Annotated in this window: 85 protein-coding genes and 3 pseudogenes; 7 read left to right on the top strand and 81 right to left on the bottom strand. The window is 40.3% G+C overall.

Annotated elements, in window-relative coordinates; all coding sequences use genetic code 11:
- The 11 genes and pseudogenes from O3670_RS04210 to O3670_RS04160 all read right to left on the bottom strand — a co-directional run.
- Positions 1-3,838, bottom strand: a 3,838-nt coding sequence (locus tag O3670_RS04210) for a CshA/CshB family fibrillar adhesin-related protein (RefSeq protein ID WP_371595829.1), incomplete at its 3' end; no start/stop codon positions are given.
- Positions 3,839-4,586: 748 nt separating this feature from the next.
- Positions 4,587-6,089, bottom strand: coding sequence for a pyruvate kinase (gene pyk / locus O3670_RS04205; protein WP_002890793.1), 1,503 nt, complete (start codon positions 6,087-6,089; stop codon positions 4,587-4,589).
- A 69-nt stretch (positions 6,090-6,158) separates the two neighbouring features.
- Positions 6,159-7,178 carry a 6-phosphofructokinase gene (pfkA, locus tag O3670_RS04200; protein ID WP_013990713.1) on the bottom strand — a complete coding sequence of 340 codons (1,020 nt, stop codon included), beginning with the start codon at positions 7,176-7,178 and terminating at the stop codon, positions 6,159-6,161.
- Positions 7,179-7,269: 91 nt separating this feature from the next.
- Positions 7,270-10,380 carry a DNA polymerase III subunit alpha gene (locus O3670_RS04195; protein ID WP_371595828.1) on the bottom strand — a complete coding sequence of 1,037 codons (3,111 nt, stop codon included), beginning with the start codon at positions 10,378-10,380 and terminating at the stop codon, positions 7,270-7,272.
- Positions 10,381-10,548: 168 nt separating this feature from the next.
- Complete coding sequence (gene leuD, locus O3670_RS04190; protein ID WP_002890790.1) at positions 10,549-11,139, bottom strand: 3-isopropylmalate dehydratase small subunit; 591 nt, start codon at positions 11,137-11,139, stop codon at positions 10,549-10,551.
- 11 nt (positions 11,140-11,150) lie between these two features.
- Positions 11,151-12,542, bottom strand: coding sequence for a 3-isopropylmalate dehydratase large subunit (leuC, locus tag O3670_RS04185; RefSeq protein ID WP_037597711.1), 1,392 nt, complete (start codon positions 12,540-12,542; stop codon positions 11,151-11,153).
- Positions 12,543-12,572: 30 nt separating this feature from the next.
- The gene (locus O3670_RS04180) at positions 12,573-12,854 is read right to left on the bottom strand and encodes a DUF1294 domain-containing protein (protein ID WP_125411889.1); all 282 of its coding nucleotides are present in this window, start codon (positions 12,852-12,854) and stop codon (positions 12,573-12,575) included.
- 4 nt (positions 12,855-12,858) lie between these two features.
- Positions 12,859-13,896, bottom strand: a complete 1,038-nt coding sequence (gene leuB / locus O3670_RS04175) for a 3-isopropylmalate dehydrogenase (protein ID WP_371595827.1) — start codon at positions 13,894-13,896, stop codon at positions 12,859-12,861.
- An 18-nt stretch (positions 13,897-13,914) separates the two neighbouring features.
- Positions 13,915-15,471 carry a 2-isopropylmalate synthase gene (locus O3670_RS04170; RefSeq protein ID WP_155124013.1) on the bottom strand — a complete coding sequence of 519 codons (1,557 nt, stop codon included), beginning with the start codon at positions 15,469-15,471 and terminating at the stop codon, positions 13,915-13,917.
- A 346-nt stretch (positions 15,472-15,817) separates the two neighbouring features.
- Positions 15,818-16,141: pseudogene (locus O3670_RS04165) on the bottom strand (2,3-bisphosphoglycerate-dependent phosphoglycerate mutase); the annotation flags it as partial.
- Between the two features lie 39 nt (positions 16,142-16,180).
- Positions 16,181-16,570 (bottom strand): nuclear transport factor 2 family protein, encoded by a 390-nt coding sequence (locus O3670_RS04160; RefSeq protein ID WP_107372977.1) that lies wholly within the window; start codon positions 16,568-16,570, stop codon positions 16,181-16,183.
- A gap of 145 nt (positions 16,571-16,715) precedes the next feature.
- On the opposite strand from O3670_RS04160, the gene O3670_RS04155 reads away from it, so the two are divergent.
- Positions 16,716-17,045: a winged helix-turn-helix transcriptional regulator gene (locus O3670_RS04155; RefSeq protein ID WP_002890783.1), complete on the top strand. Its 330-nt coding sequence runs from the start codon at positions 16,716-16,718 to the stop codon at positions 17,043-17,045.
- A gap of 97 nt (positions 17,046-17,142) precedes the next feature.
- Here O3670_RS04155 and O3670_RS04150 read toward each other — a convergent pair whose 3' ends face one another.
- Positions 17,143-17,835: a phosphoglycerate mutase gene (locus tag O3670_RS04150; RefSeq protein WP_000240128.1), complete on the bottom strand. Its 693-nt coding sequence runs from the start codon at positions 17,833-17,835 to the stop codon at positions 17,143-17,145.
- Positions 17,836-18,090: 255 nt separating this feature from the next.
- Between O3670_RS04150 and O3670_RS04145 the strand changes: the two genes are divergently transcribed.
- Positions 18,091-19,026 (top strand): dihydroorotate oxidase, encoded by a 936-nt coding sequence (locus tag O3670_RS04145; RefSeq protein ID WP_060971492.1) that lies wholly within the window; start codon positions 18,091-18,093, stop codon positions 19,024-19,026.
- Between the two features lie 62 nt (positions 19,027-19,088).
- On the opposite strand, the gene O3670_RS04140 is transcribed toward O3670_RS04145, so the two are convergent.
- The 29 genes and pseudogenes from O3670_RS04140 to O3670_RS04000 form a co-directional block, all read right to left on the bottom strand.
- Entirely contained in the window at positions 19,089-19,289 is a 201-nt protein-coding gene (locus tag O3670_RS04140; protein WP_002890779.1) for a hypothetical protein, read from the bottom strand.
- A gap of 59 nt (positions 19,290-19,348) precedes the next feature.
- A complete protein-coding gene (hbs, locus tag O3670_RS04135; protein WP_002884048.1) occupies positions 19,349-19,624 on the bottom strand; it encodes a non-specific DNA-binding protein Hbs in 276 nt (91 codons plus the stop codon).
- Positions 19,625-19,760: 136 nt separating this feature from the next.
- Positions 19,761-20,333: a YpmS family protein gene (locus O3670_RS04130; protein WP_037601109.1), complete on the bottom strand. Its 573-nt coding sequence runs from the start codon at positions 20,331-20,333 to the stop codon at positions 19,761-19,763.
- Positions 20,326-21,201, bottom strand: coding sequence for an SGNH/GDSL hydrolase family protein (locus O3670_RS04125; RefSeq protein WP_037601106.1), 876 nt, complete (start codon positions 21,199-21,201; stop codon positions 20,326-20,328). Before O3670_RS04125 ends, O3670_RS04130 begins: the two co-directional genes overlap by 8 nt.
- Positions 21,194-22,036 (bottom strand): fatty acid kinase binding subunit FakB, encoded by an 843-nt coding sequence (gene fakB / locus O3670_RS04120; protein ID WP_037601103.1) that lies wholly within the window; start codon positions 22,034-22,036, stop codon positions 21,194-21,196. Before fakB ends, O3670_RS04125 begins: the two co-directional genes overlap by 8 nt.
- Before the next feature lie 69 nt (positions 22,037-22,105).
- The gene (gene recN / locus O3670_RS04115; protein WP_037601101.1) at positions 22,106-23,776 is read right to left on the bottom strand and encodes a DNA repair protein RecN; all 1,671 of its coding nucleotides are present in this window, start codon (positions 23,774-23,776) and stop codon (positions 22,106-22,108) included.
- Positions 23,777-23,784: 8 nt separating this feature from the next.
- A complete protein-coding gene (locus tag O3670_RS04110; RefSeq protein WP_037601099.1) occupies positions 23,785-24,231 on the bottom strand; it encodes an arginine repressor in 447 nt (148 codons plus the stop codon).
- Complete coding sequence (locus O3670_RS04105) at positions 24,218-25,045, bottom strand: TlyA family RNA methyltransferase (RefSeq protein WP_002884054.1); 828 nt, start codon at positions 25,043-25,045, stop codon at positions 24,218-24,220. The genes O3670_RS04110 and O3670_RS04105 overlap by 14 nt, the downstream gene beginning before the upstream one ends.
- Positions 25,038-25,910: a polyprenyl synthetase family protein gene (locus O3670_RS04100; protein WP_156246650.1), complete on the bottom strand. Its 873-nt coding sequence runs from the start codon at positions 25,908-25,910 to the stop codon at positions 25,038-25,040. The genes O3670_RS04105 and O3670_RS04100 overlap by 8 nt, the downstream gene beginning before the upstream one ends.
- Positions 25,910-26,125, bottom strand: coding sequence for an exodeoxyribonuclease VII small subunit (locus O3670_RS04095; RefSeq protein ID WP_002884058.1), 216 nt, complete (start codon positions 26,123-26,125; stop codon positions 25,910-25,912). Before O3670_RS04095 ends, O3670_RS04100 begins: the two co-directional genes overlap by 1 nt.
- A complete protein-coding gene (gene xseA / locus O3670_RS04090; RefSeq protein ID WP_129852316.1) occupies positions 26,115-27,443 on the bottom strand; it encodes an exodeoxyribonuclease VII large subunit in 1,329 nt (442 codons plus the stop codon). Before xseA ends, O3670_RS04095 begins: the two co-directional genes overlap by 11 nt.
- Before the next feature lie 186 nt (positions 27,444-27,629).
- Entirely contained in the window at positions 27,630-28,391 is a 762-nt protein-coding gene (locus O3670_RS04085) for a hypothetical protein (RefSeq protein WP_073685425.1), read from the bottom strand.
- Positions 28,392-28,518: 127 nt separating this feature from the next.
- Positions 28,519-29,163 (bottom strand): endonuclease III, encoded by a 645-nt coding sequence (gene nth, locus O3670_RS04080; protein ID WP_021144303.1) that lies wholly within the window; start codon positions 29,161-29,163, stop codon positions 28,519-28,521.
- Positions 29,163-29,861: a DnaD domain-containing protein gene (locus O3670_RS04075; protein WP_156685414.1), complete on the bottom strand. Its 699-nt coding sequence runs from the start codon at positions 29,859-29,861 to the stop codon at positions 29,163-29,165. The genes nth and O3670_RS04075 overlap by 1 nt, the downstream gene beginning before the upstream one ends.
- 71 nt (positions 29,862-29,932) lie before the next feature.
- Complete coding sequence (gene metA, locus O3670_RS04070) at positions 29,933-30,877, bottom strand: homoserine O-acetyltransferase MetA (RefSeq protein ID WP_021144305.1); 945 nt, start codon at positions 30,875-30,877, stop codon at positions 29,933-29,935.
- A 172-nt stretch (positions 30,878-31,049) separates the two neighbouring features.
- The gene (locus O3670_RS04065) at positions 31,050-31,568 is read right to left on the bottom strand and encodes an adenine phosphoribosyltransferase (RefSeq protein ID WP_002890753.1); all 519 of its coding nucleotides are present in this window, start codon (positions 31,566-31,568) and stop codon (positions 31,050-31,052) included.
- A 120-nt stretch (positions 31,569-31,688) separates the two neighbouring features.
- Positions 31,689-33,890, bottom strand: a complete 2,202-nt coding sequence (gene recJ, locus O3670_RS04060) for a single-stranded-DNA-specific exonuclease RecJ (RefSeq protein WP_156685415.1) — start codon at positions 33,888-33,890, stop codon at positions 31,689-31,691.
- Between the two features lie 311 nt (positions 33,891-34,201).
- Positions 34,202-34,606 carry a GNAT family N-acetyltransferase gene (locus tag O3670_RS04055; protein WP_371595826.1) on the bottom strand — a complete coding sequence of 135 codons (405 nt, stop codon included), beginning with the start codon at positions 34,604-34,606 and terminating at the stop codon, positions 34,202-34,204.
- A 7-nt stretch (positions 34,607-34,613) separates the two neighbouring features.
- Positions 34,614-34,865: pseudogene (locus O3670_RS04050) on the bottom strand (class I SAM-dependent methyltransferase); the annotation flags it as partial.
- Between the two features lie 11 nt (positions 34,866-34,876).
- Positions 34,877-35,644: an SDR family NAD(P)-dependent oxidoreductase gene (locus tag O3670_RS04045; protein ID WP_371595825.1), complete on the bottom strand. Its 768-nt coding sequence runs from the start codon at positions 35,642-35,644 to the stop codon at positions 34,877-34,879.
- Positions 35,644-36,573, bottom strand: coding sequence for a ribonuclease Z (rnz, locus tag O3670_RS04040; RefSeq protein ID WP_002884122.1), 930 nt, complete (start codon positions 36,571-36,573; stop codon positions 35,644-35,646). The genes O3670_RS04045 and rnz overlap by 1 nt, the downstream gene beginning before the upstream one ends.
- A 31-nt stretch (positions 36,574-36,604) precedes the next feature.
- Complete coding sequence (locus O3670_RS04035) at positions 36,605-37,246, bottom strand: cystathionine beta-lyase (RefSeq protein ID WP_183137149.1); 642 nt, start codon at positions 37,244-37,246, stop codon at positions 36,605-36,607.
- Positions 37,239-38,477 (bottom strand): GTPase HflX, encoded by a 1,239-nt coding sequence (gene hflX / locus O3670_RS04030; RefSeq protein WP_371595824.1) that lies wholly within the window; start codon positions 38,475-38,477, stop codon positions 37,239-37,241. Before hflX ends, O3670_RS04035 begins: the two co-directional genes overlap by 8 nt.
- A 378-nt stretch (positions 38,478-38,855) precedes the next feature.
- Positions 38,856-40,025: pseudogene (locus tag O3670_RS04025) on the bottom strand (FtsW/RodA/SpoVE family cell cycle protein); the annotation flags it as partial.
- Positions 40,026-40,165: 140 nt separating this feature from the next.
- Positions 40,166-44,965, bottom strand: a complete 4,800-nt coding sequence (locus O3670_RS04020; protein WP_371595823.1) for a glycoside hydrolase family 70 protein — start codon at positions 44,963-44,965, stop codon at positions 40,166-40,168.
- A 235-nt stretch (positions 44,966-45,200) separates the two neighbouring features.
- Positions 45,201-49,757: a glycoside hydrolase family 70 protein gene (locus tag O3670_RS04015; protein ID WP_371595822.1), complete on the bottom strand. Its 4,557-nt coding sequence runs from the start codon at positions 49,755-49,757 to the stop codon at positions 45,201-45,203.
- Between the two features lie 426 nt (positions 49,758-50,183).
- Entirely contained in the window at positions 50,184-54,683 is a 4,500-nt protein-coding gene (locus O3670_RS04010) for a glycoside hydrolase family 70 protein (RefSeq protein WP_371595821.1), read from the bottom strand.
- Positions 54,684-54,950: 267 nt separating this feature from the next.
- Positions 54,951-55,973 (bottom strand): glycosyltransferase, encoded by a 1,023-nt coding sequence (locus tag O3670_RS04005; RefSeq protein WP_175057537.1) that lies wholly within the window; start codon positions 55,971-55,973, stop codon positions 54,951-54,953.
- 33 nt (positions 55,974-56,006) lie between these two features.
- Positions 56,007-57,287 carry a carbohydrate-binding domain-containing protein gene (locus tag O3670_RS04000; RefSeq protein WP_175057536.1) on the bottom strand — a complete coding sequence of 427 codons (1,281 nt, stop codon included), beginning with the start codon at positions 57,285-57,287 and terminating at the stop codon, positions 56,007-56,009.
- Positions 57,288-57,556: 269 nt separating this feature from the next.
- Between O3670_RS04000 and O3670_RS03995 the strand changes: the two genes are divergently transcribed.
- Both O3670_RS03995 and O3670_RS03990 read left to right on the top strand, forming a co-directional pair.
- Positions 57,557-58,336, top strand: coding sequence for a polyphosphate polymerase domain-containing protein (locus tag O3670_RS03995; protein WP_371595820.1), 780 nt, complete (start codon positions 57,557-57,559; stop codon positions 58,334-58,336).
- A complete protein-coding gene (locus O3670_RS03990; protein ID WP_371595819.1) occupies positions 58,329-59,012 on the top strand; it encodes a DUF4956 domain-containing protein in 684 nt (227 codons plus the stop codon). Before O3670_RS03995 ends, O3670_RS03990 begins: the two co-directional genes overlap by 8 nt.
- 136 nt (positions 59,013-59,148) lie before the next feature.
- Here O3670_RS03990 and O3670_RS03985 read toward each other — a convergent pair whose 3' ends face one another.
- From O3670_RS03985 to cdaA, 32 genes are all read right to left on the bottom strand, one after another.
- A complete protein-coding gene (locus O3670_RS03985; protein ID WP_254594411.1) occupies positions 59,149-59,940 on the bottom strand; it encodes a hypothetical protein in 792 nt (263 codons plus the stop codon).
- 204 nt (positions 59,941-60,144) lie between these two features.
- Positions 60,145-60,459 (bottom strand): phosphoribosyl-ATP diphosphatase, encoded by a 315-nt coding sequence (gene hisE / locus O3670_RS03980; protein WP_371595818.1) that lies wholly within the window; start codon positions 60,457-60,459, stop codon positions 60,145-60,147.
- An 8-nt stretch (positions 60,460-60,467) separates the two neighbouring features.
- Positions 60,468-60,806 carry a phosphoribosyl-AMP cyclohydrolase gene (gene hisI, locus O3670_RS03975; protein WP_008534361.1) on the bottom strand — a complete coding sequence of 113 codons (339 nt, stop codon included), beginning with the start codon at positions 60,804-60,806 and terminating at the stop codon, positions 60,468-60,470.
- Positions 60,803-61,561: an imidazole glycerol phosphate synthase subunit HisF gene (gene hisF / locus O3670_RS03970; protein WP_002890735.1), complete on the bottom strand. Its 759-nt coding sequence runs from the start codon at positions 61,559-61,561 to the stop codon at positions 60,803-60,805. Before hisF ends, hisI begins: the two co-directional genes overlap by 4 nt.
- A 1-nt stretch (position 61,562) precedes the next feature.
- Positions 61,563-62,282 (bottom strand): 1-(5-phosphoribosyl)-5-[(5-phosphoribosylamino)methylideneamino]imidazole-4-carboxamide isomerase, encoded by a 720-nt coding sequence (hisA, locus tag O3670_RS03965; protein ID WP_371595817.1) that lies wholly within the window; start codon positions 62,280-62,282, stop codon positions 61,563-61,565.
- 48 nt (positions 62,283-62,330) lie between these two features.
- Positions 62,331-62,939 (bottom strand): imidazole glycerol phosphate synthase subunit HisH, encoded by a 609-nt coding sequence (gene hisH, locus O3670_RS03960; protein WP_371595816.1) that lies wholly within the window; start codon positions 62,937-62,939, stop codon positions 62,331-62,333.
- Positions 62,936-63,520 carry an imidazoleglycerol-phosphate dehydratase HisB gene (gene hisB, locus O3670_RS03955; protein ID WP_002884025.1) on the bottom strand — a complete coding sequence of 195 codons (585 nt, stop codon included), beginning with the start codon at positions 63,518-63,520 and terminating at the stop codon, positions 62,936-62,938. Before hisB ends, hisH begins: the two co-directional genes overlap by 4 nt.
- A gap of 19 nt (positions 63,521-63,539) precedes the next feature.
- Positions 63,540-64,823 carry a histidinol dehydrogenase gene (gene hisD / locus O3670_RS03950; RefSeq protein ID WP_371595815.1) on the bottom strand — a complete coding sequence of 428 codons (1,284 nt, stop codon included), beginning with the start codon at positions 64,821-64,823 and terminating at the stop codon, positions 63,540-63,542.
- Positions 64,820-65,470: an ATP phosphoribosyltransferase gene (gene hisG, locus O3670_RS03945; RefSeq protein ID WP_118057988.1), complete on the bottom strand. Its 651-nt coding sequence runs from the start codon at positions 65,468-65,470 to the stop codon at positions 64,820-64,822. Before hisG ends, hisD begins: the two co-directional genes overlap by 4 nt.
- Positions 65,463-66,443, bottom strand: a complete 981-nt coding sequence (locus O3670_RS03940) for an ATP phosphoribosyltransferase regulatory subunit (protein WP_118057989.1) — start codon at positions 66,441-66,443, stop codon at positions 65,463-65,465. The genes hisG and O3670_RS03940 overlap by 8 nt, the downstream gene beginning before the upstream one ends.
- A complete protein-coding gene (hisC, locus tag O3670_RS03935; RefSeq protein ID WP_155211832.1) occupies positions 66,440-67,492 on the bottom strand; it encodes a histidinol-phosphate transaminase in 1,053 nt (350 codons plus the stop codon). Before hisC ends, O3670_RS03940 begins: the two co-directional genes overlap by 4 nt.
- 770 nt (positions 67,493-68,262) lie before the next feature.
- A complete protein-coding gene (locus O3670_RS03930) occupies positions 68,263-68,652 on the bottom strand; it encodes a hypothetical protein (RefSeq protein WP_084914675.1) in 390 nt (129 codons plus the stop codon).
- Positions 68,633-69,556, bottom strand: coding sequence for a phosphodiester glycosidase family protein (locus O3670_RS03925; RefSeq protein ID WP_084914676.1), 924 nt, complete (start codon positions 69,554-69,556; stop codon positions 68,633-68,635). Before O3670_RS03925 ends, O3670_RS03930 begins: the two co-directional genes overlap by 20 nt.
- 160 nt (positions 69,557-69,716) lie before the next feature.
- The gene (locus O3670_RS03920; RefSeq protein WP_371595830.1) at positions 69,717-70,451 is read right to left on the bottom strand and encodes a PHP domain-containing protein; all 735 of its coding nucleotides are present in this window, start codon (positions 70,449-70,451) and stop codon (positions 69,717-69,719) included.
- Between the two features lie 8 nt (positions 70,452-70,459).
- Positions 70,460-71,104 carry a TIGR01906 family membrane protein gene (locus O3670_RS03915; RefSeq protein WP_371595814.1) on the bottom strand — a complete coding sequence of 215 codons (645 nt, stop codon included), beginning with the start codon at positions 71,102-71,104 and terminating at the stop codon, positions 70,460-70,462.
- Entirely contained in the window at positions 71,094-71,867 is a 774-nt protein-coding gene (locus O3670_RS03910) for a TIGR01457 family HAD-type hydrolase (RefSeq protein WP_289092452.1), read from the bottom strand. Before O3670_RS03910 ends, O3670_RS03915 begins: the two co-directional genes overlap by 11 nt.
- Position 71,868: 1 nt before the next feature.
- The gene (locus tag O3670_RS03905; protein ID WP_048674507.1) at positions 71,869-72,612 is read right to left on the bottom strand and encodes an acyl-ACP thioesterase domain-containing protein; all 744 of its coding nucleotides are present in this window, start codon (positions 72,610-72,612) and stop codon (positions 71,869-71,871) included.
- Positions 72,613-73,749 carry a radical SAM family heme chaperone HemW gene (gene hemW, locus O3670_RS03900; protein WP_371595813.1) on the bottom strand — a complete coding sequence of 379 codons (1,137 nt, stop codon included), beginning with the start codon at positions 73,747-73,749 and terminating at the stop codon, positions 72,613-72,615.
- 96 nt (positions 73,750-73,845) lie between these two features.
- On the bottom strand, positions 73,846-74,586 hold the full coding sequence (locus O3670_RS03895) for a hypothetical protein (RefSeq protein WP_371595812.1): 741 nt from the start codon (positions 74,584-74,586) through the stop codon (positions 73,846-73,848).
- 210 nt (positions 74,587-74,796) lie between these two features.
- Complete coding sequence (locus O3670_RS03890; protein ID WP_002884061.1) at positions 74,797-75,885, bottom strand: hypothetical protein; 1,089 nt, start codon at positions 75,883-75,885, stop codon at positions 74,797-74,799.
- 64 nt (positions 75,886-75,949) lie between these two features.
- Complete coding sequence (gene rfbB, locus O3670_RS03885) at positions 75,950-76,996, bottom strand: dTDP-glucose 4,6-dehydratase (RefSeq protein ID WP_060971457.1); 1,047 nt, start codon at positions 76,994-76,996, stop codon at positions 75,950-75,952.
- A gap of 202 nt (positions 76,997-77,198) precedes the next feature.
- Positions 77,199-77,792 (bottom strand): dTDP-4-dehydrorhamnose 3,5-epimerase family protein, encoded by a 594-nt coding sequence (locus tag O3670_RS03880; protein WP_014633275.1) that lies wholly within the window; start codon positions 77,790-77,792, stop codon positions 77,199-77,201.
- The gene (gene rfbA / locus O3670_RS03875) at positions 77,792-78,661 is read right to left on the bottom strand and encodes a glucose-1-phosphate thymidylyltransferase RfbA (protein WP_002883992.1); all 870 of its coding nucleotides are present in this window, start codon (positions 78,659-78,661) and stop codon (positions 77,792-77,794) included. The genes O3670_RS03880 and rfbA overlap by 1 nt, the downstream gene beginning before the upstream one ends.
- A gap of 211 nt (positions 78,662-78,872) precedes the next feature.
- Positions 78,873-80,219 carry an acyl-CoA thioester hydrolase/BAAT C-terminal domain-containing protein gene (locus O3670_RS03870; RefSeq protein WP_371595811.1) on the bottom strand — a complete coding sequence of 449 codons (1,347 nt, stop codon included), beginning with the start codon at positions 80,217-80,219 and terminating at the stop codon, positions 78,873-78,875.
- 186 nt (positions 80,220-80,405) lie between these two features.
- Positions 80,406-81,494, bottom strand: a complete 1,089-nt coding sequence (locus O3670_RS03865; protein ID WP_084914686.1) for an NAD(P)/FAD-dependent oxidoreductase — start codon at positions 81,492-81,494, stop codon at positions 80,406-80,408.
- Between the two features lie 64 nt (positions 81,495-81,558).
- On the bottom strand, positions 81,559-82,386 hold the full coding sequence (locus O3670_RS03860; protein WP_038675766.1) for a ZIP family metal transporter: 828 nt from the start codon (positions 82,384-82,386) through the stop codon (positions 81,559-81,561).
- Between the two features lie 12 nt (positions 82,387-82,398).
- The gene (locus tag O3670_RS03855) at positions 82,399-83,187 is read right to left on the bottom strand and encodes a Nif3-like dinuclear metal center hexameric protein (RefSeq protein WP_084914688.1); all 789 of its coding nucleotides are present in this window, start codon (positions 83,185-83,187) and stop codon (positions 82,399-82,401) included.
- Positions 83,177-83,863, bottom strand: coding sequence for a tRNA (adenine(22)-N(1))-methyltransferase (locus tag O3670_RS03850; protein WP_084914690.1), 687 nt, complete (start codon positions 83,861-83,863; stop codon positions 83,177-83,179). The genes O3670_RS03855 and O3670_RS03850 overlap by 11 nt, the downstream gene beginning before the upstream one ends.
- A 98-nt stretch (positions 83,864-83,961) precedes the next feature.
- Positions 83,962-84,402: a GtrA family protein gene (locus tag O3670_RS03845; protein ID WP_013990768.1), complete on the bottom strand. Its 441-nt coding sequence runs from the start codon at positions 84,400-84,402 to the stop codon at positions 83,962-83,964.
- A 2-nt stretch (positions 84,403-84,404) separates the two neighbouring features.
- Positions 84,405-85,757 (bottom strand): phosphoglucosamine mutase, encoded by a 1,353-nt coding sequence (gene glmM / locus O3670_RS03840; protein WP_371595810.1) that lies wholly within the window; start codon positions 85,755-85,757, stop codon positions 84,405-84,407.
- Positions 85,758-85,979: 222 nt separating this feature from the next.
- Positions 85,980-86,945, bottom strand: coding sequence for a CdaR family protein (locus tag O3670_RS03835; protein ID WP_064520533.1), 966 nt, complete (start codon positions 86,943-86,945; stop codon positions 85,980-85,982).
- On the bottom strand, positions 86,942-87,793 hold the full coding sequence (cdaA, locus tag O3670_RS03830) for a diadenylate cyclase CdaA (RefSeq protein ID WP_084914693.1): 852 nt from the start codon (positions 87,791-87,793) through the stop codon (positions 86,942-86,944). The genes O3670_RS03835 and cdaA overlap by 4 nt, the downstream gene beginning before the upstream one ends.
- 101 nt (positions 87,794-87,894) lie before the next feature.
- Between cdaA and murT the strand changes: the two genes are divergently transcribed.
- Together murT and gatD are read left to right on the top strand one after the other, a co-directional pair.
- On the top strand, positions 87,895-89,238 hold the full coding sequence (murT, locus tag O3670_RS03825) for a lipid II isoglutaminyl synthase subunit MurT (RefSeq protein ID WP_013990772.1): 1,344 nt from the start codon (positions 87,895-87,897) through the stop codon (positions 89,236-89,238).
- Positions 89,238-90,026, top strand: a complete 789-nt coding sequence (gene gatD, locus O3670_RS03820; protein ID WP_155124176.1) for a lipid II isoglutaminyl synthase subunit GatD — start codon at positions 89,238-89,240, stop codon at positions 90,024-90,026. Before murT ends, gatD begins: the two co-directional genes overlap by 1 nt.
- Before the next feature lie 51 nt (positions 90,027-90,077).
- Here the strand turns inward: gatD and mprF are convergent, their stop codons facing one another.
- The 5 genes from mprF to udk form a co-directional block, all read right to left on the bottom strand.
- Positions 90,078-92,633 carry a bifunctional lysylphosphatidylglycerol flippase/synthetase MprF gene (mprF, locus tag O3670_RS03815; RefSeq protein WP_084914697.1) on the bottom strand — a complete coding sequence of 852 codons (2,556 nt, stop codon included), beginning with the start codon at positions 92,631-92,633 and terminating at the stop codon, positions 90,078-90,080.
- Positions 92,630-93,349 carry an alpha/beta fold hydrolase gene (locus O3670_RS03810; protein WP_013990774.1) on the bottom strand — a complete coding sequence of 240 codons (720 nt, stop codon included), beginning with the start codon at positions 93,347-93,349 and terminating at the stop codon, positions 92,630-92,632. The genes mprF and O3670_RS03810 overlap by 4 nt, the downstream gene beginning before the upstream one ends.
- A 195-nt stretch (positions 93,350-93,544) precedes the next feature.
- Complete coding sequence (locus O3670_RS03805; protein WP_002883990.1) at positions 93,545-93,805, bottom strand: YiaA/YiaB family inner membrane protein; 261 nt, start codon at positions 93,803-93,805, stop codon at positions 93,545-93,547.
- A gap of 89 nt (positions 93,806-93,894) precedes the next feature.
- Positions 93,895-95,814, bottom strand: a complete 1,920-nt coding sequence (locus O3670_RS03800) for an ABC-F family ATP-binding cassette domain-containing protein (RefSeq protein ID WP_084914698.1) — start codon at positions 95,812-95,814, stop codon at positions 93,895-93,897.
- 36 nt (positions 95,815-95,850) lie between these two features.
- Positions 95,851-96,486 carry a uridine kinase gene (gene udk / locus O3670_RS03795; protein WP_002890688.1) on the bottom strand — a complete coding sequence of 212 codons (636 nt, stop codon included), beginning with the start codon at positions 96,484-96,486 and terminating at the stop codon, positions 95,851-95,853.
- 91 nt (positions 96,487-96,577) lie between these two features.
- On the opposite strand from udk, the gene O3670_RS03790 reads away from it, so the two are divergent.
- Positions 96,578-97,660, top strand: coding sequence for a DEAD/DEAH box helicase (locus O3670_RS03790; protein WP_371595809.1), 1,083 nt, complete (start codon positions 96,578-96,580; stop codon positions 97,658-97,660).
- A 52-nt stretch (positions 97,661-97,712) separates the two neighbouring features.
- Here the strand turns inward: O3670_RS03790 and O3670_RS03785 are convergent, their stop codons facing one another.
- The 3 genes from O3670_RS03785 to O3670_RS03775 are packed head-to-tail and all read right to left on the bottom strand — an operon-like array spanning position 97,713 to position 100,537.
- Positions 97,713-98,876, bottom strand: a complete 1,164-nt coding sequence (locus tag O3670_RS03785) for an ATP-grasp domain-containing protein (protein WP_139723867.1) — start codon at positions 98,874-98,876, stop codon at positions 97,713-97,715.
- Positions 98,877-98,922: 46 nt separating this feature from the next.
- Positions 98,923-99,663: an esterase family protein gene (locus O3670_RS03780; RefSeq protein WP_002884014.1), complete on the bottom strand. Its 741-nt coding sequence runs from the start codon at positions 99,661-99,663 to the stop codon at positions 98,923-98,925.
- Positions 99,664-99,709: 46 nt separating this feature from the next.
- On the bottom strand, positions 99,710-100,537 hold the full coding sequence (locus tag O3670_RS03775) for an alpha/beta hydrolase (RefSeq protein WP_002890683.1): 828 nt from the start codon (positions 100,535-100,537) through the stop codon (positions 99,710-99,712).
- Positions 100,538-100,604 lie beyond the last annotated feature (67 nt).

The following is a 100,604-nucleotide window of genomic DNA, read 5'->3' as shown; positions in this document are numbered from 1 at the left end:
CTTCATTGATAGCTACTGTTTTCTCAACGCCATCTACTGTTACAGTTCCACCCTTGAATTCAGGTTTACCAGTTTGTGTCGCACCTTGAATATCAGTTGTTTCAGCTGGTGTAGCTGTTGGGGTTACTGGAACGATTTCTGGTGTGTAAGTTGTATCCACCTTGATACCGTTTGAGCTTTCAGCTTGAACCTTTGCTGGTGTGACTGCACCAGTGTATGATTTATCAGTCGGTGTGAAGGTTACTTGACCAGTGGCTGAATCAATTGAGTAAGTACCAATTTCAGTTGTACCATCAGCGGCATAAGCTGGTGTACTTGTCACTTCATTGCCATCACTATCCAAAAGCGTGTAGCTATTATCTTTGATCGTAATAGCTTTATCTTCACCATTTACTTGGACAGTCGTTCCTGCAAAGCTTGGTGTCCCTGTTTGTGTTGCCCCTTGAATATCTTTAGAAGTTGCAGGGCTTTCAGTTGGAACAGCTGGCACTACAGTTGGTGTATATTTCGCATCTGAAGTAATTATTGCTGTCTTACCATTAGCATTGGTAATAGTCGCAGTTGCTTGAACAGTTACACCTTTTGCTGTTCCAACAAAATCTTTTTCAGGAGTAAATGTCACAGCACCAGTAGTAGGATCGATTGTGTATGTTCCTTCCCCTGCTACTGTTACAGTTGTTTCATCAGTCGGTTGACCAGTTGCGGGATCCACCAATTTCTTGCTTGTGATTTTCGCAGCCTTGTCGTTACTCAACTCAAATGTAGGAGTTTGGGTTTGAGGAACATTTTGAACATCCTCAGAAACCTTGTCTGTAGGAGTCACTGTGATTGGTGTGGCAGTTGGTGTGTACTTAGCAGTTGCAGTCTTAAGAGCATTATCTGGCACTCTACCATCTTTGTCACGACCAACTGGAGCCGTAAGAGAAACTGTTACCCCCTTGGCAGTTCCAGTAAATCCTGGTTCTGGTACAAAAGTAACCTTGCCAGTCAACTCGTCTAGATAGTAAATTCCTTCTCCTTCTACAGTCAAAACAGGATCATTGATGACATTTCCAGTCGCTGGATCGACAAACTTAGCCGGATAATCAAAATCAGGTGTGATTTTAACTTTCTCACCATTACTATTTGTTCCTTCAAGAGCGAATTCTGGCGTACCAGTTTGACTAGCTCCTTGAACATCCGTAGATTTCTTGTCTTCCCCTTCGATATTTTTAGGTGTTACTGTTGGAATGTAAAGACCATCCATATTATCCATCACTTCATTAATTGATGGTAATAATGTTTTATCTTTAGAAACCCAATCAGTTGTATAACCATTATCATCTGTACGACGGATACTTATACCGCTCGCAGTTCCTACAAAGTTATCTTCTGGAGTAAATTCAATATCTACGTTATTACCGTTTGGAGTAATTTTATATTTACCTTCTCCTGGTATTACATAATATCCATCAGCTTTTGGATTTACTACTTGTTTCGTTCTATTATCAATAATAACTGGAGCTACAGTTTGATCGATTTCTGCATTTTTATCACGACTGTACTTGGATAGTCCTTGAGCCGTGAAAGCAACTGTTGCTGTTTGTGTCGCTCCTTGAACATCGATTGTTTCTTTACGTTCACCTTTTGGAGGGAAAGTAATTTGAGTTTTAAAGTCTTCTACTTCTCCAGATAAAGCTAAACCTGTTGGGTTTTCAATATCTGATTGATTACTAGCAATACGAACACGTGTACCTAATTCAGTAACACTTGGATCAATCATTGTTTTTGCATTTCTGAATTCAAGTCTAACTGTTCCATCTTTTGTAACAGTTGCCAAGTCAGAACGTTCATCCTCATCGAATGTTCCATTTTGGTTAAAGTCGATCCAACCGTAAACATACGCTTTAGCAGCACCATCAGTATGTGCTTCAACATCTAAAGTATACGTTCCTGGACGAGTACGGTCTAATTTAATCATATCATTAGTTTGACCTTTTAAGTTATCAGGTACGATTTGATCAACACCTTCATCAGCAGAAATAGTGTTATCATCACCTGTCCAGTCATTTGCGTTATTTTCATCCATATCAGGACTTACAGTTCCTAAGTATGGTTGAGCAAGTTTTGTACCTGTTACACCGTCTACCGTTCCAATTGAGTGTTGTGCTTTTCCATAACTTTCTGGAGCGTCTCCTTCATCAAGAGGGAAGAATCCAAGCATAGCAGATTGTTTACCTGATGATGCGATATAAAGTCCCACTTCTGAAGCTCCTTGAGTCATAACTAGAGGTACTGAAAAACGGCTAGCAGACACGTTCGGTCCGAAAACTCCAGTTCCTAATCCACCCGTAACTTGGTCTGGACTACCAAAGTATTTCCACGCTACTGGTTTTTTATCTGGGCCAACCTCATTAGCATTACGAAGTAATTCCAAGTTTAGTCCTGATATTCTAGCACCATTTACATCAACAAATTTTGATCTACTATAGTTATTTGCGGGATCAAAATAATTGTGTGTGTCTTGAACTACATACGTTTCAGTATTAGAAGCTTTTTTCCATTCTCCGATATGTTTCCAACCAGCACCATTTGTAGTGAATAACACTAATTCACCAGGGTTAGCTGACTCACCATCAGCAGCTACTACTGCAGGTTTTACTGATTTACCACGGAATGTTGCAGAAATCTCAAATTGAACACCGATATTCGCACCATTATACTCTGATGAAATTGTTGTTCGTTTTGAACCAGTATCAATTCCTTCTTGACGAATTTCAGTCCAACGATTTTGAGCGTCTGCTACTACTAATGCTTCTTCTCTGTTTGCGAAAGCTGCTCTAGTTGTAGGATCTCCAATAGTTCCAATGTATCCATTTTTTGCATTTGGATCATATGTAGCTTTTTCAGCTTCTGTAGCACCTTGTGCTTCCATACGATTTTTATAAATTTCAGTTGCTTGGAATGGTTTAAGACTCTTAACCTTAATGTTAACTATATATCCAGGCATAATTTCTTTAGTGTAAGTTGATCCTACTTGAAGAGCTGTTCTACCGTCTTTAGATGTTGTAGTATTGGTCCAAGCAGTTGTATCTCCAAAATCTAACCAGTTAATTTGTTTAACTAGTTCTTTTGCATTAATTTTAGAAAATTCTGTTGGTTTTTCAACTTTTGGAGTTGAGGTTGCATCTTCTACATCATCACCAATCAAGCTTTCGTCATTAGGGTCACCGATTGCACGACGTGTACGACGGCGACCAGAAGTTTCTGCTGTTACAACAGGTTGCTCTAGAGCAGACGCTTCGGCACCACTTGAAAGAGCATTCGTTGTAGAAGCTTCTGCTTGAACGTCCACACCTTGTGCTTCAGATGCTGTTTCTGAAGCAGTTGTCTCAGATGATGCTGGTGTAACAGAGGCTGTCGTTGAAACTCCCGTAGTATTGCCTACACTTGTAGAGCCAGCAACACTAGTGGTAGATGCTGCAGTAGTTGCTGACGTTGATGTAGCTGCTTGAGATGTAGTCTCACTAGAAGCTTGTGTTGTAGACGTTTCAGAAGTAGCTGCGCTAGCATTTGAAACTGTTTGAGACTGACTATTAGTCTCAGAAATTGATAAGAAATTTGCGACTTCCGTCGAAGCTTGAGCAGCAACAGCATTCTGAGAAGATGTCTCATCACTCACTGTAGCAGTAGTGCTAGCTACATCTCCTGCTTGGACTTGGTTAGCTGTTTCATCGGCAGATACTTGACTAGCAGTACCAACCATAACCAGAGTCCCAAGAAGAACGGAGCAAACCCCTACATTCAGCTTACGAATCGAAAATCGACTTATACGATCATTAAATAAATCTTTACCCACTTTGGTAATCCTCCACACTTATACTATTAAGTATCTCACCCCTCAATGAGATTAAAAGTATTTAAAAATACTAATCGTTAAATATTCTAACAAAATTCCTAATATTTGTGAAAAGAAATGCTCTTATTTTCAATTTTTTTATAAGGTTCACTTAAAAATAATCATGTAAACAATAGAATGATTATAGATATCACTATTTTTATAAACGTTTCAATTAATAATTTTATAATTATTTACTTTTAGAATTGTCAGTAAAAAGAAACTTATGATTTCATTTTTTTCAAAAATCGATTTTCAGAATTAATAATTCATTAGAACTTTTAAATTAGTAAGTCATTATTGAAATAAAAATGGTTGGTTATCAACTCAGTCCTTCTAAAAAAGATAGCTTATAACCATCTTAACTATAGTTTAGAAGCCTATTTAACGACATTTTTTATCCTGTTGTTTTCAAGAAAAGCAAAATTTCTTTGAAAAGATAATTTCCCACTTCGCTAAATACTTTCTAAGTCATATGACACTTAGAACTAAATCTGTTGAAAATACAAACCAAATCAGCCATCTTGCTTTAAACCATTTGGAATAAGTATGATATTCTTCACTTTTTCACTTGTTATTATTATCCAATTGATTTAGCTACCTACGAAAAAAGCTCTATAATCTCTTCAATAGTTTAACCTACTAAATCGATTATAGAGCCAAAAAAAGAAGATCCAAAGACCTTCTTTCAATTTAAGTTCTACTTAAATTATTTTACTGTGCGGATACGCATAGTGTTTGTACCACCTGTACCTACTGGAACACCAGCAACGATAACAATGTTATCACCAGATTCTACAAGACCTGATTCCAATGCAACTTTTTCAGCAACATCAAACATATCATCAGTTGAGCTTGGTTTTTCAGTAACTACTGGAATAACACCCCAGTTAAGCATCAATGATTTTTGAGTAATTTCATCGAATGTTACAGCCAAGATATCAGCTTCTGGACGGTATTTAGAAATCAAACGAGCAGTGTTACCTGATTCAGTAAGAGCAACAACAAGTTTGATATCCATTGAGTTAGTAGCATCTTTAACTGCAGACGCAACTACTTCAGTCTTAGTTGAACGGTCAAATGTTGATGAATCAAGACGACCATACTCTTTAAGAAGAGTTTGAGCGTTTTTATCAATTGTAGCCATTGTACGAACTGATTCAACTGGGTATTTACCATTTGCAGATTCACCAGAAAGCATTGTAGCATCTGTACCATCGATAACTGCGTTGAATACGTCAGATACTTCAGAACGAGTTGCACGTGGTTTTTCTGTCATTGTTTCAAGCATGTTAGTAGCTGTAACAACAACTTTACCAGCAGCGTTTACTTTTGTGATGATCATTTTTTGGTAAACTGGAACCATTTCGAATGGTACTTCGATACCCATGTCACCACGAGCGATCATGATACCGTCAGCAGCTTCGATGATTTCATCAATGTTATCGATACCTTGTTGGTTTTCGATTTTAGCCAACAATTGAACGTGACCATTACCAGTTTCTTCACAGATAGCACGAACTTCTTGTACATCTTTTGCAGTACGTACGAATGAGATAGCGATAAAGTTAAGACCTTGTTCAAGACCAAAACGGATATCAGCGTTATCACGTTCAGCAAGTGCTGGGAAAGGAATTTTAGTGTAAGGGATGTTTACACCTTTTTGTTTAGCAATGATACCATCATTTTCAACATCAACGATGAATTCACGTTTTTCAGCATCTTTGTCTACAACACGAAGACCAAGTTTACCATCATCGACAAGAACTTGTTTACCAACTTCTACATCGTCAAAAACGTCAAGTGCACCTGCAACGTTCAAAGCGATAACGTCGCGAGTTGATTTGATACCTTGTTTAGTAGCAACACGAATTTGTTCACCAGTTTTGTATGCATACTCTTTAGCATCACCTTCGAACAATTCAGTACGGATTTCAGGTCCTTTTGTATCAAGAAGGAAACCTACTTTTTGACCAGCAAGGTCTTCTGCCATACGAACGACATCCATACGTTCACCTTGTTCAGCGTGGTCACCATGTGAGAAGTTGAAACGGAAAACGTTGGCACCTTCCTTGATCAATTGAGCAATGTTTTTAGCAGATGCTTCACGGTCAAGTTTTTCACCCCAGTAACCATCTTCACCAAATTTTTTGCCGCCACGGATTTCAACCGCAGGACCAAGTGTTGCAACGATTTTTACACGTTTATTCATGATAAATAAAACTCCCTTATATTTTTTGTCGCATTAGCGACGGTTTAACAATAATTTAAGTAACTGAGATTAGCTCAAGTTAGACAATGAACGGTTAAGGTCTGCAAAGTCAAGACGTGCTTTGTGAGGATTATTGACGATAATTTTACCGTCTTCAGTAAGACTGAACAAAGCTCCTTCTTCTGCTGTACCAAGGATTGGGCTTTCAACAAGCTCTTCATTGTGGATACCAACAGCTACACCACCAATACCTTGTTTAAGGAGGTCAACCGCATGTGCACCCATCCATGAAGCAAGAACACGGTCACGCGCAGTTGGTGAACCACCACGAACCACGTGTCCAATGTTTGTTGCACGAAGATCTGAAGTATCTCCAGCTTCTTTCATTTTAGCAGCAAATTCTTCAGCACCCATGACACCTTCAGCAACTACGATTACGTGGTGAGTTTTAGCACCTGATTCGTAACCTTCTTTAACTTTACGTACAACTTCGTTAATATCATACTCTTCTTCAGGTACGATAATTTGGTCTGCACCAGAAGCAATACCAGCCCAAAGAGCGATATCACCAGCGTTACGTCCCATAACTTCAACGACAAAAGTACGTCCATGACTGAAAGCAGTGTCTTGAATCTTATCGATAGCTTCTGTTGCTGTTGCAACAGCAGTATCAAAACCAATTGTGTAGTCTGTACCAACGATATCGTTATCGATAGTTCCTGGAAGACCAACAGCTGGGAAACCATGTTCAGTCAAACGCATAGCACCATGGTAAGAACCATCTCCACCAATAACTACTACACCTTCGATTCCATGTTTTTTAAGTTGCTCAATACCTTTAAGTTGACCCTCAAGTTGGGCAAACTCAGGATAGCGAGCAGACTGAAGGAAAGTTCCACCACGGCTGAGGATGTTGTCTACGCCTTTGGCATCAAGTTGGAAGATATCTCCTTCAACCATACCAGCGTATCCACGGTTAATGCCGAAGACCTCAATTCCTTCAGAAATTGCTTTGAGAACAACTGCACGAGCGGCAGCGTTCATACCAGGGGCATCTCCACCACTAGTCAAAACAGCAATACGTTTCATTATTCCTGATACTCCTTTTATATATTTAACATTTTCATTATAACACAAAGAATTCTAAATGGCTTTAAATTTGAAAAGATTTATTATTTTTTTACCGTAAAACCGTTTTCAGCACATAAGGTGCTAATTCCTGATTTAGTTCCTCGTTCTTAGTTACTCTGTATCTTTGACTAACGATAGTTTCCTTACTTCCTTGATAACGGATAATGACAGGAATGTGTCCAGGATACTTAGCTAATATTTGAGAAACTTCTATGTCTTTATCATGATTCTCAAGTAAAATCCAGAAACGCTCCGTGCTAGCTTCCTCCATGTTTGACAAGATTAACTGAATGCGTCCATCACGCTCTTGGGTCCGTCCATCAAGATAAAAGAGACCACCTTCACTTAATTTATCCTTATGATAGAAATAAGTTTCTGGAAATAGGGTAACATCAAGTTTATTGATCCCATCAGTGACGTTCAGAAAGGCCATCTGATCACCTTTTTTAGTTCTGATAATTCGAACGGATTCTATCTGAACTAAAACCGTTGCCTTAGTATTAACAGCCAAATCAGAAATGGCTTGATAGGGACGAGAGGCCATTTTTTGAGCCAAGTGTAAAGGATGGGGGCTAAGCCCAACTCCTAGTAACTCCTGTTCTAAATTATAACGATCCGTCTGACTATAGTCTTCATAATCAACCCAAGAGTAAGATGACTCTGCAAACAAACTTCCTAACTCATTGACAAAAGTAAAGAGGTTGCTTAAATTACCAATGATTTTCTGACGATTTGGTTCAAAAATATCAAACAAACCAATCTGGATAAGAGGTGTCAGACTATCGGCTTTCTGATATTTGCTAGGAATACGTGTCAAAAAGTCTTCTATAGAAATGTATTTACCATTTTGTTTGCGATCCTCAATAATCCAAAGGGCAAAATCTCTTGGCAAGCCTTTGATAGTCTTAAGACCTAATACAATCTTTCCATCTGAAATTTTGTCCAGATAGGGAATTCTATTAATATCAAGGCTGGCTATAGAAAATCCATTTTCAATTGCATCCTTAATGTAATCACTAGACGAATAGTTTAACATGACGTCATAGAAAATCTGAGGGTAATGCGTTTTGAAATAGGCTAATTGAAAGGCTAGTGCTGAATAAGCATAGGCATGACTTCTATTAAAGCCATAACCTGCAAACTTAGCCATCATACTAAAGAGTCGTTCAGCAATCTGTGGGTCACGTCCCAACCGACGACTTCCTTCCATGAACTCTTCGGACATCTTGGACATTTCATTGGCATCTTTTTTCGACATTGCTCGACGAAGCAAATCGGCTTTTCCGAGTGTAAAGCCTGCAAATACTTGGGCAATCTGCATAACCTGCTCCTGATAAAGCATGATGCCATACGTAGGCTCAAGGATTGGTGCAACTACTGGATCAATCAAATCTACTTTTTCCTTACCATACTTACGAGCGATGAAATTATCTGTATAATCGCTAGCTCCAGGTCGGTTAAGAGAGGTTGTCGCTACCACTTCTTCGAACTTAGCGGGTTTAATCCGTTTAAGAAGGTTAATAGCACCCGCCTGCTCAAACTGAAATATTCCCTTAGTTTTACCCTTGGCAAAAAGAGCTAGGGTCTGTGGATCTTCCAAATCAATTGATTTGATATCTATAGCGACTCCCTGCTCTTCTTCAAGTTTCTCCTTCATTTTTTGAACAAAGGTCAAATTACGGAGACCCAAGAAATCCATCTTAAGCAAGCCATTGGCTTCGACTGCGGAGGCATCATACTGAGTAATCATCATATCCTCACCAGCTTTTAGAGGAATATGGTTGGTCAGGTCATCGTCACTCATCACAATACCAGCAGCATGGATTGAGGTCTGTCTTGGCTGACCTTCAATAGCCTTAGCAATCTCAAAAGCCCTCTGAAATTCTTGTCTTTGATTAATCAACTGTCTAAATGACATATTCTTCTCATAAACAGAGGTCAAGGTGTCACGAAAAGAAATCTTTTTACTAAGTTGTGACAGTTCAAATTCCTTGGCTCCGAAACGTTTAAAAACATCTCGGATAGCCTGTTTGGCCCCAAAAGTTGAAAAAGTAACAATCTGAGCAGAGTGTTTACTACCATAACGGTCCCTAACATAATGAAGAAACTCACTTCGATAGATATCAGGCAAGTCGATATCTATATCAGGCATGCTATAACGTTCTTCATTTAGAAAACGCTCAAAAAGCAAGTCATTTTTAACGGGATCAATTCCAGTAATATCAAGGACATAAGCCACCAAGCTTCCTGCAGCAGACCCACGTCCCATTCCCATATAATAACCACGGCTACGCCCAAAGCGTAATAAGTCCCAGACAATCAAGAAATAATCATCAAAGCCCATCTGATGAATGATAGACAATTCTTTGTCTAAACGTTCCTGATAAACTGCTCCGCTTAACTTTTTAGTTTCTAATCCAGATTGAGCTAATTGACGTAATTGGTCAACTGCTGGCATATCACGATTAAAACGAGGAAGCTTCAAATCCGTATCAAATTGATAAGTAATGTCTGAAACAAGTTGCTCCAAATTGTTCAAAGCCTCTGGAATATCACTATATGCACTTTCCATTTCTTGAGGCGAGAAAAGAAGCTGATTCATAGGACAAATAGAGGCCTCTGACAAGGAAACGTTTTGTGAGATGGCATGCAACATCTGAATCGTCGAGCGGTCTGCATTCTCAAAATAACGCACTGTACGTAAAGGAATTACAGGATAATCAAACTCTTTGCCAGCATCTTCTGGCCTTATCCCAATAAAAACCTCTGAACCAAGAGTCATCCCTGGCTCCCAGTCTTCACTCGGAAGGATGAGGGCAATAGCATTTAGATAGTCCGAAAAAGCTGTAAACTCGCGTTGCCCTGAGGAGAGCTCTGTTGCCAACTTCATCAAATTTTTATAGCCCTGATTATTTTTTGCTAATAGACGAAAAGGAATTTTTCTTCCCTCGTAAAATAGATTAGCTTCCATACCAATCAAAGGACGTAAACCCTTGCTACTTGCAAACTGAGCAAAATGATAAGCAGCATAGAGATTGTCACGATCCATCAAACCAAGGGCTTGATAGCCAAGCTCTTTGGCACGCTTAATGTAGGTGGTCAAATCTACAACACTATCCATGAAACTATAGACAGATTTTGTATCCAATTGTGCAAACATGAAGGCCTCCTTTCTATCCTTCTATTATAGCATACGCTCCTTGTAAAAACGCCTCTACCATGTTAACTGTTTCAAACAAAAAGAATGAGATAGAACAACACCTTAAACATTGTCCTTATCCCATTCTTTTAAGTCCTCATTATTATTTTACAAACACATCATTGTTTCTTATTGCCAATATGATGGGCGTTGTTTTTCATAGGCAGCAATCAAATCTTCATATTGAAGAGTGATTCCAATATCGTCAAGCCCTTCAACCAATTTACGTTTCCACTCATGATCGATATCAAATGGAAACTCTCCTGCTGAAGATTTAATCACTTGATTTGGAAGGTCAATCGTAATTTCCTCACCTGCAGGAAGAGCAGCCAATTTTTGACGGACTTCCAAGGGTTGAACGATTGGCAACATACCATTCTTCAATTCATTGTTATAGTGAATATCTGAAAATGATCCAGCAATAACACAACGGAAACCGTAGTCTTCCAATGCCCATGCAGCGTGTTCACGAGATGACCCCGAACCAAAGTTATCACCAGTAACCAAAATGGTCGCATCGCGATACTCAGGTTTATTGAAGACGAAATCAGGATTTTCATCGTAATCATCATTAAGGTAACGCCATTCAAACATCAAATTCTTACCGAAACCTTTTTTATCAACAGCTTTCAAGAATTGTTTGGGAATGAGTTGGTCCGTATCGATGTTATCATTCATCAAAGGTACTGATTTCCCTGTATAGACGGTAAATTTTTCCATTATCTTCTCCCTTATGCTTGAACTTCTGGCATATCGCGGACATCTACAAATTTACCAGCGATTGCTGCGGCTGCTGCCATTGCTGGACTACAAAGGTGAGTACGAGCACCATATCCTTGACGTCCCTCGAAGTTACGGTTACTTGTAGATGCACAGTGCACACCTTCTGGAACATGGTCTGGGTTCATACCAAGACACATTGAACAACCTGGATCGCGCCATTCAAATCCCGCATCCATGAAAATTTTATCCAAACCAAGACGTTCAGCTTCTTTCTTAACTGGACGCGAACCTGGAACAACAATAGCTGTCAATGTCGGTGAGATATGTTTTCCTTTAACGAATTTAGCAGCTAACTCAAGGTCGCTAAGACGTGCGTTAGTACAAGAACCAATGAAGACATAGCCAAGATCAATATCTTTAGCATATTCACCAGGCTTAACGTCCATATACTCGTAGGCACGTTCATCATTAAAGTCCTTGATTTCTGGGAATGGTTGATCAAACTCAACACCCATTTCAGGGTTAGTTCCCCATGTAACCATAGGTGCCAATTCTGAAACATCAATAGTAATCACTTTATCATATTCAGCATCTGGATCTGAAACCAAAGTTTTCCAGTCGGCTACTGCTTCTTCGAATTTCTCACCCTTAGGTGCGCATGGACGCCCCTCAACATAATCATAAGTTTTTTGGTCTGGATTCATAAGACCCATCTTAGCACCAAATTCAATAGACATGTTACAGATGGTCATGCGTTCATCCATTGAAAGAGCATCGATAGCTTCACCACAATATTCAACTGCGTATCCTACACCAGCATCAACGCCATAGCGTGCAATCAGTGCAAGAATAAAGTCTTTTGAATAAACACCTGGCTGTGGTTTACCAACAAATTCAACCTTCATTTTCTTCGGTTTCACTTGCCACAAACATTGTGTCGCAAAGACATGTTCTACCTCAGATGTACCAATACCAAAGGCAATAGCACCAAAGGCACCATGAGTAGCCGTATGACTATCTCCACAAACGACAAATTTTCCTGGTTGACTACGACCTGTTTCAGGACCAACCATGTGGACAATCCCCTGACGAGCAGTACCGTGGGTAGCCGCATCAATACCAAATTCCTCAACGTTTTTCGCCAAAGTATCAATTTGGTTTTTAGAAATAAGGTCACGAATGTTAAAAATATCAACCGTAGGAACGTTGTGGTCTGTCGTACCAAAAGTTAAATCTGGGCGACGAACTTTACGTCCAGCATCACGAAGTCCCTGAAAGGCCTGTGGACTTGTAACCTCGTGAATATAATGCTGATCCACATACATCAATTGTGGTTCGCCCTCATTTCCAGTAACGACGTGGCGTTCCCAAAGTTTATCAAAAATTGATTTTCCGCTCATAAAATACTCCAATTATAATCTAAGGATTAGCTAATCCGAAAGTCTTGTTAGAATAAGGTATAAAAGAAAGACATCTATAACAATACCTATAAGCCAACATAGCTTAAAATACCATTTGTTAATTTTATGTCTAAAAAGTCTCCCACCTAGAAAGGCACCAATACCACCAAAGATCAGTGTCTGTAATAATAATGCCTTCTCAGAAATCCGTCTCTTATGTCGGATAGCCTTATGTTTATCAAGGCCATAAACGGATAAGACGACTAAATTCCACACCAACAAAACACTTAGTAACACTAATTTCAGTGTCATGAGTTTAGAGATTGCCAATAATAGCTGCTGTCATTTCAGCAGTCGAAGCCTGACCACCCAAATCACGTGTCAAGATGCCTTGATTCAAGGTCTTATCAACAGCATTTTCAATCAATTCTGCCCCTTCAGTCTCATTGAAACTTTCACGTAACATCATAGCTACTGACAAAATCATTGAAATTGGGTTGGCGATACCTTGACCAGCAATGTCTGGTGCCGAACCGTGGATTGGTTCATAAAGACTTGGACCATTTTCAGAATGACTGGCAGATGGCATAACACCTAAAGTTCCTGGAAGGACACTTGATTCATCAGACAAGATATCACCAAAAAGGTTTTCTGTCACAACTACATCAAAACGAGCTGGGTTGGTAATCATAATCATTGCGGCACTATCAACGAGCTGATGTTCAAGGGTTACATCTGGAAACTCCAAAGCAACTTCATCAGCAACCTTACGCCACAATTTAGAAGTTGCCAAAACATTTTGTTTATCAATGCTAGTGACCTTTTTGCCACGACCTTGAGCAATCTTGAAGGCACGACGCATGATACGACGAATCTCATCTGATGAATAATCATTGATATCGCGAGCCTTATCTTCTTCCAAAATGTGCTCACCAAAGTAAATACCACCTGTGAGCTCACGAACAACGACGAAGTCTACGCCCTCAATACGCTCAGGTTTAAGAGGTGACAAGTGTTTCAAAGCATCAAAGATGCGGACAGGACGGATATTAGCAAAGAGATTCAACTCCTTACGAATGGCCAAAAGTCCTTGTTCAGGACGAACTGGCGCATTGTCATATTTAGGTCCACCAATTGCAGCCAAGAGGATAGCATCTGCTGATTTAGCAGCATCCAAAGTTGACTTAGGAAGTGGATGACCCTCGGCATCAATGCCAGCACCACCAAATGGTTTAGCATCGATGTCGTAATCAAATCCAATTTTTGAAGCTACTTTTTCAAGAACTTCAAGACCTGCTGCCATAATCTCAGGCCCAATTCCATCACCTGAAAGTGTTACAATTTTCTTTGTCATGTTTAACTCCTCTTCGGCTTATGGAAGGTCACGATAAGAAACCTTACGTGCCATCTCACCAGCATTTTCTTTTTGAACCAATGTATTAGCATTGATATAGGCAATTGCTGATGCTTTCAAGACGTCAAAGTCCAAACCAGATGCATTGAAAATAGTATCTGTATCTACATTTTCTACAGTTACAAGTACACGCGCTTGCGCATCAATACCATCAGTTACTGCGTCAATATTATAAGAAGTCAAGCGAACTGTTTGGTTGAAGAATTTGTCAATAGCATTGAAGATAGCTTCAACTGACCCTTGGCCATTTGCCAAAAATTCAACAGATTCACCATCTTCATTAGCCAAGCTTACTGTAGCAGTGATTGTTTCATCAGCATTAGTAGTCAAACGAAGATCTTGGAAGTGGAAACCTTCTGGATTATCTACACTTGTACCAGCAACAAGTGCACGAATATCTGCATCAGTAATATCATGTTTTTTCCCAGCCAAGACTTTAAATTTGGCAAAGAGTGGTTTGATATCTTCTTCCACAAAGTCAAGCTCAAGTTCTTTCAATTTTTCAACAAAGGCATGACGTCCTGACAATTTACCAAGAGGAAGACTGTTACTCTTCACACCTACCAATTCTGGTGTGAAAATTTCATAAGTTTGTGGGTTCTTAAGAACACCATCTTGGTGGATACCTGATTCATGAGAGAAGGCATTTCCACCAACAACAGCTTTATTTTTAGGAACAGGAATTCCAGAGAAGCGAGAAACAAGCTCTGAAGTATTCATTGTTTCATTAAGAACAATATCACTTGTTGCTTGGAAAAAGTCTTCACGAATTTTCAAAGCAACAGCTACTTCTTCAAGAGCAACATTACCCGCACGTTCACCGATACCATTAACAGTTCCCTGTACACGTCCAGCACCGTGTTTAATTGCTGTCAAAGTATTTGCAGTTGCCATACCGAGGTCATCGTGACAGTGAACACCAAAAACAACTTTATGGTCTGATTTAATATTTTCAGTCAAATGATCAAAAATACGTGCAAACTCTTCTGGAGTCGTAAATCCTACTGTATCTGGAATATTAATATATGATGCACCAGCATCAACCGCTGTTTGAACAACTTCAGTCAAGAAATCAAGCTCAGTACGAGTAGCATCCTCTGGTGAAAACTCAACAACTTCAAATTTTGAACGTGCATATGATACATGCTCTTTTACAGCTTCAAGAATTTCTTCTTTTGATTTCTTCAATTTAAACTCACGGTGAATCGGACTTGTTGCGATAAAGACATGAATTTGTGGATACTTGGCATCTTTCAAAGCCTCATAACAAGCATCAATATCAGATTTTACTGAGCGAGCCAAGCCGGTAACAGAAGTTGTTGTCATAGCTTCTGCAATTTGTTTTACTGCCTCAAATGAATCTGGACTAGCTGCAGGGAAACCTGCTTCGATTACAGAAATTCCCCATTTTTCAAGTTGCTTAGCAATGGCAACTTTTTCTTTGATTGAGAAGTTAACTCCAGGTGTTTGTTCCCCATCACGAAGACTTGTATCAAAAAATTCAACTTTACGCATAGACAATCCTCTTTCTAAAAGTAAAAACGATAGTAGTAAAAAAACATCTCACTCGGAAACCCAAGCGAGATGTTTTTCCCTCCCGCTTGGTAAGCCAAACAGGACTAATGCTTTTGCACTAGCCCTCATTACGCAATAGCAAAACAGTTGTAGTTGCGAATGTCATTTGACTCATTTCCTTTCGATGTATCTTGGTTAATATGATACATCTTTCCAACTTGAAAGTCAAGGAAAAATTACTGAATTGACTGACTTTTCTGACCGTTTTTTACAATTTTTTTCAGAAAAACAAAAAAGCTGACCGAAGTCAACTTTTTATTTGTTAATGATAACTACTTATCTCAGCTTATTTTCCGAGGTAGTATTCGTTAACAACGTTCAATTTTTCGTCAAATTCGAATACCAATGGTGGGAAGTTTGGAATTTCAACATCCATGATTTCGTCATCTGACAATTGTTTGATGTGTTTTACAAGGGCACGGATTGAGTTACCGTGTGCACCTACGAATACGTTTTTACCATCTTTAAGAGCTAGAGCGATTTTATCTTCCCAGAATGGAAGGACACGTTCCAAAGTAACTTTCAAGTTTTCAGCATCTGGAATTACTGAGTCATCAAGTGAAGCGTAACGACGATCAGTGTGTGCTGAGTGCTCATCATCACGATCCATAAATCAAATTTCATTTCAGATTATAGATTAATTTACTGTCTAACCCCAGAAAGCATCTTCTACTGCTTGATCTGATGAAAAGAGCCAAACTTCCTTGATCTTTCCATTATCCATGCGAAAAAGATCAATACCATTCATGTTGAGTTCCTCGCCGTCTGGGCGAGTTCCAACAAAGGTCACATTGGCTGCTACAAGGTCAATATTTTCAGACACCCAGTTAGTCAATACTTTGAAGGTACCGTTTGTTTTTTCTGAAAATTGAGCCAAGTGTGCTCCAAGTGCTTCTTTTCCAACAACTGTACCGGAATTACTATGCTGACCTGGCTGGTGCCAGATAATATCATCTGCCATAGTCTCAAAAACAGCTGGAAAATCACCTGTTATAAGACCATTGTTATATGCATTAAAAATTTCTAAATTTACTGACATGAGTTACTCCTCGTTTCTTTTATTTATGATATAATATTATCACTTACTAACAAAAAGACAAGTAGGCACTTTATTGTTATCTAGTATCAAATACGATACTATTATTGTCAAATAAGAGAATAATTTTAAAAAATTTGGAGGAATTATGGTAACCAAAGTCAGTGAATACGGAATTTGTCCTTTTGCCACGACGCAGCGTGTACTAACAGGCAAATGGGCTCTAGTCATCATCTATCAACTCAGTACGGGCACTAAGCGTTTTAATGAACTACAACGTCTAATTCCTGGCATTACCCAAACCATTCTAACACGACACCTCAGACAGCTCGAGAAGGATAAAATCGTGGAGCGTAAAGTCTATGCTGAAGTTCCCCCACGGGTCGAATACAGTCTAACTGAAATGGGTAGAAAATTTCAAGGTGTCCTAGATGCCATTGAAAGTTGGGGACTGGAGTATATCGAAACTCTAGACTAATTATCTCCTTGGTTCATCTCACCTTACAAAGTGAGACGAACCGAGAGTCACTTCTCAAAAAAAAGGTGGAATAAATCCCGCCTTTTATCTTTTATAATTATTTTCCGAGGTAGTATTCAGAAACAACGTTCAATTTTTCGTCAAATTCGAATACCAATGGTGGGAAGTTTGGAATTTCAACATCCATGATTTCGTCATCTGACAATTGTTTGATGTGTTTTACAAGGGCACGAATTGAGTTACCGTGTGCACCTACGAATACGTTTTTACCATCTTTAAGAGCTGGAGCGATTTTATCTTCCCAGAATGGAAGGGCACGTTCCAAAGTCACTTTCAAGTTTTCAGCATCTGGAATTACTGAGTCATCAAGTGAAGCGTAACGACGGTCAGTGTGTGCTGAGTGCTCATCATCACGATCCATTGCTGGAGGCAATACATCGTATGAACGACGCCAGATGTGAACTTGCTCATCACCAAATTGCTCAGCAGCTTCTGCTTTGTTTTTACCAGTCAAACCACCGTAGTGACGTTCGTTCAAGCGCCATGATTTTTCAACTGGAACCCAAAGTTGGTCAGATGCTTCAAGAGCCAAGTTAGTTGTTTTGATCGCACGTTTCAATACTGAAGTGTATGCTTGGTCAAATTCGATACCAGCTTCTTTAATCAATTTACCAGCGTCGATAGCTTGTTGAGTACCTTTTTCAGAAAGATCTACGTCAGCCCAACCTGTGAAAAGGTTAGCTTTGTTCCATTCAGACTCACCGTGGCGAGCGAAAACCAATTTTACCATTAGTTATGTCTCCTTTTTATTTTGGGTTAAACCCATTTACTGTATCTATTCTACCCAAAAAACCTTGAAAAAGCTAGCAAAATCCAAAAAATTCTGTAAAATTCTATTGCCTCTTGTCTTGGCAAAAAGAGACGATATCAGAATTTCGTTTTAGAGGCTTTAGCCCGTCCAATATTTCCTTGTTTTAGGCCCCTTTTCATGCTAAAATGAGATGAAATAGTAACATTTTACTTTGTGATCTTTAAGGAGGATCTTATGGTTTCTACTGCTACAAAAGTTGGTCAGTTTACATTTGATAACTGTCTTATGAATGCCGCTGGTGTTCATTGTATGACTAAGGAAGAATTGGCAGAGGTTGAGGCTTCAGCTGCAGGTTCATTTGTCACAAAAACCGGAACACTTGAGGCCCGTCCCGGTAATCCTGAACCACGTTATGTGAATGTTCCTCTTGGGTCAATCAACTCAATGGGATTGCCAAATAACGGTTTCGAATACTACCTTGACTATGTCATTGAATTACAAAAGCAACCCAATACAAAAAATCATTTTCTTTCTCTCGTTGGTCTTTCACCTGAGGAAACACACACCATTCTTAAAAAAGTTCAAGAAAGTGACTATGAAGGGCTGGTTGAACTCAACCTTTCATGTCCTAACGTTCCGGGTAAACCTCAAATCGCTTACGATTTTGAAACAACAACAGAGATCCTAACTGAAGTCTTTTCTTACTTTACGAAACCTCTTGGTGTGAAATTACCACCATACTTTGATATTGTGCACTTTGATCAAGCTGCTGCCGTTTTCAACCAATTCCCACTTGTCTTTGTTAACTGTGTGAACTCAATTGGTAATGGCCTTTACATTGAAGATGAGTCTGTTGTCATCAAACCTAAGAATGGTTTTGGTGGTATAGGTGGTGACTACATCAAACCTACTGCCTTGGCAAACGTTCATGCTTTCTACCAACGTTTGAAACCTGAAATCCAAATTATTGGTACTGGTGGTGTAAAATCTGGTCGTGATGCTTTTGAACACATCCTTTGTGGCGCAAGTATGGTACAAGTTGGTACTGCCCTTCAAAAAGAAGGTGTCGCTATTTTTGACCGTATTACTAAAGAACTTAAAGAAATCATGGAAGAAAAAGGTTACGAAACTCTTGAAGACTTCCGAGGAAAACTTCACTACATCGACTAGTCTATAAAAAAAGTTTGGAAAATCTTCCAAACTTTTTTTGTTATTTGATGAGGATTCTCTTATTAGACAAGACCATCATCATCGCGTTCATCCCAGTCTTCAAAAGGGTCCTTGCCCTCTTTTTCAGCTTGAAGACGTTTCTGACGCGCTTCTTCAATTTGTTCTTCACTTGGCTTCATCAGTTTGCTAATAGCAACAATACCTGATAGTTTAATAACAGTAAAAACCAAAAGAAAAATCAATACCACTGTTATGGTTTTCATAGATTCCCTTAACTTATTTCGTATAAATCAAAACCCCTAAAATCTTAGGGGTTTTTACATTATTTAACTGCGTCTTTAAGAGCTTTACCAGCTTTAAATGCAGGAACTTTAGAAGCTGCGATTGAGATAGCTTCACCAGTTTGTGGGTTACGACCTTGACGAGCAGCACGTTCGCGTACTTCAAAGTTACCGAAACCAATCAATTGTACTTTTTCACCTGCAGCAAGAAATTCTTCGATAGAAGCGAAAACTGCATCTACAGCTGCTGCTGAATCTTTTTTAGTAAGCTCAGTTGCTTCTGCAACTTTAGCGATCAAATCTTGTTTGTTAGCCATTGTAACAATCCTCCAATTTATTTCTAAGCGAATAGTTTTTTTAGCGCTTGAACAAGTATTATCTTATCCTAAAAGACCTATGAGGTCAAGTAATAAACGCTAATTTAATCGCTTTTTTGCAAAAAGTAAAGGCTTTTTAATTTATTGTCTTATAGATGTCAAATTCGATACGGTCATTAACCAAATCTAGGCTTTGAGCACGTGCTGTTATCCCCTTCTCATTCTTCATAGACTGAATATTTAGGGTAACCTTTCCCTTCTTACTATCGATTGCGATGTAATCAGGAAGGTTAGTCGAACGTTTAATCATCTTAAGGACATCCGAAACAGGCAGTTTCAAGGTTCCAGCTGAAAGCTCAGAAACATGCAGTACAATTGCTCCTGATTCACTAACAACCGGCGTAAAATAGACATATAGAGGAACAGGATGACCTAAAACCTTATAGCTACTTTCAAAAACAATTTTAGAATTGGTAACCTTGACCTTGAAACGCATCTTATCAGTCGAATAATCCTGGGCAAAGCCTGTAAGAGCAGCGTCAAGCTCATCCTTAGTCATACTATATTTTCCAATTTTAGTTGCTCCCTTGGATAGAGATACAGAACTTGTCGTCTCCACTGGAGTCATGATTCTATATGTCACAACACTTACTAAGGCTAGATTTAAGGCCAAGAGTCCTAAAAATAGCCATTTCCATATCTTACTCACCTGACCACTCCTTTTTTGTTTGGTTAATACGTTTCAAAATGGCATCTGACATAATTTGATAACCTGTATTATTTGGATGAAAATGATCATCCTCAAAAAGAGCATCGTTCAGACTATCTTGAGAAGATTTACTAGACTGAGAGGTATCATCAGAACTTGTAACACCGCCCTTACCATCAATTCCCTTATAAAGCAAATCATTTACAGGAACAAAATACACATTATCGTACTCTTTGCACACCTCTTCAGTAGACTGGTTCCAATTATCTACAATCGTTTGCATTTCTGTCATCTCTGGAAAATTAAGATAAAAAGGATTGTAAATACCAACAATATAAATTGGCAATGTTTTATTTTCCTTGCGGGCTAGCTCAATAATCTGTTCTAATCTCTTTTGATAGGCCTGAGCAGGCTTAGTGAAGGTAGCTACATTAAGATTCGTGATATTGTCCTTAATGACATGGATTACATCATTACCACCAACTGTCAGAGTCATCACTTTAGCCTTTTTGAGATCTCTTTGAATATCCTTCTTTTCTTGCATTCTTTTGAGAATTTGATTACTCGTATTCCCCGCAATACCGTAGTTACGAGAAGTCACTTGCCAGTCAAAATCTGACTCTAATGCCTGTGATAGCACAGGAACGAATCCTCCTTGATTACTACTATCACCTACCCCTTGAGTAAGGGAATCACCAATAGCAACATAGGTCACATTTTCATTTTTGATAGATTTAATCTTTTCTGCAATTTTTGATGACTGATGCGTACTAGGAACGATAAAAATGAAGAGGCCTACAAATAAGAGAAAAAGCAAGAAGAAGCCTACGAGGCTTCTAACTAATTCTGATTCTTTCCACTTATTCATAACGAACCATTACGGCAAAGGCGCCTTCACCAGTGTGCGTTTGAATGATGGAACCAGTCTCAAGGATTGAAATTGGAGCACCCAAAACCTCAAGTTTTTCAGCCAGTTCATGTGCTAAATCAGGTGTCCCTGCATAAGAAATACCAATCTCTGCCACTTTTAGGTCCTTATCCTTGATACCATTAATATAAGAATCTAACCATTTCGTGAAAGTCTTAGCTCCTCGCCCCTTAGCAACCGTATTCAACTGATAGTCTTTCAACTCCATGATGACACGGATATTGAGTAATGAAGACAGAAGACCTGTTACACGTCCAATACGACCACCTTTGACCAGATTCTCAAGGGTAGAAACACCAATATGAAGTTCTGATTTATTTTTCACTTCTTCAACATGGGCTACAATCTCATCAAGACTAGCTCCTGCTTCAGCTAATTTAGCTGCCTCAACAACTTGAAACTTGAGGCATTGATCCGTAAAGCCTGAATCGATGACAGTTACATCTGCTCCTGAAAGACTAGCTCCTTGACGTGAGGCTTCACATGTCCCAGAGAGTGTGTGCATAATGTGGATTGCCACAATTTGTTCTGCACCTTCTTTGACAAGATTTTCATATGTCTCAGCAAACAAACCTACAGGTGGTTGGCTTGTCTTTGGTAACTCTTTACTATGCTTCATCATTTCCAAGAAACGGCCTTCTTCTCGAAGGTCACTATCTGAATAGATGACACCGTCCACCATTACCGACAATGGGACAACAGTGATATTATATTTTTTAACCAATTCTGGTTCAATCGTGATTGACGAATCGGTTACAATTCTGATTTTACTCATAATTTTCTCGCTTAACACAAATTTTTATTCTATTATAGCATGACTGGAAAGTTTTTCCCAAGTCTTTTCCTAAAGAGAGTCATCCACCTTTAACAAAGCTCTTGCTTGGCTCAAGGCAGCCTCCGTCACGTTATCACCTGCTAACATCTTAGCGATTTCTTGCACCCTTTCCTCAGGTGTCAAAAGACGAACACGAGAGACAGTTGTCTCATTATCGCTTTCCTTAGAAATAAAGAACTGATAATCAGCAATAGCAATAACTTGCGGAAGGTGACTGATGGCCAAGACCTGACCATGACTCCCAATCTTATGAATCTTCTGAGCGATGGCTTGGGCAACACGTCCTGAAACGCCAGTGTCAACCTCATCAAAGACGATACTTGTTTTATCTTCTTTGCGGGCAAAGGCTGACTTAATTGCTAACATGAGTCGAGATAATTCACCACCTGAAGCTACCTTAACAAGCGGTTTAAAGCCTTCACCTGGATTGGTTGAGATGTAAAACTCAACCTGCTCATTACCATCACGATTAAATTTCCCCTTAGTAAAGGTGACTTTAAAATCAGCCTTATCCATATAGAGGTCGCATAACTCGTTCTTAATCTCAGCTTCAAGAGCCGTAGCAATTTGATGGCGTGCTGTTTGTAGGGTCTCCGCAGACGCAAGCAGGTCCTTTTCAAGTTGCTTAAGCTCTTGTTCCATAGCATCTGACGAGCTAGAGTTTCCTGTCAGAAGATTGTATTCTTTACTTGAATTTTCCAGATAATCCAAGACGTCATCGACAGTCCCACCATATTTACGAGTAATGGCATTAATGGTATCTAAGCGGTGTTCAATCTCTTGTAAACGCCCAGCATCAAAGTCCAGATTATCCAAAAAATCACCTAGTTGCTTAGTGACATCTTCCAGAACATAATAGGCTTCTGATAGATTTCCAGAGAGTTCTTTGTAATCAGAGTCATACTCTTCAAGAGACTGGAGGTCATTCATGGCAGAACGAACATTTGAAAGGCTTGAAAAATCCTCATTATCCAGCATGACATAGGCATTTGTTAAGGTATCAGCAATCTGCTTATGATTAAGAAGCTTGTCTCGCTCCTGCATCAAAGCCAAATCTTCTCCTGATTTTAGAGAGACTGCTTCAATTTCTGCAATCTGAAAAGCTAGCATTTCAATTCGAGCCTTATGCTCCTGCTCATTTTTCTGCTTTTCAAGAACAGCTTTTCTTAACTCACGATAGCGGTCAAAATACTCCTGGTACTCTTTCTTAGTCTGGAAAAATTCCTTGTCACCAAAGGCATCAAGCATGGTAATATGCAGAGCAGGTTTCATAAGCTCTTCCTGGTCATGTTGTCCATGGATATCTACCAAGAAGTGCCCAACAGCTTTAAGTGTCGTTAAATTGACCATCTGCCCATTGATGCGACTAACACTTCTACCATTTTGGAAGATTTCACGACGGATAATCAATTCATCCTCAACAGGAATCCCATTATCTTCCAAGATACTAACCAAGGCAGGATTTTGTTCGATTGAAAAGAAGCCCTGAATTTCAGCCTTAGATGCTGAATGACGGACGACCTCACTAGAAGCCCTAGCACCCAACATAAGATTCATAGCATCTATAATAATGGACTTACCAGCACCTGTTTCACCAGTAAGGACGGTCATACCATTCTCAAAGTTTAGAGAAATCTCTTCAATAATTGCGAAATTCTTTATCGTAATTTCGAGAAGCATAGGCCCTCCTATTCTTCAACCCACTTAATGATTTGCCCCTGTAGTTCAATAGCTGCTAACTCTGACTGAGCCACTAAAAAGAGGGTATCATCATCAGCAATAACACTAAAAATCAAATGCCTGTACTCATCTAAAAGAATCTTCTTGATGAGGCGGCTTGTCCCAGGTTGAACAACGATATTCATAAAGGCATGTTGACGATCAACGCGCAACAAGCGACGAGTCGCAACAGAGGTTCCACCTACTCGTCTAGGAGCAGTTGAGAGCCCATAGATGTAAGAACCGTCTTCAGTCGGTACTTTGGTAATACCAATTTCATTGATATCACGCGATACAGTCGCTTGAGTAGCCTTTAATCCCTCATTTTGGAGTAATTTTACCAATTCTCCTTGAGTCGTAATTTTATTTTCTTGGACAATCTTTCGGATTAACTCCAAACGATCATTCTTCTTCATTCTTTTTAAACTCCTTGTGTGCTTGTGCTACAACTTCCTTAATAGAGGTTTGAGCATCATTTTGAGGAGAATTTGTCTTCTCCAAGTGTGCGAGAAACTCAATGTTACCATGACCACCTTGGATAGGTGAAAAGTCCAGCCCCTTAACTGAAAAGCCATAGTCAACCGCAAAAGCAGTCACTGTTTCTAACACTTTTTCATGGACACTGCTCTCACGGACAATCCCGTTTTTCCCAATTTGTTCACGGCCCGCCTCAAATTGTGGTTTCACAAGAGCAACAACTTGCCCCCCATCAACCAATATCTTAGCCAAAGCCGGTAGAATCAGATTAAGAGAGATGAAGCTGACATCGATTGATGCAAAAGACGGTAGTCCTTCTGTAAAATCAACAGGTTCAGCATAACGGAAATTATATTGCTCCATGGAACGAACACGCTCATCTTGACGCAATTTCCAAACCAACTGATTGGTACCGACATCAACAGCATAAACCAGTTTGGCCCCATTTTGAAGCATAACATCAGTAAACCCACCTGTTGAGGCTCCGATATCAATGGTCGTCATACCTTCAACTGACAGATTGAAAACTTCCAAAGCTTTTTCAAGTTTGAGTCCTCCACGACTCACATACTTAAGTTTTTCACCTTTAAGCTTCAACTCTGTACCGTCGTCGATTTTTTCACCAGGTTTATCGTAACGCTCACCATTGATAACATTAACAACTAAACCTGCCATTACGCCACGTTTTGCTTGTTCTCGTGTTTCAAAAAGGCCTTGTTTATAAGCCAAGACGTCTACTCTTTCCTTAGGCATGGAGTCGTAACCTTTCTATGATTTCTATAATACTGTCTTTCTTGAAACCTTGAGTCTCAGCTAGATTTTGGAAAATAGCCTCCGCTTTATTGAGTGATTCCTCGAGGATAGCATGTGATTTTTCCAGACCAAGAAGAGCCGGATAGGTTGATTTCCCAGCTACTACATCTTTTCCAGGTGTCTTTCCAAGTTCTTCGAAATCAGCAGTCACATCCAAAATATCATCACGTACTTGAAAGGCAAGACCAATCAGGCGACCAGCTTCTTTCAGATTTTCCAAAACCTCTAGATTTTTTTGAGCAACAATACCAGCCGCCACAAAAGGAAAGGTTAAAAGCTTACCTGTCTTATGCTCATGAATTTTAGACAGTTGCGATAAATCAAGTTCCTGACCTTCCCCCTTCATATCCAACATCTGGCCACCAACCATACCGAAGGTGCCTGAGGAATGAGACAATGCTTGAATCAATTGAACTCGAATTTCTGCTGATAGCTCTGTTTGGGACAGGAGATCAAAGGGATCCAAAAAGAGAGAATCGCCAGCCAATATCGCCGTTGCTTCATCAAATTTCTTATGGTTGGTTAAACGTCCTCGACGGTAATCATCATCATCCATAGCCGGCAGATCATCGTGAATCAGACTTCCAGTATGAATCATTTCAAGACTCGCTGCAACATCGAAATGACTAGGAGTTAGCTCTAAACCAAATCCTTCAAGTAAATCTAAGAAAATCAGTGGACGAATACGCTTACCGCCACTATCAACTGAATAAAGAATAGCAGTGATTAAATCACTTGATACAGGAAGATTATTTTTTTGGTAGTAATCACGGATAGCCGCATCAATTTTATTTAGCTTGCTCATTAGGCATCCATTTCCGTTTCTGTACCATCTGCTTGCATAACCTTAACTAGTGTTTTTTCAGCATCTTCCAAGGTCTTCTGCAAATCCTTAGACAAGGCCATACCTTTTTGGAACTCAGCAATAGCATCCTCAAGAGCAACATCTCCTGTTTCGAGCTTAGTGACAATGGCTTCTAAGTCCTGTAAATTTTCCTCAAATGTTTTTTTAGTTGACATTTTTTACCTCTACTTCTAGTTCTCCATCTCTCATTTGGACGGTTAATTGATCACCTTCGGTAATATTCTTGGTACTGGTTAAAGGTTTATCATCTTTTTTGACAATGGCATAGCCCCTTGCAACAATACGGCTAGTATCTAGAGACAATAAAGCATCCTGTGCCTTTTCTAATCTCACACGGTTACCATTAATGGTGTTCTTGGTTGTGGTCACCAATAAACGTTGCAAAGACTCTCGACGGTCTTGATAGTTCTGAACACTGCTCAGAAGATTTAAGCCTTGTAACCGTTGTTTCAAAAGTTCCGCTTTTTTTTGCTTTCGCTCGAAATCTTGACTCACGAAGGTTTCAAGCCTTGTTGTTAGTCGATCCAACTTTTGTAAATAACCATCATATAGGCGCTCAGGTTGCCTAAAGACAACAGATTGTGACAGTTTAGCTAAACGTTCTTGATTGTACTGTATACGTCTCAAACAGGCTTGATAAGCTCTATTTTGTCTTTCACGAATCCAAACCAAGGTATCGGCCTTTGATACTGGAGTAGCAAGTTCTGCCGCTGCTGTAGGTGTAGCAGCCCTACGATCTGCAACAAAGTCAGCCAAAGTCGTATCTGTTTCGTGACCAACACTTGAAATCACAGGTAGACGACTCTCAAAAATGGACTGAACAACAATTTCCTCGTTAAAAGCCCAAAGGTCTTCAATAGAACCTCCACCACGACCAACGATAAGTAAATCTAAGTCATCCCTTTGATTGGCTTTTTGAATATTTTCAGCAATTTCCTGTGCAGCTCCTTCACCCTGAACCTTGGTAGGGAAAAGTAAGATTTCTACCCCTGGAAAACGACGACTAACGGTCGTAATAATATCTCGAATAACCGCACCACTAGGACTTGTGACAACCCCGATTTTTTTGACAAAATTAGGCAGCGCTTGCTTATGACGATCATCAAAGTAGCCTTCTGCAGTCAATTTTTTACGAAGCTGTTCAAACTGGATAGCCAAAGCTCCAATACCATCCGGCTCAGCCTTCTCGATAATAATGGAATAAGAGCCACTAGGCTCATAAATCTGGACACGACCTACGACATTGATCTTCATACCTTCTTCGAGTTCAAAACCAAGTTTTTTGAAAACTCCAGCCCAAATCGTCGCCTGAATAACAGCTCCTTCATCCTTAAGCGAAAAATATTGGTGACTCGGGCGGCGACGAAAATTGGAAACCTGTCCCGTCAAATATACCCTCTCTAAATAAGGATCACGGTCAAATTTCATTTTCAAATATTTTGTTAAGGATGTGACCGATAAATAGTCTGACACGACAACTCTCCTTTATTTAACCTATCCTCGAAAACCTGAAGACATTAAAAAAGTTCTGTAGAACCATCATCCCCAAATCTTCTCAGTCAGCTTTTTAATTGTATACACGATTACCTTAAATTATACCAAAAAAGACTGTCAAAAGACAGTCTCAACCACCATAGTCAGGTGTTTTATATAGTTTCATTAATCGGTTGTATAAGTTTTTGAAACGACGTCCCAAGAATCGCTTGAACCGTCAATACCACCATAGGCTTCGAGTTGTCCCTTCTTATCTACACGGAAAAGAAGAACATCATTACCATAGGCATCATAAAGTTGAGCATAAACTATGTTATCATCATCATCCGTCCATGAATAAACATTCCAACCTAGATTTTTATAATTTTCTCCAGTTGAACCTTGTTCTTTAGCATAGGTAGAAACAACCCAGTCTTCTAACTGTTGATCAGACAAAGATGAGGTATCAACTTGAGAGGATTGATTATCAGATGATGCTGCAGCTGCTTCCTTACTTTTTGCCAACTGACCATTTTTCCATGGATTTGTTTCACTCTCTTTTTGGTTATTACTATACCACATCAAGGTAACAACAGGAATAACCACTGCAAGTACTGCAACAACTCCAATTACCCATCTAATGTTTTTAGGATCTTTGAGTTTGTCAAAACTCGAAACTTTTCTTCCCTTTGTAGTTTCATTTTTACGATGTCTAAATTCGCTCACAGCTTTTTCCTCTTTTTCTTGAAAGTAGTCCCTTTTTTTCTTTTCCTCTTGTTCCAAGAGCTTTTGCACTTCCCTACGACCCTGTGGATCACTCGTTTGAGCCAATGAAATCTGCAACTGAAAAATACGATTATCCAAAGCTTGCTCATATTCTTTGGCTGCTTCTCTATCACCATTATCAGCTAAGGCTCTCAGATACTCTTCATTACTGAATTCAGCCATTCACTAAAACGCTCCTGCTTCTAAATCGTTTCTTCTATTTTCTTAAAGCCTGAGACTTTTGTCAAGTTACTAGTTTGTAACAAATTCTTACAGTTGTAAAAAGCCGAAGAAAATCACATTCTTCAGCTTATTTCTTAGTTGTTTCTTTATAATACTTACAATAACTTTGAAGAGGACAGGTCTGGCATTTAGGATTCTTAGCTAAGCAATGATAGCGTCCAAAGAAAATCATACGGTGATGGCTGATAATCCAATCCTTCTTTGGGATTTTCTTCATCAATTCTGCTTCGATTTCCTCTACACTAGCATCCTCTGGGGCGATATTTAGCCTTTTGGAAACACGTGAGACGTGCGTATCTACTGCAATCGAAGGAATGCCATAAACCTCAGCTAAAACCACATTAGCCGTTTTTCGTCCCACACCAGGTAGACTTTCCAATTCCTTATGCGTTTTCGGAACCTGTCCATCAAAATTCATTAAAACAGCTCTAGCAGTCTTAATGATGTTCTTTGCTTTATTCTTGTAAAGACCAATCGTTCGCAAACACATCTCAACATCATCGAGGTTGGCAGAAGCCAAATCCTCAATTTCTGGATAACGCGCCCACAAGCCTGGTGTAATCTTATTAACAGCCTTGTCTGTTGTCTGGGCTGATAAAATAACAGCAACTAATAGTTGGAAAGGCGTTTCCCACTCCAACTCTCCATGAGCATTGGGAAACATCTCTCCCATGAGAGCTAAAGCCTCATTAACACGTTTTCTTCCTAACATTATTGGGCACCCCATAATTGACGGGCGGCATCCATTCCTGTTTTGAAGTCATCGGAAACCTGATGATGGTGCTTCTTACCTTGATGCTCCAAACGACGCTCTTCAACTTGAATTTTAGTTGTAATACCACTTAATTTCCAGTTACGAAGAACTCCTTTTATATAATTCCAATTTGTCTTGCGGTTAAATACTGCTTCTTTCAAAGCCTCACGGATAAGTTCGGGATCAGTATGTTCTTCTTGGATTTCCTTGTTTAAATCTTCGACAACCATTGGATTCAAGATTCCCAAAGCTTGTTCCAATTCATCTGTTAATTGCTTGATGAGCTGGGTATTGGTTGGCTGACCAACGACAGGCCTTGCCGTTGTCTTTTCATTGCTCACTAACTTGTCCAACACTGCCAAGGCAGGTGAGGCATCTACAACCATCTCAATTTCATTGTTAATCTTAATAGTCGTGAAATCAAGAAGTCCAGCCTCAGTTAATGTTGTAATACTTTTATTAACTTCAGTTGGCGTCTTCCCAGTTGCTTGCGCGATCTGACTAGAAGCCACTTCTCCAATCTGGGTTGTCGTTTGTAGATAGAGAAACTGCCAAACCAGAAAGTCATCCGCAGATGGGAAAATATCCTTAAAGTGGAAAAATAAAGCATTAGGAAGGACCAGATTACCTGATCGATACTGTTCAAAAAAACTCATATTTACCTTTCAGAGTAGCTAGACACCCCAAAAAGTCAAATGCTCTCACATAAGTCCTTTGAGACTGTCTACTACAAATAACCGTAGAATGAAAAATCGTCTTCCAACTCTTCTAAACGATAAGGTGTTTCTTGATATACCGCATAGTTAATCCAATTGCTAAAGAAGGCAGATGCCGCAAGATTCCAACGAAGTTTAGGCTCCTGACTTGGATCATCCTCTGGGAAATAGTTTGCCGGTACATCTGGATTAATGCCTGCATCTAAATCTCTTCGGTATTCTCTTGCCAGAGTATCACGGTCATATTCAAAATGACCAAAACTATATACTTCACGAAGATTCTTACTTGCTAGAATGGATAAGCCAACTTCTGGTCCTGACACAACAATATCTAAATCCGTCTTGTTTTTAATATCCTCGAACCTAACCTCAGTATAGCGTGAGTGCGGTGACACAAAGCTATCATCAAAGCCATTCATAAGGAAGTTTGCAGGCATGTCAACCGTTTGTTTATAGATACCAGATAATTTCTCTGACAATGGAACCTTGTCGACTCCATGCTTATAATAGAGACCTGCTTGAGCTCCCCAACACAGATGAAGGGTTGAATAAACATGCTTTTTAGACCAATCAAAAACTTGTGTTAATTCTTGCCAATAATCCACTTCCTCAAATGGCATTTGCTCAACAGGTGCACCTGTTACAATGAGACCATCATAATACTTATGCTTAATTTCATCAAAAGTCTTATAGAAAGTTTCCATATGTTCGGCATGTGTATTTTTTGACTTATGACTAGCCATATAAAGAAACTCGACGTTAATTTGAAGTGGCGTATTAGCTAAAAGACGTAGTAACTGAGTTTCTGTAACTTCTTTAGTTGGCATAAGATTTAGGATTAAGACCTCCATTGGTCGAATATCCTGGCTACTAGCTCTGTTCTCATCCATGATGAAGACATTTTCCGAACGCAATACATCAAGAGCTGGTAACTTATTATCAAGTTTTATAGGCATAACAATATCTCCATCCTTATTTATTCTATCTTCATATTATAAACCGGGGAGGTATTGTTATCAAATATATATTTTCTCTAGTTAGCTATAGCTTTAAACTATATTTAGAGGCCACCTTTGTTTTAAAAGAGTTAAAAAGGCCCTAAGGCCTTTTGTTAATTCATAGATAGATTTATCCTGGGAAGTTCATCAATACTTTAGTATCGTAACCTTCAATAGCTTTGCGTCCATTAAGACCATCAAGCTCAATCAAGAAGGCACAGCCAGCAACGACACCACCTAGGCGCTCAATCATTTCAATTGTAGCTTTGACGGTACCACCAGTCGCCAAGAGATCATCAACGATAAGTACACGTTGACCTGGTTTGATTGCATCAGCATGCATACAAAGTGTATCAACACCATACTCTTTTTCGTAATCTGCTGAGATCACTTCACGTGGCAATTTACCAGGTTTACGAACTGGAGCAAAGCCAATACCAAGTTCAAAAGCAACTGGACAACCAACGATGAAACCACGCGCTTCAGGACCAACAATCATGTCAATCTTCTTATCAGTCGCATACTGAACGATTTCACGGATAGCATAGCTATAAGCATTTCCATCAGCCATCAAAGGACTAATATCACGGAAAGTAACCCCTTCTTTAGGGTAGTTTTCAATAGATGCAATATAATCTTCTAATTTCATTTGTTCTTCCTATAGGCTTTTCGCCAAAAAAATATTTTCATACCATTATAGCATGAATCTTCAGATTTAGAAAATGCTAACCCTCATTTCAAGACGAATCCTTTGGATTAAGTACTCCCCCTACTTATAAAGCCAGTCATAAATTTCCTGTGGTGTCCCTAAAGCCATAAGTTCTTGGAACTTGACGAGATGTTTAAGATCTTGGAAAATCTTGCTGTCCTCAATCTCACGTTTTTCAGCTTCTTTATTGACTGTCATAACACCATTATCAATAGTCACAAAATCCAATTCATCAAAAATCTGAATCATCTTAATCAGAAGTATCTTATCGATTTTAAGGTAATGACTGAGCTCATCCAGTTTATAGCGGACATCGAATTCTGGGAATTGGTAAATGGTTTTATAGAGCCTTGCAAATTGCTCTCTCGTTCCATATCCAGTCAGATAATAGGCTTCCTTAATACTATTTTTAAAATAGATAGCTTGGAAATCTTTACCTTCAAACCACTCTTTTAATTCCGTTGCTGAATCAGGTAAGGTGTTGAGGACAACCGCAGGTTCAGTGTCTGATGCTTCTTCTACCGTTGGTAGGCCTTCAGGTAGTGCCATATTTTTTGAGCGAAAATCAAATAACTGAACACCATCCACACGCGCATCTTCTAGCATGAGCTGGAGCGTTGTCTGACCATTCCATACATTAACGGACAGGGTCACTGCTAATTCCAACCCCTGAGCTTGTTGGAATTCTTGAAGCAAATGACCTTTATTAAAGGCCACAACATCAAAACTATCCTTTCCTTGCTTAACCTTAAACTTAAGATGGGCTCCGTTTTGTCCCATAGTCCTAGCTTGAGTAACGGTAATATCATGTAGCCAAAAGACTGGCTTTTTATTGTCCATACCAAAAGGTGCTAATTTTTCAAGGCTCTTGATGGTATCCAAGCTAAGCTCACTGAGCTGGAGCTCCTCGTCTAAATTTAACGTATTTTTGGCACTCGTATCAATGTCATTATCGTAGACATAATGACACAAAATCTCTGATAGTCGTCCAAGATTTTCTTCAGGAAGGGTCATCCCCGCCGCTCCAGCATGTCCTCCAAAAGCAGTAAAGATGTCTCGGTGGTCATCAAGGGCATGGAAGATATTGATAGATTCCAAACTACGAGCGGAACCCTTAGCCAAGCCATCTTCAATATTCAAAACCACTACTGTCTGACTGATTTGTTCCATGATACGCCCCGCCACAATACCTAGAACGCCAGGATGCCAACCTTCCTTGGCCAGAACCTGAACAGGTTTGTCCCGGTCTACCATGGTTATGGCTTCATCAAAGATGTTTTGAACAACTTCCTTACGTTCTTCATTTTTAGCATTGATTTCCAGAGCAATGGCTTGGGCTTCTTCATCGTCAAATCCGGTCAGCAGTTCAATGGCTGGATTTGGATCATCTAAGCGCCCCAAGGCATTGAGTTGAGGGGCCAGTTTAAATCCTACCGTTTCTTCAGAAATCGTTGTTGGGTCTACATCTGAAATACGGAGTAACTCTTGCAGTCCAATACGCTCAGTAGTCTTTAGAATTTCCAGGCCGACCTTGACCATAATACGATTTTCATCCCTTAGGCTAACCATATCGGCAATGGTACCAATGGCTACCAAGTCCAACATCTCAGTAGGAATAGTTTCAAGGAGGGCAGTTGCCAATTTGAAAGCTACACCACAACCTGCCAAATACTTAAAAGGATAATCGGCATCTGGATGCTCTGGATGGACAATGGCATAGGCATCTGGAAGCTGGGCCGGCATACTGTGATGGTCTGTAACGATAACGTCCACACCTTGCTCTTGCGCATAAGCGATAGCCTCATTCCCCGCTACCCCATTATCCACTGTAACAATGAGTGAAATGCCTTCCTGCTCAATAAAGTACTTGTAGACACTTTCATTTGGCCCATAACCATCTGTGAAACGGTTAGGCAAATAAACTCGAGCCTCAGCTCCCATCATTTCAAGAGCTTCCTTGACAATCGATGCTGATGTCATACCATCTGCATCATAGTCTCCATAGACTAAGATTTGTTCATAATTTTCAATGGCCTGACGAATTCTAGCCACTGCCTTATCCATATCATGAAGAAGATAAGGGTCATGAAGGTGTGATAAATCAGCCTTTAGAAAGTCTTCAAGAGCATCTTCTGTCGTAATGCCACGTTCATAGGCAATCTTGGCTGCTGTTTCTGCCAGTCCATGTTCTTTGGCAAGTTTAAAAAAGCCAGCATCTGGCTCTTTTGTGTTTATTTTCCAATCATACGTTGATGTAATCATGTCTTTATCTTTTCTCCCTGTCATCTAGTCTATCTATTATAACATGAAAAAATTTATCATAGTGGATAGAAAGCTAAGTTTCCTAAAAAGAGAATGTCAAACATCGTAAGTTGCTTAGACTTGTGGTACATTTCCAATCAAGATCTGCTTTTCTAGACAAAATAATAGTCTGGATATTGCTCCCTTATTTGACTTGTTTGCTCTCAGATATTCCCTTCTCCTCTTTACGTTAACTAACTCTATTCTACTATCATTTTCAAGCAATATTAGGAAAAACAAGAAAAAGATTCCCTATTTGGAAATCCTCTACATCAATATTTATAAATCATCCCTGTACAAGCTTGCTCTGAAAGTTCGACAAATCCCAAGGATTGGTAAAAGGCTAAATTTTTCTCGCTACGATCAGTGGCAAGGAGCCGTTGATAGACATTGGGGAAAGTCGCTAAAGCCTCTTCTAAGAGTTTCGTGCCAATGCCTTGGCGCTGGTAATCTGGTCGCACCAAGAGGTCCTGTACAAAAATGACAGAATGACCATCTCCTACTAAGCGAATGTAGGCTACTAACTCTTCCTTATCATAGACTGCCAACTGCCAGAGACTGGCTTTGACAGCTTCTTCTAGCATGGTTGGATTGTTAGTATAATTGGTCCAGCCGACTGAACTGTACAGTGCGAGTAGGTCTGTCATCGCTGGAATCTCTTTTTTATAATGTAACATCTTAACTCCTTTCCAAACTTCCGACTAGTTGCTGATAGGGGTGATTCTGGGACCGCAAGGCCACCATTTCCTCATTGGGTTTCACAGCTAGGACTCTATTTTCTTACGCTAGGTGGTTGGACACAGGGCCAAAGCCACTGCCAAAATCAAGAACTCGCTTCTCCTTGATGTCCTGTAATTGGTCAAAAAGAATATCATAATAGATTTGACCCCAGGGTTGCTTGAGATTCTCTAAATACGCTTGAATATTTGCGACCATCTAGTATCCTCCTATTTGTAGTTAAACACATTGGTAGCTAGTTTGTCCGAGATTCGTGGAAATAGCGTGTAGCCTTTGTGGGCAACTGATAAGAGTCGTGGTAGATTAACTTCACGTTTATTTTTGCCCAGAATACGGACAATCTTTTTAGCCACGTATTTAGGACTGAGGACAAACTTTTTAACACTCTCAAGATAGGCTCCAGAGGGATCAGCTTGATCAAAGAAACCTGTCTCAATTGGACCAGGATTGACTGTTGTCACATAGACTCCTTTATCAGCAAGCTCTAGACGCAGGGCATCTGAGAAGCCAATTACCGCAAACTTTGTCGCTGCATAAACACTTGAGTTGGCTGTCGCAATTTTTCCCGCCATACTAGCAATATTAACGATATGCCCATTGCCCTGTTCCACCATTTTCTCAGCCATCAAACGTGAAAAGGTCAACGTTGCAAAGGTATTGATATCAAACATATCACGTACTTCTTGGCTAGTGTAGTTATCATAAGACTTGAATTCACCGTAACCAGCATTATTGATAAAGACATCAATACGTCCAAATCGTTGATAGAGATAATCGACCATCTCTTTAATGGCCTTGTCGTCTCTTAGGTCAATGGCAAGACAGGTTTTATTTTCCACATGACGATAACATTTCTCAAGTTTGTCCTTATCTCGTCCTAAGAGGATAATACCATCACTAGGTGAGAGCTGCTTGACAATTTCTTGAGCAAGGCCTCCTGAGGCACCAGTAATAGCAATAATACGTTGTTTAGCCATTAGATTTCTACCTCTTCCAAGTCACGAACGATGTGGGTGTTTTCGAAAATTGTTTTAGCATCTGCTGCCATCTTACCGATATCACGTCCCAAGAATCGTGCTGATACATGATTTAGAAGAAGGCGCTTAGCTGAAGCATCTTTAGCGACCTGTGCTGCTTGCATATTGGTTGAATGCCCATGGCTCTTGGCAATTTTTTCATCGCCCTTACCATAAGTAGACTCATGAACCAAGACATCTGCACCCAATCCAAGACGAACACTGGCATTTGTCTTACGGGTATCACCTAAGATAGTGATAACCTTACCTTTCTTAGGTGCGGAAATAAAGTCCTTAGCAATGATTTTCGTTCCATCTTCAAGAACCACATCTTGACCATTCTTAATTTGACCAAAAAGTGGTCCAAATGGTACACCTGCTGCTTTGAGGGCCTCAGCATCCAAGGTTCCTTCGAGATCCTTTTGAACCACTCGGTAACCAATACAAAAAATGGTGTGATCCAACTTATCTGCATAAACAGCGAACTTGTCATTTTCCATAACCAAGCCTAGCTTATGCTCATCAATTTCCTTAAAATGCACATGGTAAGGTAAACGTGTCCCCGAAGTACGAAGGCTAGTCATGACGTATTGCTTAATACCAACTGGACCATAAACTTCAAGGTCAGTTTGTTCTTCACTAGATTGGAAAGAACGACTAGCCAAGAAACCAGGTAGACCGAAGATATGGTCCCCGTGCATATGTGTGATAAAGATTTTTTTAACTTTACGAGGTTTGATTGTTGTTTCTAAAATCTGACGTTGAGTACCTTCACCACAGTCAAACATCCAGACTTCGTTGATTTCATCGAGTAGCTTCAAAACCAGACTCGACACGTTACGGGCCTTGGAGGGCTGCCCGGCACCCGTCCCTAAAAATTGTAATTCCATGACTTCCTATACTTTCTATCTATCGTTCTTTTTATTTCTGGACAATATAAGCCAGGCATTCACGCTGAGCAAAGCCATAATAAACAGTTTGCCCTTTATATTGAGCTAAAAGTTCCACTAATTCATCTTGATTAAAGCTAGCCAACTTAATGACATTTCCCTTCAGTTTAGTTACACGACTTAGTAACTGAGTCTCTGGTGTCAACTCTTCCAACACTTCTTCATCAAAGTAAACCTTGGCCATTTTAATTTGAGTTCCTTCAAGATAAACCTTATACTGTGGGAAAACTTGAGCAAGCTCAAACAAAATACTAGCCGTTGGAACCTCTGAATGCTCTGCAAAGACTAGGGCCACTTCATCGGCATTTTCATAGCAAAAACCATAAGATTTTCCTGAAAGATTGAGACGAATAAAAGGCTTGTGTTCATCAAAAGATGGTGCAGGGTTAAAGAGGTTCAACTCTTTTGAAAGTTCCAAGTAGTAATCCGTCGCTGCGTCTGGAGATTGTTTCTGGTAAATCTCTGCAAAATAAGCATTAATCACGCTTGGTGGTGGTGTAATGAAGGCCAATTTTTGACTGTCCGAAAGGTCTGATAAGGTATTTTCCAGATAGACCTTATCTAAACTTGTAAAACCACCATATTTTAAAGCTAAATCCATATAATCAGTCATAAAATTCTTCCAATTTCCATTTATTTTTCGGTGAAATATAACCTGTGATTTCTTCCACTTCTGTCTCAAAAGTGTAGCTATCTAGCAAGGCCAATTGACTCAACTGATAAAGTTTATAAGCTTGATCCTGATGTACCTTAATACTAAAGGGTTCAAAAATCTGTTGAATTTCATCAATCAAGAGTCTTCTGAGGGTCTCACGACTTCCCTTGTCACGTGCTGAGAGGCGAACATTAGGAAAGACTGTTGCTACTAGATTATCAGCTACATCCATCTTATTGTAGATTGCTAGGCGAGGAATATCAGTCATGTCTAAATCTTTGAGAATGTCTAAGACCACCTTTTCATGCTCTTCGTGATTAAAATCACTCGCATCAATGACATGCAAAAGAAGGTCCACATTACGACTTTCTTCAAGTGTTGACTTAAAGGCAGCAACCAATTCTGTTGGCAAGTCCTGGATAAAACCAACCGTATCTGTCAAGGTCACTTGAAACTGATCCTTTAAGTAAATTTTCTTAGTTGTTGCATCCAAGGTCGCGAAAAGTTCATTAGCCTCATATTGCTTATCATCCGTCATAAGGTTCATGATCGTTGATTTCCCAGCATTGGTATAACCAATCAAACCAATTTTAAAGGTACTTGAATCAACACGCTTTTCGCGAATGGTTTCTCGGTTCTTCTCAACAATCTTTAACTGGCGTTCAATATCAGCAATCTGGTTACGAATCGAACGACGATTGAGCTCCAATTGACTTTCACCAGGTCCACGGCTACCAATGCCCCCTGCTTGACGGCTGAGCATAATCCCTTGACCAGCTAAACGGGGCAACATGTATTTTAGTTGAGCTAGGTGAACCTGAAGTTTCCCTTCATGGCTTCTAGCCCTCATGGCGAAGATATCCAGAATTAATTGCATACGATCAATAACTTTTACGCCAAATGCTGCTTCAAGATTGGTATTTTGACGAGGTGTTAAACGGTTATTGACAATGACCGTAGTAATCTCATCCGCATCCACCATGGCCTTGATTTCTTCTAATTTTCCTGAACCTACGAAAGACTTACTATCATAGCGTTCACGTTTTTGGGTATAGCTAGCTACAACCTCTGCTCCTGCAGTTTTGGCAAGACTGGCAAGTTCCTCCATTGACATGTCAAAATGCTCTGTTTCTTGCAATTCAACACCTACTAAAATAGCACGTTCTTGCTGTTTGGCTGTCTCTATCATAGCAAACCCCTTTTCAAAATAGTCAACTTTTATTATACCACAGGCAGGGGCAAAGAAAAGGTCACAGACCTTAATTTTTTTTCAAAGAAAAACAAGTTGGATTAACCAACTTGTTTTCTCTTAATGTTTACGTGTCGGTTTCTTTTTCGAACCCTTACGACGCTTGCCTTGATGAATGCTTGGCGTATTTTGAGAAATGGTTTGACGCATTTTCTCAGTGGCCTTATCAACCTTATCTTTAGCCTTGACCAATTCTTGAGAGGCCTTAGTAACACTCTTCGAAGGCTTATTTTTCTTAGACTTGCTCTTAGAAACAGGTTTCACTTGACTAGTTCCAGACGTACGCATACGACGAGACATAGCCAGGAGAATTTTATTTTCCTCGTTGAGATTGGTTTGATAAGCCATCGAAAGCACCAAACCAACACCAATCAAGTTAGAGATGAGTGATGACCCCCCTTGAGAAATAAAGGGCAAAGGAATACCTGTCAAAGGAAGAATTCCCACTGCTGCCCCAATATTTTCAAAAATATGGAAGACAATCATCATGATAAAGCCTGTCGAAATAAAGGTATAGAAACGATTGTTAGACTTAAACGTCACTCGCAACATGCGGTAAATGAGGAAGAGATAGGTTAAAAGAACCAATCCACCACCTACCAAACCAAAATCTTCCGCAATGACTGTGAAAATCATGTCACTCTCACGAACCGGTACGTTCAACTCCAGATGATTAAAGCCTTTACCATAGATTCCTCCAGTACCAATCGAAATCATCCCTTGTGTCTGTTGAAAGGCGATACCATCTGCATAAGTGAAGGGATCCAACCAAGCTGAGATACGGTTAATCTGGTAGGTTTGCACTCCCATCTTGAGCATGGCTTCCTTACCCCAATCTGTGGTAAATACCATCACAAACAAGGCTAAACCTGCAGCAAAGGCTAAAACAACTGGTAGGATAATACGCCAGGATATCCCTGAAACCACTATAATACCAGCTAAAATAGCCAGAAAGACCAAGGCGGTCCCCATATCTCCTTGAAGAACTAATAACCCCAAGACAGGAAGCGTAACAGCTACATATTGGAAAAGTAGCAACCAGTCATCTTTTAGGTCAGTCACTTCCTTTCCTTGCTTGGCCCAAACACCAATTCTGGAAAGGAAAAGGATGTAGGATATCTTCATAAATTCTGATGGTTGGAAAAGGGTGACCGATCCAATACTGACCCAGTTTTTTGCCCCTGTCGAGGCCACCAAAGCAGGCGAATAAAAAACAAGGGGTAAAACCATAAGTCCCAGACCAAAAATATAGAGCCAGGGGGTTATCTTCCAAAGAAACTCTGTATTAAATAACATGACAACAAAAGCAAGTACTGAACCTAGAAAAATCCATAGTACTTGCTGGGACATGACTTGCACAAGATTCTTTGGGTAATCAAAATTTGTCGCTATAAATATCGAAACCAAACCAACCAGTAGCAATATAAGGACTGGCAAGAGAATCGAGTAATCTATCCGACTTTCAATAGTATTTTTTGACTTAGCCATGTGTACTCCAAAATAAAGATTTAGCAAGAGTTATTATACCACTTTTTTGGCCAGACAAATGACCTGAATGTATAAAAAAGAGACAATTTTTTACGAAAAAAGCAACCACAAAAGTGATTGACTTCTTTCATTCATTAATCTTAATTTGACACGTAGCCTTTTCCTTGAGCATTGAAGTATACCCATTGCCCTGAAGGAATTTTAACCCAACGATTAATAGCCTTTTCCCCTGTATGAACATCATAGTAAGAGATTGAGCCATCAGGATTCGCAGCTGTTGCACCTTTCACTTGCTTACCAGTTTGGTCAAAGTAAAGGTTTTGGCCGTTGATTGTCTGTTCGCCAACAACAAGTTCACCTTTGGCATCAGCATAGTACCAGTTGTTGTCTCCAGTAGTGAAGAAGGTTGAGACTAACTTATTACCAGTAGCTCCATGGTAGTATGAACGGCTGCCATTCGCATTTGTTGCAAAGTCACCTTTAACCTGTTTACCATCAGTAGCAAAGAAGAGTTTTTGACCGTTAATCACTTGAGCTCCTGTAACGACATTTCCCTTATCATCAGCATAATACCATCTATCATGACCGGTAGTGAAGAAGGTTGATACCAATTTATCACCAGTATTCCAATGGTAGAATGAACGACTACCGTCAGTGTTCGTTACGAAGCCACCCTTAACTTGACGACCATTTGCATCAAAGTAGAGATGTTGACCATTGATAATCTGAGCACCTGTGACATTACGTCCATGTGAATCTGCATAGAACCAGTTGTTGTCCCCTGTAGTATAGAAGCCTGGTGTATGTGCCTTAGTCACAACACCCTTAGCATCGATATTAAAGGTTTGACCATTAACTACTAGTGATGTATCCACAAGTTTCACACCTGTAATGGCATCGTAGTATGAAGTCGTTCCATCAGGATTGTTCACGAACTCACCTTTAACTTGTTTACCTGACTCATCAAAGTAGAGCTCGTCACCATTGATGGTTTGCGCACCACGAAGAACATCACCTTCGTTATTTGCATAGTATGTAGCATCACCAACTTGGAAGAAGCGGTTCTTAACTTGAACACCTTTTTCATTGAAGTAAAGGTTTTGTTTGCCTACCTTAGTAAATCCAGTGGCAACATAGCCCTTATCATTAGCGTAGTACCAGTTACCATCTTGTTCAAAGAAGCCTGAGTACTTACGTTCACCTGAATCGCCACAGAAGAACATCAAATGTCCATCTTTTGTAGGAATGAAGATACCTTTAGCTTGGTAACCATTGTCATAGAAGTATTTTTCCTTACCTTCTACTTCAGTCAAACCAGTAGCCATGATGCCACCCTTGAAGAAGTATTGGTAGAATTTCTCTTCCTTACCACTGTCATCTTTAACGGTAACTTCTTTCCAACCAGTTTGAGTCGTCAATTTACCTGACTTACCATAAACCAATGATTGACCTTTGGCATTTTTAATAACACCATCAGTAAACATAACACCATTTGGCAAGAAGAAATAGTTTGAACCGTCGATAGCTTGTTCACCAGTTACAAGGTAACCCTTATCGTTAAAGTAGTACTGTTTGCCATTATATGTCACAAATTGACTCTTAGCTTGAGTACCAGATGTTGTGTAATAAGTTACCCCTGTACCATCATAAGCAAATCCAGTTTTAGCTTTTGTATCACCAGTCAAGGCTGCTGGAAGGAAGGTACCTTTATCGTTAACGGTGAAGTACAATTTACCATCGCTGAGAACGTAGTCAGAACCATGTTTTTGGATATTTGTACCGTTAAAGTACTTAGCTTCCCATTGTTTAATCTTCACAGATGGATCAATTGTCTTACCTGACGCTTCCATAACTTCTTTGAAGATTTCTGGATAAAGTTTTTGAAGTTTGTCGAGGAAGGCACCACCATACTGTGCTTGGAAATCATTTCCTGATGACTTAGTATTTGTCACATAGAGTTTATTAACCAAGCTAGTATCATCAAGCACCTTACCATGTGTATCTGTACGAGTAGCTGTCACTACTTCTTTACCTGGGAGAGTATACAATTGGTCTGGAACCCAGTCAGCAATGACTTGAATACCTTGTTTGTGAAGAGCCTTGAGGGCATCACGAAGGTCTTCTTTTGAACCGTATTTATTGTTTTTGCTCATGGCAAAGTCATAACGGTCTGTGAAGGCATAACCATTTTCAATAATAGAATCAAGGAAAGTGCCATCTTTAGATGAGACATATTGAGGTGCAATTTCAAATGACGTAATGCCCCATGACTTGAAGAGGTCTGCATTAGCTGCAATCAATTTATTAGTATATTGACTGTCTTCTTTAACAAAGTCTTGGAAGTTTGAGAAACCTTCGTAAATCACTTGTGCTTCAAGGGCTGCAGAAGAGCTATAAACCTTATCCCCTTCTTTGTAGGCTTTTGTTGATGGTTTAGCAAGAACGTTTTGATCTTCAGTCGCACCTACTGGTACCCAAACTGAAAGGTAACCACTCATATCAACAGTCTTAAAGCCTTTGATTTCATCAGCTGTGAAGACAAGATTTCCTTGTGCATCTGTATATTTAACAATCTTAGTATCTGAATCATTCAATGATGACACGATACCTTTATCCGTACCAAGCAAGAGTGGACGGTAGGCTTGGTTCTTGTGGGCTGCACCCATATTTACAGTAATCGTTTCACCATCTGCTAATTTCAAATCTGGGTTATTAGCAATAAGGGTCAACATACCAGAATTGCGGCCGTATTTTCCACCTTCTGTATCTGTCTTAGACATCAAATCTTGACCGTAACGGACAGAGACAAGAACTTCTTTGTTGTCTTTAGCAGATGACACGCCATCACCAGCAAGGTTATGGATATAAGATGTTTGTCCACCGGCTACATATTTAGAACGAGCTTTAAGAAGTGTCGTGATTTGGTCAAAGTATGGTGATTTCTTAGCCATGTATTGACCGTTATCAGTATACAAGTCTCCGTAATATACACGAGTTGCTGCACCCATTGTTTGAAGCATCAAAGCATAGGCAGCAGGGATATTTGAGTGTGTATATTCCTTATCAACTTTCAACATATCCGCATTATAAATGTCGAAAGCCTGTTTCAATTGGTCTAATGTGAATGTGAAACCATCTGTTGTAGGATCAATTTTCTTACTGATAATGTCTGCGATAACCGTTTGAACTTCTGAGTCGTGTGCACGAACAAAGAGGTAGGTTGCAAAACCAAGTTGATCATATGAGGTAACTTCCGCACGGTTTGAAAGACCAAAATAACCACCGTTAATAAGGTCCTTCATTGATGCATTACGTGCACCTGTACCCTTATTCGTTACCGGACGAGTCAATCCATGAACAATAGACAAACGGAGACCATTATCCATAGAAAGGGCAGCTGTATTGTGTTCGTCAACATAATATGGGTCATTTTGTGACCAAGCTTCAAGAATTGAGATATTAGCAAGGGCACGCGCTTCAGACTCATTAACCTTGTAAGCAGCCTTCATGTATGAAGACACCAATTGAAGCATATCGATGCTAACATTATCCACGGCATCGACACGGATACCATCAAAGTGGGCATCTTTATCCTTATCACCAAAGACGATTTGTCCCCAGTTCATGAAGTAATACAATTGGTTAAGCATTTCAGCTTGCACAATTGGGTTTGAGTTGTCGATATCGCTTGATAGCAAGAACTCATAACCAGCATCACTACCACTCTTGATCTTGTCTTTTGCCAAACGGCTTGTCGCTGTTTGATCAAGTTTACGGTAGTCTGAGTTAGCCCACTTCGTTAAATCACTATTAACAAAGAGGAGAGCTCCTTTTTGGAAGTGTTCTTTACCTGGAGATTCAGAGTTAATATTCCATTTATCTTGGTCTTTAACAAAGGCCTCGATTGACTGACGCAACCAGTCTGTTGACTTATTAGCAGCAATCTTAACTTCAATCTTACGTTGGATGATTTGAGCAGCGGCATTCAAACTAGCTTGAGAATTTTCAATCGTAAAGACATCTTTTGTTTCTTCACCGTTGCTAAGAGCCTTAGTCATGTAGTTCAAGTAAGCTACTTGAGTATCCTTATCAGGCCACCAAGACATCAAAAGTGGACGGAAATCTTTTTCAGTTGACGCTTTCCAAGTTGTACCAGCTTCAAGGATTTCTTTTGGACGGTACCAACTATCTGCTGTCAAATAACCATCAACAAGTTCAAAGCTTGCTTTTGTTGAATCATAGGCAGCATTATTTTTTGTAAAATCAGTAACAAGATTTGTTGTTTCTTGTGTGAATGAATAAGTTGATGTGCTTGAAAGGGCACCATTTTCATCAAAATAAAGGACCTGACCATTTACAGTAATGGCAAAGTTTTTCTTGTGTGATCCATCTTCTAGAAGATAGTAATATTTACCATCTTTTTCCTTTTTAATATTATCAAGTGAGACTGCAGCCTTAATCTCAGCTTCAGAAAGCTCTTTAGACTTCTCAGCCGTTGGAGCAGCTACTCCAGCATTTGCAGCTACTTCCGATGTTGTAGCAGTTTCTGGTTTAGCAGCAACTTCTGGCTTAGCAGTCGTTTCAGGTTTGGCTTCAACCTCTACTGCTGCAGCTCTATCACTAGTTGTTCCTGAATTTGGTTGAACAGTCGTTTCAGCTGGTTTGTCAGCAGTAACTGCTGCTCGGTCTGTTGTTGTGGCATTTGAAGTATTTGCCACCTCTGTTGTTGTGCCTACCTCTTTTTCAACCACAGGATTTGTATTTTCCCCGACTGTAGTTGTTGAAGGTGATCCATTAGTATTATTTATTTCTTCTGCAGAGGTGAGTGAAGATGTGGCAACACTACCACCTACAATGGTAGCCAAAGCTGCTGAAGCGACAGCCAAAGTAACCCACTGCTTCTTCACTTTATGCAGTTTATAGCGTACTTTATTTTCCATATTCAATTTTTCCCCAATATATTTTTTGTCTTAAAATCTACACCTTAAAGACTTACTTATTATATCATTTTTCACTATCAAAAAAACTTAATACAACTTATTTTAATGACTTTTTTACCATCTTAATATTAAATTAAAAATCCGTCATGTAAGCGACTTGAAAGGGTATTTTTCAAAAAGAACCTTTTCCTAGAAAATATAAAAAAGAGAACCGAAGTTCTCCTTTTTAAATCAATTAGTTTAGCACTCTAGGTGGGTAAGCAAGACTATTCTTATCAAAGTAAACGTAAACTCCTGGTTGAATTTCTACCCATGTGCTAACAGCTCTCTTACCACTATCACCATAGTAATAGCTGATTCGACCATTGCCAGCACTTACTGTTTGCCCTTTTACTTGTTTACCATCTTTAGCAAAGTAATAAGTATCGTCACCAATTTTAACTTCACCAGTCACTGACTTACCATTAGCACCGATATAGTACCAATTGTTGTCTCCTGTTGTGAAGAACTCATTAGTCAAGCGTTCACCTGTTGCAGCATCATACTTGCTATAAGTACCATCTGCATTCTTAACAATACCACCCTTAACTTGGCTTCCGTCTGCATTAAAGTAGAGGTGTTGTCCATTGATAACTTGAGCACCTGTAACAGTCTTACCATTAGCGCCTGCATAGTACCAAACATTGCCATCAGTTGTGAAGAATTCGTTAGTCACTAGCTCTCCAGAACCTTCTTTGTACTTACTATAAGTACCATCTGCATTCTTAACAACGCCACCTTTAACTTGACTTCCATCTTCATTAAAGTAAAGTTTTTGACCATTGATAACTTGAGCACCTGTAGCGGCAACACCATTTTCATCGAAGTGGTACCATTTACCATCGATGTTCCTCCAAGTGTTCTTGATAGCATTACCAGTATGAGCTTCGAAGTAATAAGTCTTACCTTTATAGGTTGCTAACTTATCTTTAGTTTGGAAACCATCTTCACCAAAGTATTGTGTGGAACCATCGATAACAGTAAGACCTTTAGCCATGACACCTTCATTAGTGAAGTAACGGAATTTCACAACCTTAGATTCATTACCATCTTTATCAGTTTCAGTTACATCAAATTTAGTGTAACCACCCTTGTACATTTGACCTTTATAGTTATAAAGGTAAGTATTACCGTTAGCATCAACATAGAAGGCATTGCTCAACATGATACCATTTGGCAAGAAACGATAAACATCTTTACCATTTGGTGAGTATTCACCATTTGTAACCATGTGACCACGTGCATCAAAGTAATAGGTATTTCCATTGAAAGTAACAAAGGCAGATTTAGCTTGATTACCACTTGTACCGAAGTAAGTGATTCCCTTACCATCATTTGAGAACCCAGTAACAGCCTTTTCATTTCCTGTCAATTGAAGAGGAATGAAGTTACCTTCTTTAGTGACAGTGAAATATTTACCAGTTGCTTCATCGCTAAGTACATAGCCAACACCGCGGTCAAGAACGTTTGTTCCGTTGAAGTATTTAGCCTTCCATTGTTTCAATTTAACAGAATCATCAATTGGTTTACCAGTTGAGATCATGTTTTCCGTGAACATTTTAGGGTACTTAGCTTTAAGTTCAGCTAAGAATTCGCCACCATATTGAGCTTGGTAATCCCTACCTGATGACTTAGAGTTAGCTACATAAAGTGAGTGATCAATGATAGCATCTGCAATCTTACGTCCTGCACCGTCAGTACGAGTCGCTGTTACGACTTCTTTACCTGGCAATTGGTAAATTTGGTCTGGAACCCAGTCAGCGATTGCTTGGATACCCGCTTTGTGAAGGGCTTTAAGAGCGTCACGAAGATCTTCTTTAGAACCATATTTATTGTTCTTACTCATGGCAAGATCATAACGATCTGCAAAGGCATAACCATTTTGGATAACTGAGTCAAGGAAGGTACCGTCATCGGCAGATACAAATTGTGGTGCCATTTCAAATGATGTTACGCCCCATGATTTGAACAAATCAACATTTTCAGCAATCTTACGGTTAGTATAGACTGAAGGATCTGAACCATCCGGGATAGTTTGGAAGTTTGAGAATCCTTCGTAGATCAATTGTGAATCATAAGCCTCAGTCGCTTTAAGGGTCAATTCGCCTTCTTTTTTAGCTTCTGTTGAAGGTGCTACACGGATATCTTGATCATCTGAAGCTCCGACTGGAACCCAAACTGCTACGAAACCTGACATATCAAATGTTTCATAACCCTTGATGTCATTAGCGCCGAAAGTCAAGACACCATTGCTGTCTGTTTCTTTCACGTAACCTGCTGCGATTGCCTCTGCATCAGATGTAAAGTTCTTGATACCATCAGCTGTACCAACAATCAAAGCACGGTATTTCTGGTTGGCATGGATTTTACCCATTTCAACATTAAGTTTAGCTGACTGATCCAAAGTCAATTTTGGATTATTCACTACAAGAGTTACCTGACCAGAGGTACGGCTGTATTTAGAACCTTCTGTATCGTCAGCTGTCATGATGTCTTTACCATAACGTACTGAAGTGTAGACTTCACTTGTGCGGTAAAGTTCAACATCTGAATTGTCCATCTTACCATCAGTTGGCAACCAGTAAGAACGTTGCGCTTGTCCACCAGATACATACTTGATACGGTTCTTCATCAAGTTAACGATGGTGTCGTGATATGGTGATTTAGTTTCCATATAGTGACCGTCATCTGTATAAAGGTCTCCATAGTAGACACGAGTGATCGTTTCCATGTTCTGCAACATTACAGCATAAGCTGCAGGGATGTTATTCAAGGTATATTTCTTATTGCTGCTGAGCATGTCTTTGTTGTAAATTTCAAATGCTTGCTTCATTTCAGAATCAGAGATAGTGAAACCATCTGATTTTTTATTGATTTCTTTCTTAATGATTTCAGCAATAATATCTTGAACGTTGTTATCATGGGCACGGATAAAGACGTAGTTTCCTGACGCGTCTCCGTATTTCTCATTGTATTTACCAATTGTAGACTGTTTAGCTGTACCGTCTTCGTTGTAGGCAGTGCTTCCATCTTTGTTAATCCAGTCAGTCTTAAAATCGCGTTGAGTCGTATTGAAAGTATTGTTATACAAAGGACTTACAGCTGGTGTACGATCCTTAATTGGTTTAGCCAATGAGAAAAGGAGGGCCAAACGTTGTTTATTTTCCATGGCAAGCGCAGCACCATCAGTCTTGTCATTGTAATGGTTGTCGTTAAGACTCCACGCTTCAAGAACTGAGATATGAGCAAGAGCTTGCGCCTCAGATTTATTTACACCATAGTACTCACGGAAATAGTTTGTGTAGAGTTGAAGCATGTCAGCATTGACATTATCTACCGCATCGACACGGATACCATCGAAGTTAGCATCCTTGTCACCCATAACAATTGAACCCCAGTTCATAAGGTAGTGAATTTGGTTCAATTGTTCCGCTTGAACAACTGGGTTAGATAAGTCTACGTCATTAGCAAGCAAGAAGTCGAAGCCACCCATGTGGTTTGGGTCAGACTGCTCATCAAGAACTGACTTATTAATCGTACCAGTCTGGTTAGTAGCCGTACGGTTCAAAAGACGATAGTTAGAATTTGCCCATGGTGTACGTGAGTCATTCACATAAAGAAGGGCTCCACCTTGAAGGTGATCCTCTCCTCCACCTTTTGAATAGTTTTCAGTTTCTTTGTTCCACTGTGGTTGTGTCTTAACAAAGGCAGAGATAGTTTCACGCAACCATTGTGTTGATTTTTCAGCCTGAATCTTTTGTTCAATCTTAACTTGGATATCCTTAGCAGCACGATTTAAGTCTGCTTGCTTATCTGTGCTTGTGTACTTAGCCTCCAAGTTGAAGACTTTAGACATGTAGTTCAAGTAATTAACTTGCGTATCTACATTTGGCCACCAAGCCATCAAAAGTGGACGGAAATCTTCTGCAGTTGATGCTTGCCAAGTCACACCATCTTTGATGATAGAAACTGGACGGTACCAGCTATCAGCAGTCAAATAACCATTAATCAATTCAAAACTTGCTTCAGATGAATCGTAGGCACGGTTATTGATTGAGAAACCATCAACAATATTTGTTGTTCCAGGTGTGAAAGAGTGTGTTGATGAACTTGTAAGGGCGCCATCTTTGCCGAAGTAAAGCAATTGACCATTTACAGTAATGGCAAAGTTTTCTTTGTGTGAACCATCTTCATTAACATAGTAATATTTACCATCAGTGTATTTGATGTTTTTCAAAGAAAGTGCTGCTTCCACTTCTGAATCTTTCAAAGCAGCTTGAGGAGCTTTAACTTCTGTATTGACGACTTCAGCCTTGACGGTAGCTGGCTGTTCTTCTGCTTTTTCAGTTGTAACAGCTGGTGCATCTGTTGTCACAACTGCTTCTTTATTTGGAACAGCTGCCACTGCTACATCAGCAGTTGTTGCTGTTGTAGCTGCTTCAGCTGTTGCTTGTGTGTTCGTTGTAGTTGCTGTTTCGGCAGCATTTGTTTCTTTAGCAGGCGTTAAAACATCTGCTTCTTTTGTATTTGTACGTTTATCGACTTCTTTGGTTGCTTCTGTAGAAGTAACTAAGTCGGCTGTTGTATCTGAATTTGGTTGAGTTACTGTCTTAACTTGAGTTTCATCCGCTGAAACTGAAGATGTTGTTGCAGACAATCCTCCTACGACAGTAGCAAGTGCTGCAGAGGCAACTGCAATTGTAACCCATTGCTTCTTAACTTTATGAAGCTTATAGTGTACCTTATTTTCCATTATAATTTTCCCCGTGATTTTATTTGTCAAAATCAGACTGAAATCTATCCGATTTCAAACAATTACATTATATCATTATTTTCTAACTATTTCTCGAATTAATTGTTTTTTTATAAAATATATGTAACATAATATTAATATTAGAAAATTTTTGTAATAAGCCTGTTTCATAGGTTTTCAATTCTCATTTTTATATCATTTGATAACTGAAACTATTTTTTTAGAAAATGTCTAGAACACTTGATTTAATAACATTTGTAGCCTTTCTGACTCAAAATTGATATTTGTCAGATTTTTTTCTTTAAGGAGCAAAAAAAGGTGAAATTTCTTTAAACGATTCTCGTTTTCAAGAAATTTCACCTATAAATTCAAGTCAAATCATATCGTTTTTCCCTTAATCTCTCAGATTAAGATTAGATTGATTGATTATTTATCGAAATCAGCATAACCATTTTCATCGAAGAAGACAGTCTTACCGTCTTGGAAAGTGATCCATGTGTTTGTCACACGTTCGCCAAGAACTGATTCGTAGTATTCTACTCCTTTTGGTGTGCTGATTGGGCTACCTTTAACTTGGCGTCCCAATTTATCAAAGTAATATTCTTTACCATCGATATTTTGGCGTCCTGTTACAGCCTTACCGTCTTTGAAGTAGTACCAAACATTGTTACCAGTTGTCAAGAAACGGTTATTGAGACGCTCACCTGAATCTTTATCATAGTAAGAGAGTGATCCGTCAGCATTCTTAACGAAGTCACCTTTGACTTGACTACCATCTTCTTTGAAGTAATAGTTTTTACCACCAACACTATAGGCACCTGTCACGATTTCACCATTATCTTTGGCATAGTACCATGTCTTACCACCATCAAGAGTGAAGAAATCAGATTTAACTTGGCTACCATCAGCATTGAAGTAATAGTTAAGGTGGTCAATCGTTTGACGACCTGTGGCGAGGTTACCATCCTTATCAGCATGGTACCATTTACCGTTCACTTCGAAGAACTTGTCTTTTACTTTATAACCGTTATCTACAGTGTAGTAGCTGATCTTACCGTTTTCAGTAACAAAATCACCTTTAACTTGGGCACCATTTGCATGGAAGTAGTATTCGTGACCGTCCAAAGTAAGGGCACCTGTCACATTCTTACCAGCTGCATCACGGTAGAACCATGTTGAGCCATCCGTTGTGTAGAATTCACCCTTCTTAGCTTGTGCATAGCCTTGATCGTTGAATTCATACCAGATACCATCGATTTCTGCCCAACGATTTGTATAGGCATTACCTGAATTTTTATCGAAGAAGTAGAGTTTCCCATCTGGAGTCACATACTTAGTGCCTTTAGCTTGGAAGCCATTTTCATCAAAGTATTGTAATCCTCCACCAGCATAAGTCAAGCCAACTGCCATTTCTCCAGTTGATGAGAAATAACGGAATTTAGCTTCTGTTTCTGAAGTACCTTCTTTCGGTACATCGAATACAAAGTAACCATCTTTGTACTGCTCACCAAAGCTACCAAAGTAATAATATTTACCATCCTGTTGATAAATAGAATCACGAAGCTGGATACCGTTTGGCAAGAAGAAATAAGTCTTACCATCGATATCTTGACGACCAGTTAACATATAACCTTCTTTATCGAAGTAATAGTAATTTCCAGCATATTTAATGAAGGCATTCTTAGCTTGGAAACCACTATTATCAAAGTAGGCCATACCCTTACCATCATAGTAGAAACCTGTCTTACCACCTTGATCTGTCAAAGGTTTTGGCAAGAAGATACCATTATCAGTAACTTGATAGTAGCGACCAGTAGCATCGTTGCTGAGAACATAACGACTACCACGACCAAGGATATTAGTACCATTCATGTACTTAGCAGACCATTGCTTGATTTTAACAGATGGATCAATCTTCTTACCAGTTGATATCATCACATCTTCAAACAACTGTGGATATTTCTTTTGGAGCTCATCAAGGAACTCACCACCATATTGAGCTTGGAAGTCCTTACCTGATGATTTAGAATTTGCAACATATAAAGTGTTATTGATATAAGCATTGGCCTTTGGAGTACCATAACTATTAGCACGTGTTGCTGTTACAACTTCTTGTCCTGGCAATTGGTAAAGTTGATCTGGTACCCAGTCAGCAATTGCTTGAATACCTTGCTTGTGAAGCGCCTTAAGGGCATCACGAAGATCTTCTTTAGAACCGTATTTGTTATTCTTACTCATGGCAAGGTCATAACGGTCAGTAAAGGCATAGCCATTTTGGATAACAGAATCAAGGAAGGTACGGTCATCAGCCGATACAAATTGAGGAGCCATCTCGAATGATGTGATTCCCCATGACTTGAAGAGTTCTGCATTTTCTGCAATCAATTTATTAGTATATTGGCTATCTTTTTCAACAAAATCTTGGAAGTTTGAGAAACCTTCATAGATAACTTGTGAGTCCAGTGCTTCAGTAGCAGAAAATGTCTTGTCAAGTTTCTTATCTGAACCTTTAACACGGATATCTTGGTTATCAGGCGCACCTACTGGTACCCAAACACCAAGATAACCTCTCATATCAACAGTTCGATACCCCTTGATTTCATCTCCACTGAAAGACAAGTTTCCTTCAGCATCGGTGTATTTAATTTTTCCAGCTGCTGCTGCATCATTTTCGTAAGTGACAATTCCCTTATCAGTACCAAGAAGTAATGGACGGTAGGCTTGGTTAGCATGAAGTTTACCCATGTTAACTTTCAAAGTACCATCACCCAATGAGAAATCCTGGTTATTGGCAATAAGGGTCAACATCCCAGAATGTTTACTTGTTTCTGCTACACCCGTAGTTTGGTCAGCAGTCATAATATCTTTACCGTAACGAACAGATGACAAGATTTCTTTTCCATTGAACGTGTCGACTTTCATCGATTGTCCACCTGAAACATATTTCATACGGTTCTTCAAGAGCGTTGTGATAGCATCGTAGTAAGGAGACTTGGTAGCCATATATTGGCCGTTATCCGTATAAAGATCTCCATAATAAACACGAGTTACCTGCTCCATATTTTGAAGAATCAAAGCATAGGCAGCTGGAATATTGTTAATAGTATAACGTTTTTCTGCCTTCTTAATATCTTCATTATAGATTTCAAAGGCACGTTTCAATTCAGCATCAGTCATGGTATAACCATCTGATTTTGGATTGATTTCTTTTTGAACAATATCACGAATGATATCTTGAACAAGGTTATCATGAGCACGCGCAAAGATATAGTTAGCTTGTGTATCTCCGTACTTACTATTATTTGTACGGTCTGTCAAACTGCTAGTAATCAAATCTTTCAAAGAAGATCCAGACCCATAAAGTGCACCCATAATTGCATAACGAAGGTTATTATCCATGGCAAGGGCTGCACCATCATGTTTTTGATTATAAGCATTATCGTTTAAATCCCAAGCTTCAAGGATAGAAATGTGAGCAAGTGCATTGGCTTCAGATTTATCCACACCAAAGGCTGCACGGAAGTAGTTTGTATAAACTTGGAGAAGGTCTGCATCAACATTATCAACTGCATCAACACGGATACCATCAAAGTTAGCATCCTTATCACCCATAACAATTGATCCCCAGTTCACAAGATAGTGAATTTGGTTCAACTGCTCAGCTTGCACAACTGGATTTGAGTTATCAACATCATTGGCAAGTAGGAATTCATAACCACCCAAGTATCTTCCTGTACCATTTAGAGAACCATCTTGGTTACTTGGTGTACGGTTAAGCAAACGGTAATCAGAATTTGCCCAAGGTGTCTTATCATTATTGACATAAAGAAGGGCTCCACCTTGAAGGTGGTCAGCTTGTGTATAGTTTTCTGTTGCAACACTCCACTGCTCTTGTTCCTTAACAAATGAAGAAATTGCTTGACGAAGCCATTCTGTTGATTGTTTAGCAGAGATTTCTTGCTCAATCTTAATTTGAATAGTCTTAGCAGCTGCATTCAATTCTGATTGACTTTGGCTGGTTGAATAAGTTGCGTTAAGGTTAAAATGTTTAGAGAAAGTATTGAGGTAGGCCACTTGTGTATCTACATCAGGCCACCATGCCATCAAAAGTGGACGGAAGTCTTTCTCAGTTGACACGCGCCATTTTTCACCATTTTCCAAAATAGTGACTGGACGGTACCAGCTATTTGGCGTCAAATACCCATCTACCAACTCAAAGCTTTCTTTCTTAGAATCGTAAGCACGATTATGTGAAGAGAAAGAATCAACTAGATTAGTTGTACCTGGTGTGAATGAGTGTGTTGATGTGCTTGTCAAAGCACCGTCTTTACCGAAGTAAAGCAACTGGCCATTTACTGAAACAGCAAAGTTTGTTTTGTATGAACCATCTTCTTTGACATAATAGTATTTACCATCAACTTGTTTGATGTTGTCCAAAGAGAGTGCTGCTGTTTCTTCTTTTTCAGTAACACCAGATTTTGGTTTTTCTGCAACTGTAAGCGTTGTATCTGTCGCTGTTGTAGCTGGTGTTTCTGTCGCTGTTGTAGCTGGTGTTTCTGTCGTCGCACCATTAGCTACTGCTGCACGATCAGTCGCTGCTGGTGCTGCCGTATTAGCGGTTGTGTCAGTTGTAGCCGCTGCTGGTGCTGGAGTTGCTACAGTATCTGTAGTTGCTGCCTTGTCATTTGTTACTGCTGTAACATCTGTTGTAGACGTTGTAGCTGGAGTCGCTACTTCATGCGTTTCGACCACAACATCGCTTTCAGCTGTTGTAGTAGCAACTGGTTCTGTTGTTTCATCAGCTGAAACCTTTTGATTAGCTACTGTAGCACCACCTACAATAGAGGCAAGTGCTGCCGAAGTGACGGCAATCGTCACCCATTGCTTCTTAACTTTGTGAAGCTTGTAATGTACCTTTTTTCCCATTTTAGGTCCTCATTTCATTTTCCTAGTTTGAATGAAAATCTACATAATTCAAACAATTTCATTATAGCATATTTTTTTCAAGTATTTGGAAACTTTATCAGACCTTTTAACTTTTTAATCATAATGTAAATTGAAAAACATTTCGACAAATATTAAAGACTACCGAATCTAGAAAACGGTAGTCTTTTTCTATTTTTTAGGAAAGTTTTTAGAGGTCATTGATTAAGCTATCTCTATGCAATCATTTGGCAATTTTCAAGCCAGCTATTAAGCAAAAACCACGTTATGTTGAACCCTGTAACTGACTAAAAAGAGCAAGGTTTCTGTGACCAATTTTGCCAGAACCAGTCCCAAACCAATAGCCACTAAGCTGCTAAGTAAGAAATAGTTACAAGCTAAGAGAACCAAGACCAACATAAAGTAGCGAACACTTGATCTAAAGAGGGAGCTTGTCGGATTGAAGACCACATTAGCGTTTAGTAGACACTGGCTGGAAGCCGAAATCACTCGAGCTAGCACGACCGAAAGGAGGAGATTTTTCGTTAAGGCAAAGAGCACAAATAAGGCGGTTGCATCAATGACTGAGGCCAAGACAGCCGTGCCAGAGAACTTTAAAAAAGGGCTGTAAATACGGATGGAATCACGAATGGGCCGAAAGTGCGAGCTTTTATTCTCCTCCAGATAAACGGTCTCGATTGGGACTTCAGAGATTTGGTGACCTGACTTTTTGGCTTCAAGCAACATGTTAAACTCGTACTCAAAACGATTGCCATCTAGATTAAGCAACCATGGAATCAGGTCCGTTGACATGCCTCGAAGCCCTGTCTGAGTATCTGTCACCTTTTGGCCAGTTACTAGACGGAAGAGTCCAGCAGTCACCTTATTTCCAAAGCGGCTACGTGCTGGCACCTTACCAACAAAGGCACGCGCACCCAAAACAAGATGACTGGGATTTTCCTCGATTGCCTTGGCCACACGGACAATATCTTTAATCAGATGTTGACCGTCACTGTCAACTGTGACAATAGGTTGAGCCGAAAGGTGCTGACTGACTACTTCTTCTTGAATATAAGCGAAAGCAGTCTTGAGAGCTGCTCCTTTACCCTTATTGACCGGATGACTTAGGACGGTTGCCCCGAAGAGGGCTGTTTCGTCATAATAGTCGCCATAGTCTGGGCCACTTCCATCATTAACGACAATAATACGGGCTGTTGGGAGTTTTATGGTAATATCTTGAACCACCTGGATCAGTCGTATATCTGGTTCATAAGCTGGAATAATAATATACATAGGCACTTCCTTTCTGTTTCATCCTATGACTCTTTAGTGACCTCCGCCAAAGCCACCTGGTTGCCCACCACCTTGGGGACCACCATCACCTTGAGGGCCACCGCCTCCAGGCATTGAGTTTTCAATCTTAGTTTGTTTCTCACCATTGATAGTAATGTCACCACCGGTATAGGTCGCTGAACCATCGAAGTCAAAACCAGACTGACCAGTCAAATTGATTGTTCCACCCGATACAATAATATCGCCGTTAGAATCGATTGGGTCGGTATCGCCCTGGCCAACCTCGACATTTAGGGTTCCACCGGTCATTTTGAAGACAATTTCACTTTGACTGGCATTAGCATTGGCGGCATTAACACCATCATCCGTTGCATAGACATCGATATTTCCGCCATTAATAGTCACAGATTTACCTTCAATACCTTCGGTTGATTTTTCAACTTTGTAAGTACCGCTATCAATAATCAGGTCACCTGAGGCATGAATACCGTCGTCACCAGCCTTGATAGTCATGGTATTATCAGACAGATACATGGTCCCTACCGATGTGTCGTCATCATTGTCGACCTTAACGGCATCTTCTTCGGCCTCAATGGTCATGGTTGTTCCAGTGATATTGAGTTCATCATTGACATTGAAGGCATCACCGACTGAAGTAATCTTGTAGGTACCGCCTGTTATATGAAGACTGTCGTTTGCTTTAATACCGTTGTTTTTCTTGGCATCAATGTTAAGAGTACCTGACCCATTAATGGTCAAATCTCCCTTAGAGAAAATCACGGCATTCGCATCTTCATCACTATTAGAACTTGAATCAGAGAGGGTGCTAGTGGTTCCATCTTTAAGCGTTAGGTAGACATGCCCGGTTTTTGTAGCGTTGATTGGTGCATTTGTATTTGTCATGGTAGCACCATCTAGAACAATATGGACATCATCTGAATCCCCAGCATCCACCTTGATTTGCACACCATCAGATTTTCCAGAAATGACGTAAGTCCCAGCTTTGGAGATGGTTACGGTTGAATCTGATATCGTTACGCCATCACCTGAAACATCCGCAGATGAGCCTGATAACTTAATCTTAGAGGCAGAACTTTCATCATAAGTTGTGTCTGAATCTTTTGAAGTGAAATAGTTGCTGTTGTTATTAGTCGTTTTCTTACTAGTTGTTGCGGTTACAGCACTTGTTTTTGATGTCGTGCTTGACGTCGTCCCCGTTGCTTGACTGTTTGATTGGCTACAAGCTGTCATGACTGTTAGGGCTGTCGCACAGGTTACTAAAGTCGTCCATTTTTTTAGTTTTTTTGATTTCATATATTTTTCCTCTCGGATTCGTTTTGATGATTACAGTTTACGGAACTTCCCTAAAACATTTCTGAAGGTTAACTAAAAATTTTCTTAAGTTAAGTTTGGTGAAAGTTTGACTTATGCCTTCTTTCAGAAAAGTTCCATAGACTAATAGGCGAGCAAGTGAGTGCTATATAAAATAGTACATTTGCCCTCAACTTAATTTTCTACTATAAAAATAAAAGCCAAATCTTAAAGTGAAGGCTTTGAATCTTATCTATAAAAGGAGTTTTTTCATGGTTAAACAATTGGAAACACGTTTTAAACGTATTGAAACAAAATATGTGGTCTCAAAGGACAATCTTGAAGACCTGCTCGCTGATCTCAAGGAGTATTTGGTAGAAGATGATTATCCGACATCTACCATTTCAAATATTTACTTTGATACGGATAATTTTGATGTCATCCAAGATGCCCTTGATGGTAATCATCGTCAAGAGAAGATCCGCATGCGTACCTACCTAGCCAATCCCAAAATTGATAGCAAGGTCTTTCTAGAGGTCAAAGCTAAAGATGAGGAGGGAATCGGTCATAAGTTTCGTCTCGTTTCAACACCCCTTGCCATCACTAACTTGATGACAGACGGTAAGAATCATAGCCAAATCACCGATCGTCAGCTGTTACAGGATATTCACCACTTACGTCAGCGTTATGATGAAGGTCTCAAACCTCGTATGTATATCTACTACGACCGTTTTTCAATGAAAGAAAAAGAGACTATCCAAGGCTATACCTACAATAAAGTTCGTGTTACCCTAGACCAAAATCTGACTTACCGTGATGAAGACGTCAGTCTCTTTAAGGGAAATCATGGGTTTCCCCTTCTAGATGAAGATATGATTATCATGGAAATCAAGGCACCTGGGCAAAAACCAGACTGGCTTCAAGCTATCTTAGACAAATATGGTTTGGAAGAGCAGAAATTCTCAAAATACAGCTGCGCCTATCATAAGTCACAAGGTCTAGACTACGGGCCACATCCAGTTCAAGAAAAAGGAGGTGCTGCCTATGTCTAATCTCTTCAATTCTATCTTTAATGATGCAACCGCAACCGCTAGTCCCCTTCAACTCATGCTGGCCTTACTGGTCAGCCTCGTTTTAGGCTCGGCCTTGACCTGGACTTATAAATATCGAACCCTCTACACCAGAGAATTTGTCATTAGTTTGACCCTACTGCCATGCTTGATGACCCTAGTAATCTTCCTTGTTAACGGTAGTTTGGGGACCTCTATTGCAGTTGCGGGGACCTTTAGTCTCATTCGTTTTCGTTCTGCTACCAGCGGTTCCAGAGAGCTGATTGCTGTCTTTATGGCCATGATTATTGGTCTGGCATCTGGGACAGGCTATCTCTTACTGGCTGTCCTCTTCACCGCCTTTCTATTGGCTGTTTGGCTCCTTTTGGAAAATCGTCAAAGTCGTACCGACAACCAACGTCGTAGACTCCTGACCATTAACGTCTCCTACCAAGACTTGATTGATCAAAAAATCACTAAAACATTGCTCAATTTCACCAGCGAATGTGACTTGATTTCCCTTAACACCACTGGTGGGGGCGAGACCATGCAACTGGTCTACGAAGTGGACTTGAATCCCCAAGTGGATGACTTCCAATTGACTAACCACCTTATCTCAAGTATTGAAAATTGTGACCTTGCCCTAACCAAAAAAGCTAAAAAGAAAAAGAATTTGTAAGACAAAAAGACATCTCCGACTAGTTTTTGGAGATGTTTTTGCATGTTTTGAGGTTAACATTTTCACTTAGCTATAGCCTATACTTCTATGCCGCCAGTATGGAGTGCGAGATTATCGGCAGAAAGTAAAATATCTGCTAATTATATTCATGTGGGATAACCTTACCATCTTGTACGTTAAAAGTGTAGTGGATGTACTTGTCCTTGTTATAATCACTATTATCTTCATCAGTTGTGAAAAAATAAAATTCGTACTCTCCGTCTGGAAACTTGCTAGCATCCAGTTTAGTTACTGCCTCTTCTAAATCTTTCTTACTAGTATTTTCTGTATCGCCTACTTCTATTCTCATAGTGACAAGGTGTTCATCAATTATTGTTTGGTAGGGAATTTGATAATAGCCATAAAAATCATTCTTCCCATTTTTACGGTTTTCTTCGGCTAAATGTTTTCGACGATTACCAGCCTCTTGATCTATCAGTGTATTATCTCTGAAGGAGAAATCTTCGATATCAAGGCCTAACGATTGCTTTTTAAGCTCCTTGAAGAGTTTTTGCTCTTCTTTTTTTACAGATTTTTGTTGTAAATAGGTTTGCGAGTATAGACCAGGAGTCTTATATTCTTCACCATTAACTGTCCAGTCCAGGTTAAAAGTAATTTTTGAATCTAATGATATGTTTTGATTGTCGTAGGTTTCCTCTGAATAGGTATAATCAACATAAATGCCTGCACTATCTAGAATCACCTTTTTGATATTCTTAACTTGGACCTTTCCCTTAAAACCATTATGAGCCAAGATTTTTTGCGTTTTTTCTCTGGCTTTTGAGTAAGCATTTGGAAGTGCTCCTGTACAACCAACTAAAAGACTAGAACAAAGGAGGAGAATTGCTAAACGAGAAAGAGTTATGATATAAGGAGTATTTTTCTTCATAGGACATCCTTCCTTTCCTCAATGATTTGTATAAATAAGCACACCAAATCCTTCAAATAAAACGAGCTTTCTTCACTCCTATTATAGCATTTTAAAGCGCTTTCTCATGGTAGTTAGAGGGACAAAATCATTAGAATTCCTCTAGCAAAAAAGCCTGAATCACTTCAGGCTTTTCGTTTTAGTCTCAATCGCTTGATATAATCCTCAATAATCTGTTACTTCTTTTCGGTCATGGACATTGCTTTGCTTGCCCTGACGTGCTTTAAGTACGGCTTCAACGTCTTCAGGGCTGACCCCTGTTTCAACGAGCATAACGGCTAGGTGATAGAGGACGTCTGCTGTCTCGTTGGCAATTTCTTCTTTATCAGCATTTTTGCCCCCAATCACAACTTCTGTTGCTTCTTCGCCAACCTTTTTAAGAATCTTGTCTAGTCCCTTGTCAAAAAGATAATTGGTATAAGACCCTTCTTTGGGATTCTTTTTACGATCTAAGGCTTCCTTATAAAGTGTTTCTAACATAGCTACTCCTATCTGTCTTGATTGTCATCATAAATATCCGTAAAGAAACAGCTGTAGGCTCCTGTATGACAGGCTGCTCCTTCTTGTTCCACGGCGATAAGCAAGGTGTCCTGATCACAGTCAGTCTTGATGCTTTTAACATGTTGGAAATGACCAGATGTGGCTCCCTTATGCCAAAGCTCATTTCTAGAACGGCTCCAGTAATGCATTTGTTTGGTCTCTAGGGTCAACTGATAGGACACCTCATTCATATAGGCCAACATGAGCACCTGCCCCGTCTTGTAATCGGTCACAATGACTGGTACAAGTCCCCCTTGTTTATCAAAATCAAGTTTAACCTCTGTCATCGTCTCACCTCAATTCCTGCATTTGCCAAGACTTGTTTGGTTTCGCCTATATTTACCTCACCAAAGTGGAAGATAGAGGCTGCCAGTGCACCAGTCGCTGTTGTCTTTTCAAAGACCTCTACAATGTCCTCAATATTTCCCGCGCCACCAGAAGCGATGATCGGAACATCAACGACTTCCGCCACACGATTTAGCATTTCCAAATCAAAACCAGACTTAGTGCCGTCCTTGTCCATGCTGGTTAAGAGAATTTCTCCAGCTCCCAAGGCGACGACTTCTTGAGCCCATTGGATGAGGTCCCTACCTGTATCCTTACGGCCACCCGCCACAAAGACATGCCAGCTCCCATCAGCCATCTTTTTGGCATCAATCGCAGCCACGACACACTGGTTGCCAAATTTTTGAGCACAATCAGCGATTAGTTGCGGGTTGGCAAGGGCTGAGGAATTGACCGCAACCTTGTCAGCACCAGCTTTAAGCATCTTGTTCATGTCTTCAACTGAACGGATACCACCACCAACTGTGAAGGGGATAAAGACCTGATCGGCAACGCGGCGCACCATGTCAACCGTTGTTTCACGATTGTCTGAAGTCGCTGTGATATCTAGGAAAACGAGTTCGTCACAGCCAGCCTCATAGTAAGCACGTGCAGAATCAACAGGGTCTCCAACGTCTGTCAAATTCACAAAATTGACTCCCTTGACGACACGACCATCCTTGACATCCAAACAAGGAATAATACGTTTTTTAAGCATCTTAACCTCCGAAAGACTTGAGTTGGTCTAATGTGATATTGCCGTTATAGTAAGCTTTACCGACAATGGTTCCTGCCACACCAATCTCTTGTAGGTGATCTAAGTCAGCTACTTCTGCAATCCCGCCGGAAGCGATGACTTTGGCGGTTGTGAGTTCAGATACCAAACGTTTGTAGTGATCAAGATTGGGTCCTGTCAGTGTGCCATCTCGATCAACATCAGTATAGACAAAGAGGGTTACGCCCATCTTTTCCATTTCCTTGGCCAAGGTAATATAGTCCACATTGCTAGTTTCCAACCAGCCTTCGGTAGCGACAAACCCTGCCTTGGCATCAATACCCACAACAATCTTATCGGCACCAAATTCCTCTAAAGCTTCTCTAACGAAGTCAGGATTTTTAACAGCCATTGATCCGATAATGATACGGTCGATGCCAACTGCCAAATAGTCACGAATCTGCTCCAAGGTACGGATACCGCCACCAACCTCGATGCCAAGTCCAGAAACCTTCTTGACCTCTGCAATCAAGTCACGGTTAGTGGCACGACCATCAAGGGCACCGTCCAAGTCCACGACGTGAATAAATTGAATGCCCGCATTCTTAAAGGTCTTTGCTTGCTCAATAACGTCTGGATTAACAACGGTTTGTTGGTTGAAATCTCCTTTGAAGAGACGAACTGCCTGTCCATCCTTTATATCAATTGCTGGTAGAATTTGCATCTCCCCTACCATCCTTTCTAAGTGAAAAAACTTTGCTCTCAAGAGCTTTTAGGCTTTGCATAAACCTACAAATTGTTCAATAATACCTAAACCAATATCACCTGATTTTTCGGGATGAAATTGAGCTCCATAAACATTGTCTTTATGAATCATGGCTGGCACCTCAATACTATAATCTGCGGTAACATCAATATATTGGCTAGGGACATCCGTGAAATAACTGTGAACGAAGTAGACAGCTTGGCCGTCTAAACCTTCTGTCAAAGGGCTGGCTTGCTTAACAGCCAAATCATTCCACCCCATATGTGGGACAGGTTGCTCCTTGCTGGCTGGAATAGCACGGCAAACACCTGGAATAAAACCAAGACCATTTGTTTCCTCATGTTCCAGTCCTTTTTCCGTTAAAATCTGCATGCCTAAGCAGATTCCTAAAAGTGGAACCCCCTGTGCGACAGCCTCTTTGATAACAGCTACCAAGCCTCTTCGCTCAAGCTCTGCCATAGCTGTTGGATAAGCACCCACACCAGGTAAAATCAACCCATCTGCAGCTAGGATTTTTTCTTTATCGGCAGATAATTCTGCAGTCACACCGATCTTTTCAAGGGCACGCAGAACATTGGCGGTATTCCCCGCATCGTAATCAATGACGATAATCATAGCATCCCCTTTGTCGAGTTTACGCCGTGAATGTCAGGATTGACTGTGATCGCCTCACGCAAGGCACGTCCTGTTGCCTTGAAAAGACTTTCTGACTTGTGGTGATTGTTTTTTCCGTGGAGAATCTTGAGGTGGAGATTCATTTGAACATTAAAGGCCAAGGCTTGGAAAAATTCTTCTACCAATTCTGTGTCAAAATTACCCAATTTTGGATTATCAAAACTAGCATCAAAGACCAAGAAGCTACGTCCAGACAGGTCTAAACTTGCCATTCCAAGGGTTTCATCCATAGGTACAAAAGCCGTTCCATAACGGTTGATCCCTGCTTTATCGCCCAAGGCCTCTTTAAGAGCTTGACCAAGGACAATACCGACATCTTCAACAGTGTGGTGACTATCAACCCAAAGGTCACCATCAGCCTTAACCACCAAAGACATACGACCGTGGCGGGCAAACAAGGTCAACATGTGGTCAAAAAATCCGACACCTGTTTGAATATCTACTGGTTCTTGAGCATCCAAATTGAGGCTTAACTTAATTTTGGTTTCAAAGGTATTACGTTCAATTTCTGCTTGTCTCATAACTTCTTCCTCTACTCTCTCAATTCTTGTCGTTTCTGACTTCAATTGCCTTGGCGTGGGCCTGCAAACCTTCTGCGTAAGCCAAGGTTGTGATATCGTGCTGAGCCTTATTGACTGCTGCCTTGTCGTATTGCGTATATTGGATACGTTTGACAAAATCGTGCACGCCTAAAGCTGATGAAAAGCGGCTAGTCGCTGTCGTTGGAAGAACGTGGTTGGCACCTGCATAGTAGTCACCAATTGGTTCGCTAGTAAAGTGACCAAGAAAGACGGAACCAGCATTGTCCACTTTTTCCAAGTAATCATAAGCATTGTCCATAGCAATTTCCAAATGTTCTGGCGCAACCAAGTTCATGAGTTCGAACATGGCATCTGTATCATTGGCAATAATAATACGGCCGTTATTTTCGACAGATGGACGAGCAATCGCCTCACGTGGCAAAAGCTTGAGTTGACGTTCAATCTCACTTTCAACCGCATCTGCCAAGGCTTCAGAATCTGTGACCAAAATGGCGCGTGCGCGTGTGTCGTGCTCTGCTTGAGACAAGAGGTCAGCTGCCACATAGGTTGGATTGGCACTACTATCAGCGATAACACCAATTTCTGATGGTCCTGCAATCATATCAATACCGACAATACCGTAAACTTGTTTCTTGGCAGTCGCCACGAAAATATTACCAGGACCTGTAATCTTGTCCACTTTTGGAATTGTTTCTGTACCAAAAGCCAAAGCCGCAACCCCTTGAGCCCCACCAACTTGGTAAATGCTATCCACACCAGCCAATTTGGCGGCTACCAGAATCGCAGGAACAAAGTGCTCTTGAGGCGGCGTAATCATAATAATCTCTTTAACCCCAGCAATTTTGGCAGGAATAACATTCATAAGAACTGATGACGGATAAGCCGCAGTTCCTCCAGGAACATAAACACCCACACGATTGATGGGACGAATCAATTGACCACGAATAACACCCTCACTTGGTTGGTCCTCAAAACCAGTCTCCAACTGATGCTTGTGATAAGATTCAATGTTTTCTTTAGCATTAACTAGGGCTTGGTAAACCTCTGGATCAATCTCTTTAAAGGCTTGATCAATCAAGTCCTGTCCAACTTCAAAATCAGTCAAGTCAACCTTATCAAATTTAGCTGAATAGTCACGAAGGGCCTCGTCTCCACGTTTTTTAACGTCTTCAATAATGGCTTGAACCGTGCTTTCAACGTCTCTATTTTCTTTTGACAGTTCCAATTGCTCCTGATAAAGAAGCTCCGCAATTTCTTTATTTGTTCCAGTTAATCGTTTCATTCGAACGGTACCTCCTCGTTCCCTACAAGTGATTCAATCTTACAAATGAATGGTAGAACTTCCTTGTTATTTTTCAAAGAAGCCTTATTAACAATCATTCGTGCTGAAATCCTGCAAATATCTTCATAAACTTTTAAGCCATTAGCAACAAGGGTATTCCCTGTTTCCACAATATCGACAATGGCATCCGCTAGACCAATAACAGGGGCAATCTCAACGCTCCCTTGAATCGAAATAATCTCGACATCCTCACCCTTTTGATTAAAATAATCAGTTGCAATGGTTGGATACTTGGTCGCAATACGTTTACGTTTATGGTCATCAGGATTATAGTCTTCTGTTGAGGCTACGGAGAATTTACAAAGGCCAAAATTAAGGTCTAACATTTCCAAATAGCCTGTCGGATGTTCAACCAGAACATCCTTCCCGACAATCCCAATATCTGCGACACCATGTCGAACATAGGTGGTCACATCTGGAGCTTTGACCAAGAGAAAACGGAAACGTTTATCAGGACTCTCAAAAATCAAATTACGGCCCTTATCAGCCATGAAAGACATATCAAAGCCAGCTTTTTCCAGTAATTTAACCGTATCTTTCTCAATACGCCCCTTAGTCAAGGCAATTGTGATTTGAGTGCTAGTCATCCAAGTCACCTCCAAATTCCACATCATCATGTACTGCTTGATAGATCGAATCGACATCAATGGCCCAGCCGACCGCTGTTAACTCAGTAGCTCCAAAGCGTTCAAATAGTTTATCGTAACGCCCACCTGACACAAAGGCATCTGGCACCTTGTCACCGAAGACCTTAAACATCATGCCCGTGTAGTAAGGCACTGCTGGCAACTGAGCCAAATCAAGCGTCGTCTCTGGGAGACTATCTGCTAGACGATTGGTTAAGACCTCCAAACTATCTAGAGCCGTCAAAAAGGCTTCACTATCTGTTAACTGTCTAGCCTTGGTCAAGACAGCCTTGGTCTCACCAAAGAGGAAGGGCAACTGTTCCAAGACCTTGTCATATTGACTTGGATTTTCTTTGGTGAATTCCTTGAGGCCTGTGATTGATTTGTCACGGATATAGGCCGCCAACTCTGCTTCTTTTACAGCTGGAAGGTCTAATTCTTCAAAAATGAGTTGCAAGAGGCGAGCATGTGAAAACTCAAACTTGTAATTTTTGACACCAGCAGCATCCAGAGCCTCTTTAGCAGATATCACAGCTTCTTCCATGGCCTGGTGAACAGGGAATCCTATAATCTCAATACCAGCCTGCGTATGCTCATTGGATAGGCCACGCATCTCCTCATTGTAGTTAAAGACTTTTCCAGAGTAAGAAAATTTTATGGGTGTATGAACTTGTGTCGAAGCAATCACGCGCCCAATTTGGCTGGTAATATCAGGACGTAAACTAACAAGATCTCCATTTTTATCAAAGAAATTGTAGTTACCATTGTCCACAACGTCGCTAAAGACTTCGAAATGCTCCAAGGTTGGTGTCTCAATTCGAAGGAAACCCTTTGTCATCAACAAGTCACAGATACGATGCTCAATCTGATACATGGTACGGGCACGTTTGAAAAGTTTATCGTGCATTCCTAAGGCTAATGTCGTTTTTTTCATGCTTGTAACTCCTGTATTGTCATTAGTACGCGCTCCATCTCATCCTGAGTTCCAATCGAGATGCGTAGTCTGTCTGAAATACGCTCCACTTTTGGAAAATAACGGACATAAATTTTCTTACTTTGGAGATAGTCAAACAATTGGCCTGCAGTCACTCCGTGCGGTTTGACCAAAACAAAATTAGTTTTTGAAGGAAGAACATCAAAGCCAATAGCCTTCAATTCTTGGCTAAACCAGTCACGTGTGGCCATAATCTTAGCGCAGCTATCTTCATAATAATTCCAAGACTGAACGGCTGCAGTCGCCAAGACTTCCGCAATGCTATCCACACTATAGGGATTGACTGAATTCTTGACGGCATTGATCACAGCCATTAGCTTTGGACTTCCGATGCCATAGCCGACACGCAAGCCTGCAAGTGAGGCGTCCTTAGAAAAGGTCCTTGTGATAAACACATTGTCATACTTTTCTAGAAGAGGTAGGGCAGTCTCCCCACCAAAGTTAATATAGGCTTCGTCAATAATCACAACTACTGACTGATTGGCCTTTACGATTTTCTCAATTTGATCGAGAGGTTTATAAATACCTGTTGGCGCATTTGGGTTAGTAAGGACAATCCCACCATTTTCAACCAGATAATCTTGAGTATCAATCTCAAATGAAGAGTTCAAGGGCACTTCTCTAAATGGGATGCGATACAAATCTGCCCATACCTTGTAAAAACCATAGGTCAAATCTGGAAACAAGACTTCTTCCTCGCTATTAAAGAAAGCTAGAAAAGCCATTGATAAAATATCGTCTGACCCATTTCCAATAATCACTTGATCGGCAGGAACACCTAACTGTTCAGATAAGGCCTGACGTAAAGCCGCTTGATCCAAAGTCGAATACTTGCGTAACTGATGGGCATCAAAGGATGCTAAAGCTTGATGGACTGCTGGACTTGGTCCATAGGCATTTTCATTAGTATTCAACTTAATGATATTTTTCTCAGCAGGCTGACTACCTGCCACATAGGGTTCAATCTTTCGTAATCCTTTGATTTCCATAGTTTATCCTTTCTGTTCAACTCCAACCAAGTGTACGGCTAGCTACAAATGCTAAAAGCAAGAGTAACAAAAAACGCCCTCGCAAAAACAACTTTTGCAAGGACGTTGGCACGTGGTTCCACCTTAATTCGAACAGGGGTCACCCCCTCTTCCTCATGAAGTCACAAGGTCTCTCTTGTAACTCCCAGTCTCTAACGGAACCACCCGTCGTACACTACTGTCATCCAGAGTTCGCATACGCTCTCAAGAATGTGTCGTCTTTGATCTCATGCGTTCTCAGCTTCCCGCATTCTCTGTGAAACGATCTGACTTTTTCTATCAACGATTTCGATTTTAGTTTATTTTACCTGAAAATTCAGAACAAAGCAAGTCTTTTTTGTATATTTTTATAAAAAATTGAAAATAATGTATATTTAATAGCAGAAACAAGCCTTTTGAGACTTTCCTTATGTGATGGCGGACGAGTGTGAAATTATCTGATAGACGTTTTTGCTAATCCAAAAAGTTCCATGACTAAGTTTTGAACCTCATGTCTCAAAAATCCCTAGCACCGGAAATACGATAGATTCTGGTAATTCCATCACTATAGACAGTCTCGTTCTATCTAAATTCCTATCACAAAAAAATCAGGCTCAGTAATTTTTTATGAAAATTTCTTTAGGCTAATTCCCCATTTAAAATAATTTCTTCATATTATAATTTGTATATTTATCCTAAATATTTTTTCAATGCAAGACAAAAAGCCTGAAGCACAGCTCCAAGCTTTTATTTTATGCCAATTTTCTAGGTCTGATAAATCCTGTCATAATACTCAAACAAAGCAGCCCTCCAGCAACATACCAATAAGGCATATCCACGCTAGTCGTACGACCTGAAACCTCAACGATTCCCTTAACCAAGCAGGCACTAGCAACAACTGCAATAGACGAATTAAAGAGAAGTTTTGAAAGACGTGTTTTCACCCAAGACATTCCCACTCCTGTTAGCAGATAGATAAGTGCTCCAGCCAATGGTGCAAAAAACATCATACGCATAAACATGGATGATTCCCCGTAAGAGAAACGTTCATAGACAAAGGTAAATAGAAGGCTAAAAATGGTTAGACCGATATAAGTGAAAAAGTGTCTGCTGGCTGATTTTTTAGTAACCGATGTAAACAATATCGCTCACCGCCCTTTCTGAAATTTTGTTTCCGTTTGTGGTTGGCTTATTAATGACTTGACCATTGAAGTACATGGTAGATGAGCCACCACCATCAAGGTTGTAGGCAGTCGTCACACCATATGATTTCATCAACTCTGCCATTTCATAGAGGGTCAACCCTGACGATTCACTGGTACGACCATCAGAGACAATGACAATATAGTGCACACTGCCATCACTCTCTTCGATGACTCCGATGGCTGTACGTGGATTGTCAGCCATGGCTTGACCAACCTCTTCATTTTCCGATACAGCTATCTTGCCATTTTCAACCAAGGTTGGACCGAATGCAAAGGTGTTCACCACACCTGAATCGACCAATTTTTGAGCTGTTGTATCACTCTCCTTAAAGGCCTTGAAGCTACCATCTGAGTATACCGCAAGGTCCTCGTAGTCACTGTTTCGATCAGTATCACGATAGACTTGACCATTTTTAATCACATAGCCCGACTGGTTAGCTCCATAATAGTCACCATTGATGGCAAAGATTGCATTGTTTTGCTGGGCAATACTTGAAGTAATGTCGGTGATGTTGGTCCCATAGGTATTTTGTGCCAAAGCCGTTTTAAGGTAGTCTGCACTTGAAAGCTGGATATCGGCCACATAGTAAGTGGTATCACTGGTTTTACCTGTTGTGATTTTGATATCCATATTGTCATCTTTATAAGTCGTATCCGTCTTAGTCACCTTACCAGTGCTGGTAGATGCCGTCGACGACGCTGTGGTTGAGCTAGTCGTATTGGCCGAAACTGTTGAGACCGCTGAGGGAATGACAAAGACCTTTAAGAGAGAGTAAACATTTGCTCCCATCAGAAAAAGGGTAAAGAGTAAGGCATAGGCATGCCTTTTGAGAAATTTCATAGAAGACCTCCAATTTTGAAAGATTAAATAGAAACCATAAGTTCCTTTTACTTGACATTAGCATAACAAGCAAAGCTTAAAATCTTCTATAATTCCCACAACCACGCCTTTTCTTTAAGTTTTCCTTAAGAAAAGACAGCTTCAGTTGAAGCTGTCTTCGCTATATAATCATATCTTCTGTAATGCCAAATTCTCTCAAGAGCTCCTGAATCTTATCAAAGTTCAGACGGAAATGCTCTAATTTATGGCCATCAGACCCAATAGAATACTTGCGACATCCCAACCCCTTAACAAGGCCTAGAGCATAACGGTAGAGGTCTTCGTGATGATAGAGATACATACTCTTTGCATTCAGCTCAAAAGCCAAATCATTAGCAATCATTTTCTGGAAAATACGTTTGAGCTGTTCTTCATAAGCTTTTAGCTCATCAACAGTCACATCAAACAAGCGGAAACCATAGTCAAAGTGGGCCAGAACATCTGCGTCCACACGACCAATAGCATACTCCAACTTGTCCAGATACTCTTGAATAATGCTTGCCTTGTCCATATCAGCTACCTCATCATCAAGATAATCATTGACCCCATTATGGTGAACAGATAAAAGTTTGAGATCATAGTCCTTACCATCCAGAAAGTCTAAAATATCCCTTTCCCTAGGCTGGTAATAACCAATCTCGATACCCCGTTTAATACGATTGCCATACTTACGGTTAAGACTTTCAATCTCACGACTATAGGCCTCATACTCTGGCACATCATCCTGCTTGGTATAAGGATTAGAGAGATCATAATGCTCAGTCGTTACAATCTCCCCATCAAAATGCGTCAAATAGTCAGTAAAGTTCGCATCCGAATCATAGGAATGATGGGTATGCAAATGGTTATCACGAATAGACATAACTACTCCTTATTTTTCAAATACATTTTAAGCTGCTTACGGGCCAACAAAGTCAGACTCACCATGATTCCCTCATAAATAATAAAGAAAATCACAAAGCACTGAAGAAAGTACTCTTCTGGCAAAACATTGATAATCGGGTCCAACATTGGATTAAAGAGCCAGCTGCTATCCCCAGGAAAGAGGGCTTCATGAAAGAGCGTAAAAAACTCATCAAATCCGAGAAAAAGCCCCACAACCCCAATAAGGACCGGCAAGAGTGCTAGACTCATATAAAGTTTAACGTAAAGACCAAAGGTGCCCTTCTTCACATTTCGCCAAAGAGAGCTTACTGCTGGATAAGCTAGTAGAATAACAAGCCCCTGTACCAAATGAAAGAGCCACTTCACATCATGAAAATGCTTAAGCCCACTCTCCGACGATGGAAAATCAGGCATGGACAGATGACCAACCCAAGGAAATGTCAGGTACTTCATGAGGATATTGAAATTATGCCAGAGCTCTGTCTTGCCAAGAATGACATAGTCCAAAAGATGCATCCAATCAATATCAAAATAATAAAAGCCCCATGCCAGATAAATCGTCACTAGGATAGACAGGGCCAAGAGCCAAATCGGAGTCAGAACAACCTCAATTTTAGTTCGCATCAAAATCCCACTCCGCTAGACTAGAAAGTACATGGTCGGGTTTTACTGGTAAATTCGCAACTTCTTCCGCCTTGGTAAATCCAGTTGTCACAAGAAGTGTTGGAAAGTCATTTTTAATGCCAGCTGTAATATCAGTCAAGTAATTGTCACCAACCACAATAGTCTGGCTACGTTCTGTCCCAAGGATTTCAAGAGCCTTGTTCATGATAATAGCTTTAGGCTTACCAATAATGATTGGTTTCACACGGGTAGCCGCCTCGATAAGAGCTAAGAGGGAACCAGCACCTGGAAGAAGACCACGTTCAGTTGGGATATTCAAATCTGGGTTTGTCCCAATAAATATAGCCCCTTTGTGGATAGCAAGCGTTGCTTTAACCAACATTTCATAAGTGACTTCACGATCCAAGCCCACCACAACATAGGCAGGATTTTCTTCGTCTACCGTATAACCTGCATCCGCAATAGCAGATTTAAGCCCAGTCTCACCGATAACATAAACTGTCTTGCCACGATTCATATCGTTCATGTAATCAACTGTCGCCAAAGTAGCTGTGTAAATGGTCTCAAGGGGCGTTTCCAACTCACACTGATTACGCAAAAGCTCTTGTACCATCTCTGGTGTACGCATACTGTTATTAGTCACAAAAAGATAGGGAATCTGACGCTTCTGCAACTCCTTAACGAAGGCTTCTCCCTCAGGGATACGATCCTTCCCCTTGTAAATAGTCCCATCTAAATCAATCAAATAACCTTTATATGTCATCTTACTCGTCTCCTATTTCTTTCCATTGGATAATGGCCTGAGCATGGATATTGCCATCAACACAAATCTGATGTTGACTGCTCAAACTTTCTTGGTCAAACTCATAGCCTGAATAAATCTCTGACCCATGATGAATTTCCTTAACATACTTGAGGTCAATATGGGCTGGTGTGTACTTGGTCAAAAAATCCAAATCGAAAACATCCAACATCCACTCCAAGTACTTGCTATTATTAACGTGGCCATTCATATCTAGGTCAAAATAACGCACACGATAAAGCGTCTCAATTGGATTTTCCAAAGCCTTATAGCGAGGCCCTCTAAGCAACTTTTTAGTCTTATCAGCCCCATAAGGTGCTACCACCTCATCTGGCACTTCTAATACCTTACGCGTTTCATAATCCATGAGAGCAAAAGTAGTCTTAAAGAGCATAATTTGCTGACCAGTTTCATCTGTGATGTAAAAATTACGGTAACAGAAAATCTTATTATAGGAAATAGCTTCCGTTGTAATGGTCACCTTTTCATTGTAGCGAGGCAGACGGTCAATCTCAATCGCATAGTCTGTCACAATCCAAACCAGACCGTACTTATCAAAAACGTCCTTATCCGTATTTCCCAGAGACTCTGACTGCATACCAGATACTTGCAATGAAAACGCCAATAAGTGCGGTAATTTTACCTGATGCGTGATATCCGTCTCATAAAACGGAATTTGATAAGGAATACTAAATTTTAATCCCATCTAATCCTCCAAGATAAATTGTTCAGCGACACTATCACCCAAAAAGAGTCCTCGTTTAGTCATACGAACGACTTCTGGATCCTTGACCAAGAGCCCATCTTCCTGTAGTTTTTTTACAATGTCCCCATAAGTATCCGCGAATGACAAGCCAAACTTCTCTTCAAAACGTTTAATAGACACACCCGACTTTTTACGCAAACCAAGGAAGAACTCCTCCTCCATCATCTCCGCCTTAGTCAGATGTTCTTCGTGAAGTCTAGCATAGCCATCCTCAGCTATAGCCTTTAGGTAATGCTGGATAGGGCCTCTATTGCGATAACGAACACCATTGACATAACCAGAGGCTCCAGCACCCACACCATAATACTCATCATTATTCCAATACATGAGATTATGTCGACTCTCCATCCCAGGTTTGGTAAAGTTTGAAATCTCGTAGTGCTCAAAACCATTGTTTTCCAATTCTTGGATAATATAGTCAAACATCTCTGCTTCCAAGTCCTCCGTTGGGAGATTGAGCTTACCTCGACGCATCTTATTCATAAAGACCGTGTGATGTTCCAATATCAAACTATAGAGACTTAGGTGTGGAATATCCAGTTCCAGTGCCTTTCTCACATTTTCCTTAACCTGATCCATGGTTTGACCAGGTAGTGCATAAATGAGGTCAATAGAAATATTATGAAAACCAGCAGCCTTTAAGCTATCAATACTTTCATAAATCTGTGCTTGATTGTGACTGCGACCAATTTGACGCAAGTGCTTATCATCAAAGGTCTGAACCCCTAAAGATACGCGATTAACAGCAGATTTTTTGAGTACTTCAATCTTATCAACCGTCAAATCACCGGGATTAGCCTCAATAGTAAACTCCTCCAACTTAGACAAATCCAAGTTCTTCTGAAGATTGCTTAAAAGGTAGTCCAATTGCTCCGCAGAAATAGCTGTCGGTGTCCCACCACCAATATAAAGGGTGCGAAGCTCCTTGATATCTAAAAGATCCCACTCACGAATCAAAGCCCGTAGGTAGTCATCAACGGGCTGATTTTTAATAAAGACCTTGGAAAAGTCACAATAATAACAAATTTGTGTGCAAAATGGAATGTGCACATAGGCTGACGTTGGTTTTGTTTGCATGTAACTATTCTACCATTTTTTAAGCAGAAATGAGACCTTGAAAAATAAGAGTTTATAGCTAAAAAAGAAGCCATCTCTCCAGACAGCTTCTATACTTTATTTTGTTAATGAGAATGGGAAAGCATTATAGTTGCTATAATCAAAGATTGGTCCCAAGTCAGAAATGAATTGAACTGGCGTGTAAGTTCCATTTTCAAGAATAAAGCCAGGCTTAGCTTGGAAACCAGCTCCTCCTAGTCCTGTAATACCAGGAAGCAAGGTTGAAAAATCGCCACCTTCCCAAACATAGAGATTTCCAGAAATTTGAACGGCTTTTGCAGTTGTAGAGCTTTGACGATAGGGTTCGTAATCGACATTGAAATTTGCCTTTGAAGTGATGTTGCCATCAGCATCAACTGTAAAACTAATGTCTGTTGCTTGAGGACTCGTACCAGTCCAAGTTCCAACCAAAGCTGCTGGGACAGGAGCGTCACTTTGGGTATCAGCTGTTGCTTGACTAGACTTGTTTGACTCAGAAGCAGCACTACCATTTGTCCCTGCTTGAGCATCATTTCCAGCTGAGGCTTGATTTTTTGAAGAGCTAGCTGCAGGAGCACTCGCCTCTTCTTGACCTTGAGAATCCTTTGAAGCTGAAGCTTCTGTCTTTGCCTTTTTAGCAGACTTCTTCTCAGATGTTTTTGTTTTAGCAGATGACTTCACTACTTTAGAAGTTGAAGTTGTAGATGATACTACAGTGTCTTTTTCTGACTTAGAGCCACATCCGACAAGAGCCCCAGAAACAGCTACAGACAACAAAACAAGGGAACAAACACGAATAACTTTTCTTTTCATTTTCATAAACCTCTTTTCTATATTTCTATTATATCTATTTTGTTACAAAATTCAAGCATTTTATGTAATTTTTGTAACAATTATGTAATTAATTGTATCACTGTCATAAGTTAATGTCGTATTTACAAGTAAAAAAAGCCCATCACTCCTAGAGGAATGATAGACTCTTGACTATTATTTAAGTACTTCTTATCTTATCTGATAGAGATATTGTGATTAGCGAGTGTCTTCTCTTTCAAGATAACCTTTATAAGAGAGAAGGTTAAAGCTATCCTCTAAGAGAATAATGCGCTTACCACCATCTACAAGGACATAATAGTATGACTTGCTCGCATCGTGGTAGATGTCATTAACACTCTTAGCCTGAAAACCATGTGACTTAAGAGACTTCTGTATTTTAGCAAACTCTTTTTGCACCTTATCATTATCTATACTGCCTGATTGATCCACCAGATATTCCTTTAAAGGCTTAGCAATTAAGATATCTTTACCATCAGAATCTGTAGTAACAACCCCATTTTCAGAGATAGTCCCTTCTCCTTCTGAATCATCATCGGAATCAAATTTTTTCCATTGCCCAACAAAAACTTTTGGAACCGCTGCCTTATGAAAAAGACATGTCTTTTTTAAATCTTTGGTACTTCTTGATCCGTAGTAGAGGTCTGATAAGAATAAATCTAGAACTAAGTTTGTCCCATCTTTCTGAATCAGATTATAGTATCCAAACACTTTCGTCTTTACCAGGATAATCTCTTTTGTCTGTAATTGGTATTTCTTGTCAAAATCAGCAATCGTTTTTAGTTTTGAATCACTGACGTCCTCTAAGCTTGTTTCAAACTTCTGTCTTACTTTCTGGCCAATAGAGATTTCTTTGATTTCTTCTTCCCTATGGCCTGCAACAAGTTTTGACTTTTTCCCACTTAACTCATAAACCAAACCAGCATTATTACCATTTACCCACAAGCCACCCAAGTTTGTTCCTTTGGAAGAAAACAAAAAGAGGCCAAGACTTGTTGCTACAACAAGAAATAAAGCAATCCCAAGACCAATAAAAGTCTTCTTGCCAAACTTTTTCTTCTTAACAAAGACCATTTGTTGTGAATAAGCTGGGTTGACCATTTGACCATTCATTTGATTTGGTAAAGGCATGGCTCCTTCAGTCACAGACTTTCCATTGTTAGAAAAAGTAGCTTGTTTTCCTTCCATAACAAATTCACCATTTAGAAGGGCCTGCTGACACTCCTGAATAGTGGGCTTACGATTATTAATCGCTTCAAAATACTCAATCCATTCTTTTCTATTCATCATCTCTCCTAATATTTCTTAATAGAAAAATCTATCACTAGCTTGGAAGTGATAGATTTCCCAATTATTTAAGCACTTCTTGTGTCTTAGCGTAGTTAGCTTCGACAGCGTCTTTTTCAGCTTTCCACCAGTCTTGGTGATCTGTGTACCACTTGATTGTTTCTTCCAAACCTGATTCAAAGTTTGTAAATTGTGGTTCCCAACCAAGTTCTTCACGCAATTTTGTTGAGTCAATAGCGTAACGCAAATCATGACCAGCACGGTCTGTTACACGATCGTAAGCATCTTTTGGTTGACCCATTTTTTCAAGGATGAGTTCAAGAACTTCCTTGTTGTTCTTTTCACCATCAGCACCAATCAAGTAAGTTTCACCGATACGACCTTTAGTGAGGATAGCCCAAACACCAGTTGAATGGTCGTTAGTGTGAATCCAGTCACGGACATTTTTACCTTCTCCATAAAGTTTTGGTTTAATTCCTGACAAGATGTTGGTGATTTGACGTGGGATGAATTTTTCGATGTGTTGGTATGGTCCATAGTTGTTTGAGCAGTTTGAAATAGTTGCCTTAACACCAAATGAACGCACCCATGCTTTAACGATAAGGTCTGAAGCAGCCTTAGTTGATGAATAAGGTGACGATGGGTTGTATTTTGTTTCTGCTGTGAATTTTTCACCAGGACCTTCACCGTGTCCAGGAAGATCTTCGCGCAATGGAAGGTCACCATACACTTCGTCTGTTGATACGTGGTGGAAACGAATATCGTATTTACGAGCAGCTTCCAAGAGTGTGTAAGTACCAATGAAGTTTGTGTGGATAAATGGTGATGGGTCGTTCAATGAATTATCATTGTGGCTTTCAGCCGCATAGTGAACGATAGCATCAGCCTTAGCAGCCAATTTATCAACCAATTCAGCATCAGCAATATCACCAACAACCAATTCAACACGGTCACCAAGGATTTCTTCAATGTTAGCACGGTTACCAGCGTAAGTGAGTTTGTCAAGGACAGTCACATGTACGTCTGGATGATTGTTGTAGACATAGTGTACGAAGTTTGAACCGATGAAACCTGCGCCACCGGTTACGATGATATTTTTATATTCAGTCATTTTTTCTCCAAAAATTTTAGTTTTTTTATCGTTCCTTTCGCTAGTGAGGGACGCCAACAACCCTTCGGTTTCATGGCTAAATCCGAAGCCGAAGTCTCCGGATTTCCCTACAAGATTCCCTACGGCAATCTTGTTATCACTAGGGCAGGAACGATACTACCAGGCTCCTTGCAGTCGCAAAAATACTGTGCAAGGTTTATTCTTACAAATCTTCTGCTCTTAGTGGTTTAACGTCTTTGAGCAATGGGTGATTTTTATCTGCTTCTGAGACTTCTGCTTCTTCCAAGTTTTCCCACTTAATATCAAGGCTTGGGTCAGCGTAGTTGACAAAGGCATATTTAGGTTTAAGTTCAAGTGCCCAGTAATCGTTTACGAGGTAGCTATATGACACTTTGTCAGACAAAACTTGGAAACCATTGGCAACACCACGAGGAACAAAGATTCCTTTTGAGGCATCAATAACAGTTTGGTAAGTATTCCCAAACGTTTCGCCTTCACGGAGGTCAACCCAAGTTCCAAGAACCTTTCCTTCATCTGCTACTGAGATGTATTTATCCCAAGGCTCAGCGTGCAAGCCACGCAAAACATTTTTACGTGAGAAAGAAACGTTATTTTGCAATTTTCCTTCTGCAAAGAATGACTCTGGAAAACCAAGTGGCAACATCTTTTCCTTTTGGAAGTTTTCCTTGAACCATCCACGGTTATCTCCATGAACAGGAATATCAAATTCAAGCAGACCTGGGATAGCATCAATCTTGCGGGCAGCTAGTTCTTTACCAAAAAATTGTTCAGTCATTATGCTTCTCCAATCAAACGGAGCAAATATTGTCCGTATTCGTTTTTCTTAAGTGGTTGTGCCAATTCAAGAACCTGTTCTTTAGTGATATAACCCATGCGATAGGCAATCTCTTCAAGGTTAGCTACTTGGACATTTTGCAAACGTTGAACTGTTTCGATGTACTGAGCAGCTTGCAAGAGACTTTCGTGAGTGCCTGTATCCAACCAAGCAAAGCCACGTCCCATAAGCTCAACAGAGAGATCTCCACGTTCTAAGTAAGCCTTGTTAACATCCGTGATTTCAAGTTCGCCACGAGGGCTTGGCTTGATGTTTTTGGCAATTTCCACAACATCATTGTCATAGAAATAAAGACCAGTTACAGCAAAGTTTGATTTTGGATGCTCAGGTTTTTCCTCAATCGAGATGGCATTCATATTGTCGTCAAACTCAACAACACCAAAACGTTCTGGGTCCTTAACTTGATAACCAAAGACTGTGGCTCCTTTTTCTTTTGCTTCAGCACGTTGAAGCATGGCAGAAAGACCATTGCCGTGGAAAATGTTATCCCCGAGGACAAGTGCAACACTATCGTCACCAATGAAGTCTTCACCAATGATAAAGGCTTGAGCCAATCCATCTGGACTTGGCTGTACTGCATAAGAAAGTGAAATACCGAACTCAGAACCATCACCAAGGAGCTCTTCAAAACGTGGAAGGTCCTGTGGCGTTGAGATGATGAGGATTTCCTTAATACCAGCCAACATAAGCGTTGAAAGTGGATAGTAAATCATTGGTTTATCGTAAATCGGCATTAGTTGTTTTGATGCAGCACGTGTCAATGGATACAAACGTGTCCCTGAACCGCCTGCAAGAATAATACCTTTCATAAGAAGGCTCCTTTTTCTCTAATATATTACCTATATTTTAGCATTTTTCAGCCCTCTTGTCACGGTAAACCCTATGTTCTTAAGCTTTCATTAAGAAATTCATAAGTGTCCATTTTCTTAATCCAATCAAAAAAGGATTTCGATTGAAACCCTTTTCGATTGAAGATAATATCTTGCAATATTCCCCTTGGGAAGTGTAATTATCATCCTCTTAGTGTCTTTGTGCACTCATCCAGTCAAAGATACTGTTATAAGTTTGTCCATTGACACTGGCACGAGAGCCACCTCCATTGGTTGGATCAGTGGCTACCATTCCACTGTATCCGTCCCAATTTTTCGTATTTTCAGGATGCTGAACGCCAATCACCTGGTCATGGAAGAAATAAATCCAAGCCCAATGACCATCATACTCTGTGCCAGGAAGATCAGTCCCAGTCGCTGTTTCAAAGTATGAGAACCACTTGTTAGTAGCTCCAGAGGTAATCAAGCTCTTATATAAAGGCAAGACACTATTTTCTGGTTGTACTGTTGTATCTGCTTTCGTGTGAATCAACCACATAGGCTGGTTCTTCAGTTTATCAATCCCAGATTGGTCAACAGTTAATGGCGCTGCAATTGGAACGAGAGCTGCAAAATAATCTGGATAGGTTGCTCCCATGGTCAAAACCATACCACCACCATTTGAAACTCCCGCAAGATAGATTCGTCCCTTATCTACCTCAGGGTGATTAGCTAGGTAGGTATCAATGGTCTCTTTGAGTTGGGCTGCATTATCCGACCCCCAAGGTGTCTGCGTTTGAACAGCTAGAACATTAACCCCACGCGCCTGATCACCAGTTGTTAAGAAATGGCCTTGAATCTCCGGCTGGGTAAGCGCATAGACGTCATTTGAAAGAAGCGGAATATTCATGTCTGTCCCTCTTTCACCAATGCCGTGTAACCAGACTATCAATGGTTTGGTGCTATTCCCCGTACCAGTCTGGGCACTATAAGCCGCATACTGCATGTTACCTACCTGACCTCGCTCGTCGAAAACCTTCGTCGTTGGCATCAAACGATTGTTGATAGCATCTTGCTCAGATGAAACCATCTGTGACTGACTACTACCCTCTGCCACTACTGACAAATCTTTCATCGACACCATATAACTTTCCAGCCATTGATTGGTCCAAGTAGAAAGGTTAAAATACATAGGTTCAGCATTCCCACCCATGTTGTAGCGATTATAAGATGGTAGGCTCAATTCAAGCGTCACGTACTTGCTATTGTCATAATAGACCACATGCCCCTTATCATCAGAAACATAAGAGTTCGTTACCTGACGACTGACCCCTGCTGTTGTAACCTGAGTTGAGCTGTGGACAACCTCTGGCGTGACCTTCTGATTAAATTCAAAAATAACTTTGGTTACAGCCGGTCCAAACTCATAACTTTCTAAAACAATACTTGTCTTTGTCACAACCAAGTCATCTGCTGCCCCTGCTTTGACAGATAGTCCTAAACTTATGGCTAGCAAAGTAACAATGACTGTCACATATACTTTAACTTTTTGGAACATAGTCCCTCCCCTTTTTTATTAGTATTCACCTACAATCGATGAACAGTTACTATTTTATCATCTTCTAATTAAATAAGAAATAGATATGAGGAACTCTAATAAAAAAAGAATCAGCTAGCATCCCTCAATAAAGAGAAATAGCTAACTGATTCATAAATTTCAATATATTGGAGGGCTTTAATACTATTAGTCTTTTTTCTTAACGTACTGAGCCACTGGATAGTCTGAACTGTACAAACTACCAGGTCGGTTCATGACCAAATCAACCAGATTTTTTCCAATCAGTGGCCCCGTCGTAAGCCCTGAAGATCCTAAACCTGAGGCGACAAAGACACCCTCAAGTTCTGGAACTTCTCCAAAGAAAGGAGAGAAATCACTCGTGTAGGCTCTAGTTCCCACACGTTCTGAGAAGGACTTGGCAGTACTTAAATCAGGGAAATATGTCTTAGCCTCTTCCTCCAGACTTGCAAGTACAGTCTCATCAACTGTCAAATCAAAGCCTTGGTCATTTTCATGGCTGGCCCCTACCGAAATCTTTCCACCAGCAAAAGGAATGAGATCCAATTCACCCTCTGGCATCAGAACAGGTAATCTACCAGTATCCATGCCCTCAAAGAAATAGTCACGCAATTGCCCCTTTTGGGGGCGAACATCTACGTCAAAACCAAGGGGTTCAAGCGTTTGACCTAGCCATGCACCACAAGAGAGAATGACCTTGTCAAAAGTTTGCCCATTAATCTCGTAAGTGCCATTATCAAGAGGAGAGAGTGTGACTGGCCCCTCTACCTTTTCAAAACCTGAGGCATCAATCAAAGTAGCTGTTAATTCTGCCCCCTCCACTCTAGCTCCTCCAGAAGCATAAAGATAACGGTCAAATCCAGTAAATTCCGGGAGGTCGGCAGCATTTTTTATAGAGAGTTCACCAATAATGGGTGATTCTTCTAGCCTAGTTTCTGCATGCTGATACAAACCGTCCAACTTACTATCATCTTTCTTGAGAAGGGCTACACCAGACTGATCATAGAAGCTCGTGTCATAACCATCATTTTCAAGATCTGAAACTAAATCTTGGTAAAAATCGGCTCCCAATCGGGCCATTCGATACCAGGCCTTATTACGACGCTTGGAAAACCAGGGGCTGATAATCCCTGCTGCTGCCTTGGTTGCTTGCCCAAGACCATGATCAAATACTGTAACCTCTACGTCTTTTTCTTTTGATAAGTAGTAGGCAGCCGTTGAGCCGACGATACCTGCACCAACAATTGCAATTTTCATTTTTTACTCCATCTATTTGAAAAGAGCTGAGTCCTATATCAATAGGCACAGCTCTCTAGTATTTTTAACCTAAGGCCACGTCCATGACCATCATAACAACAAATCCAACCATGAGCCCCAAGGTTGCGACGTCAGTATTACCATTGGTTTGTGATTCAGGAATCAATTCTTCCGTTACCACAAAAATCATGGCACCTGCCGCAAAAGCCAAGGCATAAGGAATAATCGCCATCATCCACATGACAAGAGCAGCTCCCATAACAGCCCCTATAGGCTCCACAATGGCTGACATAGAGCCCCAATAAAAGGCCTTGATACGAGATTTTCCATCTGCCCGAATAGGAATAGAGAGGGCTGCACCTTCAGGGACATTCTGCAAACCAATACCGATAGCTAGGCCAATGGCTCCCATAAGACCAGCAAGTGTCATATTCCCACCAGCTAGGGCACCAAAGGTAACACCAACCGCCAATCCCTCTGGAAAATTATGAATCGTGATAGCCAAAAAGAGCAGGGCTGTCTTGGACAACTTTTTCTTACGAGGTTGAATCCCTTCTGCTTTTGAGATGTCATTTCCTAAATGCAAATGTGGAACGACAGCATCAATCAAACGAAGGGCAACACCACCAAGCAAGAAGCCAGCTGCTGCAGGAAACCAGGACCATTTCCCATAGCCATTTTGAGTCGCATAAGTTAAAGAGGGATCCAAAAGTGACCAAAAAGAGGCCGCAATCATGACACCTGCCGCAAAGCCCATCATGATATCTAACAATTTACGACTAATATTCTTGAAGAAGAAAACAATGGCCGAGCCGACAATGGTACAGCCCCAAGTAAAAAGACCAGCAAGCAAGGCCAAAAAGACCACATTTTGATGTAAAAGCCAAGTCAAAGACACATCCTCCTACAAATGGTCAAAAGGATTGGTTGAGGACTGACTCTCAAGTATGGTCACATTCCAATCATGCTCACGTTTCCAAGCCTCAAGTTTCTCAGCAATCTTTGAAATAAAGAGGGCTTCAATATGGTGCCCAGGATCAATAGCCAAGAGACCATTGGTAATCATTTCCTGACCTGTATGGTAGTAAACATCACCAGTGATAAAGACTTGTGCGCCCTTTTTCAAAGCATCCTTGTAAAATCCTTGACCACTACCCCCACAAATAGCCACATGGCTAACAAGAGGATTATCATGGTCATAACGCACCAAGCGAACACTGTCCAAGCCAAAAACTGCTTTTACTTTAAGAGCAAGTTCTTCAATGGTCTGTGGCACGATATCACCCACACGACCAATTCCATGATTTTCAGAAGTCTGCGTTAAATATGTGGTGTCTTTAATGTCAAGTAAGTCACAGAACCAATCATTAAGGCCATCATTAACAACATCAATATTAGTATGACTCACATAGACTGCAATATCATGCTTAACCAGGTCGAGCAAAATATCTCGGTCAGGCGAAGACACCAAATCCTTAACTGGACGGAAAATTGGAGCGTGTTTAGCAATGATAAGGTCCACACCTTTTTCAATAGCTTCAGCTACTGTATTTTCACGAACATCCAAGGTAACCATGATCTTCTGAATCTCCTTGTCCAGACTACCAATCTGCAAGCCAACCACATCACCCTCCATGGAAAGCTCCTGTGGACAAAAGGCTTCGTAAGTCTTGATAAGTTCACTAGCTAACATGGTTCAAAACCTCCCTAATGGTTTGAATTTTATCTTCAATAGCTGCACGGTCAACCTGATTGGCAAGAGGAATGGAGCCTAAGGCAATCTCAAGTTTATTGATTTCACGTTGCCATTTGAGCTGGAAAACCTGAGATTGTTCTTTCATGAGATGAGGACCAAAACGCACTTCCTTGTCCGAAAGGCTCATGTGTCCAGCTTCTGCCACCATGATTTCGTAGTATTTGCCATTTTCAGTCATGATGGATTCGGCAATAATCTCAAAACCATTTTCTATCAACCAAATACGGAGATCATCTTCACGATTATTTGGTTGTAAAATTAGACGGTCTACGCCTGTTAGTTTGTCCTTTCCAGCATCTAGAATATCCGCAATAAGACGTCCTCCCATGCCACAAATCGTGATAGTTGTTACCTCATCAGCAGGTTCGAAGGCAGCCAAGCCATTAGCCAAGCGCACATCTATTTTATCTTGGAAACCAGAAGCTGAGACATTAGCAAGAGCAGATTCATAAGGGCCTTTCACCACTTCCCCAGCAATAGCTGAAGTAATCAAACCTTTTTCAAGTAAATAAATCGGAAGATAGGCATGATCACTGCCTACATCCAAGAGTTTTGCACCTTTCGGAACGTAGGTTGCTACGTCCTTGAGGCGTTGAGATAATTGTACGTACATGTTTCATCTTTCTATTTTTTTAAGTCTCTTCAATTATATCAAAAAAGGAGGTTGGTAAGAAATGGTTTTAACACATTTCCTAACAACTTCCTTTTTGTTTATACTTTCTCGCCTGTAAAGACGAAGAATTTAGAAATAATGTAGTTCAATACAATGATAAGGACCTGAGAGAATAAACTCTCGATACCATTTACCCAAGCATGACTATGACCAACAAATTGACCAATAATTTCTGGATAGGTATCAACCAAGAAATAGGCCAGAGCCAAATCTAAGACCAAGGTCAAGAGGCGGGCTCCCACGAACTTAACAAAGCGCGTGACCATACCTGTCTTTTCCTGATTAAAGACAAACATGTCATTTGTAAAAAATGCAAAGATAATGGCAATCGCATTTGCTAAGACTGCTGAAAGTGTTCCTTGTTGAGTAAACTGGAAAATCAAAGTACGACTGACCATATAGACCAAAGTTGCCAAGACACCAAAGAAAAGGTACTTGAAAACTTCGGTAGCCATGAAGGCTCTCAGTTTAGCTATCATACTTAGTCCAATCCAATTTCTGCACGAACAACATCAGCAATCGTATCAACGTAATAGTTCACTTCATCATCTGTTGGTGCTTCTGCCATAACACGAAGGAGAGGTTCTGTACCACTTGGACGAACCAAAATACGGCCATTTCCAGCCATCTCAGCTTCCATTTTTTCAATGATAGCCGCAATTGCAGGAACTTCCATAGCCTTATCTTTCATACTATTTTCCACACGGATATTAACCAATTTTTGTGGATAGATAGTCACTTCTGAAGCCAATTCAGACAAGCTCTTACCTGTTTCAACCATGACTTTAGTCAATTGGATTGCTGTCAATTGACCATCACCAGTTGTGTTGTAATCCATGATAATAACGTGTCCAGACTGTTCACCACCGAGGTTGTAGCCGTTTTTACGCATTTCTTCGACAACATAACGGTCACCAACAGCAGTCACTGCCTTGTTAATGCCTTCACGATCAAGTGCCTTGTGGAAACCAAGGTTTGACATAACTGTCGTTACAATGGTATTTTTAGCCAACTCGCCTTTTTGTGACAAATGTTTACCGATGATGTACATCACCTTGTCACCATCAACAATATCACCATTTTCATCAACAGCGATGAGACGGTCACTGTCACCATCAAAAGCAAGACCGATAGCTGAGCCAGTTTCTTTAACCAAGGCTTGCAACCGCTCTGGGTGGGTCGAACCAACACCAGCATTGATGTTAAGGCCATCAGGTTGGTCACCAATAACAGCGATTTCTGCGTTCAAGTCAAGGAAAATGTTACGTGCAGATACCGCCGCCGCACCATTAGCCGCATCCAAGGCAACTTTCATGCCACCAAGGTCAACACCTGTAGCTACCAAGAATTTTTCGTATTTACGAAGACCTTCTGGATAATCAACAAGTGTTCCAAGTCCTTCAGCTGAAGGGCGTGGAAGCGTATCTTCTGCAGCATCGAGAAGGGCTTCAATTTCCGCTTCACGCGCATCATCCAATTTAAAGCCATCGCCACCAAAGAACTTGATACCATTATCAAGAGCTGGATTATGGCTGGCTGAAATCATAACACCGGCACTTGCATTTTCTGTACGAACCAAGTATGAGACGCCAGGTGTTGCAAGTACTCCAAGTTTGTAGACTTCAATACCCACTGAGAGCAAACCTGCTACTAAGGCAGATTCCAACATCTCACCAGAGATACGTGTATCACGTGCCACAAAAACTTTAGGACGGCCAGTCTCGTGTTGGCTAAGCACATAACCACCAAAACGACCTAATTTAAAGGCCAATTCAGGCGTAAGTTCAACGTTTGCTTCTCCACGAACACCGTCTGTTCCAAAATATTTACCCATAATTTTATTATTAGTGCTTGAGCACTAAATCCTCCTTAAACTGTGATGCTGTTTAGCAAGAGTCAATCTAGTGAAATCTATCTAGATAATCTAACTTTATAAGATTTCACCAATATTTTCAACCCCTGATTTTAAACATTTTTAATTGGTTACATTTTTATGAGATTAGTCCCTCTCAATCCCATCCATTATACATGAATTTGGGAGAAAATGTAACTCCCCCTATTTTTGCGTGACTTTTAAGTTAACCTTAACAGTGCCAGGCTGAACCGTAACACCTTCTGCCTTAAGGTCTATGGTTTTTGAAGTGTCTTTAGTCACTTGACTAATGTCGACTGGGACTGTGATGCTATCAATCTTATCCATAGCTTCTTGGCTACCAACGATAGTCACATGCCCACGATCAAAACTATAGCTGATACTAGACACATTGCTAGCCTTATCTCCAGTCAGTTCGACCTTGACAGGGACAGATTTGCTTAATTTTCTCAAACTAATCTTTGCATGTACCTTAGCTGGTGAGATAGAGCTTGCTAGGACTGTACCATTTGTCGAAACTGCTTGAAGAACCAAGTTACCATCATAATCTTCAGACAGGTTGGAATCACCTTCCAATACTGCTTGAACATGGTCAATCTGATTAATGATATCTTCACTCGAGGTCACTTCTACCTTGGTGTTATCCAGGCTAACCTTTTTAACCTCATAGCCATTTGCCAACTTATCAGAAGTGATGTTAGCTACTACGTCAAAGGTTTTGCTGGCTTTTTTACCAATAGTTGCTGTCAAGGTTGATGGTGACACTTGCGCAGACATTCCGGCTGGAAGATCCTTAACCTGAATAGGTACTCGACTGGTTCCTTGGCCTAAATTTGACAAATCAGCAACTAATTTAAAGTGACGTGTATCACTACTTGTCTCAGTCGTTAAAGCCAGCTGTGTTGTCGCTGTCAAATAGACTTCGGCATCATAGGAATAACCACTGATAAAGTACTTATCACTATCATATTTAATATCCACAGGGACCGACTCAACGGTTTGTGTAAAGGTATTAGATGCACTTGAACTATTGCTTTTATTTTGCGAGTTCCCCGACCAGGCTGTGAAAAAGAGTACCACAGCAAAGAAGAGTGCAACTAGTATCTGCCATAAACGATCGTTTTTAAAGAAATTTACCAAACGCTTCATTTTTTGCTACCTCCCATCCAACGTTGGAAGAATGACTGACGTGGTTCTTGTTCTTTCAACAAGATAAGACTCAACTCTTCTTCAAATTCTTGAATAGAAAGATCATGGATGAAATTTCCCTTGTAAGCAATGGAAATCGCACCAGTCTCCTCTGACACAACAAAGGTAAGCGCATCTGTTTGTTCTGAAAGACCAATGGCAGCCCTATGCCTAGTTCCAAATTCTTTGGAAATCTTATTAGATTCCGTCAATGGCAGATAAGAACAAGCCGTCGCAACTCTGTTATCTCTGATGATAACTGCCCCATCATGAAGCGGTGTATTTGGAATGAAAATATTAATTAAAAGTTCCCCAGTCACCACCGCATCAAGTGGAATTCCAGTCGCAATCTGCTCTTGTAAGGTCTGAGTCTGTTCAATAGAAACCAAGGCCCCAATCTTACGAGGACTCATGTACTTAACAGCTTTAACGTAGGCTTGAACCAACTTCTCATCTGAACTAACCTCTTTATTTTGCAAAAAATGCTGAGGCGTACGTCCAAAGGTTTCAAGAGCAGAACGAAGCTCTGGCGCAAAGATCACAACCGCCGCAATGGCTCCATAGTTGATGACCTGATTCATCAAATAAGAAATCGTCGTGAAGCCTATAAAATCAGAAATCAGTTTGACTAAAATAAATAAGACAACCCCTTGAACAAGGGTCATAATTTTTGTTCCTCGTAAGGCCCTAATAAAGCGATAAATTAAAAAAGCAACAATCAATATGTCCAAACTATTGACGATAACTTTCAGCGGACTATCAAAGAGTGACCGCCAAAAATCAATATCAATGGACGAAAGTATTCCCATACATATCACACTTTCTTTTAATTTTTAAACAGTTTCTATTATACCACGAATTCTAACTATTTTGAGACTACAATCACTACTTTTTGTGATAAAATAAATTCATGACTATGAAAACTACCATGGGAATTCTGGCGGGTAAAGCTAGCCATTTCGTCCTTTCAAAATTGGGACGTGGTTCAACCCTGCCTGGAAAAATTGCCCTTAAATTTGACAAAGATATTTTAGACACTTTAGCCAAGGACTACGAAATTGTCGTTGTCACTGGAACCAACGGTAAGACTCTTACAACAGCTTTGACAGTAGGTATTCTTAAAGAAGCTTTTGGGGAGATTGTGACCAATCCTAGTGGGGCCAACATGATCACAGGGATCACTTCTACTTTCCTAACAGCTAAAAAAGCCAAGTCTGGTAAGAAAATCGCTGTCTTGGAAATTGACGAGGCCAGCCTTCCAAAAATCACTGAGTACATCACTCCAAGTCTTTTTGTTTTCACAAATATTTTCCGTGACCAAATGGACCGCTATGGTGAAATCTATACTACTTATCAGATGATTTTAGATGGTGCTGCTAAGGCGCCTGAGGCTACTATTTTGGCTAATGGAGACAGTCCTCTTTTCAATTCTAAAGAAGTAGTCAATCCCGTGCGATTCTACGGTTTTGACACTGAAAAGCATGATCCAGAGCTGGCACATTATAATACTGAAGGCATTGTCTGCCCTAAATGTGAGAGTATTCTTCAGTATCGCCTTAATACTTACGCTAACTTGGGTGACTATGTGTGCCTTAACTGCGACTTCCACCGTCCAGAATTAGATTATAAGCTGACAGAGTTGACTAAAATCACCAACACTACTTCTGAATTTGTTATTGATGGACAAGATTACAAGATTAATGTCGGTGGTCTTTATAACATCTACAATGCCCTTGCTGCTGTTTCTGTCGCTGAATTCTTCGGAGTGGCACCAGAGCAAATCAAAGCTGGTTTTGATAAGAGTCGTGCTGTCTTTGGACGCCAAGAAACCTTTAAGATTGGTGACAAATCATGTACTCTCGTACTAATTAAGAATCCCGTAGGAGCCAGCCAAGCTCTTGACATGATTAAACTTGCAGATTATCCATTTAGCTTGTCAGTCCTTCTTAATGCTAACTATGCTGATGGTATTGACACCAGCTGGATTTGGGATGCCAACTTTGAAAGCATTCTCGAGATGGATATCCCTGAGATTAATGCTGGTGGTGTTCGCCATTCTGAAATTGCTCGCCGTCTTCGTGTGACTGGCTATCCAGAGGATAAGATTACGCAAGCAGAAAAACTTGAAGATATTATGGCCTTGATTGAAAAACAAGATTGTGACCATGCCTATATCTTAGCGACCTATACTGCCATGCTTGAATTCCGTGATATTCTTGCTCAACGTCATGCTGTCGGAAAGGAGATGAACTAATGACCTATACTTCACTCAAATCTCCAGAAAATCGTGACTACACCTACGACCTAAACGTTGCCCACCTTTATGGTAATCTGCTCAATACCTACGGTGACAACGGTAATGTCCTTATGATCAAATACGTGGGGGAAAAACTTGGTGCTAAGATGACCTTTGACATCGTTTCAGTTGGAGATGACTTCGACAAGGACCACTACGACATGGTCTTCTTTGGAGGTGGTCAAGACTACGAACAATCTATCGTTGCCAAAGATCTCCCATCTAAACGTGATGCCATTGGTCAATTCATCCAAGATAATAAAGTGATCCTAGCCATCTGTGGTGGTTTCCAACTTCTTGGACAATATTACATCCAGGCTAACGGTGTCCGTATTGATGGTATCGGCGTCATGGGTCACTACACCCTTAATCAAGAAAATAACCGTTACATTGGTGATATCAAAATCCATAACGAAGAGTTTGATGAAACTTACTATGGTTTTGAAAATCACCAAGGACTCACCTTCCTTTCTGATGATGAAAAACCACTTGGTAAAGTAGTCTACGGTAACGGTAATAACAAGGAAGATGGTACTGAAGGCGTCCACTATAAAAATGTTTATGGTAGCTACTTCCATGGACCAATTCTTTCTCGTAACGCCAACCTTGCCTACCGTTTGGTCACAACTGCCCTTCGTAACAAATATGGCCAAGACATTCAATTGCCAAGCTATAATGATATCCTTTCAAGCGAAGTTGCCGAAGAATACGCAGATACTAAATCAAAAGCAGAATTTGAGAAATAATTCTATAACATAGTAAATAGCGAAACCTCAGGGTTTCGCTATTTTTTATATCTATTTCCAAAGACGTCTTTTCTTCAATCTGTCTTCAATTTTACGATTATCAATCCTTAAAATGGCAATCATATCAAACAAGAGCCAAGTTCGTTTAGGATAAACAATGTATTTTGGAGACCATATTGGAGAGAACTTTTCCTTATAACGTTGGAGCCCACTAAAAGAGTAAAAACGCTGGGCAAAGACATAGACCAAATTGGCAACCTTCTCTTCCAAGAAGCTATCTTCTTCAGTACCCACATTCGCGAGTGGAGCCATTCCCATATCAAAGTATTGCTTTCCTTCCGCTTGGAAGTACTGGAAGAGTTTGACAAAGAGGTAATCCATGATGCCTTCAGGTGCCTTTTCAAAATCATAACGCATAAGGTCAATCGTCGCCACCCGTTTGTTTTTGGTTGGCATGATATTAGCAAAGGCTACAATTTCTCCTTCCTCACTCTCCACAATAGCAATCGGTGCCTGCTGCAGATAGGCTTCATCAAAGAAACCAAGAGAGAAGCCCTTCTCCTTACGACCGTTAAGCCAAATATCTGAGACAGCCTTCATTTCTTGCATCTGAGTCTCTGAAAATGGAGGATCAAGCAATTTAAACTGGAAACCTGCTTTTTCGACACGATTGGTTGGTTTACGGAACTTCTTACCATGCTTACCATCGACAGAGAACGTCGTCAAATCAACCATGGCGTTTTCCCCAAATTTCATAAAATCAAAGCCATAATCATGAAGCATCAGGGTAATACTCTCGTCTGCCTCATAAAACAAGGCTTGTAAATTCCAATCTGATAGTGTCTTCAAGAAAGATTCCCAAGCTGCTCGGTAATAGTTTTCATTACCAATTGGATTTCCCATAACCACACACTTATTGCTGGTTTGTGCAAATTGGAAAACTACCTGGTCTTGTCCATCGACACGATACCAAAAGAGGCGTTTATCATGTAAATAAGCCAGAGCACTTTCTGATGCACCTCCGTATTTCTCAAGGAGAGCTGTGAAGCGCTCGTCATCCATACTTTGACCAAAGGGCCTACGGGGTGCCAAAATTCTCAAGACTCCCCAAACAATGGTTGCAATGATAACTGATGCCAGTAAAATATCAAACCAAATATGAACAAAATGTCCAAGAACATCCCGGTTCTTAGGTGGCAATAAATGAGACCAAAAACCGCTGCCACCCAGAACAAGAAGAACCAGAATAGTAAAGGCTAGGAAAAGGAAATCCTTGGTTTTGTCTTCCCAACTATAAACAAAGTAACGATGATACAACCTCTTTCTGATGATCAACATAAGCACCAAAGAAAGTACAATTAGGAAAGACATAGCCCAAGAAATACCATTGAGATTGACATAAATCAAGGTCAAGACAAAGGTTATTAAGGAAGCAATGAAAGCTCCCTTAACCCGACGTCTGATGAGACGAGCCATGAAAATGAATAGGGTTCCAAATAGGATACTTGGGAATTGCCAAATCAACTGTTCCTGAATAGGATCAAAACTGCTAATAAAGTAGACATTTGCCAAGCGTTCAGGGATTAAGGCTGACAAAATCAAGAAAATCCCTAAAAAACGCAGCAAATACACGAGAAAACGGTGGAGAGTTCCACCAAATACTCGTGAAGAAAGTTTGAAGTATTTCTCGTTGATACGCCCTCCCATGTGTTTGAAAAAGAAGACAACACCTAACAAGAAGGGAATAACGTAGTAAGTTAAACGAAAGAGCAAGAGCAGACTAACCGCAAGAGCATTACTAACCCCCATAGAGGTCAGACCGGTAATCACAATCAAATCGAAACTACCAATCCCGCCCGGAATCATAGAGAAGATACCAATAATAACCGCTAGGAAATAAAGAGGAATCAGATTATAAAGAGGAACATGCAAGCCCATTAAATAAGCTACACTTACAAAGCTTCCAAGGGCCGTTCCCCATTCAGCTGTCGAAGCTAAAAGAAGACTTAGCCTCGTTTTCAATGGTACTTGACCAAAATAGGCTAATTTTTCACGACTAGAAACAAAGAAAATAAAAGGCAGATAAAGGAAAACAACCAGTAACAGTAACCAATACTTTCTTAAATCCGGACTTAGAGGGAAGAACCAAAAGACAGCGAATACCAAACCACTTAAAAGGGATAGGCCAGACATAAAGTAAGGCAATAAACGAGAAAGTGCCTTAACACCCGTCTTTTCCTGCCCATCCTCAGAATAAAAGGAATATCGCAGACCCACATCGACCAAACCAGCAAAACCAGCTAAATTATTAATGGTATTAACAGCCCAACTTGTTTCTAAGATATAGGATTTGGAATAATCCGTTTCTAGCTCCTTATTCAGTATGATGTCATAAAAGAGCATAGGGGAGACAGCGACTAGTCCGATGATAGCCATCAAAACAAGATGCCAAATAGACAAACCGGCCAGAGCTGACTCAAGTGACTCTAGAGTGATGGTCCGTTTGAGGCGAACCAATTCTATGACGACAAGAACCGTAATCGAGATAAAGAAGATAGATTTAACGGCCGCTTTTAAAGGTTGAAGTCTCTCTAAAAGACGCTTCATGCCACCACCTCTTTTCGACTAATTCTCACAAGCTCACGAATCATTTGATTGAAAATCTTATATTTACGTTGAGCTAGACGATGCCCTTCTCGACGTTGGACATAGAGCTTATGAATTGGAAAGAGTTCCGAAATCTCCCTAGAATGCCTGATACTGATAACATCCCTTTGCCCCATAACTACCCAAACAGGATAGGCAGCCTGATGTAGACGTTCCCTATCTAGTGGCAAGTCATGAAGCATAAGCCCCGTTACCTGAGCCATGATATCCATTTTAGATGAAAATGGTGACAAGGCTTTTAAGCAAAGATATTGTATATAGACCGCGAATCTTGAGCGTCTCGTCAACCCATTAAAGGTCATATTTCCCGCATTAAGCAAGAGCCCTGCAATCCGGTCAGGATAACGACTAGCATAAACCATAGCCAAATTGGCACCATCACTATGACCGACAAATAAGGCCTTCTTGATATTCAAATATTGCAAAATTTCCTCCAAATCGGCAGCCATCTGTTCAAAGGTCATCTTAACACTCTGACGACTGGACCTGCCGTGATTACGACTATCAATGAAAATTAAACGATAGTCTCGATACAGAATTCCTTGCTTACCAAAGTAATTTCCTGACAAATTATTGCCATGCAAAAAAACAATTGGAAAGCCTTTACCGAGATCACGATAATAGATGATTTGACCATCTTTCACTTTGAATTCCATAATATTACCTACCTTTTCACTAACGCATTCTTATACGATAATTAGTCTTATAAGGCATTGAGGCTGATGAATTGGACTTATCTCATTCCAAAACCATCTAACCCTCTTCACTCCATTATAACACTTCAACTAGGAAAGAGTCAGAATATTTGTGCATTTTCTGCAAAAAGAAAAAGCCTTTTCAGGCTTCTCTTCTTATTGTTCGAAAGTTTGTTGTGCGATGAGTTTGTTATAGTTTTCTTCATCTTCTTGATTATCACGGACAACCTTAGATACTGTAAAGGAAGATGAAATCAAGCCAACACATCCCATGAGGTAGTAACCCTTAACCATCAAAGGCTCTTTAAGGGTATAGAGGCCTACCAACATCAAGATTACGAAGAAGGCAAATGATCCCCATGCCATCATGTTGAAAGATGTTGTGTTACGATACACTTTTTTCTTTACTTTGTTCATAAAGTTAGTCTCCTTTTATATACTAAGACCATTATACCAACAATGTAAGCCTTTAACAACTCAAAATATGAAAAGGTTCTCATCATCCCTTAACCTTCCATTTGTTCTGATAAGTCACTCCACTCTTCCATTAGAGCCTCTTGAGAAACTGATAAGTCATCGAGCTCTTTTTGCAAGTCAGACAATTCTGCCACATCATTTGTTTCAAGCATGGCAGCAGAAATTTCCTCCAAGCGTTCCTCAATAGTCTCTAGCTCATTTTCAATTTGCTCTATGCGTCGGCTTAGTTTACGCATCTCTTTTTGATTGGCTTTTTGAGCTTGATAATCACTAGCTCCCGCTGAAGCTACTTGGACTTCCTCTGAGACTTGATTTTCCTCTGCCTCAAGACGTGCTAACTCTTCAAGCTCCGCCTTCTTCTCAAGGTAGTAATCGTAATCTCCAAGATAAATGGTTGCTCCATCCTCAGAAATTTCCATCACTTTGGTTGCCACACGGTTGATAAAGTAACGGTCATGGCTGACAAAGAGAAGTGTTCCATCAAAGTCAATGAGGGCATTTTCCAAGACTTCCTTACTATCAATGTCCAAATGGTTGGTCGGCTCATCTAGGATGAGGAAGTTGTTGTTTTCCATTGATAATTTAGCTAGGAGCAGGCGAGCCTTCTCACCACCTGAAAGCATGGAAACCGACTTTTTGACATCATCACCTGAGAAGAGAAAGGCGCCCAGACGGTTACGAATCTCAACTTCTGGAGTTGTCGCAAAATCATTCCACAATTCATCAAGAACAGTGTTTGACGGTGTCAAGGCAGATTGGGTTTGGTCATAGTAACCCACTTCAACATTGGCACCATAGGTTGATGTTCCCTTGATAAATGGCAGTTTACCTACTACAGACTTGATAAAGGTTGTTTTTCCGATACCATTAGGTCCCACAATGGCAATGGCATCCATCTTCTTAACATCCAGGGAAATAGGCTCTGAGAGAATCTCATCATCATAACCAATAGCAGCATCTCTAACTGTCAAGACCACATTCCCAGAGACCTTGTCCGCATGAAAGGTCATATTGGCTGACTTCTGGCCTTCTGTTGGCTTATCTAGGCGTTCCATTTTCTCTAGCTGTTTACGACGGGCTTGAGCACGCTTAGTTGTAGAGGCACGGACAATATTACGATTAACAAAGTCCTCCAACTTAGCAATTTCCTTTTGTTGCTTTTCGAAGTTCTTTGCTTCAGTAGCCAATTTTTCAGCCTTGAGATCCATGAATTTTGAATAGTTTCCGACATAACGATCTAAACTATGTTTGGTCAAATCCAGGGTTACTGTCGCCACCTTATCCAAAAAATAACGGTCGTGACTGACAATGATTAGAGCTCCCTGATAATTGACCAAGTAATTCTCCAACCAGGCAATGGTCTCGATATCCAAGTGGTTGGTCGGTTCGTCCAGTACCAAGAGCTCAGGCTTCTCAAGCAGCATTTTCGCCAAAGCCAGGCGCGTGTTTTGCCCTCCAGAAAGATCGGAAATGGGCATCTCCCACATGCTTTCATCAAACTTAAAACCATTGAGAATAGCCCTGATATCAGATTCATAGGTAAATCCACCACGCTGTCTGAAATCCTCGGAAAGGCGATCGTAGTCAGTCATTAACTTGTCCAATTCTGCCCCAGTCAACTCAGCCATCTTCAATTCCATGTCACGAAGACGTTTTTCATCTGCACGAAGACCTGCAAAGACATTTAACATTTCCGCATAGATGGTATTACTAGACTCAAAGCGACTATCCTGAGCCAAGTAAGACAAATTCAAATCACGTTTTGTATTGATTTCACCACTCGTCGGCGCTTCCTCTCCAACCAAGATTTTCAATAAGGTTGATTTTCCAGCACCGTTACGGCCAACCAAGGCAATACGATCACGTTCATCTACCTGAATATTAATATTATCAAAGAGCACATCTCCTGAGAAAGAGCGCTCAATCTTGTTTCCTTGTAAAATAATCATAACGCTTCAATTATACCAAAAAAGCCAAGCTCCTGCTTAGGCTTTCTGACTTTCTTTCAAAATGCTTGCTACCTTAGTATTAATCAAATCGATAGCAACAGTATTTGTGACGCCTTCAGGAATCACCACATCTGCGTAGCGTTTCGTAGGTTCGATAAACTGGTGATACATAGGTTTAACCACACTGATATATTGCTCAATGATACTATCCAAGCTACGTCCACGCTCTTCCATATCACGCTTGATACGACGAATAATACGAATGTCATCATCAGTATCTACAAAGAGCTTGATATCCATCAAATCACGCAAGCGTTTATCCTCAAGTACCAAAATCCCCTCAACAATGAAGACATCCTGTGGTTCCTGACGATAAGTCTTTTCACTGCGAGTGTGTTGGGTGTAGTCATAAATGGGAATATCCACTGGACGCCCAGCAATCAGCTCATTGATGTGTTCAATCATAAGATCTGTATCGAAGGCAAAGGGATGGTCGTAGTTCGTTGACACACGCTCTTCAAAAGTCAAATGTGACTGATCCTTATAATAAGAATCATGCTCAATCATGGCAATTTTCTCATCTGGAAAATTTGATAGAATGGCACGAGAAACACTGGTCTTACCACCACCAGAGCCACCCGTAACCCCAATAATAATCGGTTTTTTAGGCATGGTAAATTCCTATCTAATATAGTCTTTCTTATCTATTCTACACTAAATCATGATATAATAAAAGCAAATCCATATAGAAAATGAGACTTTTATGTTTAAAAACTTTCCTGAACAATGGCAAGACCTCCTTAAAGAAAAAGGAATCACTACAGAGACTGCCATTCAAAAAGAACTCTTTGCACCAATCACTGAAGGAGACAATATCCTAGGTATCAGTCCTACAGGAACAGGTAAGACTCTAGCCTACCTTCTCCCATTGCTCCTCTCACTCAAGCCCCAAAAATCTCAGCAATTGCTTATCCTAGCACCTAATTCAGAGCTTGCTGGACAGATTTTTGATGTGACCAAACAATGGGCTGAGCCACTAGGACTCACTGCCCAACTCTTCCTTTCTGGCTCTAGTCAAAAGAGACAAATTGAACGCCTGAAGAAAGGACCGGAAATTCTCATCGGAACACCTGGCCGTGTCTTTGAGCTGATTAAACTCAAAAAGATCAAGATGATGAATGTCAACACCATCGTCCTAGATGAATTTGATGAGCTTCTCAGTGATAGCCAATACCACTTTGTGACAAAAATCAGCCACCATGTTCCTCGTGACCATCAAATGATCTATATTTCGGCAACCAACAAAATTGACGATCAAGATCTTGTCGAAAATACCATCGTTTATGACCTATCTGATCAGGAATTAGACACCATCAAACATTATTATATCAGCGTTGATAAACGTAACCGTGTCGAACTTCTTCGTAAATTCTCCAATATTCCTGACTTCCGTGGCCTTGTCTTTTTCAACAGTCTTTCTGACCTTGGGGCTACTGAAGAACGCCTCCAATTTAACGGGGCTTCAGCGGTATCATTGGCTAGTGACATCAACGTCAAATTCCGTAAGGTTATCTTGGAAAAATTCAAGAATCATGAGATTTCACTCTTACTAGGTACTGACCTCTTGGCACGCGGCATCGATATTGAAAATCTAGAGGTAGTCATCAACTTCGATATACCTCGAGATCGCGAAGCCTATACTCACCGTGCAGGACGTACTGGTCGTATGGGAAATGAAGGTAGCGTCATTAGCTTTGTAACCCATCCAGAAGACCTCAAAAAACTTAAAAAATTCGCCAAAGTTTCAGAACTGGTTCTTAAAAATCAAGAACTTCACGAAAAATAAGGCATTACAAAAGCACTTCAGTTTACTCTGAAGTGCTTTTAACATATACAGATTAGGCTTTTTTACCAAAGTCCTCAATCATTTGTTCCATTTCCTCACGACTTGGAGTTGTCAACATATAGAGGAAGTCACCTTGCAACTCTGCAAAGGCTGCAGGCATGATTTTCTTAACTTTAAGTTGTTCACGATACTTATCAAAAAGTTCTTCTTCTGAATAAGCATAGTGAGAGCTTGCACGACGTGAAGTCGCCAAACAGTAAAGTGGCTCAAACTGAGAAGCTGGGAATGGTTCGCCAGCAACGATATCCGCATACCCCTTGTACAAATCGAAAGAGTGAGCATAGTTATATACGTCGATTGTGAAACCACCTGCTGGACGGTTGTTATATTCAATAGCAATATAATCGTCACCATCACGGAAGAACTCAATATGGAAGAAACGTTCCTTCATACCAAATTCTTTGACAATTGCCTCACCATACTTACGTAACTTAGGATCCATTTCCTTAAGAACGTAATAAGAATTATCCATCTTGTAAATCATCAAGTCAAGTGGTGTGTGGGCATAATCAAAAGTTGTCGAGAAGACAATATTACCATCATGATCAATCAAACCATCGAAAGTACAGATTTCGCTTGAAGTTACAAATTTTTCAAAGAAATAAACTGTTTCATGATCCCACTCAGCCTTAAAGTGATTGATATCATCTTCTGTTTCAAGTTTGAAGGTTGCAGCTGCACCAACCCCATTATCTGGCTTAGCAATCATTGGAAGACCGATTTCTTTCACAGCTTTATCCACATCTTCATCAGTTTTAATGACAGCACCAGGTACAACTGGAACTCCAGCTTTTTGGAAGAGTTTTTTCATTTCAGACTTAAATTTAGTCTTCTTAAGATCTTCTGGCTTAGCACCAAAAACATTGAACTGTTCACGAAGAGCAGCATCCAATTCCAACCAGTATTCGTTATGAGATTCGATTCGGTCAATTGGGCCGTGTTTATAGAAAAGAAAGGCTACCGCACGTTTAACTTCATCCAAGTTTTCCAGATTGTCTACACGGAAGTACTCAGTCAAAGCCTCTTTCAAAGGTTGATCCAATTGTTCATAAGGCTCTTGACCAATACCAAGAACAGTGATGCCCTTATTAGCAAGTTCAACTGTAAACTGTTGGAAGTTTTGTGGATAGTATGGTGAAATAACAAGATAATTCATTAGTAATTCCTCTTTTATAGTTATTTAGATGGGATGGACAAAGAAATTATAGGTTCATATTGTCAAGGAAATAAGGCATTTGTTTACGCCACCATTCCCAATCGTGAGCGACATCATGACCCCACTCAGAGAACCAAGCTGGAATATTCTTTTGTTCAAAGGCTTCCTTGAGTTTATAGTAAGATGGAAGACCATCTTGTTCCCATGCACCAAGACCTGTACATACGATGATCTCAGCTTGACGGTAGCGGTCGATAAACCAACCATCATTTTGGTTCCAGATATAATCTGATGGGGAATTTTGGTAAATAGCTTCGTCCCCTCCAAACTCACCCACAAAGAAACGAGCATCGTAGACACCACTAAGGGCTACTACTTTGTTGAAAACATCAGGGTGTTGCAAGAAGAAATTAAGCGCATGGTATGCCCCCATTGAACAACCTGTTGTCATCATTGGATCAAACCAACCAGTTTTGTGTTTGATAAATGGAATAGCTTCTTCAATAACATAACGTTCATAAGCGCGATGCATTTCAGCACGATCATGTGGGTTTTTCCAATCACAAAGCCAGCTTTCACTATCCACACTTGAAAGTGTAAAGAATTGTACGCGTCCTTCTTCGATAAAACGTGCACAAGCATCAATCATACCAAAGTCATAGTATTCGTTATGGCTACCACCTGATGAGGCAAAAACCACAACAGGGATACCAGCGTGCCCGTAACGGTTAACATACATTTCACGGTTAAGTTGACCACTCCAGTGGCTAAGATGTTCGATATTCATATTTATATTCCTTTTCCTAAATTAAATTAATTTGCGTTAATAAAGACTAGTCCCATTTTTCAGCGAAAAAGCGAAGACAGTCTGGTAAATTCTCAGCCCAAGCTTCTTCATTGTGTTCAGCACCAGATTGAATGTGAATCTTGATATTTTCCAAATCAACCCCACGAGCAATCAAATCATGATAATAGCTCAATGAAGAGTCTATATAAGCCTGCTTAATATTACCAGCCATCAAGGTCTTATCAGTATCATCAGCTTCCTCAGTTCCTACATATATGTAGACACGTTGATCTGAATCGAGCTTTTGACGCGACATGTAACGATCAAAAGCATCCTGATGCAACCAGTTAGCTGAAGAAAATACCCCAAGACAACCAATCTGCTCCTTATAATCAAGCCCCATAAACTGAGTGATATTACCACCAAGAGATGAACCAATCATAGCTGTATGCTGACGATCAGAGAGGGTACGGTATTCCTTATCAATAAAGGGTTTAACCACATCCATGACAAACTCTGCATACTCTACACCCTTACCTCCGAACTGGACACCAGGGATATTAGATTCTTGGTACTTCCACGCAGAATACTCATTCATACGGCCAGGACCATCATTATCAATGGCTACAACAATCATGCGCGAAATATCAGGATTACGCTTGATTGTTGGGATAATCTTCCAAGAATAGCCAGAAAACGACTCCTTACTATAAAGAACATTCTGACCATCATGGAAATACACGACAGGGTAAGAACGATCTGTATCCGTTTCATAGTTCTTAGGTAGAAGAACACGCACACGACGAAGTTTACCAGTGTATGGTACCTCTAACTCATGCGTCTTCATGACCAAGTAAAAATAAGATTTATTCATTGTCAGAAAACTCTCTATATTCGAAATTTAGTTCTATTATACCATATTTTAAAAGAAAAAGAGCCCC

The organism is Streptococcus sp. 27098_8_74 (assembly GCF_041431705.1).
GTDB classification, from domain to species: Bacteria; Bacillota; Bacilli; order Lactobacillales; family Streptococcaceae; genus Streptococcus; species Streptococcus salivarius_E.
Note: the sequence above shows the minus strand (reverse complement) of the source record. Positions and strands in the feature narration are given on the sequence as shown.

Bases quoted from the DNA above. Each gene is read 5' to 3' on its own strand.
- leuC (WP_037597711.1), bottom strand. From the start codon at position 12,542: ATGAGCGGAAAATCAATTTTTGATAAACTTTGGGAACGCCACGTCGTT.
- hisG (WP_118057988.1), bottom strand. From the start codon at position 65,470: ATGACTAGCACTCAAATCACAATTGCCTTGACTAAGGGGCGTATTGAG.
- O3670_RS03835 (WP_064520533.1), bottom strand. From the start codon at position 86,945: ATGAAGCGTTTGGTAAATTTCTTTAAAAACGATCGTTTATGGCAGATA.
- O3670_RS04110 (WP_037601099.1), bottom strand. From the start codon at position 24,231: ATGAAGAAGAATGATCGTTTGGAGTTAATCCGAAAGATTGTCCAAGAA.
- hisI (WP_008534361.1), bottom strand. From the start codon at position 60,806: ATGACAGAGGTTAAACTTGATTTTGATAAACAAGGGGGACTTGTACCA.
- glmM (WP_371595810.1), bottom strand. From the start codon at position 85,757: ATGGGTAAATATTTTGGAACAGACGGTGTTCGTGGAGAAGCAAACGTT.
- O3670_RS04195 (WP_371595828.1), bottom strand. From the start codon at position 10,380: ATGTTTGCACAATTGGATACAAAATCTGTCTATAGTTTCATGGATAGT.
- rfbA (WP_002883992.1), bottom strand. From the start codon at position 78,661: ATGAAAGGTATTATTCTTGCAGGCGGTTCAGGGACACGTTTGTATCCA.
- O3670_RS03790 (WP_371595809.1), top strand. From the start codon at position 96,578: ATGTTTAAAAACTTTCCTGAACAATGGCAAGACCTCCTTAAAGAAAAA.
- O3670_RS03850 (WP_084914690.1), bottom strand. From the start codon at position 83,863: ATGTACGTACAATTATCTCAACGCCTCAAGGACGTAGCAACCTACGTT.
- fakB (WP_037601103.1), bottom strand. From the start codon at position 22,036: ATGAGTAAAATCAGAATTGTAACCGATTCGTCAATCACGATTGAACCA.
- O3670_RS03925 (WP_084914676.1), bottom strand. From the start codon at position 69,556: ATGAAATTTCTCAAAAGGCATGCCTATGCCTTACTCTTTACCCTTTTT.
- O3670_RS03870 (WP_371595811.1), bottom strand. From the start codon at position 80,219: ATGTTCCAAAAAGTTAAAGTATATGTGACAGTCATTGTTACTTTGCTA.
- hisE (WP_371595818.1), bottom strand. From the start codon at position 60,459: ATGTTAGAAACACTTTATAAGGAAGCCTTAGATCGTAAAAAGAATCCC.
- hisB (WP_002884025.1), bottom strand. From the start codon at position 63,520: ATGAGACAAGCAGAAATTGAACGTAATACCTTTGAAACCAAAATTAAG.
- recN (WP_037601101.1), bottom strand. From the start codon at position 23,776: ATGCTTCTCGAAATTACGATAAAGAATTTCGCAATTATTGAAGAGATT.
- O3670_RS03995 (WP_371595820.1), top strand. From the start codon at position 57,557: ATGGTTAAACAATTGGAAACACGTTTTAAACGTATTGAAACAAAATAT.
- O3670_RS03845 (WP_013990768.1), bottom strand. From the start codon at position 84,402: ATGATAGCTAAACTGAGAGCCTTCATGGCTACCGAAGTTTTCAAGTAC.
- pfkA (WP_013990713.1), bottom strand. From the start codon at position 7,178: ATGAAACGTATTGCTGTTTTGACTAGTGGTGGAGATGCCCCTGGTATG.
- O3670_RS03780 (WP_002884014.1), bottom strand. From the start codon at position 99,663: ATGAATATCGAACATCTTAGCCACTGGAGTGGTCAACTTAACCGTGAA.
- hisA (WP_371595817.1), bottom strand. From the start codon at position 62,282: ATGCAAATTCTACCAGCAATTGATATAAAGGATGGACAGGCAGTTCGT.
- O3670_RS03890 (WP_002884061.1), bottom strand. From the start codon at position 75,885: ATGAATAGAAAAGAATGGATTGAGTATTTTGAAGCGATTAATAATCGT.
- hisF (WP_002890735.1), bottom strand. From the start codon at position 61,561: ATGCTTAAAAAACGTATTATTCCTTGTTTGGATGTCAAGGATGGTCGT.
- O3670_RS04045 (WP_371595825.1), bottom strand. From the start codon at position 35,644: ATGGCTAAACAACGTATTATTGCTATTACTGGTGCCTCAGGAGGCCTT.
- metA (WP_021144305.1), bottom strand. From the start codon at position 30,877: ATGCCTATAAAACTTGATAATAAGTTACCAGCTCTTGATGTATTGCGT.
- O3670_RS04020 (WP_371595823.1), bottom strand. From the start codon at position 44,965: ATGGAAAATAAAGTACGCTATAAACTGCATAAAGTGAAGAAGCAGTGG.
- cdaA (WP_084914693.1), bottom strand. From the start codon at position 87,793: ATGGGAATACTTTCGTCCATTGATATTGATTTTTGGCGGTCACTCTTT.
- hbs (WP_002884048.1), bottom strand. From the start codon at position 19,624: ATGGCTAACAAACAAGATTTGATCGCTAAAGTTGCAGAAGCAACTGAG.
- O3670_RS03990 (WP_371595819.1), top strand. From the start codon at position 58,329: ATGTCTAATCTCTTCAATTCTATCTTTAATGATGCAACCGCAACCGCT.
- O3670_RS04055 (WP_371595826.1), bottom strand. From the start codon at position 34,606: ATGTTACATTATAAAAAAGAGATTCCAGCGATGACAGACCTACTCGCA.
- leuB (WP_371595827.1), bottom strand. From the start codon at position 13,896: ATGACAAAGAAAATTGTAACACTTTCAGGTGATGGAATTGGGCCTGAG.
- O3670_RS03800 (WP_084914698.1), bottom strand. From the start codon at position 95,814: ATGATTATTTTACAAGGAAACAAGATTGAGCGCTCTTTCTCAGGAGAT.
- leuD (WP_002890790.1), bottom strand. From the start codon at position 11,139: ATGGAAAAATTTACCGTCTATACAGGGAAATCAGTACCTTTGATGAAT.
- O3670_RS04150 (WP_000240128.1), bottom strand. From the start codon at position 17,835: ATGGTAAAATTGGTTTTCGCTCGCCACGGTGAGTCTGAATGGAACAAA.
- O3670_RS04100 (WP_156246650.1), bottom strand. From the start codon at position 25,910: ATGAGCAAGCTAAATAAAATTGATGCGGCTATCCGTGATTACTACCAA.
- mprF (WP_084914697.1), bottom strand. From the start codon at position 92,633: ATGAAGCGTCTTTTAGAGAGACTTCAACCTTTAAAAGCGGCCGTTAAA.
- hisC (WP_155211832.1), bottom strand. From the start codon at position 67,492: ATGGAAATCAAAGGATTACGAAAGATTGAACCCTATGTGGCAGGTAGT.
- O3670_RS03910 (WP_289092452.1), bottom strand. From the start codon at position 71,867: ATGACATATAAAGGTTATTTGATTGATTTAGATGGGACTATTTACAAG.
- O3670_RS04155 (WP_002890783.1), top strand. From the start codon at position 16,716: ATGGTAACCAAAGTCAGTGAATACGGAATTTGTCCTTTTGCCACGACG.
- O3670_RS04005 (WP_175057537.1), bottom strand. From the start codon at position 55,973: ATGTATATTATTATTCCAGCTTATGAACCAGATATACGACTGATCCAG.
- hemW (WP_371595813.1), bottom strand. From the start codon at position 73,749: ATGCAAACAAAACCAACGTCAGCCTATGTGCACATTCCATTTTGCACA.
- O3670_RS04105 (WP_002884054.1), bottom strand. From the start codon at position 25,045: ATGCCTAAGGAAAGAGTAGACGTCTTGGCTTATAAACAAGGCCTTTTT.
- gatD (WP_155124176.1), top strand. From the start codon at position 89,238: ATGACCTATACTTCACTCAAATCTCCAGAAAATCGTGACTACACCTAC.
- hisH (WP_371595816.1), bottom strand. From the start codon at position 62,939: ATGATTATCGTCATTGATTACGATGCGGGGAATACCGCCAATGTTCTG.
- O3670_RS04035 (WP_183137149.1), bottom strand. From the start codon at position 37,246: ATGACTGATTATATGGATTTAGCTTTAAAATATGGTGGTTTTACAAGT.
- rfbB (WP_060971457.1), bottom strand. From the start codon at position 76,996: ATGACTGAATATAAAAATATCATCGTAACCGGTGGCGCAGGTTTCATC.
- O3670_RS03915 (WP_371595814.1), bottom strand. From the start codon at position 71,104: ATGCGAACTAAAATTGAGGTTGTTCTGACTCCGATTTGGCTCTTGGCC.
- O3670_RS04170 (WP_155124013.1), bottom strand. From the start codon at position 15,471: ATGCGTAAAGTTGAATTTTTTGATACAAGTCTTCGTGATGGGGAACAA.
- O3670_RS04180 (WP_125411889.1), bottom strand. From the start codon at position 12,854: ATGACACTGAAATTAGTGTTACTAAGTGTTTTGTTGGTGTGGAATTTA.
- hisD (WP_371595815.1), bottom strand. From the start codon at position 64,823: ATGAAACGATTAACTGGAACAAATAAAGAAATTGCGGAGCTTCTTTAT.
- udk (WP_002890688.1), bottom strand. From the start codon at position 96,486: ATGCCTAAAAAACCGATTATTATTGGGGTTACGGGTGGCTCTGGTGGT.
- O3670_RS03785 (WP_139723867.1), bottom strand. From the start codon at position 98,876: ATGAATTATCTTGTTATTTCACCATACTATCCACAAAACTTCCAACAG.
- hflX (WP_371595824.1), bottom strand. From the start codon at position 38,477: ATGATAGAGACAGCCAAACAGCAAGAACGTGCTATTTTAGTAGGTGTT.
- O3670_RS04125 (WP_037601106.1), bottom strand. From the start codon at position 21,201: ATGAATAAGTGGAAAGAATCAGAATTAGTTAGAAGCCTCGTAGGCTTC.
- O3670_RS04000 (WP_175057536.1), bottom strand. From the start codon at position 57,287: ATGAAATCAAAAAAACTAAAAAAATGGACGACTTTAGTAACCTGTGCG.
- O3670_RS04145 (WP_060971492.1), top strand. From the start codon at position 18,091: ATGGTTTCTACTGCTACAAAAGTTGGTCAGTTTACATTTGATAACTGT.
- O3670_RS03905 (WP_048674507.1), bottom strand. From the start codon at position 72,612: ATGGGATTAAAATTTAGTATTCCTTATCAAATTCCGTTTTATGAGACG.
- O3670_RS04010 (WP_371595821.1), bottom strand. From the start codon at position 54,683: ATGGGAAAAAAGGTACATTACAAGCTTCACAAAGTTAAGAAGCAATGG.
- murT (WP_013990772.1), top strand. From the start codon at position 87,895: ATGACTATGAAAACTACCATGGGAATTCTGGCGGGTAAAGCTAGCCAT.
- O3670_RS04140 (WP_002890779.1), bottom strand. From the start codon at position 19,289: ATGAAAACCATAACAGTGGTATTGATTTTTCTTTTGGTTTTTACTGTT.
- O3670_RS04065 (WP_002890753.1), bottom strand. From the start codon at position 31,568: ATGAAATTAGAAGATTATATTGCATCTATTGAAAACTACCCTAAAGAA.
- O3670_RS03775 (WP_002890683.1), bottom strand. From the start codon at position 100,537: ATGAATAAATCTTATTTTTACTTGGTCATGAAGACGCATGAGTTAGAG.
- O3670_RS03895 (WP_371595812.1), bottom strand. From the start codon at position 74,586: ATGAAAATGAAAAGAAAAGTTATTCGTGTTTGTTCCCTTGTTTTGTTG.
- O3670_RS03940 (WP_118057989.1), bottom strand. From the start codon at position 66,443: ATGAAAAAAACGACATTAGCCTTAGGAATGCACGATAAACTTTTCAAA.
- O3670_RS04160 (WP_107372977.1), bottom strand. From the start codon at position 16,570: ATGTCAGTAAATTTAGAAATTTTTAATGCATATAACAATGGTCTTATA.
- rnz (WP_002884122.1), bottom strand. From the start codon at position 36,573: ATGGAATTACAATTTTTAGGGACGGGTGCCGGGCAGCCCTCCAAGGCC.
- pyk (WP_002890793.1), bottom strand. From the start codon at position 6,089: ATGAATAAACGTGTAAAAATCGTTGCAACACTTGGTCCTGCGGTTGAA.
- O3670_RS03865 (WP_084914686.1), bottom strand. From the start codon at position 81,494: ATGAAAATTGCAATTGTTGGTGCAGGTATCGTCGGCTCAACGGCTGCC.
- O3670_RS03880 (WP_014633275.1), bottom strand. From the start codon at position 77,792: ATGACTGAACAATTTTTTGGTAAAGAACTAGCTGCCCGCAAGATTGAT.
- O3670_RS03805 (WP_002883990.1), bottom strand. From the start codon at position 93,805: ATGAACAAAGTAAAGAAAAAAGTGTATCGTAACACAACATCTTTCAAC.
- O3670_RS03810 (WP_013990774.1), bottom strand. From the start codon at position 93,349: ATGGAATTCAAAGTGAAAGATGGTCAAATCATCTATTATCGTGATCTC.
- recJ (WP_156685415.1), bottom strand. From the start codon at position 33,890: ATGATTACATCAACGTATGATTGGAAAATAAACACAAAAGAGCCAGAT.
- O3670_RS04075 (WP_156685414.1), bottom strand. From the start codon at position 29,861: ATGAGTTTTTTTGAACAGTATCGATCAGGTAATCTGGTCCTTCCTAAT.
- nth (WP_021144303.1), bottom strand. From the start codon at position 29,163: ATGTTAGGAAGAAAACGTGTTAATGAGGCTTTAGCTCTCATGGGAGAG.
- O3670_RS03855 (WP_084914688.1), bottom strand. From the start codon at position 83,187: ATGTTAGCTAGTGAACTTATCAAGACTTACGAAGCCTTTTGTCCACAG.
- O3670_RS04095 (WP_002884058.1), bottom strand. From the start codon at position 26,125: ATGTCAACTAAAAAAACATTTGAGGAAAATTTACAGGACTTAGAAGCC.
- O3670_RS03985 (WP_254594411.1), bottom strand. From the start codon at position 59,940: ATGAAGAAAAATACTCCTTATATCATAACTCTTTCTCGTTTAGCAATT.
- O3670_RS04015 (WP_371595822.1), bottom strand. From the start codon at position 49,757: ATGGAAAATAAGGTACACTATAAGCTTCATAAAGTTAAGAAGCAATGG.
- O3670_RS04085 (WP_073685425.1), bottom strand. From the start codon at position 28,391: ATGGCTGAATTCAGTAATGAAGAGTATCTGAGAGCCTTAGCTGATAAT.